This window comes from Lysobacter capsici, assembly GCF_014779555.2.
Lineage (GTDB): Bacteria > Pseudomonadota > Gammaproteobacteria > Xanthomonadales > Xanthomonadaceae > Lysobacter > Lysobacter capsici.
In genome coordinates, this window is sequence record NZ_CP094357.1 from 1,267,215 (window position 1) to 1,382,557 (window position 115,343).

General features: G+C 67.0%; 79 protein-coding genes, 1 pseudogene and 1 riboswitch (1 of these 81 only partly in view). Of the genes and pseudogenes, 43 read left to right on the plus strand and 37 right to left on the minus strand.

Translation table 11 applies throughout. The features are described from left to right. Positions 1-290, minus strand: the 5' end (the start) of a protein-coding gene (locus IEQ11_RS05170; protein ID WP_191823015.1) for a hypothetical protein. Its footprint begins 655 nt before the window's first position; the window shows 290 of its 945 coding nt (coding positions 1-290); it begins with the start codon at positions 288-290; its stop codon lies beyond the left edge, outside the window. A gap of 76 nt (positions 291-366) precedes the next feature. Between IEQ11_RS05170 and IEQ11_RS05175 the strand changes: the two genes are divergently transcribed. From IEQ11_RS05175 to IEQ11_RS05195, 5 genes are all read left to right on the plus strand, one after another. Then, positions 367-1,362, plus strand: a complete 996-nt coding sequence (locus IEQ11_RS05175) for an aldo/keto reductase (protein ID WP_191823014.1) — start codon at positions 367-369, stop codon at positions 1,360-1,362. Between the two features lie 118 nt (positions 1,363-1,480). Next, entirely contained in the window at positions 1,481-1,729 is a 249-nt protein-coding gene (locus IEQ11_RS25935) for a hemin uptake protein HemP (RefSeq protein WP_051547880.1), read from the plus strand. 348 nt (positions 1,730-2,077) lie between these two features. Next, positions 2,078-4,378: a TonB-dependent hemoglobin/transferrin/lactoferrin family receptor gene (locus IEQ11_RS05185; RefSeq protein ID WP_191823013.1), complete on the plus strand. Its 2,301-nt coding sequence runs from the start codon at positions 2,078-2,080 to the stop codon at positions 4,376-4,378. Positions 4,379-4,380: 2 nt separating this feature from the next. Continuing rightward, entirely contained in the window at positions 4,381-4,959 is a 579-nt protein-coding gene (locus IEQ11_RS05190; RefSeq protein ID WP_191823012.1) for a Hemin transport protein, read from the plus strand. A 56-nt stretch (positions 4,960-5,015) separates the two neighbouring features. Then, complete coding sequence (locus tag IEQ11_RS05195) at positions 5,016-6,005, plus strand: DUF6607 family protein (RefSeq protein WP_191823011.1); 990 nt, start codon at positions 5,016-5,018, stop codon at positions 6,003-6,005. 437 nt (positions 6,006-6,442) lie between these two features. Here IEQ11_RS05195 and IEQ11_RS05200 read toward each other — a convergent pair whose 3' ends face one another. From IEQ11_RS05200 to IEQ11_RS05210, 3 genes are read right to left on the minus strand one after another with little or no spacing between them, the layout of a single operon-like run. Then, complete coding sequence (locus tag IEQ11_RS05200) at positions 6,443-7,738, minus strand: PDZ domain-containing protein (protein ID WP_191823010.1); 1,296 nt, start codon at positions 7,736-7,738, stop codon at positions 6,443-6,445. A 30-nt stretch (positions 7,739-7,768) separates the two neighbouring features. Beyond that, the gene (locus tag IEQ11_RS05205) at positions 7,769-8,719 is read right to left on the minus strand and encodes a hypothetical protein (RefSeq protein ID WP_191823009.1); all 951 of its coding nucleotides are present in this window, start codon (positions 8,717-8,719) and stop codon (positions 7,769-7,771) included. After that, positions 8,712-9,347 carry an RNA polymerase sigma factor gene (locus IEQ11_RS05210; RefSeq protein ID WP_191823008.1) on the minus strand — a complete coding sequence of 212 codons (636 nt, stop codon included), beginning with the start codon at positions 9,345-9,347 and terminating at the stop codon, positions 8,712-8,714. Before IEQ11_RS05210 ends, IEQ11_RS05205 begins: the two co-directional genes overlap by 8 nt. A 77-nt stretch (positions 9,348-9,424) precedes the next feature. On the opposite strand from IEQ11_RS05210, the gene IEQ11_RS05215 reads away from it, so the two are divergent. From IEQ11_RS05215 to gcvH, 6 genes are all read left to right on the plus strand, one after another. Continuing rightward, positions 9,425-10,396 carry an SPFH domain-containing protein gene (locus IEQ11_RS05215; RefSeq protein ID WP_425494661.1) on the plus strand — a complete coding sequence of 324 codons (972 nt, stop codon included), beginning with the start codon at positions 9,425-9,427 and terminating at the stop codon, positions 10,394-10,396. Positions 10,397-10,399: 3 nt separating this feature from the next. Continuing rightward, on the plus strand, positions 10,400-10,840 hold the full coding sequence (locus IEQ11_RS05220; protein ID WP_036114547.1) for an NfeD family protein: 441 nt from the start codon (positions 10,400-10,402) through the stop codon (positions 10,838-10,840). 3 nt (positions 10,841-10,843) lie between these two features. Next, positions 10,844-11,395, plus strand: a complete 552-nt coding sequence (locus tag IEQ11_RS05225) for a hypothetical protein (protein WP_057920876.1) — start codon at positions 10,844-10,846, stop codon at positions 11,393-11,395. Positions 11,396-11,681: 286 nt separating this feature from the next. Further along, complete coding sequence (gene gcvT / locus IEQ11_RS05230; RefSeq protein WP_096413651.1) at positions 11,682-12,818, plus strand: glycine cleavage system aminomethyltransferase GcvT; 1,137 nt, start codon at positions 11,682-11,684, stop codon at positions 12,816-12,818. Positions 12,819-12,828: 10 nt separating this feature from the next. Beyond that, positions 12,829-13,452 carry a 2-hydroxychromene-2-carboxylate isomerase gene (locus IEQ11_RS05235; RefSeq protein ID WP_096413653.1) on the plus strand — a complete coding sequence of 208 codons (624 nt, stop codon included), beginning with the start codon at positions 12,829-12,831 and terminating at the stop codon, positions 13,450-13,452. Positions 13,453-13,665: 213 nt separating this feature from the next. After that, positions 13,666-14,061, plus strand: coding sequence for a glycine cleavage system protein GcvH (gene gcvH, locus IEQ11_RS05240; RefSeq protein ID WP_036114531.1), 396 nt, complete (start codon positions 13,666-13,668; stop codon positions 14,059-14,061). Positions 14,062-14,734: 673 nt separating this feature from the next. Here gcvH and IEQ11_RS05245 read toward each other — a convergent pair. Both IEQ11_RS05245 and IEQ11_RS05250 read right to left on the minus strand, forming a co-directional pair. Then, positions 14,735-15,445, minus strand: coding sequence for a hypothetical protein (locus tag IEQ11_RS05245; RefSeq protein WP_191823006.1), 711 nt, complete (start codon positions 15,443-15,445; stop codon positions 14,735-14,737). Between the two features lie 11 nt (positions 15,446-15,456). Continuing rightward, positions 15,457-15,744 carry a hypothetical protein gene (locus tag IEQ11_RS05250; protein ID WP_191823005.1) on the minus strand — a complete coding sequence of 96 codons (288 nt, stop codon included), beginning with the start codon at positions 15,742-15,744 and terminating at the stop codon, positions 15,457-15,459. 176 nt (positions 15,745-15,920) lie between these two features. Here IEQ11_RS05250 and IEQ11_RS05255 point away from each other — a divergent pair, with 176 nt between their 5' ends. Further along, complete coding sequence (locus IEQ11_RS05255; protein ID WP_036114521.1) at positions 15,921-16,382, plus strand: hypothetical protein; 462 nt, start codon at positions 15,921-15,923, stop codon at positions 16,380-16,382. Positions 16,383-17,278: 896 nt separating this feature from the next. Beyond that, positions 17,279-17,812: an SRPBCC family protein gene (locus tag IEQ11_RS05260; protein WP_096413662.1), complete on the plus strand. Its 534-nt coding sequence runs from the start codon at positions 17,279-17,281 to the stop codon at positions 17,810-17,812. A 186-nt stretch (positions 17,813-17,998) separates the two neighbouring features. Here IEQ11_RS05260 and IEQ11_RS05265 read toward each other — a convergent pair whose 3' ends face one another. Next, positions 17,999-19,399 (minus strand): serine hydrolase domain-containing protein, encoded by a 1,401-nt coding sequence (locus tag IEQ11_RS05265; RefSeq protein ID WP_036114518.1) that lies wholly within the window; start codon positions 19,397-19,399, stop codon positions 17,999-18,001. A gap of 282 nt (positions 19,400-19,681) precedes the next feature. Continuing rightward, positions 19,682-21,271, minus strand: coding sequence for a GMC family oxidoreductase (locus IEQ11_RS05270; RefSeq protein ID WP_191823003.1), 1,590 nt, complete (start codon positions 21,269-21,271; stop codon positions 19,682-19,684). A 327-nt stretch (positions 21,272-21,598) separates the two neighbouring features. On the opposite strand from IEQ11_RS05270, the gene IEQ11_RS05275 reads away from it, so the two are divergent. From IEQ11_RS05275 to IEQ11_RS05320, 10 genes are all read left to right on the plus strand, one after another. Then, complete coding sequence (locus IEQ11_RS05275; protein ID WP_191823002.1) at positions 21,599-22,987, plus strand: NTP/NDP exchange transporter; 1,389 nt, start codon at positions 21,599-21,601, stop codon at positions 22,985-22,987. Continuing rightward, positions 22,984-23,859 carry a metallophosphoesterase gene (locus tag IEQ11_RS05280; RefSeq protein WP_051547874.1) on the plus strand — a complete coding sequence of 292 codons (876 nt, stop codon included), beginning with the start codon at positions 22,984-22,986 and terminating at the stop codon, positions 23,857-23,859. The genes IEQ11_RS05275 and IEQ11_RS05280 overlap by 4 nt, the downstream gene beginning before the upstream one ends. A 398-nt stretch (positions 23,860-24,257) precedes the next feature. Continuing rightward, entirely contained in the window at positions 24,258-25,643 is a 1,386-nt protein-coding gene (locus IEQ11_RS05285; protein ID WP_191823001.1) for an NTP/NDP exchange transporter, read from the plus strand. Continuing rightward, positions 25,640-26,767: an NAD-dependent epimerase/dehydratase family protein gene (locus IEQ11_RS05290; RefSeq protein ID WP_191823000.1), complete on the plus strand. Its 1,128-nt coding sequence runs from the start codon at positions 25,640-25,642 to the stop codon at positions 26,765-26,767. The genes IEQ11_RS05285 and IEQ11_RS05290 overlap by 4 nt, the downstream gene beginning before the upstream one ends. Before the next feature lie 205 nt (positions 26,768-26,972). After that, positions 26,973-27,323: a DUF1304 domain-containing protein gene (locus IEQ11_RS05295; RefSeq protein WP_046655680.1), complete on the plus strand. Its 351-nt coding sequence runs from the start codon at positions 26,973-26,975 to the stop codon at positions 27,321-27,323. 169 nt (positions 27,324-27,492) lie between these two features. Next, positions 27,493-31,434, plus strand: coding sequence for a DUF4132 domain-containing protein (locus IEQ11_RS05300; protein WP_191822999.1), 3,942 nt, complete (start codon positions 27,493-27,495; stop codon positions 31,432-31,434). A 63-nt stretch (positions 31,435-31,497) separates the two neighbouring features. Then, a complete protein-coding gene (locus IEQ11_RS05305) occupies positions 31,498-32,622 on the plus strand; it encodes an ATP-binding protein (RefSeq protein ID WP_191822998.1) in 1,125 nt (374 codons plus the stop codon). 11 nt (positions 32,623-32,633) lie between these two features. Then, the gene (locus tag IEQ11_RS05310) at positions 32,634-35,102 is read left to right on the plus strand and encodes a DUF5682 family protein (RefSeq protein ID WP_191822997.1); all 2,469 of its coding nucleotides are present in this window, start codon (positions 32,634-32,636) and stop codon (positions 35,100-35,102) included. Further along, complete coding sequence (locus IEQ11_RS05315) at positions 35,099-36,220, plus strand: VWA domain-containing protein (protein ID WP_036114498.1); 1,122 nt, start codon at positions 35,099-35,101, stop codon at positions 36,218-36,220. Before IEQ11_RS05310 ends, IEQ11_RS05315 begins: the two co-directional genes overlap by 4 nt. Then, positions 36,217-38,355, plus strand: a complete 2,139-nt coding sequence (locus tag IEQ11_RS05320) for an SWIM zinc finger family protein (protein WP_228464910.1) — start codon at positions 36,217-36,219, stop codon at positions 38,353-38,355. Before IEQ11_RS05315 ends, IEQ11_RS05320 begins: the two co-directional genes overlap by 4 nt. A gap of 145 nt (positions 38,356-38,500) precedes the next feature. On the opposite strand, the gene wrbA is transcribed toward IEQ11_RS05320, so the two are convergent. Together wrbA and IEQ11_RS05330 are read right to left on the minus strand one after the other, a co-directional pair. Then, positions 38,501-39,100 carry an NAD(P)H:quinone oxidoreductase gene (gene wrbA, locus IEQ11_RS05325; RefSeq protein WP_191822995.1) on the minus strand — a complete coding sequence of 200 codons (600 nt, stop codon included), beginning with the start codon at positions 39,098-39,100 and terminating at the stop codon, positions 38,501-38,503. Between the two features lie 169 nt (positions 39,101-39,269). After that, positions 39,270-39,539: a hypothetical protein gene (locus IEQ11_RS05330; RefSeq protein ID WP_157753832.1), complete on the minus strand. Its 270-nt coding sequence runs from the start codon at positions 39,537-39,539 to the stop codon at positions 39,270-39,272. A gap of 525 nt (positions 39,540-40,064) precedes the next feature. On the opposite strand from IEQ11_RS05330, the gene IEQ11_RS05335 reads away from it, so the two are divergent. From IEQ11_RS05335 to IEQ11_RS05345, 3 genes are all read left to right on the plus strand, one after another. Beyond that, positions 40,065-41,225 (plus strand): MFS transporter, encoded by a 1,161-nt coding sequence (locus IEQ11_RS05335; RefSeq protein WP_191822994.1) that lies wholly within the window; start codon positions 40,065-40,067, stop codon positions 41,223-41,225. A 135-nt stretch (positions 41,226-41,360) separates the two neighbouring features. Further along, on the plus strand, positions 41,361-56,219 hold the full coding sequence (locus tag IEQ11_RS05340; protein WP_191822993.1) for a putative Ig domain-containing protein: 14,859 nt from the start codon (positions 41,361-41,363) through the stop codon (positions 56,217-56,219). Continuing rightward, positions 56,216-56,788: a hypothetical protein gene (locus IEQ11_RS05345; RefSeq protein WP_191822992.1), complete on the plus strand. Its 573-nt coding sequence runs from the start codon at positions 56,216-56,218 to the stop codon at positions 56,786-56,788. The genes IEQ11_RS05340 and IEQ11_RS05345 overlap by 4 nt, the downstream gene beginning before the upstream one ends. A gap of 118 nt (positions 56,789-56,906) precedes the next feature. Here the strand turns inward: IEQ11_RS05345 and IEQ11_RS05350 are convergent, their stop codons facing one another. The 3 genes from IEQ11_RS05350 to IEQ11_RS05360 all read right to left on the minus strand — a co-directional run bounded on the left by IEQ11_RS05350 (position 56,907) and on the right by IEQ11_RS05360 (position 60,975). After that, on the minus strand, positions 56,907-57,299 hold the full coding sequence (locus IEQ11_RS05350) for a hypothetical protein (RefSeq protein ID WP_191822991.1): 393 nt from the start codon (positions 57,297-57,299) through the stop codon (positions 56,907-56,909). A 169-nt stretch (positions 57,300-57,468) separates the two neighbouring features. After that, positions 57,469-57,945, minus strand: a complete 477-nt coding sequence (locus IEQ11_RS05355; protein WP_191822990.1) for a hotdog fold domain-containing protein — start codon at positions 57,943-57,945, stop codon at positions 57,469-57,471. A gap of 540 nt (positions 57,946-58,485) precedes the next feature. Then, complete coding sequence (locus IEQ11_RS05360; protein ID WP_036114461.1) at positions 58,486-60,975, minus strand: acyl-CoA dehydrogenase; 2,490 nt, start codon at positions 60,973-60,975, stop codon at positions 58,486-58,488. Positions 60,976-61,370: 395 nt separating this feature from the next. On the opposite strand from IEQ11_RS05360, the gene IEQ11_RS05365 reads away from it, so the two are divergent. From IEQ11_RS05365 to IEQ11_RS05390, 6 genes are all read left to right on the plus strand, one after another. Continuing rightward, complete coding sequence (locus IEQ11_RS05365) at positions 61,371-62,054, plus strand: TetR/AcrR family transcriptional regulator (protein ID WP_082124145.1); 684 nt, start codon at positions 61,371-61,373, stop codon at positions 62,052-62,054. A 39-nt stretch (positions 62,055-62,093) separates the two neighbouring features. Beyond that, positions 62,094-63,899, plus strand: a complete 1,806-nt coding sequence (locus tag IEQ11_RS05370) for a phosphoenolpyruvate carboxykinase (GTP) (RefSeq protein WP_247024726.1) — start codon at positions 62,094-62,096, stop codon at positions 63,897-63,899. A 234-nt stretch (positions 63,900-64,133) separates the two neighbouring features. Next, on the plus strand, positions 64,134-64,721 hold the full coding sequence (locus tag IEQ11_RS05375; protein ID WP_036114457.1) for an RNA polymerase sigma factor: 588 nt from the start codon (positions 64,134-64,136) through the stop codon (positions 64,719-64,721). A 41-nt stretch (positions 64,722-64,762) separates the two neighbouring features. Then, positions 64,763-65,518, plus strand: a complete 756-nt coding sequence (locus IEQ11_RS05380; protein ID WP_191822989.1) for a hypothetical protein — start codon at positions 64,763-64,765, stop codon at positions 65,516-65,518. A gap of 17 nt (positions 65,519-65,535) precedes the next feature. Beyond that, the gene (locus IEQ11_RS05385; RefSeq protein ID WP_051547872.1) at positions 65,536-66,489 is read left to right on the plus strand and encodes a DUF4097 family beta strand repeat-containing protein; all 954 of its coding nucleotides are present in this window, start codon (positions 65,536-65,538) and stop codon (positions 66,487-66,489) included. A gap of 124 nt (positions 66,490-66,613) precedes the next feature. Next, positions 66,614-67,960, plus strand: coding sequence for an aspartyl/asparaginyl beta-hydroxylase domain-containing protein (locus IEQ11_RS05390; protein ID WP_191822988.1), 1,347 nt, complete (start codon positions 66,614-66,616; stop codon positions 67,958-67,960). A 225-nt stretch (positions 67,961-68,185) separates the two neighbouring features. On the opposite strand, the gene IEQ11_RS05395 is transcribed toward IEQ11_RS05390, so the two are convergent. From IEQ11_RS05395 to hslO, 5 genes are all read right to left on the minus strand, one after another. Further along, positions 68,186-71,083 carry a TonB-dependent receptor domain-containing protein gene (locus tag IEQ11_RS05395; protein ID WP_191823793.1) on the minus strand — a complete coding sequence of 966 codons (2,898 nt, stop codon included), beginning with the start codon at positions 71,081-71,083 and terminating at the stop codon, positions 68,186-68,188. A 239-nt stretch (positions 71,084-71,322) separates the two neighbouring features. Further along, positions 71,323-74,373: a TonB-dependent receptor plug domain-containing protein gene (locus IEQ11_RS05400; RefSeq protein ID WP_057920898.1), complete on the minus strand. Its 3,051-nt coding sequence runs from the start codon at positions 74,371-74,373 to the stop codon at positions 71,323-71,325. 328 nt (positions 74,374-74,701) lie between these two features. Continuing rightward, the gene (locus IEQ11_RS05405; RefSeq protein ID WP_096413738.1) at positions 74,702-77,683 is read right to left on the minus strand and encodes a TonB-dependent receptor plug domain-containing protein; all 2,982 of its coding nucleotides are present in this window, start codon (positions 77,681-77,683) and stop codon (positions 74,702-74,704) included. Between the two features lie 1,024 nt (positions 77,684-78,707). Continuing rightward, positions 78,708-79,523: an XOO1806 family protein gene (locus tag IEQ11_RS05410; RefSeq protein WP_187313401.1), complete on the minus strand. Its 816-nt coding sequence runs from the start codon at positions 79,521-79,523 to the stop codon at positions 78,708-78,710. A 177-nt stretch (positions 79,524-79,700) separates the two neighbouring features. Further along, positions 79,701-80,645, minus strand: coding sequence for an Hsp33 family molecular chaperone HslO (gene hslO, locus IEQ11_RS05415; protein WP_082723533.1), 945 nt, complete (start codon positions 80,643-80,645; stop codon positions 79,701-79,703). 202 nt (positions 80,646-80,847) lie between these two features. Here hslO and mtgA point away from each other — a divergent pair, with 202 nt between their 5' ends. The 4 genes from mtgA to IEQ11_RS05435 all read left to right on the plus strand — a co-directional run bounded on the left by mtgA (position 80,848) and on the right by IEQ11_RS05435 (position 83,753). After that, entirely contained in the window at positions 80,848-81,609 is a 762-nt protein-coding gene (mtgA, locus tag IEQ11_RS05420; protein WP_057923448.1) for a monofunctional biosynthetic peptidoglycan transglycosylase, read from the plus strand. A gap of 37 nt (positions 81,610-81,646) precedes the next feature. After that, positions 81,647-82,693: a glycosyltransferase family 2 protein gene (locus tag IEQ11_RS05425; protein ID WP_191823792.1), complete on the plus strand. Its 1,047-nt coding sequence runs from the start codon at positions 81,647-81,649 to the stop codon at positions 82,691-82,693. Then, positions 82,653-83,081 (plus strand): CBS domain-containing protein, encoded by a 429-nt coding sequence (locus tag IEQ11_RS05430; RefSeq protein ID WP_046655704.1) that lies wholly within the window; start codon positions 82,653-82,655, stop codon positions 83,079-83,081. Before IEQ11_RS05425 ends, IEQ11_RS05430 begins: the two co-directional genes overlap by 41 nt. Before the next feature lie 81 nt (positions 83,082-83,162). Next, the gene (locus tag IEQ11_RS05435; protein WP_191823791.1) at positions 83,163-83,753 is read left to right on the plus strand and encodes a hypothetical protein; all 591 of its coding nucleotides are present in this window, start codon (positions 83,163-83,165) and stop codon (positions 83,751-83,753) included. Between the two features lie 987 nt (positions 83,754-84,740). Here IEQ11_RS05435 and IEQ11_RS05440 read toward each other — a convergent pair. The 6 genes from IEQ11_RS05440 to IEQ11_RS05465 all read right to left on the minus strand — a co-directional run bounded on the left by IEQ11_RS05440 (position 84,741) and on the right by IEQ11_RS05465 (position 92,370). After that, positions 84,741-86,717: an AsmA family protein gene (locus IEQ11_RS05440; RefSeq protein ID WP_228465021.1), complete on the minus strand. Its 1,977-nt coding sequence runs from the start codon at positions 86,715-86,717 to the stop codon at positions 84,741-84,743. A 243-nt stretch (positions 86,718-86,960) separates the two neighbouring features. Beyond that, entirely contained in the window at positions 86,961-87,641 is a 681-nt protein-coding gene (trhA, locus tag IEQ11_RS05445) for a PAQR family membrane homeostasis protein TrhA (RefSeq protein WP_051547900.1), read from the minus strand. A 307-nt stretch (positions 87,642-87,948) separates the two neighbouring features. Next, on the minus strand, positions 87,949-88,404 hold the full coding sequence (locus IEQ11_RS05450) for a hypothetical protein (protein WP_152669876.1): 456 nt from the start codon (positions 88,402-88,404) through the stop codon (positions 87,949-87,951). A gap of 32 nt (positions 88,405-88,436) precedes the next feature. Continuing rightward, positions 88,437-90,041, minus strand: a complete 1,605-nt coding sequence (locus tag IEQ11_RS05455) for a peptide chain release factor 3 (RefSeq protein ID WP_036114910.1) — start codon at positions 90,039-90,041, stop codon at positions 88,437-88,439. Between the two features lie 275 nt (positions 90,042-90,316). Further along, positions 90,317-91,204, minus strand: a complete 888-nt coding sequence (locus IEQ11_RS05460) for a peptidoglycan DD-metalloendopeptidase family protein (RefSeq protein ID WP_228465020.1) — start codon at positions 91,202-91,204, stop codon at positions 90,317-90,319. 62 nt (positions 91,205-91,266) lie between these two features. Continuing rightward, complete coding sequence (locus IEQ11_RS05465) at positions 91,267-92,370, minus strand: NHL repeat-containing protein (RefSeq protein WP_046655712.1); 1,104 nt, start codon at positions 92,368-92,370, stop codon at positions 91,267-91,269. Positions 92,371-92,498: 128 nt separating this feature from the next. Then, a riboswitch (SAM riboswitch) is annotated at positions 92,499-92,619 on the plus strand. A 68-nt stretch (positions 92,620-92,687) separates the two neighbouring features. Here IEQ11_RS05465 and metX point away from each other — a divergent pair. The 5 genes from metX (at position 92,688) to IEQ11_RS05490 (ending at position 98,450) form a co-directional block, all read left to right on the plus strand. Next, a complete protein-coding gene (gene metX, locus IEQ11_RS05470) occupies positions 92,688-93,749 on the plus strand; it encodes a homoserine O-succinyltransferase MetX (RefSeq protein WP_051547904.1) in 1,062 nt (353 codons plus the stop codon). A 62-nt stretch (positions 93,750-93,811) separates the two neighbouring features. After that, positions 93,812-94,996 carry an O-succinylhomoserine (thiol)-lyase gene (locus IEQ11_RS05475; RefSeq protein WP_046658815.1) on the plus strand — a complete coding sequence of 395 codons (1,185 nt, stop codon included), beginning with the start codon at positions 93,812-93,814 and terminating at the stop codon, positions 94,994-94,996. A 32-nt stretch (positions 94,997-95,028) separates the two neighbouring features. Next, positions 95,029-96,123 carry a homoserine dehydrogenase family protein gene (locus IEQ11_RS05480; protein WP_425494677.1) on the plus strand — a complete coding sequence of 365 codons (1,095 nt, stop codon included), beginning with the start codon at positions 95,029-95,031 and terminating at the stop codon, positions 96,121-96,123. 598 nt (positions 96,124-96,721) lie between these two features. Next, entirely contained in the window at positions 96,722-97,879 is a 1,158-nt protein-coding gene (locus IEQ11_RS05485) for a DUF3089 domain-containing protein (protein WP_191823592.1), read from the plus strand. Positions 97,880-98,237: 358 nt separating this feature from the next. Beyond that, positions 98,238-98,450, plus strand: coding sequence for a hypothetical protein (locus IEQ11_RS05490; protein ID WP_191823591.1), 213 nt, complete (start codon positions 98,238-98,240; stop codon positions 98,448-98,450). Positions 98,451-98,913: 463 nt separating this feature from the next. Here IEQ11_RS05490 and IEQ11_RS25940 read toward each other — a convergent pair whose 3' ends face one another. The 3 genes from IEQ11_RS25940 to IEQ11_RS05510 form a co-directional block, all read right to left on the minus strand. Next, positions 98,914-100,977 (minus strand): glycosyl hydrolase family 18 protein, encoded by a 2,064-nt coding sequence (locus IEQ11_RS25940; protein ID WP_425494662.1) that lies wholly within the window; start codon positions 100,975-100,977, stop codon positions 98,914-98,916. A gap of 702 nt (positions 100,978-101,679) precedes the next feature. Continuing rightward, positions 101,680-102,057: a hypothetical protein gene (locus IEQ11_RS05505; protein ID WP_191823590.1), complete on the minus strand. Its 378-nt coding sequence runs from the start codon at positions 102,055-102,057 to the stop codon at positions 101,680-101,682. Positions 102,058-102,106: 49 nt separating this feature from the next. After that, entirely contained in the window at positions 102,107-103,138 is a 1,032-nt protein-coding gene (locus IEQ11_RS05510; protein WP_191823589.1) for an alpha/beta fold hydrolase, read from the minus strand. A gap of 115 nt (positions 103,139-103,253) precedes the next feature. On the opposite strand from IEQ11_RS05510, the gene IEQ11_RS05515 reads away from it, so the two are divergent. Beyond that, positions 103,254-103,727, plus strand: a complete 474-nt coding sequence (locus IEQ11_RS05515) for a hypothetical protein (RefSeq protein WP_191823588.1) — start codon at positions 103,254-103,256, stop codon at positions 103,725-103,727. Positions 103,728-103,968: 241 nt separating this feature from the next. On the opposite strand, the gene IEQ11_RS05520 is transcribed toward IEQ11_RS05515, so the two are convergent. The 6 genes from IEQ11_RS05520 to IEQ11_RS05545 all read right to left on the minus strand — a co-directional run bounded on the left by IEQ11_RS05520 (position 103,969) and on the right by IEQ11_RS05545 (position 111,823). After that, complete coding sequence (locus IEQ11_RS05520) at positions 103,969-105,255, minus strand: cytochrome c (protein ID WP_191823587.1); 1,287 nt, start codon at positions 105,253-105,255, stop codon at positions 103,969-103,971. After that, positions 105,252-105,839 (minus strand): (2Fe-2S)-binding protein, encoded by a 588-nt coding sequence (locus IEQ11_RS05525; protein WP_191823586.1) that lies wholly within the window; start codon positions 105,837-105,839, stop codon positions 105,252-105,254. The genes IEQ11_RS05520 and IEQ11_RS05525 overlap by 4 nt, the downstream gene beginning before the upstream one ends. Next, complete coding sequence (locus IEQ11_RS05530; protein ID WP_191823585.1) at positions 105,836-108,724, minus strand: xanthine dehydrogenase family protein molybdopterin-binding subunit; 2,889 nt, start codon at positions 108,722-108,724, stop codon at positions 105,836-105,838. Before IEQ11_RS05530 ends, IEQ11_RS05525 begins: the two co-directional genes overlap by 4 nt. A 236-nt stretch (positions 108,725-108,960) precedes the next feature. Further along, positions 108,961-109,698 (minus strand): alpha/beta fold hydrolase, encoded by a 738-nt coding sequence (locus tag IEQ11_RS05535; RefSeq protein WP_191823584.1) that lies wholly within the window; start codon positions 109,696-109,698, stop codon positions 108,961-108,963. 3 nt (positions 109,699-109,701) lie between these two features. Next, positions 109,702-110,406 carry a hypothetical protein gene (locus IEQ11_RS05540; protein WP_228465019.1) on the minus strand — a complete coding sequence of 235 codons (705 nt, stop codon included), beginning with the start codon at positions 110,404-110,406 and terminating at the stop codon, positions 109,702-109,704. Positions 110,407-110,419: 13 nt separating this feature from the next. Further along, positions 110,420-111,823, minus strand: a complete 1,404-nt coding sequence (locus IEQ11_RS05545; RefSeq protein ID WP_046655724.1) for an L-serine ammonia-lyase — start codon at positions 111,821-111,823, stop codon at positions 110,420-110,422. Between the two features lie 205 nt (positions 111,824-112,028). Between IEQ11_RS05545 and IEQ11_RS05550 the strand changes: the two genes are divergently transcribed. Continuing rightward, on the plus strand, positions 112,029-112,265 hold the full coding sequence (locus tag IEQ11_RS05550; RefSeq protein ID WP_191823583.1) for a glutaredoxin family protein: 237 nt from the start codon (positions 112,029-112,031) through the stop codon (positions 112,263-112,265). A 416-nt stretch (positions 112,266-112,681) separates the two neighbouring features. Here the strand turns inward: IEQ11_RS05550 and IEQ11_RS05555 are convergent, their stop codons facing one another. The 4 genes and pseudogenes from IEQ11_RS05555 to IEQ11_RS05570 all read right to left on the minus strand — a co-directional run bounded on the left by IEQ11_RS05555 (position 112,682) and on the right by IEQ11_RS05570 (position 115,134). Further along, the gene (locus tag IEQ11_RS05555; RefSeq protein ID WP_247024729.1) at positions 112,682-112,876 is read right to left on the minus strand and encodes a hypothetical protein; all 195 of its coding nucleotides are present in this window, start codon (positions 112,874-112,876) and stop codon (positions 112,682-112,684) included. A 338-nt stretch (positions 112,877-113,214) separates the two neighbouring features. Continuing rightward, the gene (locus tag IEQ11_RS05560; protein ID WP_191823507.1) at positions 113,215-113,769 is read right to left on the minus strand and encodes a YceI family protein; all 555 of its coding nucleotides are present in this window, start codon (positions 113,767-113,769) and stop codon (positions 113,215-113,217) included. A 91-nt stretch (positions 113,770-113,860) separates the two neighbouring features. Then, positions 113,861-114,403 (minus strand): annotated as a pseudogene (locus IEQ11_RS05565) (cytochrome b); the annotation flags it as partial. After that, positions 114,400-115,134, minus strand: a complete 735-nt coding sequence (locus IEQ11_RS05570) for a YceI family protein (protein ID WP_191823505.1) — start codon at positions 115,132-115,134, stop codon at positions 114,400-114,402. The pseudogene IEQ11_RS05565 and the gene IEQ11_RS05570, both read right to left, overlap by 4 nt. Positions 115,135-115,343 lie beyond the last annotated feature (209 nt).

Here is a 115,343-nt window from a genome sequence, read left to right on the forward strand (position 1 = left end):
TCCATGCCGAGCTGGCACGAGGCGCGGCTGTCGCCGGCGTCGGCGCGGCTCTTGAGTTCGGCCAACTGGGGATTGCGATAGTTCGAGCGGATCGGCTCGATCTTGCTCGGCGCATCCGCGCCTTTTGCCGATGCGGTCGGTTGCGTTGGCGTGGGCGCGCCGTCGTGGCCGATCGCCGCGGGCGCCGGCGTGGCCGGCGCGGGCGCGCGCAAACGCCACAGCTGCCAGCCCAGCAGGGCCACGGCGATCGCGATCAGGCTCACGATCAGGTCGCGCGTTTTCACCGCCATCGGGGTATCCCGCCCTTGGTCTTAAGGCTCATCGGCGTAGCATGCGTGCAGTCAATGGTCCGATGGGAGTGTGTCCATGCAATACCGTCGCCTGGGTTCATCCGGCCTCCAGCTATCGGCGCTCTCGTTCGGCGCCTGGGTTACGTTCGGTGCGCAGATCGGCCGCGACACCGCGCGCGAACTGATCGCCGCGGCGTGGGATCACGGCATCAACTTTTTCGACAACGCCGAAGGGTATGCCAACGGCGAGGCCGAGCGGGTGATGGGCGAGGTCATCGCCGAGCTGCGCTTGCCGCGCGACGGTTACTGCGTGTCCAGCAAGGTCTTCTTCGGCTCGGTCGAGGAGCCGGGTCCGACCCAGAAGGGCTTGTCGCGCAAACACATCACCGAAGCCTGCCACGATGCGCTGCGCCGGCTGCGTGTCGATCATCTCGATCTGTACTACTGCCATCGTCCCGATCCGGACACGCCGATCGAGGAAACCGTGTGGGCGATGGATGCGCTGATCCGCCAGGGCAAGGTGCTGTACTGGGGCACCTCGGAGTGGCCGGCCGGCTTGATCCGCGAGGCGCACAAGATCGCGCGCGCCAGCCATCTGCATGCGCCGAGCATGGAACAGCCGCAGTACAACCTGCTGCACCGCGATCGGGTCGAACTCGAATACGCGCCGTTGTACGCCGAGCTGGGGCTGGGCACCACGATCTGGTCGCCGTTGGCTTCGGGCCTGCTGACCGGCAAGTACGGCGCGCTGTCGGCGCACGGCGACGGCAAGGACGGGGCCGAGCGCGGCCGGCTGGAGCATGCCGACAAGGACTGGCTGCGCCGGATCGCGGTCGGCAGCGCCGATCAGCGCCGGATCGAGCGGGTGGCCGCGTTCGGCGCGGTGGCGCGCGAGCTCGGGGTCGAACAGGCGCCGTTGGCGATCGCCTGGTGCCTGCGCAACCCGCATGTGTCCAGCGTGATCCTCGGCGCCAGCCGCGGCGAACAACTGCTGCAGAACCTGCAGGCGTTGGAGTTGGTGGAGAAGATCGACGAGGCCGGCTGGCAGCGGGTCGAGAACGCCTTCGCCTGAACAGGGCGCTGGACGCCTTGTGCATGACTGCAGTCGCAGATTTGTGTGTTTGCGTGTTGACTGGCAAATGAGAATCATTATCATCATTCGGGAGCCCACCCCCGAACGAGTCACCGCCATGTCTCTGCGCAACCCGGTGCTGCAGCTGAAACCCCGCACGGATCGTTCCCTGTCCGCCGTCGCGACCCCCGCCGTCGATGCCTCCGCGCCCACCGCCATGGCCTCGGCCGTGGTCGCCGCCGCCCAGGGCGTCCTGGTCGAAAGCACCGCGCTGCTGCGCGGCGCGCGCGAAGTGCTGATCCGTCACGGCGGCGAGGTTTATCGCCTGCGCCATACCCGTAACGACAAGCTGATCCTGACCAAGTAACCCCGCGATCCGGCGAGCAACCAGCCAAGCACCGCTCAGCAACATCCACACCCCAAGCCCGAGTTCGACCCGACCGCCGAAGGCCCCGGACCCTAACTGTCCCAAGCCGCAAGCGCATCCACCGACCCCGAGCCGCTGAGCCCCACGCTGCAAGCGAGCCCCATCGCCCGCGTCACCGCCGCACCGCGTCCCCATCCCGCCCAGGGATGCGACGCGGCGCGGTGCGTCGGTCCGCCGACCCGCCAGCACCCTCTCTCTCCCAGGCTGCCAGCCCGGTCCTGCAACGAAGCCGTTGCATCGGACGCCAGCCCGCCTCGGTTCAAACCCCATACAACCGAGTCCGACTGCATGTCCCGCGTCCTTAGTGTTGCCGCGCCTGCGCGCGTTTTTCCCGTTGTCGTCCCGGCGCGTTCCGCGCTGGCCCTGGCGTTGCTGCTCGCGCTGCCGGCCGCCGCGCTCGCCGCCGACGCGCCCGCGCCCGACGGCGCCGACGTCAACGAACTCCAGCGCGTGGTGGTCAGCGCCACCCGCACCGAGCGCGCGGTGCAGGACGTGCCGGCCACGGTCAGCGCGATCGACCGCGAGCGCATGGACAACGAACTCACCCGCAACATCAAGGACCTGTTCCGCTACGAACCCGGCATCGTCGTGGGCTCCAATCGCGAGCGCTTCGGCCTGGGCGACATCCGCATCCGCGGCCTGGGCGGCAATCGCGTGCGCGTGCTGGTCGACGGCATCTCGGTCTCCGACAGTTTCAGCATCGGCAGCTTCTCCAACGCCGGACGCAATTTCGTCGATCTGGACACGGTCAAGGAAGTCGAGGTCGTGCGCGGCCCGAGCAGCGCGCTGCACGGCTCCGATGCGCTCGGCGGCGTGGTCTCGTTCGTGACCAAGGATCCGGAGGACTACCTCAAGGACGGCGCCAACACTTATTTCGGCCTCAAGCTCGGCGTGGAAAGCCAGAACGACGGCCTGTACGGCGGCGCCACCGCGGCGTTCGGCGGCGAGCGCTGGTCGGGCCTGGTCGTGGTCAATCACCACCAGGGCCAGGAAACCGAGAACCAGGGCAAGCGCAATACCCTCGACGCCAGCCGCACCACGCCCAACCCGCAGGACAACGACGGCCGCAGCCTGCTGACCAAACTGGTGTACGCGCCCAGCGACAACCAGCGTTTCCGTTTGACCGTCGAAGGCAGCGAAGACCAGACCGACACCGACGTGTTCACCGCGCGCGGCACCGCGCTGTCGGCGCCGGGCGCGCCGGCGGTGCGGGTGCTGTCGCAGACCGGCAACGACCATCAGACCCGCGCCCGCGTCGCGTTCGCGCATGAAATCGATTCGCTGGACAGCACCTTCGCCGATTCGCTGCGCTGGCAGATCTACCGCCAGGACAGCGAGACCACCCAGCGCACCCGCGAGCAACGCGTGAGCGTGGTCGGCGGCCGCGAGATCAGCCCGACCCTGCGCCTGCGCGAATTCAACTTCGACCAGCGCGTGTACGGCGCCGAGGCCACCGCGCACAAGGGCTTCGCCACCGGTTCGGTCGAGCACACCCTGACCTACGGTTTTGAATACGAAAACACCGAGTTTCGCCAGAAGCGCGACGGCCGCGCGATCAATCTGACCACCGGCGCGAGCACGAATGTGATCTCGCCCGACACCTTCCCGGTGCGCGATTTCCCGGTCAGCAAGACCCAGAGCGCCGGCGTGTTCGTGCAGGACGAAATCCAGTTCGCCGACGGCCAGTTCCGGCTGGTGCCGGCGGTGCGCGTGGACCGTTACGAATTGCGTCCGCAACGCGATGCGATCTTCACCACCGACAATCCCGGCGTGGTCATCAGCGACCTGAGCAAGACCAGCGTGTCGCCCAAGCTCGGCGCGGTCTGGCATTTCGCGCAGCAATGGTCGGTGTACGGCGGCTACCAGCGCGGTTTCCGCGCGCCGCCGTACAGCGACGTCAACCTGGGCTTCACCAATCTGCAGTTCGGCTACACCGCGATTCCCAATCCGAACCTCAAGCCGGAAACCAGCGACGGTTACGAACTGGGCCTGCGCTTCAGCGGCCAGGCCGTGTATGCGCAGCTGTCGGCGTACTACAACGACTATAAGGACTTCATCGAGTCCAACCGTCAGGTCAGCGCGCCGCCGCAGACCCCGTTGATCGTGTTCCAGTCGCAGAACGTGGCCAAGGCGCGTATCCGCGGCGTCGAACTGCGCGGCGGCGTCGACTTCGGCGAATTCTCGCCGGCCTGGGCCGGTTGGTCGCTGCGCGGCGCGGCGGCGTACAGCAAGGGCGAGGACAAGACCGCCGATCGTCCGCTGGAATCGATCGCGCCGTTGACCGCGACCCTAGGCCTGGCCTACGACCGCGACGGATGGGGCGTGGAACTGGCCGGCCGTTTCGCCAAGCGCAAGCACGATTTGCCGGCGCCGAACCGGTTCGCCGCGCCGGGTTACGGCGTGCTCGATCTGCTCGCGCATTGGAATTTCGCGCCGGGCGCCAAGCTCAACGTCGGCGTGTTCAACCTCGGCGACAAGACCTATTGGGATGCCGGCGACCTGCCGGGCATCGCCGCGACCAGCACCGTGATCGACCGCTACAGCGCGCCGGGCCGCAATGTCGGCGCCAGCGTGTCGGTGAGCTGGTAAGCATGCGCGCGCCGTCGTCGATCACGAACCCGCCCGAACGCGCCGGCCTGCCGGCGCCGGAACGGCTGGCCGCGGTCGCGACGGTGTTGTGCGTGTACCCGCGCCGGCATCGCGACGCGCTCGACGGCTGGCTGCAGGCGGCCAGCGCCGAACGCATGACCCGCCTCGACGGCGAGTCTTCGTGCGAAGCGCTGGTGTTCCGCAACGCAGCCGGCCGCGTGTGCTGGCGACTGTACCTGCTGCCCGACAGCGATTTCCTGGCCTGGGATGACGCCGCGGCGAAGTTGCCGATGTATCGCGGCGCGGATGCGCGCGGCGGCGCCTGGGCCGGGCTGCGTCGGCGCTGGCTGCGTCGCCTGCGCGGGCGCTGGCAGGCCGAAGTGCTGCGCCTGCACGTCCTGCGCGACGACGCCGGGCATTGCATCCTCGTTGCCGACACCGCCGAGCTGTCGCCGCTGGGACAAGCGCATGCGCGCCGCATCGCCATCGGCGAAGGCGCGCGCCTGCAGGCCCAGGCCCACGTGTGCTGCTGCATGGCTTCGCGCCTGAGCGACGAGGCGCGACCGGCGCAATTCGCCTGACGCCCGCTCCCATCCTTTCCTTTTATATAGTCAATCGAGAAGCATCGAGTTCAGCCATGACCCAACCCGTAACCCGCGCCAGCGTGCTGGCCCTTTGTCTGTGCGTCAGCCCGATTGCGCTGGCCCTGTCTCCCGTCAACGACGCCGCGTCGACCGAGCGCGACCGCGCTTCGATCCTGGCCATGCAGGGCGAGTACATCGTCGATTTCGCCTTCGACGAAACCGTGCTGCTCAAGCCGAACTACGAACGCGCGCCGGCGATGCGCAGCGGCGGCAACGAGACCGTGATCGTGGTCGAGGACAGCCCGCGCCGGATCGTCCTGCAGCACATCCTGGTCGACGGCAAGAGCGGCCACGTCACCAAGCACTGGCGTCAGGACTGGGTGTTCGAGGCGCCGCGGCGTTTCGAATTCAGCGCCGACCAGACCTGGCACGTGCGCACGATCCCGGCCGAGCTCAATCGCGGCGCCTGGACCCAGTGCGTGTACGAGGTCAGCGACGCGCCGCGCTACTGCGGCACCGGGCGCTGGGATTACCGCAACAACGTCGCCACCTGGACCAGCGATCCGAGCTGGCGTCCGCTGCCGCGGCGCGAGTACACCAAGCGCAGCGACTACAACGCGGTCGCGGCGATCAACCGCCACACCCTGACCCCGAACGGCTGGACCCACGAGCAGTACAACACCAAGGTGCTGCGCAAGCCCGACGGCACCCAGCAAGAGCTGGCGCGCGAGTTCGGCTTCAACGATTACGTCAAGACCCAGGACGTCGACTTCAAGCCGGCGTACAAATACTGGGCCGCGACCAAGGACTACTGGGCCAAGGTGCGCGCGCACTGGAACGTGTACCTGGACCAGGCGCCGGGCGTGCGGCTCAAGACCAAGGTCGACGGGATGGCGATGATCATTCCCTTGTTTGAGCAGGCCGGCAAGCTGGAAGAAGGCAAGCCGGTGGCGGACAAGGAGATCGACGCGGTGTTCGCCAAGTGGGTGGTCAAGGCGCCGGTCGACACGGCCGGTCCGGGGCAGTCGCCGCCGGCGAAGTGAGTCGCGGTGGTTGTCGCGCGGCGCAGGCCGATTGTGGCGATCGTCGCCGCGGTTGAGTCGGCGGCCGGTTTCGATCGGTGTGTTGCGCGCGTGTCAATGCACGCCGCGTGAATTGTATTTGAGTGAAGCAAAAAGGCCGGGCAGCGATGCCCGGCCTTTTTATTGTGTTGGCGTTGGCGTTGGCGTTGGCGTTGGCGTGAGCGCGGGCGCGGGCGCGATTGGCGTGTGGCGATACGCGCGATGCGGATTCGCCGACGTGGGTGGGTTCGCGGTCGCGGCTCGCGCCGCTCCTACAGTCGGCCTACGGCGTAATCACCGCTGCAGACTGTAGGAGCGGCGCAAGCCGCGACCGCGACACCTCGCATACGACGCAAATTCCGCAGCCCGCGCGGCGCCAATCGAATCGCGATCGCAGCCGCGATTTCATGGCGCCCGCTTCAATCGACGCGAGTCGCCCCGGCCTGTTTTGTCGACGCCCAAACCGGCGCCGCGGGCGCGACCGGCGCCGCGGCAGGCGCGGGCAGCAGCATGCCGTGCGGAGGTGCCGGCGGCGGCGGCGGTGGAGCAGACGGGGCCGGCGCATCAGGCGGTGCAATCGGCGCAGGCGGCGCCGGTGCCTTCGGCGGCGCGGGCGGCCTCGGCGGTGTCGGTGGAGCCGGCGGCGGCGGTGGCGCCCAGGCGATCGCCTTGGGGACCTTGATCGTGCTCTTGGCCTTGGCGCGGTCGCGCAGATACGCCACTTCGACCTGACCGCCGTCGGGTTTGCCGCGCAAGGCCACCATCGCTTCGCGCGGGCTGTCGACCTGGCGGCCGTCGATGCTCTGGATCACGTCACCGGCTTCCAGGCCCTTGAGCTCGGGACCGGCGCTGAGCACCAGCACGCCGCGCTCGGCGCCGAAGTAGCGGCCGAGCTTGGCGTCGACCGAGGCCAGATTGAGCCCGTTCCAGCGCAGCGCCTCGCTGATCGACGGCAGCGGGCAGGGCTTGTTCTTGCAATCCGCATTCAGACGGATGATCTCGCTGTGCATGCGCGGCGCCATCATCGGCTCGGCCGGGATGTATTCGATGCTGTCGGCGGAGACGTCCGATCCGCCATCGCGCGAGCGCCGGACCACGAGTTCGCCGTTGGTCACGAACTGCGAGCCGTCGTCGTTCTCGAACACCATCACCCGCTCGCCGAGCTGCGGCGTCGCGGTCAGGCTGGCCGGCTTGCCGTCGCGCTGATAGCGGATGCGCACCGGCTTGCCTGGTTCGAGCACGCCGAGCAGCGCGCGCGCATTCGCCAGCCGGGCCGAGCCGTCGGCGCCGGCGATGGTCTTGTCGCCCACGCCGAGCAGCGAATCGCCGCTGCGCAGCCCGGCCTTGGCCGCGGCGCTGTCGGGAGTGACCGCGACGATGCGCACGCCGGCTTTCGCGTCGGGCGCGAGGATCACGCCGAGTTGCGGGCCGCGCCGGTCGTCGCGGATCAAGGTCGGCTTGGTCACCGGATCGGGCAGCGCGCCCAGCTCGGTGCGGTGGCGCGGATAAGCCTGCGCGACCTGGCGCGGAGCGGCCGCGTTGTCGCGGCTCACGAAGTAATAGCGGTGCACCCGGGGCGGGGCAGCGGCGGCGGCCGGCGGCGCGGCGTCGATGGCGCCGGCGTCCTTCGGGTTGTCGTGCGCGAGCGCGCTGCCGATCGCCGCGGCCAGCAGCAACGGGAGCGTACGGCGTAAGTGGGTGATGGCGCGGGCCATGTCGTTCTCCGGTACGGCGGTGAAGAGGAATCAGTCGACGCGCACCAGCGCGTCGTCGTAGCGTTCGCCTTGCGCGGCGAACCAGCGTTGCGTGCTTTCCACCCCGGCCAGCGCGCGCAGCGTGCCGACGCGCTGTTGCCACAGCGACAGGCGCTGCGAAGCCGGCAGCGGCGCGGAAATCAGGGTGGCGTCGATCAGGCCCAGGCGCTGGTCGAGTTCGGAACTCATGACCGCCGCGGTGGCGCTGGCGACGCGGTCGTCGCGGCTGGCGGCGATCAGCGCCTCCAGCTGTGCCGACTGCGCCTGCAGTTCGCCGATGCGTTGCGCGATCGCGTCGCTGTCGTCGCTCGCGGGCGTCTGCGGCGTCGGCGCGGCGTCGTTCACGGCCAGACGCGTCGGCGCCTGGCGTTCGCGGGTTGCGGGCGATGGGTCGCGTTGCGGTTTGACGGCGCGCGGCGCGGGTGCGTTCGCGTCGCTGGAGGGATTCGGCGCGGTGGCGATCGCAGGCTCCGTCGCGCGGTCGGCCGTGCGGTCGGTGTTGCGCTCGCCGGTGTCGGCCAACTTGTCCGGGTCGGGCGAGGCTTGCGTCGAGGGCGACAGCGACGGATCCGCGATCGCGCGATCGGGCGCCGGGCTCGGGCTGTGCACGACCTGCGCCGGCTGCGTTGCCGGCGTGATCGGATCGGCGCCGCGCTGGCTCAGCCACCACGCCAGCGGCAGCGCCGCGGCGAGCATCGCCGCCATCGCCCAGCGGCGGCGGTGCGGCGTGCGGCGACGCGTGGCCGTCATGCGACCGGTCGCGGGCAGTGCGGGCGATGCCGTGTCGCTGGCCGGCGGCGCGGCGTTCGCCGCGGCGGCCAGACGCGCGGCGACCTGCGCCCAGCCGTCGGCCGGCGGCGTTTCCGCCGGCAATCGCGCGAATGCGCTCGGCCAGTCCTGCGGCGCGGCGCCGCGCGGGTCGGGAAGGTTTCGATCAGGCATGGGCCTGCTCCGGTTCCAGCAACAGGCGCAGGCGGCGCGAGCCGCGCGCGAGTTGCGATTTGGAGAAGCTCGGCGTGCGTTGCATCAACGTCGCGATCTCCTCATGGGTATAGCCCTCGGCGTGGTACAGCCACACCACGCTGCGGGTCGGCGCCGGCAACTGGGCCAGGGCGCGGCCGAGCGCGGCGGCATCGGCGGCGGCCGGTGGCGGCGGCAGGCGGTCGTCGGCCAGGTGTTCGTCGTTGGGTTCGGCCGCATGCTCGTGGCGGCGCTGGCTGCGCAGCCGCATCAGCGCCTCGTTGACCGCGATCTGGCGCAACCAGCCCCAGAACGGCGTGCCGCTGCCGTCGCCGTGGCCGCGAAAGTCGCCGATCCGCGTGAGCACTTTCAACATGGTCTCCTGCAGCACCTCGGTGGCCTCGTCGCGATCGCCGGCGATCCGCATCGCCAAGGTGAACACCGGTCGTTCGAACCAGCGGTAGATCTGCTCGAACGCCGCGCCTTCGCCGTTGCGCGCGCGCGTCAGCAACGTCTCCGGGACGTCGATGGCGAAGCTCGACAGCGGCCGCTCCGGCGAGGGGGCGGGCAGCGGGCCGGGCGAGGGCGATGGGGTGGGTTCGGCTGGCATTCCAGTACAAGGATGCAGCAAGGGCGTGAAGGGTCGCAGACCCCCGCACGGCCTATACTGGCGGCCTCGGACGAGGCATGGAGGGGGAGTTCATGGGAACGTTTCTGGCGATGGTGGTGGTGTTCGCGGGCGTGATCCTGCTGTTCAAGACGGTGCGCATGGTGCCGCAGGGTTATCAGTGGACCGTCGAGCGCTTCGGCCGCTACACCCACACCATGGACCCGGGCCTGCATTTCCTGATGCCGGTGATCTACGGCGTCGGCCGCAAGATCAACATGATGGAGCAGGTGCTGGAAGTCCCCAGCCAGGACGTGATCACCAAGGACAACGCGGTGGTCAAGGTCGACGGCATCGTGTTCTTCCAGGTGCAGGACGCGGCCAAGGCGGCGTATGAAGTCGCCACTTTGGAAATCGCGATCCTTAACCTGGTCATGACCAACATCCGCACCGCGATCGGTTCGATGGACCTGGACGAGTCGCTGTCCAAGCGCGACGAGATCAACACCAAGGTGCTCAACGCGGTCGATCAGGCGACCCATCCGTGGGGCCTGAAGGTCAACCGCATCGAATTGAAGGACATCCAGCCGCCGCGCGATCTGGTCGATTCGATGGCCCGGCAGATGAAGGCCGAGCGCGAGAAACGCGCCAACATCCTCGAAGCCGAGGGTTTCCGCCAGGCCGCGATCCTCAAGGCCGAGGGCGAGAAGCAGTCGGTGATCCTGGAGGCCGAGGGCGAAAAGGAAGCCGCGTTCCGCCAGGCCGAGGCGCGCGAGCGTCTGGCCCAGGCCGAAGCCAAGGCGACCGAAGTGGTGTCCAACGCGATCGCCTCCGGCAACGTGCAGGCAATCAACTACTTCATCGCGCAGAAATACATCGAGGCGTTCAAGTCGCTGGCCGAAGCGCCGAACCAGAAGTTCGTGATGATGCCGATGGAATCGGCCGGCATCATCGGCTCGCTCGCCGGCATCGGCGAACTGGCCAAGGAAGCGCTCGAGCGCCAGCCCAGTCGCGCGGCCGGCGCGCCGCCGCCGTTGCGCAGCGGAGGCTGAGCCATGGCCTGGACCTGGCAGACCGTAAGCTGGGCTGCGATCGCGATGCTGCTGTTCGCGGCCGAGGCGCTGGCGCCCGGCGCGTTCATGCTCTGGCTCGGCTTCGCCGCCGCGGCGGTGTTCGCGCTGTCGATGGTGTTCCCGGGCCTGACCGTGCTGGCGCAGGTCGCGGCCTTCATCGTGTTGAGCTTCGCCTCGATCCAGGTCTACCGCACCTGGTTCCGCGGCCGCGAGCGCAAGAGCGACCAGCCCTTGTTGAATCGTCGCGCCGAGCAGTTGATCGGCCGCGTGGTGGTGCTCGAACGCGGCATCGTGCAGGGCCGCGGGCGGGTCCAGATCGCCGATGCGTTCTGGGACGTGACCGGGCCGGAGCTGGCCACCGGCACCGCGGTGCGGGTGATCGGCACCGACGGCATGACCCTGCAGGTCGAACTGGCGGGCTGACCCATGACGACCGTGCGCGCCGTGGCAACGAGCTTGCGCGCATCGGCGATGGCGTTCGCCATGGTGCTGGCGGTCGCGCCGGCCTCGGCGGGCGGACCGCAACGCGGCGACGACTGGATCGGCAAGGTCGTGCCGCCGTTCCCTGAGGGCTTCAAATCCAACACCGGCGGCTGCGTCGGCACCGGCCGCAGCGCCGAGCAGATCTGCGCGCGCAGCATCGGCACGATCGACGACAACGAGGACCGCTCGCTGAAGTTCTACGCCGCCGAACTGGTCGGCCGGATCGGCAACGAAGCGCGCTGGAAGATCACCGACGTGGTGCCGTACCCGAAGCTGCTGCGCGGCGAACGGGTATCGATCTCGACCTGCATGATCGACGGCATCAGCGACCCGGGCGTGATCGCGATCATCGATACCCTGGTCGAGGGCGCGGCCGCGCGCGAACGCTTCGACGCCTCGCGCTGGGCGGTGCGGCTGGACCGGCGCAAGGGCCGCTTCGTCGAGGTCAAGCCAACCGAAGTAAGCTGTTACAACGAAGGCGCCGAAGAGGAATAAAGTCGGCCGCGCCACAACGCCGACCGCGCATGCCCGAAGCCTCGCTGCCCCGGCCGACCTTTTGTGGGACGCAGCTTCAGCCCCGACGCTTTTCTTTCAGCACAACAAGCGCCTTCAAGACAGCGCCGCGACCCGAGCGAAGTGTCGAGGCTGAAGCCCCTCACGCAAAAGGCCTCGCAGCTGCGCGGCGCCACCATTCGCCCGCGTACCGAACCCCGGTAAATACGCACGCAGCGCGCTTCTGGAATAATCACCGGCTCAAACCCCCACGAGCAGGCAGCGCCCCATGAGCCAGAAGACCATCCTCAACGACGCCCACCGCGCACTCGGCGCCAAGATGGTGGATTTCGGCGGCTGGGATATGCCGATCAACTACGGCTCGCAGATCGAAGAGCACCATCAGGTGCGCCGCGACGCCGGCATGTTCGACGTCAGCCACATGACCGTGGTCGACCTGCGCGGCGCGCGCGTGCGCGAGTTCCTGCGCCGCCTGGTCGCCAACTCGGTCGACAAGCTGCAAAAGTCGGGCAAGGCGCTGTACACCTGCATGCTCAACCCGCAGGGCGGGGTGATCGACGACCTGATCGTGTACTTCCTCGACGAAAGCTATTTCCGCCTGGTGGTCAACGCGGCCACCCGCGAAAAGGACCTGGCGTGGATCGGCGAGCAGGCCAAGGCGTTCGACGTGTCGGTGAGCGAGCGTCCGGAGCTGGCGATGATCGCGGTGCAGGGCCCGAACGCGCGCGACAAGGTGATCGGCCTGCTGCGCGAGGAAGATCGCGCGCGGATCGGCAAGCTCGGCAAGTTCGTCGCCGGCGATGCGCAAACCAGTGACGGCATCGCGCTGTTCATCGCCCGCACCGGCTACACCGGCGAAGACGGCTTCGAAGTGGTGGTGCCCGAAGACCGCGCGGTCGCGCTGTGGGACGCGTTGCTCGCCGCGGGCGTCAAGCCGGCCGGCCTGGGCGCGCGCGACACCCTGCGCCTGGAAGCGGGCATGAATCTGTACGGCCAGGACATGGACGACAGCGTTTCGCCCTACGAAGCCGCGCTGGCCTGGACCATCGCCCTCGACAGCGGCGCCGACGGCGCGCCGCGCGACTTCATCGGCCGCGGTCCGCTGGAACAACTCAAGGCCACCGGCGCGGCGCGCCAGATGATCGCGCTGGTGATGGACGACAAGGGCGTGCTGCGTCACGGCCAGAAGGTGCTGACCGCGCACGGCGACGGCGAGATCCTGTCGGGCACGTTCTCGCCCACGCTGAACAAGTCGATCGCGTTCGCGCGCGTGCCGGCCGGCGAGATCGCGCTGGGCGCCGGCGGCAACGTGCGGGTCGACATCCGCGGCAAGGAAGTGCCGGTGCGGGTGGTCAAGTTCCCGTTCGTGCGCGACGGTCAGGCGCAGGACGGCGTACTGATCTGAGGCCGCGCGCATGCCCCGCATCGACTACTACTTCAGCCTGATCTCGCCGTACGCCTACCTCGGCCACGCGCCGCTGCTCGCGGCCGCGCGCGAGGCCGGCGCGACCTTGGTCTACAAGCCGGTGCGGATCTTCGAACTGTTCGAGGCCAACGGCGGCCTGCCGCTGGGCCAGCGCGCGCCGGCGCGCCAGCGCTATCGCCTGATCGAGTTGCAGCGCGCGCGCCAGCAGCGCGGCGTGCCGCTGAACCTGACGCCGAAGTTCTTTCCGGTCGATCCGAGCCTGGCCGACCGCTGCGCGATCGCGCTCGACCGACAGGGGCGCGATCCGTCCGCGTATATGGATGCCGCGTTCCGCGCGATCTGGGCGCACGACCGCGACCTCGCCGACCGCGACACCGTGGCCGCGCTGTTGCGCGATGCCGGTCACGATGCCGATGCGACGCTCGCCACCGCCGAAAGCGAGGAGGTCGCCGCGGTCTATCGCGGCAACACCCGCGCCGCGATCGCCGCCGACCTGCCGGGCCTGCCCGGCTATGTGCTCGGCGGCGAACCGTTCTGGGGCCAGGACCGGGTCGAAGCGCTGCGCGAGGCGCTGCTCACCGGCCGCGAACCGTTCACGGCCGACGCCGGTTGAACGTTTCGCCGCTCGCTCCGGCAGGCGTCGCGGCGCGAGCTAAAGTTCCGGCGCGACGCCGTCTTGCGCCGCGTACTTGCGGCCGTTCCTCAAATCCGGCAACCCGATTCGCGCTTTGTGATCCCCGCTTTTGCGTTTACCCCTCCCACGGCGGCCCGGCATCGTTAAACTACGCGCCAATACCCGCCGCTCCCGCAACGTTCGAGGCCAGCCATGAGTGAAATTCCCGGCGATCTGAAGTTCATGAAATCCCACGAGTGGGCCCGCGTCGAAGGCGACGGCAAAGTCACCGTCGGCATCTCCGACCACGCCCAGGGCTTGCTCGGCGACCTGGTCTACGTCGAACTGCCCAACGTCGGCGACCGCGTCGAAGCGGGCAACGCCAGCGCCGTGGTCGAGTCGGTCAAGGCCGCCTCCGACGTCTACGCGCCGGTCTCCGGCACCGTGACCGCGGTCAACGCCGCGCTGGCGGACAAGCCGGAAACGATCAACGAAGACGCCTACGGCGAAGGCTGGATCTACACCGTCGAGATCGACGAACCCGACCAGCTCAACGAACTGCTCGCGCCCGACGACTACGCCGAGCTGCTCGAAGAAGACGACCACTGATCCACCCGCCGCGGCCGGCAACGGCCACGGCCCACGGGGAGCGCAGGACCGGCCCGCGATCGCGGCGCCCGGGACTCGCTCCCCGTTTCGTTTGTGGCGACGCGGTTCGCCAGCCGGGCCGGCGCGGCCTCGATCGCGACGGCGCGGGTTGATGCGAGGCCCGATCGCGAAGTGCGAATCCGAAGTGGCATCGCCGCGCGCCGCGGCCGGAACCGACGACGGCGATGAACGCTCCGGCGCCGCGCCGATCCGCCGATGAGCGCGGCGAGCGGCCGCCGAACCGGCGCCTTCGATACGCCGACTGCATGCGATTGCGATCGCCTCGACCAGGGCTCGCTCGAGCGTTCGCGTCGTGCATCGGCTCGGCTCGACGCATCGAGCGCGGATCGCGCAGGCGTTCGACGGCGCATGCGCGTTCGCGCGAACCGCGAAAAACTGCGGCGATTTTCGTCGCGACGGTTCGGCTCGCGGTTGTCGCGTCACCATCGTCGCCGCATCGCGCGTGACCTCGGCGAGCGCGATGCGAGCGGCCGACGCGCGCGGGTTCGGCGCCGACGGCGTGGTCGCGACGATCGCCATCGCGGCCGGGCGCGACGACTGCCTGCAGGCGTGCAGGTCCGGTGAAGGACGACGCGGCACACCGAGCTCACGCGCCGCGTCGCCGTCCCGCGATTTATCGCGGCGCCACTTTCGCGTGGCGCTTGCGGCGACGCGATGTCCGTCGGCGCGCCGACTCGGCGCGATCACGCGAACGCGCGGCGCGGTTCGCGGCGGCCGTCGCGGCGCGCGCGCATCGCCTTTGTCCGCTCGCGCCGGAGTTTTCGCTGGCCAGGTAAAACGTTTCCAGCGCACGCACGCTCGAGTGCGAACGCGATGTGCGCGGGAGGCACGCGTCGGCGTTCGCGACCGACGAACGGTCGTGTCGGCGACGCCGCTCGAACTCGCGCGGCGTCGCGTCGCGGTCGGCCGCGTTCGCTCGCCTTCGTCGCGTCGACGGACGGCGCGCTCGCCCGCATCGACGACCGCCGCGGCGGTCGCGAGCGCCGCTCGCGGCCGAAAAAAGTTCGCGCACTTTCGCGCAATCGGGCTTGTGCGACGCGAAATCGGCGGCCGTCGCGGACCGGAATTTTTTCTTCCGGTACAGGTCGTCGGCATCGTTCGCGACACGCTTCGCGCGCGACGCGCAAGCGTTGAAAAAACCGGAAGGAAAAAACGCGAGCGCGCTGAAAGCCGCGCCACGCTTGGGTTTCAGCGACGTCGAACGAAACGCGCGTCGAACGCGTCGATGCGCGCGCGCGTTTTTCGAACGCGCGCGTGGCGGCGTCGGCGCGGCGTTCCGGGCGAGCGGTCGGAAAAAAAAATAGGCCGGGTTGTTGACAGTCATAAAAAGCGTGATTAGGTTTCGCCCAGCAGACGTTTCCTGCAGACGAGAGTGAGAAAACCAAGCGCGACAACACGCAGCACAAAACGGACCTCCGCCTGGACAGTCAAAACGGTGGACGTTGGGTTCGCTTCCTCTGCAGAAATGTTGGCCACGCTCTCTCCGCCGATGACATCCAAAACCTCGATGACATCGCTGACGACCTGCTTCTTGCAACCCGGTGCGCGTTTGGCTCCCCGGGTTTTTGTTTGGCCGCCCCTTTGGGCGACCTGCTCCGTCCGCCCTTCCGGCGGATGCGCCATCGGTCCCGCCGCGCTTGCGGCCGGGCGCGATCCCCGATCCGTTCCGGCGCGCCCAGCGCGTCGGCGGTTGCACGCGGGTCCGACTCCCGCGGCTCTGCCAACACAGAGTTCCTTTGAACTGGGCTTACCGCACTACCACTGATCATTCCTGATCATCACTGACGAGGAGCCATCACATGGCCGTTAAGAAAGCTGCTAAGAAGTCCTCCGCCAAGAAAGCGACGAAAAAGGTCGCCAAGAAGGCCGGCGCTAAGAAGGTCGCCAAGAAGGCCACCAAGAAGGCCGCCAAGAAGACCGTGAAGAAGGCCGCCAAGAAGGCCGTCCGCAAGACCGCCAAGAAGGCCGCGAAGAAGGCGACCAAGAAGACCGCCAAGAAGGCTGCTAAGAAGGCGACCAAGAAGACCGCCAAGAAGGCTGCTAAGAAGGCGACCAAGAAGACCGCCAAGAAGGCTGCCAAGAAGGCGACTAAGAAGACCGCCAAGAAGGCCGCCAAGAAGACCGTGAAGAAGGCAGCCAAGAAGACTGCCAAGAAGACCGCGAAGAAGGCCGCCAAGAAGGCCCCGAAGAAGGCCGCCAAGAAGGCTCGCAAGCCGAAGGCTGCTGCAGCGCTCCCGGCGACCCCGGCTCCGCTGATCTAATAAGAAACACCCGATTGCCGTAATCCAGCTCTCCTCCCGCAGCCCAGGCGGGGGGAGAGTTTTTTATTTGTGGCGGGCGCTAGGCTCGCGGGCCGGCGGCTCGCGCCACGGCGGGCGCCCGGGCGATCGGCCCGGGCCGGGCTCGCTTCGTGCAGGGCTTGAGCGCGCAGTGTTCGTGTCCTGCCGCATGGCCTCTCGACGCCGCGTTGTCCGGCGTTTTCGAAACGTCCGCGTGTGACGCGCCCGCGTGGTCTCGCCGGTCGCGTTGGCGGCTTCGTTGCGGTTGGTCCTGGTCGCAGGACGCTGAAGTCTCTGGATCCCCGCCTGCGCGGGGATGACGGTTTGGGGAGGGGCTTCGTGGTTGATGTGTCGGCGCTTCGTCGCGGGTTTCCCAAAGTCACTGGATCCCCGCGTTCGCGGGGATGACGGGTGGGGGAGGGCTTCGTGGTTGATGTGTCGGCGCTTCGTTGCGGGTTTCCCAAAGTCGCTGGATCCCCGCGTTCGCGGGGATGACGGGTGGGGGAGGGCTTCGTGGTTGATGTGTCGGCGCTTCGTTGCGGGTTTCCCAAAGTCGCTGGATCTCCGCGTTCGCGGGGATGACGGGCGGGGAGCGGGTTCGTAGTTGATGTATCGGCGCTTCGTTGTGGGTTCTCGAAGTCGCTGGATCTCCGCGTCCGTGGGATGGCCGGTGGGGAGTATTTCGTGGTTGAAGTGTCGACGCTCGTTGCGCGGCAGCCGGGCTCGCCGCGTCGTTCACCCAAACTCACCGACGCGTGACCTCGGTCGCATGCCTCTCGTCGGCAAGTCGGGCCTTGCACGCTCGCGTCGCGGCGGCCGGCGGTAGGATCGGCGCAAACCGGTTCGCATCCATTCGTGCCAGTCATCGGGGGAACACCATGAAGCGCTTGTTCAAGGGACTGCTTTATCTGGTCGTGCTGCTCGCGGCGGTGTTCGTGGTCGGCGGCTTCCTGTTGCCGGCGAGCACCCATGTCGAGCGGTCGATCTCGATCGCGCGGCCGCCGGGCGAGGTGCATGCCTTGCTCGATTCCTACAAGCGCTTCAACGAGTGGTCGCCGTGGTTCGAGCTGGAGCCGAGCGCGAAGTACAGCTACAGCGGCCCGGAGTCGGGCGTCGGCGCGGCGATGGCCTGGGAGGGCGAGAAGGTCGGCAAGGGCGCGCAGCGCATCACCGAGTCGGTGCCGCAGCAGAAGATCGTCAACGCGCTCGACTTCGACGGCACCCAGGCCACCGGCACCTTCACCCTGAAAGGCGAAGGCGACGGCACCCGCGTGACCTGGGCGCTGGACAGCGAGCACGGCAACAACCTGGTCTCGCGCTGGTTCGGCCTGCTGCTCGACAGCATGGTCGGCAAGGATTACGACAAGGGCTTGGCGAAGCTCAAGCAGGTGGCTGAGAGCGGACCGCAGTAGCGGAGCCGGGAATCGGGAATGGGGAGTCGGGAATCGGTAAGAGCCAAAGCGGGACGAGCTCGATATTCACGATCCGCGAATAAAAAAGGCCCGCGCTTGGCGGGCCTTTTTTTATGCTTGGAATGGGACGGTAACGGTTGCTCTTGCTTCTACCGATTCCCGATTCCCGATTCCCCATTCCCGCCGTTACCGCGGCGCCGCAGTCGCCTTCTGCGCATTGCTGCCATTGACCTCGCGGCTCGGCGTCACGCCCTCGGACGCGTACAAGCCGGGGTCGTCGAAGCCGTCGACGTCGAGCCAGCGTTCGGTCGGCAGGCCGATCGCGCGGTCGAGCAGGGTCGGCAGCATGCCGGTCGGCAGGCCGCTTTCGCTGTTCCACAACACCGCGATGCCCAGGTCGCGATCGGGCAGCATCGCGACCATGCCGCGATAGCCCTGCACCGCGCCGGCATGGAACACCACGCGGTGGCCGGCGTAATCGAACACGCGCCAGCCCAGCGCGTAACCGGCCGTGCTCAGGCGCTGGCGGCGCCAGCTCGAGCCGCGGATTTCGGTCGGCGTATCGACCAGCGGTTGATGCAGGGTCGCGAGCAACGGCAGCGGCAGCACATCGGTGCGGTGGCCGGTCTGCGCGATCAGCCACTGCGCCATGTCGCTGGCGCTGGCGTTGACGCCGGCGGCCGGCGGCAACTGGTAATAGGTCGGCTTCGGCGTCACCGAGGCCCAGCCGCCGCGCGCGCGCACGTGCGGCTTGGCCCAGCGCGCGCTGGCGGTGATGCCTTCCAGGCCGAGGCTGGCGTCGTTCATGCCGAGCGGCTTGAACAGACGACGCTGCACCTCTTGGCTGTAGAAATCGCCGGTGGCGGCGAACACCACGTCGCCGATCAGGCTGAAGGCGATGTTCTGGTAGCCGTAGCAGGTGCCGGGCTGGCAGGCCATCGGCGCGTACGCGAGCTTCTGGGTCAGCACGCGGTAATCGGCGTAGTTTTCCAGGTCGCGGTCGTAGGTGTTGTGGGTCAGGCCGACCCGATGGCTGAGCACGTCGGCGACGGTGAGGCTGCGCGCGGCGGTGGGATCGACCAACTGGAAGCCGGGCATGTAGTCGACGACCTTGCTGTCCCAGCGCAGGGTGCCGTCGTTGACCAGCAGGCCGGTCAGGGTGCCGGCGAAGCTCTTCGACAGCGAGGCCAAGCGGAACACGGTGTGGGCGTCGATCGGCTCGGCGTTGCGGACATCGGTGATGCCGTAGCCGCGCGCGCTGAGCACTTGGCCGTTGTGGACGATGGCCATCGCCATGCCCGGGATGCGTTGCTCGGCGACCAGCGCCTGCGCCATGGCTTCGAACTGGCGTACGTCGAAATCGGCCGACAGCGGCTGCACGCGCGGATTGAGGTCCTGCGGCGCGGCGCTCAGGCCCGGCAGCGCGGTGCCGTCGTAGCCCTGCGCGCGCGCGACCGGCTGCGAGGGTTCGGGCGTGCGCCAGCGCAACGAGGTCTGCGCGGTCGAGCCCAGGGTCATGGTCAGCAGCGCCGCGAGCGTGCCCAGGCGCCAGGGGTTGAGTGAGCGTCGGGAAGAGGTGCGTTTCATCGCTCGCAGCGCCTGGTTAGCCGGGGTCGATCCGATTCTAGCGCCGATCTCAGGGAGTTGTGCAACAACCGCATTCAGGATTCTGATTTTGCAGGGATTAATGGGTGGGGCGGGAATCGGGAATGGGGAATCGGGAGTCGTAAAAGCCACACCATTGGCGTGTCATTTCAGCCGTTGGAGCGGGAATCGAGAATCGGGAATGGGGAATCGGAAAGGCAGGAGCGGTAGAGCAAGCACGTAGCCGCTTTCCGATTCCCTATTCCCCATTCCCGATTCCCGGCCCTACCGCCCGCGAATCAGATCCGAAGCCCGCTCGGCGATCATGATCGTCGGCGCATTGGTGTTGCCGCCGATCAGGCTCGGCATCACCGAGGCGTCGATCACGCGCAGGCCCTGGACGCCGCGCACGCGCAGTTGCGAATCCACCACCGCCGCGTCGTCGTCGCCCATCCGGCAGGTGCCGACCGGGTGGTACACCGATTCGGCCTTGGCGCGCACGAATTCGATCAGCTCGGCGTCGCTGAGGTCGCTGCGGGCCGGGAAGATCGGCGCGCCGCGGTACGGGTCGAAGGCTTTCTGCGCGAACAGCGTGCGCGAGAGCTTGGCGCACTCGAGCATCATCTTCAGGTCGAAGCCTTCCGGGTCGCTGAGATAGTTGGCCTGGATGCGCACCTTGTCGCCGGCGCTGGCGCTGGCCAGGCCGATGTGGCCGCGGCTGCGAGGGCGCAGGAAACAGGCGTGCGCGGTGTAGCCGTCGCCGGCCAGGCGGTGGCGGCCGTGGTCGTCGAGCATCGCCGGCACGAAATGCAGCTGGATGTCGGCGCGATCGTCCGGCGCGAGCTCCGAGCGCACGAAGCCGCCGGCCTCGGCGAGGTTGCTGCTGCCCGGGCCGCTGTGGCCGCGCAGGTAGTAATCGAAGGCGACGCGCACGTCGCTGGCGCGGTCGTAGGTGACGCGCTGGGTCGAGTGCTGCAGGGTGCACACGTCGAGATGGTCCTGCAGGTTGCGGCCGACCTGCGGCGCGTCGTGCAGTACCTCGATGTCGTGCTTGCGCAGTTCGTCGGCCGGGCCGATGCCCGACAGCATCAGCAACTGCGGCGAATTGATCGCGCCGCCGCTGAGCAGCACCTCGCGCACCGCGCGCTGGTGGTACGAACGCCCGCCGCTGCTGTAGACCACGCCGGTGGCGCGGCCGCCCTCGATGCTGATGCGGGTGACCAGCGCGCCGGTGACCACGTGCAGGTTGCGCCGCTCGCGCGCCGGGTCGAGGTAGGCGACCGCGCTGGAGCAGCGCGCGCCGTTTTTCTGGGTGACCTGGTAGAAACCGAAGCCTTGTTGCCGCGGCCCGTTGAAGTCGGTGTTGCGAGCGAAACCGGCCTGTTGCCCGGCTTCGATGAACACGCTCGACAGCGGGTTGGTGTAGCGCAGGTCGGACACGTACAGCGGGCCCATGCTGCCGTGCAGCGCGTCGTCGCCGCGGCTGTTGCGCTCGCTGCGGCGGAAGTAGGGCAGCACGCCGTTCCAGTCCCAGCCGCTGGCGCCGGCCGCGGCCCAGTCGTCGTAGTCGCCGGGCACGCCGCGGATGTAGCACATCGCGTTGATCGAACTCGAACCGCCGAGCACGCGGCCGCGCGGCCACCACAGGGTGCGGTTGTCGAGCTGCGGTTCCGGCGCGGTGTCGTAGTCCCAGTTCACGCCTTTCTTGTTGACCAGCTTGGACAGGCCGGCGGGCATGTGGATGAACGGATGCAGGTCGCGCGGACCGGCTTCGATCAGCAGCACGCGCGCGTCGGGGTCTTCGCTCAGGCGGTTGGCGAGCACGCAGCCGGCCGAGCCGGCGCCGATGATGATGTAGTCGAACTCGGTGGGCACTGGCGGTTCCCGCAGGCGCGCGGCGTGTGTCGTCGCGCTGACGGGGCGACCGTAAGCGCCAAAACTAGAGCAAATGCTCCCAACATCGCGGCCGAGCGGAATCCCGCCCAATGCCGTGGTGGCGATATGCGACGCCTTGGGCTACCGTGCCGGCAACCCCGCGCGGCCGGAACCTCGGCGACGCGGGCGGCGAGCGGTTCGATGCGGTCATGCCGTGCATCGCGCCGCGCCGCCGTCGAACCGCACGACCCGCCTCACTCAGCACCACCCGCACAGCACCACCGCACAGCCGGCGGCCCGCCGGCGCTGTACTCACGGAGCGACGGAATGTCGGCAGTTCAAGGCGCCAGCCTGCCCTCCGGGCGAGTGCATACCGGAGAGTGGCGCGCGGTCGCGTTCTCGGTGGGCTATTTCTTCTGCGTGCTGACCGCGTACTACGTGATCCGGCCGCTGCGCGACCAGCTCAGCGGCGCGGTCGGCTCGACCCAGTTGCCGTGGTTCTACCTGGCCACCTTCATCGCCACGCTGGCGCTGACGCCGGTGTTCTCCGGCCTGGTCTCGCGTTATCCGCGGCGGGTGGTGGTGCCGCTGGTGTACGGCTTCTTCATCGTCTGCCTGCTCGCGTTCATGCCCTTGTTCGGCGAACACGGGCCGCTGAGCGCGCGCGCGCTGGGCACGGTGTTCTTCGTCTGGATCAGCGTGTTCAACCTGTTCGTGGTGTCGGTGTTCTGGAGCTTCATGACCGACATCTGGAGCGAAGGCCAGGCGCGGCGGTTGTTCCCGGTGATCGCGGTCGGCGGCACGGTCGGTTCGCTGGCCGGTCCGGTGCTGACCCGGGTGCTGGTCGACCGAATCGGCGTGGCGCCGCTGCTGATGGTGTCGGCGGGGCTGCTCGGCCTGGCGCTGGTGTTCGTGACCCTGCTCGGGCAGTGGTCGCGCGTGCACGGCACGCGCCGGCACGAGGCCTCGCACGAGGCGGCGATCGGCGGCGGCATGCTCGACGGGCTCAAGCAGATCTTCTCCAATCCGTTCATGGCCTCGATGGCGCTGCTGCTGTTGCTCGGCGACTGGATCGGCACGGTCAACTACGGCCTGGTCGTGGATTATTCCAAGGCGACTTTCACCGACGCGGTGGCGCGCACGCGCTTCGCCGCCGACCTGGACCTGATGACCAATATCGTCGCCCTGACCATGCAGGTGCTGATCACGCCGTGGCTGTTGTCGCGGCGCGGCGCGGCGTCGGTGATCGGGGTGTGGTCGGTGGTGACGGTGGCGTTTCTGACCTTGACCGCGATGGTGGCCGACGCGCATGCGCCGTTGACCGAAGTGTTTCCCGCCTTCGGGGCCTTGATCGCGATGCTGCCGGCCGGAATGGCGGCGACGATCGCGCCGATGCCGGCGGTGGCGATCACCCTGGTGATCAGCCGCGGGCTGGCCTACGGCATGGTCAATCCGGCGCGCGAAAGCCTGTTCACCAGCGCCGCGCGCACCCTGCGCTACAAGGGCAAGAATGCGGTCGATACCGCGTTCTGGCGGTTCGGCGACGTGACCGTGGCGACCACCGTGGTCGCGCTGCGCAGTGTCGGTGTCGGCGTGGCCGGGCTGGCCGGCATCAGCGCGGCGGCGGCGGCCGGCGCGGGGGTGATCGGCTGGCGGGTCGCGCGCTGGGTTCAGCGCAACAACACGGCGGAACGTCGCGAGACCACCCAGGCATGAGGCGCGACTGGCGACCGTGGCCGCGCCAGCAATGGCTGCAGCGGGTGCTGGTCACGCTGGTGCTGTGCGCGGTCGCGTGCCTGGCCTGGGGGTTTTTCTGGGAACCGCGGCAGTTGATCCAGCGCGATTACGAATTCGCCTTGCCGCATTGGTCCAGCGAATGCGAAGGCCTGCGCGTGGACGTGGTGGCCGACCTGCATACCGGTTCGCCGCACAACGGCCTGGACAAGCTCGACGACATCGTCGCCAAACTGGCCGAGAGCGACGCTCAGGCGGTGCTGATGGCCGGCGACTACGTGATCCTGAGTGTTTTGGGCGGCACTTATATTTCGGCCGACCAGATGGCGCCGCACCTGCGCCCGCTGACCGCGCGCAAGCCGGTGTATGCGGTGCTCGGCAATCACGACTGGTGGAAGGACGGCCACAAGGTGCGCGCGGCGCTGGAAGCGGCCGGCGTGATCGTGCTCGAAGACCAGGCCGTGCAGACCCGTCTGGGCAACTGCCGGGTGTGGATGGTCGGCATCGGCGACAAATGGGAAAGCCCGCACGACATCGGCAAGGCCTTCGCCGACGTCGACGACAACGCGCCGGTGATCGCGCTGACCCACAACCCCGACCTGTTCCCGGACATTCCGGCGCGCGCATCGCTGACGATCGCCGGCCACACCCACGGCGGCCAGGTGAAGCTTCCGTGGATCGGCACGCCGGTGCTGCCGGCCGACCAACGCTACGCCGGAGGCTATCTGATCGAACACGGCAAGCACCTGTTCGTTTCGACCGGCATCGGCACCAGCATCCTGCCGGTGCGGTTCGGGGTGCCGCCGGAGATTTCGCGGTTGAGGTTGAAGGCGGCGAGCCGGTCGGTTCCTTAGCGCATCGCTCAATCCGTCATTCCCGCGAACGCGGGAATGACGGTAGGGAAGGTCGCCGCGGTGCGAGCCGCGACGGTAGCGACGATGCTGACAGCGCCAGGCAAGAAACGTGTGAGCGCACCGCACCGCCATGCCACGCGACGCCTGCGCGAGTGCAACGCCGGTCACGCCCCATGCCGAAGGTTGGGATGACCATCCGCAGAGGTCACGGCCTCGCGCCGGCGTTAGCTTGGGCGGGGGAATGGGAGCCGCGCGATGCGCAAGCCGGTCGGGCACTGCGAAACCACGGACGCATGGCGGACAGGCGCGACGGCTTGTTCGCCGTATCCGGCTGAGCGGCGTCCGGCTCTGCGGCAGCCGGCCATGCGATACCCGACGGTAGCTCAGCGGTGCCTGGGATGAATCAAGTCGCCGCGCTTTCCCATCGCGATCGCGACCCGGTCGCCTCGAGCGCGCCGCTGTGGTGGTCGCTGCTGTACTTCTTCTGCCTGCTATGCGGCTACTACGTGCTGCGTCCGGTCCGCGATGCGATGGGCGCGTCCAACGATGCCGCGACGGTGTTTCCGCACGCGATGGTCGCCTGGGCGCAGGCGCACGGCTGGCAGCTCAAGGACTTCGTGCTGCAGGTGCTGTTCACCGCCACCTTCGTCAGCATGGTGCTGCTGCAACCGGTGTACGGCGCGCTGGTCGCGCGGTTTCCGCGGCGGGTGTTCCTGCCGGTGGTGTACGTGGTGTTCATCGCCTGCCTGTTCGGTTTCCACTGGGCGTTCGATACCGCGGTGCCGGGACGCGGCATGGTGTTCTTCGTGTGGATCGCGTTGTTCAACCTGTTCGCGGTGACGGTGTTCTGGAGTTACATGGCCGACGTGTTCGACGACGCGCAGGCGCGGCGGGTGTACGGCTATATCGGCGCGGGCGGCACCGCCGGCGCGGTGATCGGGCCGATGCTTACCCAATGGCTGGTGCAGCCCTTGGGCGTCGCGAATCTGCTGTTGGTCTCGATCGGGTTTTTGTCGGTGTGCGTGCTGTGCATCGTGCGCCTGCGGCCGTGGGCGATGGCGCGCGAGCGCCGGCAGGGGCTGGTCAGCGGCGAAGCGGCGATGGGCGGTTCGGTCTGGGCCGGGCTCAAGCTGGTGTGGCAGCGGCCGGTGCTGCGCGCGATGGCGGTGACCTTGTTCTTCAGCGTCGGCGCGGCGACCTTGCTCTACAACCAGCAGGCGGCGATCGCGCGCGAGTTCTATCCCAACGCGGTGGCGGCGACCGCGTACTTCGCCCGCATCGACAGCGCGGTCAACGTGCTCGCGATCCTGACCCAGCTGCTGCTCACGCGCTGGCTGTTGAACCGTCACGGCGTCGCGCCGGCCTTGCTGATGCCCGGCTTGACCTTGCTGCTCGGCTTCGGCGTGCTGCTGGCTTCGCCGGTGCCGGTGATGGTCGCGATCGTGCAGGTGCTGCAGCGCGGCAGCGAATTCGCCCTGGCCAAGCCCGCGCGCGAAACCCTGTACACGCGCATGGACCGGCCGTCGCGCTACAAGGGCAAGGCGGTGATCGACACCGCAGTGTTCCGCGGCACCGACCTGGCCTTCGCCTGGGTGCACAAGGGCGTGGCGCTGCTGGGCACCCAGGCGGTGTTCGCCGCCGGCCTGCTCGCCGCGCTCGGCATGACCGCGGGCGCGTGGAGCATCGTGCGCGCGCAGCGCCGGCTGCCAAGCGCGCATCGCTCTTCCGAATTGCCTTCTTCCGATCGTTCTTCCGAACCCCAATCCGCACGAGGTGAATCATGAGCATCAGTCGCCGCGACTTCCTCGCCGCCGGCGCCGCCGGCGCGGGCCTGCTCGCGCTGCCGTCGTCCGCGCGTACGATCCTGCGGCCCAAGCCGCGCAAACTGCTGGTGCTCGGCGGCACCGGTTTCCTCGGCCCGCACTTCGTCGAGATCGCGCGCAAGCACGGCCACACCTTGACCTTGTTCAATCGCGGCAAGACCAATCCGGACAAGTTCTCCGGCGAGCAGTTCAACGACATCGAGCAACTGCACGGCGATCGCAAGAGCGACATGAAGGCGCTGGAAGGCGATCGCCAGTGGGATGCGGTGCTGGACACTTCGGCGTATCTGCCGGCGGACGTGACCCGTTCGGCCAAGCTGCTGGCGTCGCGGGTCAAGCAGTATCTGATCGTGTCGACGATTTCGGTCTATGCCAAGAACGACGCGCCGAACGACGAAACCTCGCCATTGGCGGTGCTAGCCGATCCGAACGTCACCGAAGTGACCGGCGAAACCTACGGCGGCCTCAAGGCGTTGTGCGAGCAGGCGGCCGAACGCGAATTGCCGGGGCGCACGACCGTGGTGCGCCCGGGCCTGATCGTCGGCCCCGGCGACAACAGCGACCGCTTTACTTATTGGCCGGCGCGCGCCGATCGCGGCGGCGAGATCCTCGCTCCGGGCAGCGCCGCCGACCCGACCCAGTTTATCGACGTGCGCGATCTGGCCGCGTTCCTGCTGGCGACGATCGAGGGCGGTCGCTTCGGCATCTACAACGCCGACGCCGCGCCCGGTTCGCTGACCATGGGCGCGTTGCTGAGCGAATGCCAGCACGCCGCCAAGGCCAAATCGAGCGTGACCTGGGTGCCGGCGGATTTCCTCGAAGCGCAGAAAGTATCGCCATGGCAGGACATGCCGGCGTGGATTCCCGCGCGCGGCGAATACGCCGGCTTCGGCCGCACCTCGGTGGCCAAGGCGCGCGCCGCGGGCCTGCAACAGCGCCCGTTGCGCGAGACCGTGAGCGCGACCCTGGACTGGTGGCGCGCCCTGCCGGAAGAACGCCGCGCCAAGCCGAAGGCCGGCATCGCCGCAACGCGCGAAGCCGAAGTCCTGAAGGCCTGGCACGAAAGCAAAAAAGCCAAGCCCTGATCGAAAGCCACGTACCCCACTGTAGGAGCGGCGCGAGCCGCGACCACGCCACCACATACCCCAACGCCACCACCACGAGGCCGACATCGCCCCCGATATCGGCCTCGCCTCACACATCGCCCGGCAACACCCCAAAGCCCCGCGCCACCACCCCCATCCAAAGCCGTATGCTTGCGCGAATCCATCCGCGCAAGGAACCCGACCGATGCATTGGCTCACCATCGTCCTGATCGCCTTGGTCGCGTTGCTGCACCTGTACTTCCTGATCCTGGAAATGTTCCTGTGGACCAAGCCGCTGGGCATGAAGGTGTTCCGCAACACCCCGGAAAAAGCCGAAATCACCCGCGTGCTCGCGGCCAATCAAGGCCTGTACAACGGCTTCCTGGTCGCCGGCCTGGTGTGGGGCCTGGTCTGCGCGCGAACCGACGTGGCGACGTTCTTCCTGGGCTGCGTGGTGGTCGCCGGCGCATACGGCGCGGCCACGGTCAGCCGCCGAATTTTCTACGTGCAGGCGGTTCCGGCGCTGGCCGCGCTCGCGGCGTTGTGGTGGCTGTAGTCCACTGCGCCGACACGCACGGCTGAAGCCGTCGCCCGATCTCCTTGATCGGATCGCGCCACTCGATCTTGTTTCGCGTACGGCGTCACGAAACGACATGCGCAACGGCTAAACTGGTCCGATCCACGCGGGCGATCGGCGCCAAGGGCGTGGCCGACAAGGAGTGGCGATGCGTCGTTTCGAGTATGTGGAAGGCAGTTCGAGCAAGTTTTGGGAAGCCGAGCAGGACGGTAGCGATCTCAATATCCGCTGGGGCCGCATCGGCACCGCCGGACAGAGCCAGACCAAGGCCTTCGCCGATGCGAACAAGGCCGCCGCGGCACTGATCAAGCTGATCGACGAGAAGACCGGCAAGGGATACGTGGAAGCCGTCGCCGCCGCGGGCGCGAGCATCGGCAAGACCGCCGACAAACCCAAGGCCGACAAACCCAAGCCCGAGCCGGCGGCCGAGACGGTCGCGGCGCCCGCGACATCGCCCGCATCGCCTGGCGCCGCCGCGCCGCATGCCGCGGCCGCGCAAGTCGCAGCACCCCAGCCCGCGCCTTTCGCCGCGCCGAACGCAACCGCCGTCGCGACGGACCGCGTTGCCGATGCCGCCACCGCATCCGTCGCCGCCGCATCCGACACGCCGCCGTGGCTCACCGACGGCGCACCGCTCGACATCGGCCCGGACCTGATCAAGCTCGCCCTGGCGACCCGGCGTCATCCCAAGCCGATCGCCGACACCGATCCGCTCAAGCTGTGGCTGGCCGCGCGCGAGATCCTGCTCGCCGGCAACCGGATCGAACTGAGCAAGACTGATCCTGCCTGGCAGGAGGCGCTGGCCGAGGCCGGCGAACGCCTGCAATCGCGCCGGCCCGACGGTTCGGACGCGTCCACCGCCGCGCTGCTCGCGCTGACCATGGGCTATGGCGATCGCGATGCCGGCGTGCCGTTCGTGGGCTTCCTGGTCGCGCGCCATGGCTTGCTCAAGGCGGTCGAGCATTTGTTGGAGGCGCAGCGCTCGCTGGTCGTCGGCACCGATTGGGACCGCGCGACCCAGAAGCACGAGCGTTTCCTCACCGCCGATCCCGATCGCCCGCTCGGTTCGAGCTGGCACGGCCCGCTCAGCGAGGGCGAACTCGCGTTTCGCGAGCACCTCGCCGCCGCGCCGCAGGCCTTGTACGACGAATGCGCGCGGCGGATCGTCGAGGTGCTGCCGCAGTTGCATCCCTCGCGCCAGATCAGCATGGCGATGCTGTTGCCCGACCGGCCGGAATTGTCGAACGAACTGGCCCATCGCTACGGCGGCAATGGCGCGCCGGCGCAGTTGCACTGGCTGCAGCTCAGCGCGACCGATCCGGCCGCGATCGCGATCGCGCGCAAGGTCAAGATCGACGGCTATACGCCGTTCTTCGGCCACGAGGACATGGTCGCCACGGTGTTGATCGAGCACGGGGTGGAGGCGCTGGACCGGCTCGCGCCCGGTGCCGGCTACGATGCCGCCGGCGAGGCGCTGGTCGCGATCGGCACGCCCGACGCGATCGAAGCGCTGGCGGCCGCGGCCAGCATGAGCAAGAACACGCTGGCGCGTCTGACCCGCGCGGTGAATCGCTGGCCGAGCGCGGCGATGGTCGGGCTGGCGCGGGTCATCGCCAACGGCGGCAAGGACGCGGTATTGCTCGGCCCGAGCCTGACCGCGCTGCTGCGCGCGCGCGCCGATCAGGTGCCGGCGTTGCGGCCGTGGCTCAGCCCGGCCGCGGCGCAGACCATCGACAAACTGCTGGCCCAGCTCAGCGGCCCGGCCGAAACCGCCGCGCCCGACGAACTGCCGCCGGTGCTGGCGGCGCCGCCGTGGCTCGGTACCCGGCCCAAGGTGTTGACGGTGACCGGCCTGGAGCCGTTGCCGCTGGCCGCGGTCGAGCATTGGACGCCGGCCGAACGCGAGGCCGCGCTGGATCTGGGGCCGTGGAAGCGCGAGCGTTTCGAAACGCTGCGCAACGACGCCATGGCGATGACCACGCTGCTCGGCTTCAAGCAGCACGACGTGTTGGACAAGTCGGTGTTCCAGGAGGCTGCCAAGGCGATCCGCACGCGCGACAGCCAGGCCTTGATCGAGGCCTGGCGTCGTTACAAGGCCATGCGCACGAACGGAGGCTGGAGCTGGATGCCGATCGACGGCACCGAATTCGGTCAACTGCCCGAGGAATTGGCGCTGCCGGTGTGGAACGCGCTGGCCGGCGAAGGCGACAGCGACTACGGCGTGGATTACATGCTCGCGCGCTTCGGCCTGGCGGCGCTGCCCGGCGTGAGCGCGGCGGTGCGGCGGCGTCCGAGCGAGCATCTGCAAGTGGCGCTGCACGTGGGCACGGTCGAGTTCGCGCCGCTGATGGCGCGCGCGTTCGCCAAGCTCAAGAGCGTGCGCGATATCGGCCGCCGTTGGCTGCTGGCCAATCCCGAATACGCCGCGTGCGGTTTGATCGCGCCGGCGATCGGCAAGGCCGGCGAGGCGCGCGATTGCGCCGCCTCCGGCTTGCGCCTGCTCGACGAACAAGGCCATGGCGCGCTGCTGCGCGAGGTCGCCGCGCGTTATCAGCGCGAGGACGTGAGCGCGGCGCTGGAAGCGATGCTGATCGAGAATCCGCTCGACCGTTACCCGAGCAAACGCCCGCCCTTGCCGACGTTCTGGCAGCCGCGCGGCTGGCGCCGTCCGGTGCTGCGCAACGGCAAGGCGCTGCCGGATCAGGCGCTCGATCACGTCGGCACGATGTTCGCGTTTCCGACCAACGAAGGCGTGTATCCGGGGATCGAACAACTGCGCGAGGCCTGCATCGGGCCATCGCTGGCCGATTTCGGCTGGGACGCGTTCGGTGCCTGGCTCTACGCCGGCGCGCCGTCCAAGGACAGCTGGGCGATGAATGTGCTCGCGCTGATCGGCAACGACGAGACCGCGCGCCGGCTCACCCCGTATATCCGCGCTTGGCCCGGCGAGGCCGCGCATGCGCGCGCGGTCGCCGGCCTCGACGTGCTCGCCGGGATCGGCAGCGACGTCGCCCTGATGCTGCTCAACGGCATCGCCCAGAAGGTCAAGTTCAAGGGCCTGCAGGACAAGGCGCGCGAGAAGATCGAGGAGATCGCGCAGGCGCGCGGGCTCAGCGCGGAAGAACTGGAGGATCGGCTGGCGCCCGACCTGGGCTTGGACGAACACGGCACGATGCTGCTGGATTTCGGCGCGCGTCAGTTCCGGGTCGGTTTCGACGAAGCGCTCAAGCCGTATGTGCGCGACAGCGACGGCGCGCGTCTGGCCGATCTGCCCAAGCCGAAGAAGAGCGACGACGCGGAGTTGTCGAAACAGGCCACCGAACGCTTCAAGCTGCTCAAGAAGGACGTGCGTACCATCGCCAGCCAGCAGGTGCTGCGGCTGGAAGTGGCGATGTGCAGCCGGCGCCGCTGGACGGTGGAGGTGTTCGAGCAATTCCTCGCCGGCCATCCGCTGCTGCGCCATCTGGTCCAGCGCCTGGTCTGGGGCGTATACGAGGCCGACGCCGACGATGCCGGTTACGGCGGCCGTCTGCGGGCCTGTTTCCGCGTCGCCGAAGATGCGAGCTACACCACCGCCGGCGACGATGGCTTTGAGTTGCCGCGCGGCGACAGCGTGCGCATCGGCCTGCCGCATGCGCTGGAGTTGCCGGCCGCCGACGCGGCCGCGTTCGGCCAGTTGTTCGCCGATTACGAACTGCTGCAGCCGTTCGCGCAGATGGGCCGCGACGTGCATGCGCTCGAACCGGCCGAACGCGAGCAGGACAAGCTGCTGCGCTGGAAGGGCGTGGTGGTGCCGACCGGGCGCGTGCTCGGCCTGGTCAACAAGGGCTGGCGGCGCGGCACCGCGCAGGACGGCGGCGGCATCTGGTACTTCAGCAAGCCGCTGGGCCGCGACTGGGTGATCGAGCTGACCCTCGACCCGGGCATCATCGTCGGCATGGTCGACGAATACCCGGAGCAGACCTTGCAGGAAGTGCAGATCGGCAAGCCGTCGAGCTGGGGCAACATGCAGACCGCCGAGCGCTTGTCCGGGCTCGATCCGATCTCGGCCAGCGAGTTGATCCGCGATCTCGAAGCGCTGCGCGCCTGAGTTCTCAACTAACCCTTCAGCGCTGATCGACCTCGCCGCTTTCATGGAACACGACTGAACGACATGGCCAAGACTCCGACCGTTGCTCCCGCACCCGCGCCGTCGCATCTGCAACGCCCGCCGGCCGAACTGCTGCACGCCGACGAACTCGCGCGTCTGGCCGCGAACGACCGCGACCCGCGGCCGCCCGGCTGGGCGCTGAGCCTGAAGGCCGCGCGCGCGTTCGTGCTCGGCGACGACAGCCTGGGCATCGAGCGCAAGATCGTCGCGCCGGTCGCGTCGATCGAACGCATGCTGGTGACCCTGGCCACCGGCCGCGGCCTGATGCTGGTCGGCGAACCAGGTACGGCGAAATCGCTGCTGTCGGAACTGCTGGCGACCGCGATCAGCGGCGTGTCGACCCTGACCATCCAGGGCGGCGCCTCGATCACCGAGGATCAGATCAAGTACTCGTGGAACTACGCCTTGCTGATCAACGAAGGCCCGAGCCCGCGCGCGCTGGTGCCGGCGCCGTTGTACCAGGGCATGCGCGAGGGCCGCATCGTGCGTTTCGAGGAAATCACCCGCGCGCCGCAGGAAGTGCAGGACTGCCTGCTGGGCATGCTGTCGGACCGGGTCATGGCGGTGCCGGAACTGTCCGGCGAGGACGGCATGCTGTACGCGCGCGACGGTTTCAACATCATCGCCACCGCCAACACCCGCGACCGCGGCGTCAACGAGATGAGCGCCGCGCTCAAGCGCCGCTTCGATTTCGAGACGGTGTTTCCGATCCTGGATTTCGAACGCGAGCTGGCCCTGGTCGAACAGGCCTCGGCGCGGCTGCTCGCGCGCAGCGGCATTCCCAGATCGGTGCCGACGCAGGTGCTGGAACTGCTGGTGGAAACCTTCCGCGACCTGCGCGGCAAGGACAGCGGCGCGGCCCGCAGCGACGGCGCGATGGACCGGCTCAACGCGGTGATGTCCACCGCCGAGGCGGTCAACGTCGCCCATGCGGTCGGCGTGCGCGCGTGGTTTCTGGAGCAGCGCGAAGGCTCGCCGGCCGACCTGGTCGACTGCATCGCCGGCACCGTGGTCAAGGACGACGCCGACGACCGCGCCAAGCTGCGGCGTTATTTCGAACAGAAAGTAGCCAAGAAAGGCGGCAGCCACTGGCGCGCCTATTACGAGGCGCGGCACCGCCTGCCGTGAGCGCGTCGGCGATGGCGTCCGCGCGCGCGCCGGTGGTGATCGGCGTGCGTCACCACAGCCCGGCCTGCGCCCGGCTGGTGGCCGCGCGCATACGCGCCTTGCGTCCGCGTCATGTGCTGATCGAAGGCCCGGCCGACTTCAACCCGCGCATCGACGAACTGCATCTGCCGCATCGTCTGCCGCTGGCGATCTACAGCTATCTGTCGCATGGCCCGTTGCATCGCGGCTCGTGGTCGCCGTTCGCCGAGCATTCGCCCGAATGGCAAGCGCTCAGCGTCGCCCGCGAAATCGGCGCACAGGCGCACTTCATCGATCTGCCGGCCTGGCACGAGGCCTTCGCCGAACTGCCCAACCGCTACGCCGACGAAGCCGATGCGCAGGCGCACGACCGCGCCGAAGCGTATGAGGACGAGTTGTCGCGGCGGCTGTCGATCGACGGCCGCGACGCGTTGTGGGATCACCTGTTCGAGGATGCGCCTCACGATCTCGACGGGCCCGACGAGGCCTTGGCCCAGCGGCTGCACACCTACTTCGAACATCTGCGCCACGACGATCCCGGTTCGCACGGCAACGCCGCGCGCGAACAGATGATGGCGCGCTGGATCGCCTGGGCGATGGCGCGCGGGGACGGACCGGTGCTGGTGGTATGCGGCGGTTATCACGCGCCAGCGCTGACCCGGTTGTGGCGCGAGGTCGATGTCGAAAGCTTCGGCCGCGACAGCGACGGATTGCGTTGCCCGGCCACGCCGGTGCCCGAAGTCGATTTAGCCGGCGATACGCAGGATCAATCCGCGTCCGGGCAAGCGCCGGCATTGCGCTACGGCTCGTTCCTGGTGCCTTACGGTTTCAAGCGTCTGGACGCGTTCACCGGTTACGCCTCGGGCATGTCGTCGCCGGCGTTCTACCAATGGGTGTGGGAATCGGGCATGGCCCAGGCCGGCCTGCGCATGCTGCAACGCGTACTGGCGCGTTTGCGCGGCAAGCACCTGCCGGCCTCGACCGCGGATTTTGTCGCCGTGCATACCCACGCCCAGGCATTGGCGCGTCTGCGCGGGCATGCGCACCCGCTGCGTTCGGACTGGCTCGACGCGATCGCCGGCGCGCTGGTCAAGGACGCGCTCGACGCGCCCTTGCCGTGGAGTTATCGCGGGCCGATCCGCGCCGGCACCGATCCGGTACTGATGCAGGTGATGGACGTGATCGCCGGCGATGCGGTCGGAATGCTTGCGCCCGGTACGCCGCAGCCGCCGCTGCTGGCCTCGGTGCAGGCCGAACTCAGCGCGCACGGTCTGGCGTTCGACGGCGAACGTCGGCTGGACTTGCTCGATCGCGCCGATCGCGCGCGCAGCCGGGTGTTGCATCGTCTGCTGTTGCTGCAGATTCCCGGGATCGAGCGTCGCCAGGGTCCGCGGCTGTCGATGTCGGGCGAACGCCGCGAGCTGTGGCAGTTGCGCGCGCCGTTGGAACAGCAGGCGGCCTTGATCGAAGCCGGCGCGTACGGCGCGACCTTGCTCGATGCGGCGCGCGCGCGTATGGAAGAACGCTTGCGCGCCGCGCAGGGCCGGGTCGAGCCGCTGGCGCAGGCGCTGGATGCGGCCGCGTTCGCCGGATTGGCCGAAGTCAGCGACGGCTTGCTGCGCGATCTGCGCGCGGCGATCGCGGCCGAGCCGCGGCTGGAAGCGATCGGTTCGGCCCTGGCCTTGATCCATGCGCTGTGGCGGCATGGCGACCTGCTCGATATCAGCGGCGCGCCGGTATTGGCGGCCACGATCGAAGCCGGCTTCGATCGCGCACTGTGGTTGCTGGAACCGGCCGCGAGCATCGCCGCGGCCGACGCTGGCCAGCATCTGCGCACCATCGCGGTGCTGCGCGACATCGTGCGCGACGCGCTGGCCGACGCCGACGCTGATACCGATGCACCGCGGCCAGGCCCGCGGCTGGCGATCGAACCGGCGCGCGCGCTGGCGGTGCTGCGACGCAAGGCGCTGGACCCGCAGGCCGATCCGCTCGGACGCGGCGCCGCGTTGGGCGCCTTGTTCGATCTGCACGCCGGCCGCGGCGGGCAGGAAACCGACGATATCGCGCAGGCGCTGCATCTGCTCGGCGCGCTCGCGCCGGCGCGGCTCGGCGATGCGCTGACCGGGCTGGTGTCGCTGGCGCGCGAACGGCTGACCCAGGAGCGCGCGTTCGTAAGCGGGCTCGACGCCCTGGTCGCCGCGCTCGACGATGCCGACTTCGTACTCGCTCTGCCGGCGATGCGCGGCGCGTTCGCCTGGTTGCCGCCGCGCGAACGCGGCGAGCTCGCGCATAGCGTGCTGCGTCTGCACGGCGCCGATCATCTGTCGCAGCGCGCGCTGACCGCCACGATCGCCGCCGATCCGGCCCAGGTCGCCGCGGCCGCGCGGATCGAAGCGCAGGTGCTGCAACGTCTGCGCGACTGGGGCCTGGACGCGGTCGCCGACGAGGAACCCGCGCGATGAGCCTGGACTTGCCCGATCCGCTGCAACGTTGGCGCCTGCTGCTGGGCGAGGCCGCCGACCCGAGCCTGGGCGCGCCGCAGGGCGAACTCGCCGCCGCCGATGCCGCATTGGAGTGGCTGTACGGCCGCGATCCCGAGCGCGGCGAACGCGGCGAGCGCGGTGGTTTGGGCCCGTCGGCGCTGAGCGTGCCGGACTGGATCAACACCGTGCACTCGCTGTTTCCGCAGGAGGTGATCGAACGCCTGGAGCGCGACGCGGTCGAGCGCTACGGCATCGACGAGATCGTCACCAGCCTGGACGTGCTCGAACGCATCGAGCCGTCCGAATCGCTGCTGCGCGCGGTCCTGCACACCAAGCATCTGATGAACCCGCAGGTGCTGGCGGCGGCGCGCAAGCTGGTCGCCGAAGTGGTGCGGCGGATCATGGAGAAATTGCAGACCCAGGTGCGGCAATCGTTTTCCGGCACTCGCGATCGCCGTCGCCGCTCCTCGCAGCGGATCGCGCGCAATTTCGATTTCCGCCGTACCGTGCGCGAAAACCTGCACCGCTGGGACCCGCAACGCCGCCGCCTGTTCCTCGACAAACCGGTGTTCGTCAGCCGCAGCCGTCGCCACAGCGAACGCTGGGACATCGTGCTGCTGATCGACCAGAGCGGTTCGATGGTCGATTCGGTGATCCACTCGGCGGTGATGGCCGCCTGCCTGTGGAACCTGCCGGGCATGAGCACGCGCCTGGTCGCCTTCGACACCGCGGTGGTCGATCTGACCGCGGACGTGGCCGATCCGGTCGAACTGCTGATGAAGGTGCAGCTCGGCGGCGGCACCGATATCGCCAAGGCGGTGGCGTATGCGCAGTCGCGGATTTCCAATCCGGCAAGGTCGATCGTGGTGCTCGTGAGCGATTTCTTCGAAGGCGGCAGCGAGTACGAACTGGTGCGCCGGGTCAAGGCGCTGGTCGAGTCCGGAGTCAAGGTGCTCGGCCTGGCCGCGCTCGATCCGCAGGCGCGGCCCGCGTTCGATCGCGACATGGCCGCGCGTCTGGTCGCCGCCGGCGCCCACGTCGGCGCGATGACGCCGGGCGAGTTGGCGGCATGGCTGGCCGAGAAGGTGCGCGCATGAGTCCGCGCCGTCCCGACCTGCTCGAACTGTCTGTCGATGCGCTGATCGCGCTGGCCAACGCCGGGTTCGTCAAGCGCGCGCTGAAGGAACTCGACGAGGGGCGGATGCCTCGGATCGAGGAACTCGACGACGGCGCGGTGCGCGCGCTCTACGACGACGGCCAGCACGCGACGTTGGCGGCGGGCCGGTCCTTGCGCGAGGCGGTGTGCAGTTGTCCGGCCAGCGGGCTGTGCCGGCATCGGGTGACGTTGGTGTTGGCGTATCAGCGTTGGGTGCGCGATGCGGTGGGTGAGGGGGCGGACGAAGCGCCGGTGTCCGACGCGAACGATGCGGTTGCCGATCCGTCGGGCGATAGCGCGTCCGCCGCCGAGATCGCGCCGCAGCGCTGGACCCCAACCGAATTCGACGATGCCGCGATCGCCGCTGCGTTCCCCGCCGCGACCGTGGACCTCGCGACGCGGCTCGCCGCCGCGCGACCGGTGATCGCATTGCAGGCCGGGCTCGGCGATAACGCGCCCAACGCGCGCCTGCCGATGTGCTCGGTGCGGTTCTTTTCGCGCAGCAGCCTGCTGCACGCGCGCTGCGATTGCCGCCAGGGCAGCGGTTGCGAACACGTGGTGCTGGCGGTGTGGGCGTTCCGGCAATGGCGGGCGAGTCGGGACGAGGGCGCCGAGGCGACCCTCGAACTGCAACCGCGGCAGCACGGCGAACGCGGCGACGCCGTCGGTTTCGACGCGCAGGCGCAAGCGCTGCGCGACGAACTCGGCCGGCTGTGCCTGCGCCTGTGGATGGACGGGTCGAGCCAGTCGCCGCTGCTGCTGGAAGCGCCGTTCGAAAGCCTGCGCCAGCGTTGCGCGCAACTGGGCTGGAGCTGGGTGCTGGCGTCGTTGCAGCGCCTGCAAGATCTGCTGACCGCGCAGCACGCGCGTTCGACCCGCTTCGATCCTCTGCAGTTGCTCGACGCGGTCGCCGAATGCACCGCGCGCGTCGATGCCGCGCGTCAGGCCGGTCGCACGCGCGCCGACGGCGGCATCGCAACGCTGCCGGCGAGCCAGATTCTCGGGATCGGGGTCAAGGGCGAAGTCGCGCTGGATCATCTGCGCCTGGTGTCGCTGGGCGCGCAGTGCTGGCAAGACCAGGACGCGGAGGGCGTGCGGGTGTTGTTCGCCGATCCCGATACTCAGAGCGTGACCGTGCTGGAACGGCAGTGGCCGCGCGCAGATGCAACCTCGGGCGCGACGCCGACCGCGTTGATGGCGCGGCGCATCGCCGGGCAGACGCTGCGTCAGTTCGCCAGCGGACAGGTGGTCACGCGCGGGGCGAAACGTCGCGCCAACGGCGTGATCGACATCGCCGCCGGCGCCCGCCAGACCAATGTGCTGCCGCTCGCGCCGCAGTCCTGGGACCAACTGCGCGCGCCGTTGCGCCAACCCGGCGCGCGCGCGTTGAGCGCGCACCTGCGCCGCGCCTTGCCGGACTTCGTGCGTCCGCCGCAGGCGATCGAACATCTGCATGTGCTGCCGGTCGACGCGGTGCTCGACTGGGGCTGGGACGCGGCCGAACAGACCTTGCGCGCGCGCCTGCGCAGCGGCGGCGAAGAGGATGCGAGCGAGATCGATCCCGCCGATTGCCTGCGACTGGCCTTGCCGCATTCGGCCGCGGCGGTCGGCGCGGTCGATGTGCTGGCGCGGGCCTTGAGCGGGGAGTGGGGCGCGCCGCGCGCGGTCGCGGGGCTCGCGCGTCTGCAGGCCGGGCATCTGCAATTGCTGCCGCTGGCGCTGGTCACCGAACAGCGCGCGCTGGTGCTGCAGGCCGAATCGGCGCCGGCGCAAGCCTTGCCGATGCAGGCGTTCGATTACGCCGGCAGCGCTCTCGCGCATCAGGTCGAGCAGACCCGCCAGCAATTGGCGGCCTGGCTGCGGCAGGGATTGCGTCATCAGAACGCGGCCGCGCGCGAACGCATGCGCGCGTTGGCGACCGGCCTGGAACAAGCCGGCCTGCGTCGCATCGCCGGTCTGTTGAACGATGCAGTCGATGCGGTGGGCGCGGTCGATCCGGCGCGTTTGCCCGAACGCATGGCCCTGCTGGTGCTGGCGCTCGACGGGGTGTGTCGCGATGCGGTCGAGCCGGCTTGAGGCGAGCCGGTTTCAACAGGTCGGCTTGAACCGAGTCAGTCGAGTCCAGTCGGTCGAACCGATCGGGCTGAGTCGAACCGATTGGGCCGAGCATGTTGAGCGAGGAACGGGGCGAGCAATCGCCCCGTCCGATCCGCGACCGGCCTCAGCCGTGCAGCTTCTTCGCCGTTTCGGCGACCTCGCGGCCCTGGTAGCGCGCCGCATCGAGTTCGTTCTGGCTCGGCTGACGCGAGCCGTCGCCGCCGGTGATCGTGGTCGCGCCGTAGGGCGCGCCGCCGGTCACCTCGTCCAGGCGCATCTGCCCGGCGTAGCCGTAATTGAGCCCGACGACCACCATGCCGAAGTGGAGCAGGTTGGTGATGATCGAGAACAGCGTGGTTTCCTGGCCGCCGTGCTGGGTCGCGGTCGAGGTGAACGCGGCGCCGACCTTGCCGTGCAGCGCGCCCTTGGCCCACAGGCCGCCGGCCTGATCGAGGAAATTGGCCATCTGCGAACTCATGCGGCCAAAGCGCGTGCCGGTGCCGATCACGATCGCGTCGTAATGTTCCAGGTCGCCGATCTGCGCGATCGGCGCGGCCTGGTCGAGCTTGTAATGCGACTTGCGCGCGACGTCCTCGGGCACCAGTTCGGGGACGCGCTTGATATCGACCTGCGCGCCGGCTCCGCGCGCGCCTTCGGCCACGGCCTCGGCCATTTTTTCGCAGTGGCCGTAAGCGGAGTAATACAGCACCAGGACCTTCGCCATGATCGTCGCCTCGGGTTGGGGATCAACCACCAAGGCTAGGCCGGCGCGCTTGCAAATGATGTGACGACAGGCGGGAAGCGAGGCGGTCGTTCGCAGGGACGCAGCGCCGGAGCACGCGCGGTTCAAACGCCGCGGCGGGATCGCCTCTCGAGCCGTCGCCGATGCCGCGCTACCAGAACTTCAGCGACAAGATGAAGAGGTTGACCGCCAGCAGCATGATCGACAAGAGCCACGCACGCTCGCGCAAGATCAACGAAATGGCCGCGAGGATCGCGCCCGCGATCGCCAGTTCGTCGTACAGGCTCGGACCGAAGAACGTGCCGTTCCAGAGTTTCGCGGTTCTTTGCAGAAACAGCATCAATACCGCGGCCAGAAAAAAGTAGGGGATGCGTTCGGGTCTGGCCCGAGGGCGCGGTTCGTCTGGCTGGGACACGTCCATGCTTCCTTGTTTGTCGCGAATGGCCGCCGACTTGCTTATGACGCAATCTTACGCCGCATGCACGGATAATCGTTGTCCCGGGTATCCTCTTGCAGTGGCTGCGGTCCGTGCGCCGGTTGCGATGCGGTCGGCGATCTTCGCGCCAGCGATCGGGCGATTGTAATCTTCACGCGATCGGCATCCGCTCATGCATCGCCGCTCCATGACGGCGATGAGCAGGGCCGATGTTTTTTCCCCGATTGTATTGGCCCGACGACGCAGGCGATAAGCCCGTCCTTCGGGATTTACAGTCCCGATTCGCCGAAAAATCGGCAATGCCTGTAGCCCCAAGGCTTGCGCGCATCGTCCTTCGTCCAGAACGATGCGAACAGCGCGGCGCGGTTTATCGGCGCGCCGCGGTCTCCTAGAGTAGGTCCATGCGCCGGCACGCGGCGCGCCTTCGACCTTCTGCGTTCTTCCTTCCCCCGACCCTCGTCCCGGCCCGGCATTCGCCAGGCCGCGGCGATCCCATATGCGGAGTGTCCCGTGCTGTTGCCCATCATCCTGCTGTCGGCGGCCGGTTTCACCGTGCTGACGACCGAATTCATTCTCGTGGGCCTGCTGCCCTCGCTCGCGCGCGATCTCGACGTGAGCGTGTCGCAGGCCGGTCTGCTGGTGACCTTGTTCGCGTTCGCGGTCGCCGCCAGCGGTCCGTTTCTGACCGCGTATTTTTCCCGCTTCGAACGCAAGCGCTTGTTCATCGTGGTGCTGCTGTTGTTCGCCGCGTCCAATCTGATCGCGGCGATCGCGCCGAACCTGGGCGTGCTGGCGTTCGCGCGGGTGATTCCGGCGCTCGGCGTGCCGGTGTTCTGGGCATTGGCCAGCGAAACCGCGGTCGATCTGGTCGGCCAGGAACGCGCCGGCCGCGCGATCTCGGTGATCTCGTTCGGGGTGATCTGCGCGACCGTGATCGGCGTGCCGACCGGAACCCTCATCGCCGATGCGTTCGGCTGGCGCGCGGCCTTCGTCGCGCTGGCGATCGCGTCCTTGCTCAAGGCCACCTTGCTGTTCGTGTTCCTGCCCGACAGCCGCGTCGACAAGCCGCAGATGAAACTGCTGGAGCAGTTCCAGGTGCTGCGCGATCCGCGCGTGAGCGGGCACGTGCTGCTGTCGATCCTGCTGTTCACCGGCATGTTCACCGCCTACACCTACCTGGCCGACCTGTTCGAACGGCTGGCCGGGTTCGACGGCTCGGTGGTCGGCTGGGCGCTGATGGCGTTCGGCGCGGTCGGCCTGATCGGCAACACCCTCGGCGGCCGCATCGTCGACCGCAACCCGCTCGCCGCGTCGCTGATCTTCAGCGTGCCGATGGCGCTGGGCCTGGTGCTGGTGGTGCCGGCGATTCAGTCGCTGCCGCTGTTCGCGCTGACCCTGGCGCTGTGGGGCATCACCCAGGCCGCGCTGTTCCCGGTCAGCCATGTGCGGGTGATGAAGTCGGCGCCGCAGGCGCCGGCGTTCGCCGCGTCGCTGAACATTTCCGGCGCCAACCTCGGCATCGGCGTGGGCGCGATGGTCGGCGGCCGGGTCATCGACGCGATCGGCATCGGCGGGGTGGGCTATGTCGCCGCCGGCATCGTGGCGGCGTCGGTGCTGCTGGGGTTCGTGCTGATGTCGGCCGGCGAGCGGCCCGAGCCCGAGGTTGCCTGAACGGCTTGATCCTGGCCGGCGCCCAGGTCTGAAAACACAATCGCTGTGCCCTAAACAATCTCCCGCCATGCCGGATTAGTGCTCTTAGAGAGGTCGCCCGAAGCCGGGCGGCCCGATCACTCGGGAGCGCGGGCAATGGCGGCAGTAATTTCAGGGAATGGTCTGGGGCTGTTCAACAGCTCGGCGAGTCAGATCGGAATGGGGTTGGGCGGCGGAGCCCGCCTGGGTCAGGGTCAGGACAATCAGTTCGTCAATGTCGCCACCGGCAATCTGCTGCTGCAAAGCCAGGACGACCAAGTCCTGTTCCGCGGCATGCTGGTCGGCTTCAACCGCACCTACAACAGCCGAGGCCAGCTGTCGCAAGTGGGCGCGGATGCTTGGCTGACCGGGTTCGAGCGCCGGGTGGAATTGCTCTCGGGCACGTTCAACACCGCCGGCAGCGTGATGCGCCGGCATACCGGCGACGGTTCGTATCAGGACTTCACCTTCGTCAGCGCGGGCGTGTACAGCTCGAGCACCGGCGAGGGCGCGCACGACCGTCTGAGCTGGGACGCCGGCAGCTCGACCTGGAGTTATGTCGAAGGCAGCACGCGCCAGGAAGAGCGCTACGCCGACCACGCCAGCGCGACCCTGAAGGGCCGGCTGACCCAATTGCGCGATCTGCGCACGGACGGGGCGCAGCCGCTGGCCTGGGACGTGAGTTACGACGCCAACGGGCGGGTGTCCAGCGTCGCCACGGCGGTGGTCGATTACGACCGCCGCTTCGTATTCGCTTACGACGCGCAAGGCCGCCTGAGCGGCGTGACCAGCAAGCTCAATAACGTCGCGATCGGCCAGACCTGGTACGAGTACGACGCCGCCGGCCGGCTCGCCTCGGTGCTCGTCGACCTGACTCCGGGCGTGGTGGCCACGGGCGGGTCGACGCCGGATCACGATCAATGGACCGCCGCGGCGGGCTCCAACGACGGCTATCTGTTCAAGACCACCTATACCTATACCGATGCGACCAGCCTGCTGATCTCGCGGGTCGAACAAAGCGACGGCAGCGTCACCAGTTACACCTACGACGCCCAGAACCGGGTCAAGACCGTCACCCGCGGCGATACCAACAACAACGACGGCGACGGCCTTGGCCAGACCCTGACCTTCAGCTACGACAGCGCGACCACCACCAGCGTGACGGATTCCGCCGGTCGCATGTGGACGTATATCTACGATGCGTCGGGGCAGCTGATCGAAGTCCGCCAGCCAGCGGTCGACGGCCTGCGCGAGACGACCACGTATGCCTACGACGCCGCCGGCAATGTCACTCGGGTATCGACCCAGAACGGCGGCCTCGTTCTATCCCAGACCGACTATGCCTACGACGCCAACGGCAACGTCACCTGGCAATGGGATCGGGTGCAGGCCGGCAGCAATGCAAGCGCCCGCGTGGTGCAGCGCACCTACACCGGCAACAACCAACTGGCCAGCGAGACCGTCTACACCGGGCTCGACAGCGACGGCGCCGCTGCCGGCGCGATGCCGAGCGGCGGCCTGACCACGCGCTACCTCTACGATGCCCAGGACCGGCTGCGTTTCGTGATCGACGCCGCCGGCGCGGTGCGCGAGGTCGAGTACTACACCAGCGGTACCGGCATCGGCCGGATGTCGAAGTCGCGTCAGTACCTCGGCGAAGCGTATTCGGGCGCCTATACCACCGCCGATCTCGCTGCGTGGGCGACCACCGCGCGCAAGGCCAACAGCACGCTGACCGATTACACCTACTCCGGCGTCGAGGCGCGCGGCGACCGCAGTTACGCCAGCGTCGACGCGAGCGGCAACGGCATCGAAAGCGACGCCGACGTGATCGAGGGCTATCGCTACGACGAACACGGCCGGGTGTTGATCAAGAACCACACCAGTCCGGAAGGCAGCTATCAGACCTGGTACAGCTACGACGGCCTCGGGCGCATGGTGTCGGAGACCGTCTACGAAAAAGGCACGATGATCCAGTCGCGAACCTGGGTCTATCAGGACTCGCAGCGCCTGTCGCACGCGATCATCGAAGGCGGCGTGGTCGGCGACGGAAACACTGACAATGACCGCATCCGCAGCGAACAGCGCGACGCCGCCGGCCGTTTGATCTACGTCAAGGAAAGCGCGCTGTCGGGCACGGCGGGTGGCGTGCGCGAATCGCGCAACTACTACGACAGCACCGGCCGCCTGCGCGCGTCCGAGGACAGCGGCGGCGCGCGCACGTATTTCTTCTACGACGCCGAGGGGCAGTTGTCCGGTCAGGTCGACGAGACCGGCGCGGTCGCCGAATTCGTGCGTGATGCGCTCGGACGCATCATCCAGACAAAACGGTACGCGACGCGGGTAAACCCTGCGCTGTGGCAAGACGGCGGTTCGGGCGAACCAGAAGGCCCAGGCGATCCGGGACCCGGCAATCCGGGCGGCGGAACAAGCGGATCGATGGCGCCGCAGAGTCTGAGCATCTTTCGCCCGGGTGCGATGATCGGAAACATTTACGTCTACAACCTGATCGAGGACGCACGCCCGACCAGCTCCGCCGACGATCGCATCACCTCGACCAGCTACGACGCCTTGGGCCGCGTCATCACCCAGATCGACGCCGAAGGCGCGATCACCACCTACAGTTACGATGGCGCCAACCGTCTGCTGCAAACGCGTACCACCGATGCCGCCGGCACCATGGCGACCGCGCGCGTCACCCGCTATTTCTACGATGCCCAAGGCCGCGAGACCGGGCGCCTGGATGCCGAAGGTTATCTGACCGAACACAGCTACGACCTCGCCGGCCGCCGCATCCGCAGCGTCGCCTACGCCACGGTCACTCCGGCCGCGCAGCAAGCCAGCGGCGCATTGAACGATCTGCGCCCGGCGACCTCGGGCAACGACCAGACCACGCGATGGTTCTACGACGGCCGAGGCAACCTCGTTGCGACGCTGAATGCCGAAGGCTATCTGACCGAGTTCGTGCACGACGCACGTCGCCTGCAAGTCTCGACCAAGGCCTACGCGCTCAAGCTCGGCGGCCTGAGTGGCAACGAAACCCTCGCCACGCTGCGTGCATCGGCCGCGGCCGGCGCGGTGCGCGAATCGCGTCGCAGCTTCGACAGCCTGGGCCGCGTAATCGCCGAACAAAACCCGGAAGGCACCGTCACCCGCTATACCTACGACGCCCAGGGCAACCTGATCCGCAGCGAAGTCGCCGCCGACACTAGCGAACTGCGCGAAGGCCGCATGCGCTACAACGTATTCGGCGAACTGATCGGCGAACTGCACGGCGAGGGCGCCGCACGCGTACTGCCGGGCATGAGCGAAGCCCAGCTCGACGCGCTGTACGCCCAGTACGGGGTGCGCCACAGCTACAACAGCCTGGGCCAGCGCAGCGAAAGCATCGACGCGGCCGGCAACAAGACCTGGTATTTCTACGACGCCAGCGGCCGCCCGACCTTCGTGGTCAAAGGCGTGGCCGATGCCAGCGGCGTGACCAATGCGCAAGGCGAAGTCGTCGAGACCCGCTACAACGCCTTCGGCGAAGCGACCGAGACCACCGCCTACACCGGCCGCATCACCCTGGCCACCGCCGGCAGTCGCGACAGCGTCGCCAGCGCGATCACCATGCTGGCCTATGTCGCCGCCAGCGACAGCCGGCGCAGCGTCACGTACAACCATCGCGGTCAGGTCGTCGGCAGCGTCAACGCCGAGAACGCGGCGACGCGCTACACCTACAACGCCTTCGGCGAACGCATCCGTGAAGTTTCGGCGTTCGGCGCTCCCAGCGCGTTGACCGTCGAGACCGACTACGACCGCCGCGGCTTGGCCACGGCGCGCCGCAAAGGCGTCGGCAGCTCGATTGCGCGTGCGCAAGGCTGGACCTACGACGCCTTTGGCCGCGTGACCACGGCCGTCGATGCGCGCGGCATCGCCACGACCTACAGCTACGACCGACTCGGCCGGCAGCTGACCGCAAGCCAGACGGTGATGGGCCGCCAAGAGCTGGTCAGCACCAGCTACGACGCCTACGGCCGCGTGCTCAGCGTCACCGACGCGATGGGCCGCACCACCACCAGCGCCTACGACACCGCCAATCGCACCACCACCTTCACCACGCCCGAAGGCGTGAGCGTGACCACGACCTTCAATCGCCACGGCCAGCAGGTCAACGTCGCAACGCCCTTGCCGGGCGGCACCGTCGCCAACACCAGCTACCTCTACGATCGCGACGGCAACCTCAAGAGCACCACCGACGCGCTCGGCCGCGCCGATTCCAACGAGTACGACGTGCGCGGCCTGCTCAGCGCGACGGTCGATCGCACCGGCCGCCGGGTCGAACTGCGTTACGACGCGGTCGGCCGCTTGTTGCAGCGGATCGAAGATTCCGCGGGCCTCGCGCTGACCACGACCTACCGCTACGACGGTCAGGGCCGCCAGAGCGAAGTCACCGACGCCAGCGGCCGCAAGACCGCCTACAGCTACGACCGCGAAGGCCGCCTGACCCAGGTCGCCGCCGATCCGGCCGGATTGAACCTGCGCACCGCCTACACCTACGACGCCCTGGGCCGGCAGATCACGGTCACCGAAGGCGCCGGCACCGCGCAGGCGCGCACGATCCAGTACGACTACGATGCCCTCGGTCGCCGTACCGCCGAACGCTTCGATCCGGCCGGACTGAACCTGATAACGAGTTACGCCTACGACGCCAACGACAACGTCGTGCGTCGCACCGACGCGACCGGCAACGTCACCCGGTTCTATTACGACGAAGCCGATCGGATGATCTATACGGTCGATCCGCTCGGGGTGATGACGCGCAACTGGTTCGATGTCACCGGCAAGGTCGTCGCGACGCGGACCTTCATCGCCGCGACCAACGCATCGACCCTGACCGACACCACCACCATCGCGCAGCTCGATGCACGTCTCGCATGGGGCTCGACCGACCCGGGCAGCTACACCGTCTACGACCGCGACGGCCGCGCGCGGCTGGTGTTGAGCACGATCGGCACGATCCAGGAATTCACCTACGACGCCGCCGGCCGGGTCTCGGTGATCCGGAACTACGCGGCGCTGTGGCCGGATTTCGGCACCACCATGCTCAACAAGCTGTTCGCAGGCACGGCGCAGCTGAGCGATTTCAACCTCGACGCGCTGCGCAACGATGCAGCGACCGACCGTGCACGCGATCTGGTCACCTACCAGGTGTTCACCGTGCTCGGCGAGTTGCGCACCACCGTCGATAACGCCGGCACGGTGATCTCGTACGTGTACGACGCCGCCGGTCGCCAGACCGTGCATAAGCGCTACGCGCACGCGGCCCAGCTCAACCCGACCCTGCGCGCCAAGCTGGTCGCCGGTACGGCCTCGCCGCAGGACGTGGTGGACGTCGTTGCCGTGTTCAACGAGACCGACTTGGTCACCTACACCAGCTACGACGGCGCCGGTCGCGCGCGTTACACCGTCGACGGCAACGGCTCAGTGGTCGAAATCCTGTACGACAGCGCCGGCCGCCCGGTCGGCACGCGCGCGTACGCGACCGCGATTGTGGTCAACACCGATGCGACGTTCAAGTCCAAGCTGATCGCCGGCGACCCGGTGGCGATGGGCATGGTGCGCGACCGCGTCGCGGCGATCGCCAACGACGCGCGCGACCTACGCAGCTATCAGGTCTACGACAGCGCCGGCCGCATCGCCGCGACGATCGACGGCGCCGGTTACGTCAGCACGCGCAGCTATGACGCCGCAGGCCGCGTCGTGCAAGAACGCCGCCACGCCCAGGCCGCGACCATCGCCGCGCCGCTGCTGGCCAAGCTGGTCGCCGGCACCTCCAGCGTCGCCGATATCGCCGCGGTCACGCCGGTCAACAACGCCGCCGATGCGGTCGTGCGCCACATCTACGATGCGGCGGGCCGCGAGCGCTATACGCTGACTCAGAACAGCGCCAGCACTTATCTGGTCAACGAACGCCGCTACGACGGCGCCGGCCGGGTAACCGCGCAGTACCAGTACGCCGTGCCGATCGCACTCGGCCCGGTGGCGACACCGGCCGATGTCGGCACCGCGCTGAACGCGGCGGGCGCCTACGCCACCGCCGATCGTTACCGCTCCACCCAGTACGTCTTCGACGCCGCCGGCCGCGTGCGCTTCACCGTCGACGATCTCGGCGCGGTCAACGAACAGCGCTTTGATGGCGCCGGTCGCGTCATCGAGACCCGTCGCTATGGCGGGTACATCTCGATCTCAACGCCGATGAACGACGCGGCGGTTTCCGCCGCGGTGGCGGCCATCGCCGAGGTGCGCACGACCACGACGACCTACGACGCGATGGGCCGTGTACTGCGCGTCACCGACGCGCTCAACCAGTACGAGGAGTACACCTACAACCCGCTGGGCCAGGTCACCGCGCTGCGCAACAAGAACGGGCATGTCTGGAACTACGAATACGATGCGGCCGGCCGCCGCACCGCCGAGATCAGCCCGCAGGTCTGGATCGCCAACGTCGATGCCGCCGGCACCCAGAGCTATGGCGTGCGCCGTGTCGTCACCCGCACCGAGTACGACGCGCTCGGCAACGTCACCCGCCGCCTCGAAGATGCCGATGGCGCGCGTGCGCGCATTACCCGTTACGAATACGACAACCGCGGCAATCAGATCCGCACGATCTTCCCCGACGCCGGCAAGATCGATCCCGCCAACGGACAGCTGATCGCCTCGGGCATCCAGCCGACCATCGAGATCACCTACGACGCGCTCGGCCGCGCCGTCGCGCAGAAGGACGTGCGCGGAAACTACAGCTACAAGGTCTACGACAACCTGGGCCGACTGGCCTACGACGTCGATCAGGAAAACTACGTCACCGCCTACGGCTACGACGGATTCGGCCAGCAGACCAATCTGCGCCGCCACGCGCAGACCTTGAACGTCGGAGCCTTGGCCGGCTGGTCTCCAGGCCAGCCGCTGTCGATGGCGCAGATGCAAGCCGCCGCCGCGACCTCCGCGTCCGACCGCACCATCGCCACGCGCTACGACCAGCGCGGCCTCGCCGTGCAGATCGAACAAGCCCAGATCGCCTATTACACCTCGACCGGCGCCGCCGCGACCGGCTCGCCGACCGTGCGGATCGAGTACGACGGCTTCGGCAACAAGGTCAAGGAGTCGATCCTGCTGGAAGGCACCGCGGGTCAGGCCGACGCGCGCTGGGCCGACACCTACACCTATTACGATCTGGTTGGCCGAGTGACGATGACGGTCGACGCCGAGGGCTACGTCACCCGCGCGCGCTACAACGCCACCGGCGAGGTGGTCGAAAGCATCGAGTACGCCAAGGCGGTCTGGACGGGCGGCTTGAGCACCGCCGCGCCGCCGGCGCTGCCGTCGGCCGGCGATGAGATCAGTGGCTACGACCGCATCACCCGTCTGGGCTTCGATGCGCTCGGCCGGAAAATATCGGAAAGCGTGGTGCGCCACTTCCAGCGCAACGACGGCAGCTCGGGTGTTCGCGATGTCGTCACCCAGTTCCGCTACGACGGCGCGGACCGGGTCACCCAGATCATCAACGACGCGGGCACCACCTCGACCGAGTACGACGCCCTGGGCCATGCCGTCAGCGTCACCGAGCCGACCCGCAAGGTCATCAACGACGGCACCTTCGGCATCCTGGCGCAGAACACCGGCTATGACCTCAATCATCCGAACGTGTACGCGGATGCATCGCCGTACACCGGCATGATCTACGACGCGTTCGGCAACCTCGTGCTGACCCGACGCTTCGCCAGCGGCAAGAACGCCGCAGGCCAAGTGGTCGAGGACGGCAACAAGGATCAGATAGAACGCGTGCGTTACGACTGGCAGGGCCGCGCGGTCGCCACCTCCGCGACCAACGGCGACACGGCCTATACCGACTACGACGCCGCCGACAACGTCAGCCACCGCTGGTATGTGCTGAGCGGAACCCAGGCCAGCCGCGATGTGCGCGTGCATACGTGGTACAGCTACGACAAGGCCGGGCGCCAGACCGGCGTGGGCCAGACCCGCGATCTGATCAACGGTGGCGGTTCCAGCACCGATCTGTCCGAGGCCGTGGTCTATAACGCCTTCGGCGAAATCGTCCAGAAGACTTATGCCGGCCTGCAAGGCAGCCTGAATTATGCCTACGACGCCGCCGGGCGCCTGATCACCTCCAACGAAAACTTCGGCGCGCGGAACTTCGGCTACAACCTGGCCGGTCATCAGGTACGCGAATCGCATGTGGTCGTCATCAGCGACGGCCAGACCGGCGGCGGCCGCCAGAGCGTCGACGCCACCACGTTCAACACCACCGATCGTTTGGGCCGCACCACCGCCACCCGCCTGCCGTCGAACACCACCGATCCCAATGCCACCCTGAGCGTGCAGCAGCGTCTGGATCGCTGGGGCAACGTGCTGGAAGTGATCGACGCGCGCGGTTACCAGACCAACTACCGCTACAACGAATCCAATCAAGTCACGCGCGACGAGCGGCCGCTGGTCGAGGTCGTGTCGGAAAGCGGCCAAAGCATCTGGCTGCGTCCGGTCAACTACTGGTTCTACGATGCGTTGGGCCGCCTGGTCGGCACCCGCGACGCCAACGGCAACACCCGCACCAACGAGTACAACGCCGTCGGCCAGATGATCGCGTCCAGGGATGCGCTGGGTCAGGCGACGCTGATCGCCTACGACGCGCTGGGCAACCAGCGCATCACCCAGAACCCGCTGGGCTACCTGGCCTACAAGGACTACGACAACCTGGGACGTCTGGTCGAAATCGGCGACTACCTGCCAGCCTCGGGCACTTCGCAGCGTGTGCGCACCGCATTGCAGCGTTACTGGCTGAACCAGAACGGCGACCGCATCGTGGTGGCCAACGCGCTGGGCCAACAGTCGCTCTACGACTACGACAGCCGGCACCTGCTGATCAACAGCCAGACCGCGGCAGGCGTGAGCAACAGTTACGCCTACGACGTAATGGGTCGCAAGATCCGCGAGAGCAACGGCTTGAGCGGCAATCCGTTGCAGGATCGCGATGGCGAGACGGTCAACAAGGACGAATTGACCTGGGACTACGACATTTATGGTCGCCTGATCGACCACAACAACCTTAGCGGCCGCGATTTCGACTACGCCTACGACCCGATCACCGGTCAGCTCACCGCCGAGAGCCAGTCGGGCGGTGCGGCGGCATACGCCTATCGTTACACCACGTACTACGCCGATGGCCGAGTCAAGGCGATTCATGAAAACGGCGCGGCCCCTACCTACCGCTACGAGTACGACGCCGCCGGCAATCGCACGCTGGAGGAGGTCAGCACCAGCGACGGCGGCGGACAGTACGTGCATACCGTTACCCGCACCTGGTACGACAGCCACAACCGCATCCAGCGAGTGGTGCAGGATGACCTGTCCGGCGGCGGCAGCAAGCGCGTATTCGATCTGACCTACAGCTTTGATGCGGTCGGCAACCGCCGTAGCGTGCGCGCCGCATCGGGCTATGGTCCGAATGTCGATGGCGTTCCTGTCAGCAACAACGGTCCGGTGGTGGTCGGCGATCCCGGCACGCGCACGATCGGCAAGGGCAAGACCACTCAATTCAGCATGCTGTTCAGCGAACTGTTCCGCGATGCCGAACAGGACCCGCTGACCTTGCAAGTCACCCTGGACGATGCAGGCAGCAGCCCGTTGCCGTCGTGGTTGAGTGTCAGCCGTGATCCGGTCACGGGGCGGATCACGTTCACTGCCAATCCCGATGCCGGAGCCCCCGATCAGGCGATCGGAATCAAATTACGCGTCCATCAGACCGCCGATCCCGGCGGCCCGAGCGCGCAGGTCGCGTTCGTGTTGCAGGTGCGCACCAACAGCGCGCCCGTCCTGTTGAACGGCAACGTCGCGCAGTTGCGCGCCAAGACCGGCCAGAGCTGGACCCAGGAACTTCGACCCGGCGACTTCTTCTACGATCCGGACATCGGCGACCAACTCAGCCTGAGCATCGATAACCTCGCGCAATTGCCGGCGTGGCTGCGCGTGGATCTCACCGATCCGACCCTGCTTCGGTTGAGTGGCCTGCCGGTCGATGGCAGCGTCACGATCCAACTGCGCGCCACCGATCGCAATGGCGCCTCGGTGGTCAAGCAGGTCCAGCTCACCGCCGCGGCCAACAGCAGTCCGGGCGGCGTGACCAGCCTGCCGCAGGAAGAGGCCTACATCGGTCGCGATTTCATCTGGACGCGTCCGGTGGCTTCGCTATTCCAGGACGTCGATGGCGACTCGTTGCGTTTCACCGCCAGCGGCATGCCGAGCTGGATGTCGTTGCAGGTGCTGTCGAGCCAATCGGTGCCGCAGCTGCGGGTGGCCGGATTGGTGCCGGCCAACGGCGTGCCGGGACAGGTCTATCCGATCGTATTGACCGCCACCGACGAAAACGGCGCCAGCTATTCGGTGACCTTGAACGTCAGGCTGTACAACAAGCCGAACACCGCGCCGGTGGCGCAGTCCCCCAACGCCACGACGTATTTGAGAGAGCGACGCTTCAGCAATTTCGGCACGCCCAAATTCACCGATGCCGACGGCGATGCGTTGACCTATTCGGTCACCGGCCTGCCGGCGGGCATGTCGATGAACCCGGCTACCGGTTATGTCAGCGGAACCCCGCAAGACGCGGGCACGTACACCGTAGTGTTCACCGCCTACGATGGCCGAGGCGGCAGCGCGACCAGCACCTGGAGTTTCGTCGTTCAACCCAACGGCGTTCCGGTCGCGCCGCAGATCGACGACAAGCTGGCTCCGGCCGGTTCGGGTTTCAGCTTCGGCCTGCCGACCACCACCGACCCCGAAGGCGATGCGCTGACCTACAGCTTGAGCAGCGTGCCGCCGGGCATGAGCTTCAACCCGGCGACCATGACCGTGAGCGGCACGCCGTCCACCGTCGGCGATTACTACCTGGTCTACACCGCGACCGACGCCCTGGGCGCCAGCACCTCGGTGGGGTTCCACGTCCATATCTTCGAAGCACCGGTGGTGCAGCAGGCGCCGGTGATCAACCAGCGCCCGCCCGACAACAACAGCATGTTCTTCGAGCACAAGCAGCGGGTGACGTTCGTCCTGCCGCCGAGCACCTTCAGCGATCCGAACAACGACGCCATCACCTATCAGGTATTGCCATTCTCCGCCGAGAACGGCACGCGCTATCCCGCCTTCCTGACCTACAGCTTCGATCCGGCGACCGGACACCGTTTCGACGGCATGCCCAACGACAGTTTCTCGGGTTACCGCCACATCACCTTGCGCGCGACCGACTCGACCGGGCTTTATACCGATCTGAACTTCCGCTTCTTCACCGACTACATCAAACCGGGCCAACCGGACGTGGTCACCCCGCCGGTCGAATCGGAATCGAGCAGCTTCAGCTTCGACATGGGCGCGGCGGCGGTTCCCGAGGAGAACCTCGCGCAATCGCAATCGTCTGGCGCGACGGCGAATTCGGTGGCGCCGGAGGTGAAGACCTACTGGTACACCTACGATGCCGAGAACCGGATCAAGATCAATCAAGGGGTTCTGAATAACAGCCAGATCGTGCTGGATCTCCAGTACGCGAACACCGACTCGTACGAATTGCTGTACGACACCGCCGGACGCAACGTCGGCCGGATTCGCGTGTCCCAAAGTCCTTACGACCAGAGCCTCACCACGTTCGTCTATCGCAGCGTCTACGACCTGCGCGGCAACAAGATCGCCGAGCTGTACACCGACATGACCGATCCGGTGCGCAGCTTCGTCAACGGCGGCGTCGAAAAGAGCTTTATTTACGACGCCACCGGCACCCGCTTGCTGGAAACGCGCAGCTACTACCGACTGGGCCAGGAGATCAGCCTGGGCTTCGACGGCGAAGGCATGCCGTGGGGCAAGTTGAACGTCAGCGGCTGGCTAAAGGGTTCGGAGCAATTCTTTTACGATGCCGATGGCCGCCTGATCTCGCAGATCACCCGCGATCGCGCGCAGGACACGCCCGCCAAGTGGCGCGCCCTGTCCGACCAGGTCAATGCCGGCACCGCGCCCAATCAGACCAGCGATTTGGGCGCGTTGAAGGAGTTGAGCAAGCTCGAGAATATCGATAGGTGGGGTAACAGCGCTTACGACGCGGCAGGCCAGCTGCGGGCCTACCGTTTTACCCAGACCGGTCAGTTCGTGCATGACTACACGACGACATTCGTTGGCTGGGAAGGCTATCAACAATCGACCGTGCGGGGAGAAAGCCAGACGGTCAACTATAAGCCGACCGAAAACACGCTGACTTACGACGGCTTCGGGCGTCTGCTGATGCAGCGCGAGAAGACTCAACTCACTTCGGGTTCCATCGACGACCGTGTCCGCTATTACTCCAATACGCTGGAAGGTCGGGTAATGACCCGCCGCGAAGGCACGTTGAACAGTTCCGGTCAATTCCAGCAAGTCGTGGGCAACGATGGTTCGCGCGCCAATTATCTGTTCGTGCATGCCGGCGGCCAGCAACATGCCGAACTGCGTGAAGGCGGCCAGGTGCGTTACCAGTACGGTGAGTTGACCGCTCCGCAGCTGCAGAGCTTGGCGACCGGTGGATACGCCGCAGGTGGCGGCACGACCGTCGTGCAGGCCGGCGAAACCCTGCAAGCCATCGCGCAGCGCGTCTATGGCTCCAGCCAGTTGTGGTACGTGTTGGCGCAGGCCAACGGGCTCAGTGACCCGGACCAGGAACTCGGAGCTGGCACGCAGATCAATACGCCGAACGTCAACGTCAACAGCAATGACGCGAATACGTTCAGGCCGTACGACCCGCAAGACGCGGTCGGATCGACTCAGCCGAACTTGCCTTACATCGAGCCACCGACGGGGCCGAACAGTTGTCGAAAATTGACGGCCACCTTGATCCGCGTGGTTGCCAGCGTGGTGTCCGCGGCATTCCCAGTGGTGGCAGCGTACGTCATGCCTTTGGGTGAGGCAGCTGCGCAGAAATACGAAAACAACGTCGGGTTGCGCAACGGCTATAGCTTCGGCGCGATCGCATCGGCTTATTTCACCGCGCAGTTCATTCCTGCGGGCGATGGGTTCTGGGGGGCGGTCAATACCGCGGCCACCCGGGCGGCGGTGAGCTACGACATGAGCTATGCCATCGATAAGGCACTGGGTCAGGATGTCAGCTACAGCTTGCGCGATCGCTACACGGGTATCGCGGCGGCAGGCGTAGGCGCGGCGATCGGATTCATCGGCTCCGGCGGGGCGACTACGTCCGCGGGTAACGCCACCACCGCGCCCGTGGTACAGAAGGTTGCCTCCCACTTCCGCTGGGGCGAAGTGGTCAAGGAAGCCGGCCGCACGTTGCTGCGCGAAGGCGCGAACTACGGCATTCGCAAGGCGGTGTATGGCTCCGAAGTGAGTTGGGATTGGGGACAGTCCCTGCTCGCGGTAGCGGGCGATGTCACCGTGCTCGGTATCGGGATGTCACGTGAGCGCGCGGCGCAGCGTCGAATGCAGGCAGAGCAAAACGCCTCGTTCTATAACCCATTCGGTCCGGGCGGCGAGTACGACCGCAATGTATATATGGGCGGCGTGCCGGCGGATAAGGAGCCGAAGGAACTCGATCGGGTATTGGCGACCTACCAGTTGGATGCCAATGGCAAAGTCATTAATGACTCCTATCGTCTGCCCTGGGAGATTTATAGACCGACTTACAGCTATTGGCGTGGTAGCCAGGGGTTGGAAACCCTTCCCGACAATTTGAGTCGCTCCGAGGTGCAGCAAGTTTATGCGCACGACTACTTCGCCTACGATCGCATGCGTATCGCGTACACGGAGCAGCAGGCGCTTTTTGCCAGCGGCAAGGCTAGGATGACCTTTGCGCTCGCCATCGATACTGCCTTACAGCCCCGCGTTGACGAGCTCAATCAGTATCTGCGTAAGCCAGGCGACACACTGCTTTTGTGGGCCGACGAAGGGATTAGTGGCTTTGAACACAGAAGTGCGGGGATGGTCTTCGATGCGGACTCCGCCGCCTCGGCGGCAGCTTTGTCAGCTCCGAATGCAGTCAATCGGTCGGTCGCAGCGCTCGGCCATGGCGTGATCGACAAACTTCGCATGGTCACGAACACCGATCATCTAATTGATCGGATGGTAGGTATTGAGAGCTTGCTCAGTGCTAAGCCTGGTGATACTTATAACGAAGTGTCGTCGCAACTGACGGCTCTGCCTTCCGAGGAGAAGGCGCAGCTTTTGTTGGATCAGATATTCGCGCAGAAGATGGATGTGCGCTTGCCCGGCCGCAGTGCCAGGCTTTCTGGGGCGGACAGACTTGGCTCGCGATTGGCTGATATTCTGACCACAGACCCGAGCGCAATGCGCATGCATGGGCACGGCGCATCGTCTGAAATCGGTCAGCCCTTGCGTCTTCGAAGTCGCGACCTTCCCGATCGAATTGATCCCGTCGTTTTGACTAATAAACTAGGCACAGGCGGCAATAAAGATGTTTTCGCCTATGGAGATGACCTGGTCGTCGGCGTATATCGTGATGGAAACGTGGTCGCGAACACCAGAGGAATCGTTGAGGAGATGGACATGCTGGATACTCTCGAGGCGGCGGGACTGCCGGTGGTTCAGTCTCGTGGGCCTGTGCATGTAGGTGAAAACGTCGGCATAATTTATGAGCGTTTCGCCCAAGGCTCTAAGGATGTCGTCAAATTGGATAAGGATAAGGGCAGGCCTGATTTCGTTGTCGGTGGAAGTTCCGCGTACTTGAATGCAAGAAGTGCCGCTGATCTCGAAAACATAAGGAAAATCATGATCAGCAAGAAGATAACCATCAACGATCTTCAGTTCTTGGTTGCCAAGGATGGTCGAGTGGTGATCGCCGATCCGCTCAAGGTGGTGACCAAAGCGAAACTATCGGACAACAATAAAATTATGTTCAATAAGCTCATCGAATTCTCTAAGAGGAACGGTGGATGAGTTCATACTCGATTCCGACGGCGGCCCGCGCGATGTTAAGCGGATTCACGGGCCGAAAAGTGGTGCGAATGCTTCGTTATAGTCTGTGGCCGCTCGAAGAGGCTGCTGCTGAAGCGGAAATTGACGAGGTTTCGCTGTTTTCCCTATGTTCGGGACCGATGGCGATTTATTTCGATAATGGTAGCGTGCTCGGCCTTGCCAGCGATTCGGAAGAAAATAGTGTGGTGGTACGAATCGAGCGGAGTGCTGAAGGGGTGCTTGATGAATACGCCCTGGAACACGATTCGGATATTTTTTCGATCGATTCCACCGATGCGCGATTTTCCACGCCATTCTGGTCAAGTTTGAACGGCTTGAAGTTGACTCGGTTTGAGTTGATAAGATCCTCGGCGTTGAATGCGGTTGAACAGTTGCGGCCCAGCGAGCTTGGCCTGTGTTTCGTCTTCGAAAATGATCAGCGGTTCATTGCGTCACATGGTCTGCACGACGGTACAGATGATTTTTCTGTTCTTGAATTGCATCAGATTTCGGTGGAAACTCGAGAGGCACTGCTCTTGTCGCCGCTGTGACAGGATCTCGGCGCGAAATCAGAGGGCTGGCATTTCCCCAAATATCTCGGCCGCCGCCGGTCTGGCGGCCGCCGAGGTTGAGCCGGTTACGCTGGGCGCATGGCGCTGAGGCTTCGGTCTATTTGTTCGACCCGACCGGCAACAAAGGTATTACGAAAATTGCAGCGCCCAGAACGAACAGCGCGGTCAGCACATGCACCAACAGCCGGTTGATCCGCAGGAACACGAATTGCTCGATCGTGCGGCCCACCCAGAACAGCGACATGCCCAGCAGCAATGCGCGGCCCAGGGCGGTGGTTTGCAGTTCGTCGGTGTAGACGAAGCACAGCGCGGCGATGCCGAGGAAGACGTAGATCAGGCGCAGGTTGAGGATTTGTACGATGGCGCGGTCGGCGACGGTCGCGCTGCGCAGGGTGTCGCGCCAGCGGAACAGTTTCCAGAAGGCCATGTGGAATACGGCGAAGGCCAGGCTGTGCAGGCCGCCGAGGTGGATCCATGTGGTTGCGGTCATGGGTGTGGGCTGTCGGCGGTGAGGGTGATGCGATGCGCTTGCGTCGATGGTCGCTGGCGTGCGGCGGTGGGTGACGACGTAAGGGTCGGGCCTGCGATGTAGTTGCGGTGGCGCGGTCGCGGCTTGCGCCGCTCCTACAGTTTGAATCGCGGCGGCGGTCCAGTGCTTGTCAGTCGCGCTTGGGTTTCGGGGAGACGCGCATGGCGATGGTCGCGCGGAATACGGGTTCGCCGGCGGGGTTGGTGACTTCGACGTTTACGGGCAGGTCGTAGCCGCTGGCGGATTCGACGATGGCGGCGCCCGGGGTCGCTATGGCGCGCATGGTGCCTACGGCTTTCTTGAGGTATTCCACGCTCATGCCGATCGGGATCCAGCGCATGGAGTTCGGGATGCTGACGTCGGTCATCACGCCGCCGGTGAGTTCGGCGAGGTTGCACATGGCGATGGCGTGCACGGTGCCCAGGTGGTTGGTGATCGCGCGACGGTGCGGCATGGTCGCGCTGCAGCGGCCGGGTTCGAGGGATTCGAAGCGCGGGCGGATGCTGGCGAAGTAGGGGGCCTTGAAGCAGACGGCGCGGGTGAACAGCCAGTGGCCGGCGGGGTAGCGGGTCATTTTTTTGTAGAGGGTCAGGACGTTGGCGGCCATGGGTGGTCCGTTGTTGGTTCGATGCGTGATGGTGGTCGTCGCTGTGTGGTTGTTCGCGGCGGCGCTGATGTTTCGATTTGCCTATCTGCCTATCTGCCTATCTGCCTGTCGGGTAGGTGCCTTTCGTGAGTGAGTTTGTTCACACGTACTTTCCTGCCGTCATTCCCGCGAACGCGGGCTCCGCTTCACTTCGGCGAAGCCGAACATCTAGTGCCTTTATCGCAACTGCACGAAAGTCGCTGGATTCCCGCGTTCGCGGGAATGACGGTAGGAGAGAGCGTCGGGTCGTAGTTGTTTCGTGTCTTCGGTGAGGTCGCGAATACTCTTTCCGAACCAGAACCAGAACCAGAACCAGAACCAGAACCAGAACCAGAACCAGAACCCGAGCCCGAGCCCGAGCCCGAGCCCGAGCCCCGGCAACCGACAACCGACAACCGACTCCGTCGCCCCAAACCAAAACGGCGAACCCGAAGGTCCGCCGTTTCGTTCAAGCTCTCACGCGATCCATGATCCTGCGATCCGCGTTCGTGATGCGCGCCGTTACGCAGCAGCGCGCGCGTCGCTGTCGCCGTGGTTCACGTCCTGCGCGTACGGCTTGTACCCGGCCGAGCGCAGTTCGGCGGCGTCGAAGTCGTCGACGCTGATCGCATCGATCGTCATCTCGCGCAGTTCTTCCAGTTGCTTGCGCTCCTCGGCGGTGATCCAGCCTTCGCGCACGCCTTCGTCGAGCTGGCCGGGGAAGTCCAGCGCTTCGATGTCGCTGTTCTTCAGGGCCTTGAGGAACTTGCGCTCGACCGGCTCGGCCAGGATCACCTTCTGCAGATAGCTGTTGATGCGGCCGGCCGGGTTGTTCTCGCACGGGGTCAGGAACACGCCTTCGGCCAGACGGTCGCGGGCGTCGTTCGGCGACATCAGCAAGGACGCGGCGCGATGGCCCAGGCGATCGCTCGGCGCCTGCGCGCGGCGGCCCCACGGGAAGATCAGCATCCACAGCAGGTAACCGACCGGACGGATCGGGAAGTTGCGCAGCGCGCCCGACAGCGCCAGTTCGATCTTGTGCACGGCATCATGGAAGGCCCACGCCAGCAGCGGCTGGTCGCCGACCGGACGGCCCTGGTCTTCGTAACGCTTGAGCATGGCGCTGGCGATGTACAGCTGGCTCAGCACGTCGCCCAGGCGCCCCGACAGCGATTCCTTGAACTTCAGCTTGCCGCCGAGCAGCAGCATCGAGGTATCGGCCATCAGCGCCAGCGTCGCCGAATAACGGTTGAGCTTGCGGTAGTAGCGACGGGTGTAGGTGTCGCCCGGCGCGGCGCCGATGCGCGCGGCGGTCAGGCCGAACCACCAACTGCGCACGGCGTTGGAAATCGCGAAGCCGATGTGGCCGAACAGGTTCTTGTCGAACTCGCGCAGCGCCTCGGCCTTGTCGGGCAGCATCGCCGCCTTCATTTCCTTGAGCACCCACGGGTGGCACAGGATCGCGCCCTGGCCGAAGATCATCAGCGAGCGCGTCATGATGTTCGCGCCTTCCACCGTGATCATGATCGGCAGCGCCTGCCAGTTGCGGCCGGCGTAATTCTTCGGCCCCAGGATGATGCCCTTGCCGCCGTGGATGTCCATGACGTCCTTGGCGACTTCGCGGGCCATCTCGGTGCAGTGGTACTTGGCGATGGTCGAGGGCACGGCCGGGTTTTCGCCGCGCGCCACGGCCGCGGCGGTGGCCTGCGACAACGCGCTGATCGCGAACGCGTTGCCGGCGATGCGGGCGAGCGCTTCCTCGACGCCTTCGAAGCGGCCGACCGACAGGCCGAACTGCTTACGGATGCGCGCATACGCGCCGGTGACGATCGCGCCCATCTTGGCGCCGCCGCTGCCCGAGGAGGGCAGGGTGATCGAGCGGCCGATCGACAGGCATTCGACCAGCATTTGCCAGCCCTTGCCGGCATAGGCTTCGCCGCCGATCAGCTGGCTCAGCGGGATGAACACTTCCTTGCCGTGGATCGGGCCGTTCTGGAAGGTGCAGTTGAGCGGGAAATGACGACGGCCGACTTCCACGCCGGCGGTGTCGCGCGGCAGCAGCGCGATGGTGATGCCGATGTCGCGCTTGTCGCCGATCAGGCCTTCGGGGTCGTACATGCGGAACGCGAGACCGATCAATGTCGCAACCGGGGCCAGGGTGATGTAGCGCTTGTCGAAGGTCAGCTTGACGCCGACCACGCGCGCGCCGTTCCACTCGCCCATGGTGACGATGCCGAAGTCGGGGATCGAGGTCGCATCCGAACCCGCCCACGGGCCGGTCAAACCGAAACACGGCACTTCACGGCCGTCGGCCAGGCGCGGCAGGTAATGGTCTTTCTGTTCCTGGGTGCCGTAGTGCATCAGCAGCTCGGCCGGGCCGAGCGAGTTGGGAACGCCGACGGTGGAGCTGACCACGCTCGACACGGTCGCCAGCTTCTGGATCACCTTGTGGTTGGCCAGCGCGGAGAAACCCAGACCGCCGTATTCCTTCGGGATGTTGAGGCCGAAGAACTTGCTCTTCTTGATGAAGGCCCACAGGTCCGGCGACAGATCGGCATCGACGTGGGTGATCTGCCAGTCGTTGGTCATCTTGCACAGCTCTTCGGTCGGGCCGTCGAGGAAGGCTTGTTCCTCGGCGCTCAACTCTGGCTTGGGCTGCGACAGCAACTGCTGCCAGTCCGGCTTGCCGGAGAACAGCTGGCCTTCGAAACCGACCGTGCCGGCTTCCAGCGCGGTGCGCTCGGTTTCCGACAGCGGCGGCAGGATCTTGGTGTAGAAGCCCAGCAGCGGCTTGGTGATGAACGGCAGGCGGATCGCCGGGATCATCAGCGGCACCGCGATCAGCGCGACGATGACCGCGGCGACGATGACCGCGGTCGGGTTGGCGCCCAGCAACCAGCAGGCGACCAGCGCGGTCGCGGTCAGCGCGGCCCAGACCGGCAATCGCAGACGGTGGTACGCGGCGATCGCGCCGATGAAGAGAAAGGCAAGGAAGGGGATCGCGATACTCATGACGGCGCTCCGAAGGATGCGGCTGCACTCAGGCTAGTGGGGCGCGCGTGATGTCAGTGCGGAAAACCGGGGCGGCGTGTTTGCGCGAAACGCGCGTTGGATGGATCGGCCGGCCGGCATTCAAACGCTGGCATCAAACGCTTAACATACGGCCGAGTATGGAATTGCGGTTTAGTGAAGTCAACCATGATGGACCGGCTGATTTCCCCAGCCGCGCCGGAGCGGGCCCACGCGGGACGTTGGCGGACGTTTCGCCGCCAGTTGTGTTGCATCGCAGCATATTGGCGGCGTTTTCCGCCGCGGTTCCCACTAATCCCGATCCCCCAATCCCGAATCGAGTCTCTTCTTCGCCGCGTACTGTCCCCGACCATGGCGTATGGTTAAACTTGTCATCCATGAACCAGCCCGCCTCGAACAAGCCCGAGCCGAAGCTCGACACGCCGTCCGCCGATCTTCGGCCCGACGGTAAGCCCGCCGACAGATCGGCCGACAAGCCCACCGAGCCGGCCAAGCCCGAACGCAGCGGCCGGTTGAGCGCCGACGACTGGGCCCAGGCCGCGCTCGACCTGATCGCCGAGCAGGGCGTGGCCGCGGTCGCGGTCGAGCCGCTCGCGCGCCGGCTCGGCGTGACCAAGGGCAGCTTCTACTGGCATTTCCCCTCGCGCGACGCCTTGCTGGTGGCCGCGCTGGAGCGTTGGGAGAAGGTCGAGCAGGAGACCGTGTTCGGTCAGCTCGAACCGATTCCCGATCCGCGCCAGCGCCTGCGCTCGCTGTTCCACCTCGTCGCCCACGAGGTCAAATCGCACGTCATCTATTCCGAGCTGCTCAAGGCGCTGGACCATCCGGCCGTGCAGCCGGTGATCGGGCGCGTGTCCGAACGGCGCCTGGACTACCTCACCGCGTCGTTCCGCCAGGCCGGCCTGAGCCGCACCGATGCCCAGCATCGCGCGCGCCTGCTCTACGCCGCCTATGTCGGCTTCCTGCAGTTGAATCTGCAACTGCACCAGACCCGCATGCAGCACGACGAGTTCGAGGCCTATGTCGAACACATGATGGCGACGCTGATCCCCTCGTCTTGAACCGTTTTACTATCGTTTCCCCGGCTGGAGAGCAATGCCGTGAATGCACTATCGAAAGACGCCGCCCCCGCCACTGCCGTGCCGGGGAGCGCGGGCAGTCTGTTGGTCGCCCTCAACGAATGGGTCGCGCAGGTCGCCACGCTTACCCGTCCCGACAAGATCCAGTGGTGCGACGGCAGCGATGCCGAGCATCAGGCGCTGATCGCGCAGATGCTGGCCGACGGCACCCTGGAAAGCTTGAACGAGGCCACCCATCCGGGTAGCTATCTGCACCGCTCGCATCCCGACGACGTGGCCCGCGTCGAGCACCTCACCTTCGTATGCACCAACGAACGCGAGGACGCCGGTCCGAACAATCACTGGATGGCGCCGCATGAGGCGCACGCCAAGATGGATGCGCTGTTCGAAGGCTGCATGCGCGGCCGCACCATGTACGTGATTCCGTACTGCATGGGCCCGATCGATTCGCCGCTGGCGCGTTGCGGCGTGGAGATCACCGATTCGCCGTACGTGGTCGCCAACATGCGGGTGATGACCCGCATGGGCGCGCCGGCGCTGGCGCGGATCGAGCGCGAAGGCAGCTTCGTGCGCGGCCTGCATTCGATCGGCGAGCTCGATCCCGAGCGCCGCTTCATCATGCATTTCCCCGACGAACTGGCGATCAAGTCGTTCGGTTCGGGCTACGGCGGCAATGCGCTGCTCGGCAAGAAATGCCACGCGCTGCGCATCGCTTCGCATCAGGCCCGCAACGAGGGCTGGCTGGCCGAGCACATGCTGATCGTCGGCATCGAAAACCCGCAGGGCGAAACCCATTACGTCGCCGCCGCGTTCCCGTCGGCCTGCGGCAAGACCAATCTGGCCATGCTGATTCCGCCGGAAGGCTATCGCCAGGCCGGCTGGAAGGTGTGGACGGTCGGCGACGACATCTGCTGGATGCGTCCGGGTGCCGATGGCCGCTTGTATGCGATCAATCCCGAAGCCGGTTATTTCGGCGTCGCGCCGGGCACCTCGACCAAGTCGAATCCGAACGCGCTCGCGTCGATCCAGACCAACACCATCTTCACCAACGTCGGCGTCACCGCCGACAACCAGCCGTGGTGGGAAGGCCTCGACAACGGCCAGACCCCGGTCACCGATTGGCGCGGCAACGATTACGACGCGAGGAAGGGCCCCGCTGCGCATCCGAATTCGCGTTTCACCGTGTCGGCCAAGCAGTGCCCGAGCTATTCGCCGGAAGCCGAGAATCCGGCCGGCGTGCCGATCTCGGCGATCGTGTTCGGCGGTCGCCGCGCGTCCTTGGTGCCGCTGGTGTTCGAAGCGCGCGACTGGACCCACGGCGTGCTGGTCGGCGCGGCGATGGGCTCGGAAACCACCGCCGCCGCGACCGGCGCGGTCGGCGTGATGCGCCGCGATCCGATGGCGATGAAGCCGTTCTGCGGCTACAACTTCGCCGATTATTTCGCCCATTGGCTGTCGTTCGACGATGCCGGCGCGAAGTTGCCGAAGATCTTCCACGTCAACTGGTTCCGCAAGGGCGACGACGGCAAGTTCCTGTGGCCGGGCTTCGGCGACAACCTGCGGGTGATCGAGTGGATGATCGGCCGGGTCAAGGGCGAGGCCGGCGCGACCGAGACGCCGATTGGTTATCTGCCGAAGGCGACGGATCTGAACCTCGACGGGGTCAGCTTGAACGAGGAAGCCCACGCCAAGCTGTTCGGTTTCGACCATGCCGGCTGGAGCGCGGAGTTCGACAGCATCGGCGAATACCTGGGCGAGTACGGCCCGCGCATGCCGCAGGCGCTGCACGATGAGCAGCGGCGGATTGCGGCTGCGTTGAAGGGTTGATCGCTATTCCCTTCTCCCGCAAGCGGGAGAAGGTGGCCCGAAGGGCCGGATGAGGGGCTGCAAGCGCTGGTAGACCCTCACCCAAACCCTCTCCCGCAAGCGGGAGAGGGCTTCAATGCGCGGTCCGCGTGCTTCCGGGCGCCATCCTGCGTCGCTGAACTCCGCGTCAGCTCCCGCAACAACTCCGCCACCCATCCCTTAAACCCTGAGCCCCGACCCCGCATCGGACTCAGTATGCTGACCGCCGTGAACGAATCCCTAGCCGACGCCACCGTCTCGCCCGAAGCCGAGGACGATCGCGCGCTGGTCGCCGCGGCGGCCGCGGGCGGGGTCGCCGCATTCGAGGCCCTGTACCGCCGCCATGCCAGCCGGGTCCACGGCGTGATCGCGCGCCTGGTCGGTTATCACGGCGCCCGCGCCGAGGACCTGACCCAGGAAGCCTTCGTCCGCGCCTGGCAGGCGCTGCCGAACTTCCGCTTCGAATCGGCGTTCGGCACCTGGCTGCACCGCCTGGCGGTCAACACCGCGCTGATGGAGCTGCGCGGACGCCGCAGCCGGCCGCTGGAGGACAGCGACGAGGACGCCTTCGACGGCATCGGCAGCGCCGATTCCGCCGGCCACGTCACCGCGCTGTCGATGGACCTGGAGCGCGCCGTCGCCAGCCTGCCGCCGCGTGCTCGCGCCGTGCTGGTGCTGTATGACGTGGAAGGCTGGAAACATGAGGAGATCGCGGTCGAACTCGGCATGGCGGTCGGCAGTTCCAAGGCACAGTTGCACCGCGCGCGCAGCCTGCTGCGCACCCGGCTCGGAGAACAGGCATGAGCGACAAACCCCTCGATCCTCGGACCACGCCCGACGGCGAGTTGCCCGACGCGTTGCGCTGGCAATTGCGCGCGCTGCGGCGCGACACGCCGCCGGCCCGCGATCTGTGGTCCGGTATCGCCGCGCGTCTGGGCGAACAGGCGTCGCCCCAGGACGAGCCTGCGCCGGTCGACCATCTCGCACCGATCGTGGCGGCGCCCGGCGACATAGCGCCGGCCGAAGCGGCACCGATCGAAGCAGCGCCGGCGCCGCAGGTCATCGTGCTGCGTTCGCGCGAAGCCTCGCGTCCGCGCTGGTTGGCGCCGATGGCGCTGGCCGCGAGCGTCGCGGTGCTGGCGGTGGCGCTGGGCGTGATGTGGAAGGGCGGAGCGGCGGTGGATGGCACGGCGGCGGGCGATGTGGCCGCTGTTGGTGGCGCTGCCGGTCAAGATTCTTCCGCATCGACTGCTGCAGGTATTGCTGACGCCGGGACTAAGCCGGTTGATGGTCGCGCCGTTGCTCAAAATTCCTCTGCCCCAACGGACACAGGCATCGCTCACGCCGGGACGACGCCGGCTAGCTTGGTCCAACGTGAAGCCGATGGCATGACCCGCCAGTACCAAGCCGCGATGCGCGAGATCGAACCGGTGAGCCAGCAGGCGCTCGCGCTGAAGCCGGCGTTCGACGAACTCGACCGCAACACCGCGCTGATCCTCGACGCGATGGCCCACGACCCCGATTCGCGCCTGCTGCTCGAACAACTGCGCCGCACCTATGCACGTCGCCTCGCGCTGGCTCAGCGCGTGGCCTACACCTGATCCAGGAGGACGCCCCGATGATCCACTCACGTTCCCGTACCACCTCTCGCGTTCTCCGGCGTCTGCCCGCGGTCGGCCTGCTCGCGCTCGGCCTGGCCGTCGCGCTGCCGGTGTTCGCCGCGACCCCGATCAATCAAAGCCGGCCGATCGATCCGCTCGGCAGCGTCGAGATCGACAACGTCAAGGGCCTGATCCAGGTCCGCGCCTGGGACCGGCCCGAGGTCAAGATCGAAGGCTCGCTCGGCGAAGGCGTGGAAAAGCTCGAGATCGAAGGCGACCGCGAGAACCTGTCGATCAAGGTGCGCTACCCCAATCGCGGCAGCGGCATGGGCCTGCTCGCCGGCGGCGACAAGGGCGAACCGACCGAACTGCGCGTGACCGTGCCGCTGCGGGTGAAGCTGGAGATCGATGCGGTCTCGGCCGACGTCGACGTCAGCGGCGTGGCCTCGCGCGAACTGAGCATCGACAGCGTCAGCGGCGATGTCGTCGTCGCCGGCGCGCCTCGCGAGGCCGAGATCGACAGCGTCAGCGGCGACCTGCGCCTGACCCTCAACAGCGGCAAGGTCTCGGCGCAGACCGTCAGCGGCGATCTGGAACTGCGCGGGCGGCTCAACGGCGAGGTCTCGGTCGAAACCGTGTCGGGCAAGGTCGATGTGGCCACGCGCGAATCGAGTTTGAACAAGCTGTCCGGCAACTCGGTGTCCGGCGATCTGCGCGTGGCCGCGGCGCTCGCCGACGGCGGCGAGGCGTCGCTGGAAACCGTCAGCGGCGACATCCGCCTGACCCTGCCGCGCAGCCTGTCGGCGAACGTGCGCGGGCAGAGCTTCAGCGGCGACCTGCGCGCGCCCGATGCGCAGATCCAGCGGCCCAAGCACGGCCCGGGTTCGAGCTTCGAACACCGCTACGGCAGCGGCAGCGGCAAGATCAAGCTCGAGACCTTCTCGGGCGATGCGACGCTGGAACTGAACTGATCGATCCCGCGGCCGGCGCAAAGCCGGTCGCGCTGGCCGCGGCGATTACGAGCCGCATGACGGCGGTCGCCGCGCGGCCTGTGCGCCGCCGCGCCGGCAGTGTATTTTCTTCGCCAGGACGCGCATGCCGCGTCCGCTGCGCAAGCACCGCAGCGACGGCCGGCAGGGGCGCGGCCGCGACATCCAGCCCGGCGAGGACGCGGTCTTGAACGAGCAGGTCAATCAACTGGTCCAGGCCGCCGGCCTGGCCTCGCGCGCGGGCCGTTGGCAAGAGGCCGAAAAACTCTGGCAACAGGTCCGCGCGATCGCGCCGCAGCATCCGCAGGCGCTGTACAGCCTCGGCATCCACGCGTTCCAGCAGGGCGACACCCAGGGCGCGATCGAGCTGCTGCATGCCGCGCACCGTTCCGCGCCGAACGACCCGATGATTCTGTTATCGATCGGCGTGGTCCAGCGCGAACGCGGCGACAGCGCCGCCGAGTGGGAGGCGATCAGCGCCTCGCTGGCGGCCGATCCGTATTTCCTGGCCGGGTTGCTGGCCAAGGCCTCGTTCTTCGAACGCAGCGGCAAGCCGCGCGCGGCGGCGGATGCATATCGCAACGCGCTGACCGTCGCGCCGCCGCAGACGCACTGGCCGGACATGCTCAAGGAGCAGTTGCTGCACGCCAGCCGGCGAGTCGAGGCGTATCGCGAGGAGTTCGCTGAATTCCTCGCTCATCGCGTCGGCGGACCGCGCGCCGCGCTCGAGGCCGGCACGCTCGGTCGCTGGGACGAGGCGGCGTCGATCATGGTCGGCCGCAGCAAGCCGTATCACGCCGACTGCAATCAATTGTGCGTGCCGCGCCTGCCGGCGATCCCGTTCCACGATCGCTCGCAGTTCGCCTGGGTCGAGGAACTGGAAAGCCGCACCTACGACATCATCAAGGAAATGCGGGTGGTGCTGCGCGAAGAGCAGGCCGAATTCACCCCCTACATCGAGTACCAGCCCGGCGATCCGGTCAATCAATGGCGCGAGCTCAACCATTCGCGGCGCTGGAGCACCTACAAGCTGTGGAGTTATTCCAAGCCGGTCGACGAGCACCTGGCGCGTTGCCCGCAGACCCGCGCCGCATTGGAAGCGGTGGAGATGGCGGCGATCGCCGACGTCTGTCCGAACGCGATGTTCTCGGCATTGGCGCCGCATACCCATATCCCGCCGCATCACGGCGAAACCAACGCGCGCCTGGTCGTGCATCTGCCGTTGATCGTGCCGGACAACTGCCGCTATCGCGTGGGATTCGAACGGCGCGAATGGAAGGTCGGCGAAGTGCTGATCTTCGACGACTCGATCGAGCACGAAGCCCACAACGACAGCGACGAACTGCGCGTGGTGCTGATCTTCGACGTGTGGAATCCGCTGTTGTCGCTGGCCGAGCGCGAGATGGTCAACGCGATGATGCGCGCGCACCGGGATTTTTTGGCGGGTCGCTGACGGTCGTAGGGATCGTTTCCGACTTCCGACTTCCGATTTCCGATCCTCGATTTCCGATTTCCGATTTCCGATTTCCGATTTCCGATTCCCGATTCCCGATTCCCGATTCCCGAATCCCGAATCCCGAATCCCGAATCCCGAATCCCGAATCCCGAATCCCGAATCCCGAACGAAAAAAAGGCGGGCCGAAGCCCGCCTTGAATTCGACTCGGATCGTGTTTCTTATCAGAAGCGCATGGTCAGGCCGAGGGTGTAGTAGCGGCCCAAGGTGTCGTAGTACTGCGGGAAGGTGTTGCCGCTGTTGAATGCGGTATTGCCGATGTTGCTGCCGACCATCGGCGGCTTCTTGTCGGCGATGTTGTTGACGGTCAAGTTGATGCGGGCATTCCATGGCAGGTCATACGCCATGGTCAGATCGAAGTAGTCGTACGCATCGATCGAGGTGAACTGCGGCGCGAACGTGACCTTGCCTTCTTCGACGTCGATCGAGCTCAGGTGACGCCAGTTGACGCCGAGCTCGAAGTCCTTGATCGACCACACCGCGCGGAAGCTCGACTTGTAGTCGTAGATGATGCCGGCGATGGTGTTGCAGGAGATGCCGTACAGGCCGACGCACTCGCGTTCGATAGCCAGCGGGTGGCCCTTGTACTTATACGAGTCGGTCTTGGTCAGGTCCAGCGAGAAGTCCAGACGGCCCCAGTTGTCGCTCAGCGGGATGCCGTAACGCACACCCAGGTCCCAGCCGTCGGTGGTGATGCGACCGTTGTTGGAACGGTCCAGGAACGGACCGCGGGCTTCGCCGTTGACCGAGCCGTCGCCGGTGTCGCGTCCGCCCAGCATCAGCTGGCAGAACGGATGGTTGACGCTCAACGTCGGGTTGAGGCTGCGGTCGTAGCAACCGAAGAACACATCGTCGATGACCGGACGGGTGATCGCGTCCTTGATGTCGATCTTCCAGTAGTCGAGCGTCAGGGAGAACTCGTCCGTCGGCTGCCACACCAGGCCCAGGGTCTGGGTGTCGGCCTTCTCCGGTCCGAGCACCGGGTTACCGCCGGCGAAAATGTTGGCCTGGCCGGCGCTGGGCTCTTCGACGCTGCCGACGCTGCCCAACGGCACGCCCGTCAACACGCACAGGTTGGACAGGGTGCCCGGGGTGCCGGCTTCGGCCGCGTTGATCAGGTCTTCCTGGCAGGGATCGACCACCGAGTTGTCGAGCTGGGTGAACACCGGCTGGAACAGCTCGTTGATGTTCGGCGCGCGGGTCGCGCGCTGGAACATGCCGCGGAAGCGCAGGCTTTCGATCGGCGCCCACTCCAGGCCGTACTTGTAGCTGCCGTAGTCGACGTCGGTCTGGCCGGACTTGAACTGGGTGTGGCGATAACCGCCTTCGAAGTTAAGCGCGTATGCGCCGGGCTTGCCGCTGATCAGCGGGGCGATCACCTCGACATAGGCTTCCTTCAGGCTCAGGTTGCCGCGGACGTCGGGGTTGGCGCCGCCGGAACCCTGCACTTCCACCGGATCGCGCGAGGCGGCATCGGCCTGATTCATCGCGTCGACCTTGCGGCCTTCCAGACCGAACGCCAGGCCGATCGGGTACTCGGCCCACGGGCTCTTGAAGCTGTCGCCCAGGTCGCCGTTGACCGAGCCGGACCATACTTCCTGTTCGACACGCTGGGTGGCGAAGGTCAGGACTTCGAGGAATTTCTTCGCGTCCTGGCTGATCGAGCCTTCCACGCCCCACAGATTCAGCGGCACGCAGCCGCCGGTGGGATCGACGCAGTTTATGCCGTCGGTCGACAACAGAGCCTGCTGGGTGCGCGCCTTGGACAGGAAGCCGGCCGAGACGACCAGCTGATCGGCTTCGCCGTGCGACCAGTAGGCGTCGTAACGCCAGTTGTCGGTGATGTTGCCACGCACGCCGAGGGTGGCCTGGAAGACCTTGTTCTGGAAGTCGGTCGAGCGCGTGCCCAGCTCGGTGGTGCGGCGGTTGAGCGTGGTGCTGACCACGCCGGCGCTGCCGACCGAACACGGGCCGCCGGTCACGCCGAACGCGGCGCACAGCTGCTGGCGGGCCGGTTCGGGAATCAGCGGGTTGCCGATGCCCAGGTTGAAACGGCCGCCGAACAAACCGCCCGGGGCGATCTGCGAGAACACGTTCGAACGGGTGTACAGCAGCTGGGTGTAGGCCTCGGCGTGATCGTTGATTTCGTAGCGGCCCAGCGCGGTAGCCTGCCAGCGATCCAGCGCGGTCTGGTTGAAGTTGTACGGGTTGAAGTTGAACAGCGTCTGGATGCCGTCGAAGCTGCCGGTGGCCGGATTGATCTGGCCCAGGCTGCCCGCCTTGGTCGGAATCGAGGTGCCCGAACCGCCCTGCGAGCCGTCGGTGGAGTCGATGTTGAATTCGGAGAAGCTGCGCGCGCCCTGCAGCAGCGGATCGTTGTCGCTCTTGCCGACGCTGACGACCACGTTGCCGCGGCCGTCGTCGAGGTTGACGCCGAGGGTGACGTCGGTGCGGCGGCGATCGCCGTCCTGCTTGCTCGACTGGCCGTAGCTGGTGTTGACCTCGACGCCTTCGAAGTTGCGCTTGAGGACGAAGTTGACCACGCCCGAGACCGCGTCGGCGCCGTACACCGCGGACGCGCCGCCGGTGACCAGATCCACGCTTTCGATCAGGGCGACCGGAATGACGTTGGTGTCGACGACGCCGAACAGATTGAACGGAACCACTCGGCGGCCGTCCATCAGCACCAGGGTGCGGTTGTCGCCCAGGCCGCGCAGATTGACGGTGGCGCCGCCGTTGGCGCCGTTGTTGACGCCTGGGCCGATCGCCGGCGTGGCGCCCGGCAGGATCTTGAGGAAATCCTCGGCGGTGACCGGCTGATTGCGATCGATTTCTTCACGATCGACGGTCATGACCGGGCTATTGGTGGTCAGGCCCGGAATGGAAATGCGGCTGCCGGTGACCTGGATGCGATCCAGGGTGGTGGCGTCGGCTTCAGCGGGAGCCGCGGCGGGTGCCGAAGCGTCCTGGGCGGAGGCCAGTCCGGTGCCGGCCAAGCTGGTCGCACCGACGCACAACGCGAATACGATCGCGTCGCGCAGCTGGGTGGTCTTCAGGGTCATCTCTCTCTCCAAGTGTCCTGAACGAACGGGAATGCCAAGCGAATGGGGCTTGCCAAACGGCGTATAAGCAACGGCCTAAATTGGCAAAGCCGGGCCGATAGTAGACGGCTTGGGGGATTAATTAAAGTGTTGTTAAGGACTAATTAGCGTCGCATGAAGGTCTGCGACTACATTCGCCGACCACAAAAAAACACGGCCCCGAGGGGCCGTGTTGGGGTGTTGCGATACCGCGGTGTCGCTTAGAAGCGCTGCTGGTACTTGAAGTAGATGAAGCGACCGATGTCGTAGCCGCCGTAATACGCGTAACCCGAGTTCGGGTTGTCGTAGTTCGGGGCGGAGTAGTGCTCGAACACGTTGTTCGCGCCGACCGCGATCGTGGCGTTCCACGGCGCGTTGAAGCGGACCTGCATGTCGTGGAAGGTGTTCGAACCGATTTCGTTCATCGGCGTATTCGCGCCGTTGAATTCCGGAGCGGTGTAGTCAGGCAACGAGCAGCGATCGTCGAAGCTGCAGTTCTCCTTTACGCCGGAGTAGTAGCGCATGCCCCAGGTGAAGCCCCACGGACCCTTGTCCCAGCTCAGGTTGAGGTTCGAACGCAGGCGGAAGAAACCACCGAAGCCGTTCTGCTGCGACGGCACGGCTTCGCCGAGCACGTCGGTCTGCAGTTCGTTCTTGACGGTATAGCTGCTGAGCCAGGCCAGGCCGAAACGGCCCCATTGCGTGTCGATGCGGTAGTTCACGTCGAAGTCGAAACCTTCGACTTCGTTGTAGCCCACGTTGATCGGCGCGAAGATGAAGCTGTTGACACCGCCGGTCACCGGGTCGCGGGTGAAGCGCGAACGCGACGGATCCTGCTCGACGTTGCAGCGGGAAGTAATGCCACGGGTGTAGCAGTCGGCCAGCACCTGGCTCGGGCTATCGCCGGTGATGGCGTTTTCGATCTTGATGTTCCACCAGTCCAGCGACAGGTTCAGGTTCTCGACGAAGCCCGGGCTCCACACGATGCCGAAGGTCTTCGAGGTCGAGGTTTCCGGAACCAGCTGATCGTTCGAGCCCGACAGGAACGGCGTGCCGGTTTGAGTGCTCGGGCGCGGTGCGAGGCCAGTGGCGGTGTTGGCCGGCTGGCGGAAGTTCGCCGGCACGCGCAGACGCGGATCGCTGTTGCCCACGCAGGCAGCCGAGCCGCCGGAGTTGCCGAACAAGGTGTCGCAGGGATCGGTGTAGAACGAGAACGACTGGCTCAGACCGCCATACAGGTCGGAAATGGTCGGGGCGCGGAAGCCCTCGGCGTAGGTCGCGCGGACCAGCAACGAGTCGATCGGCTTCCACTTCACGCCGAACTTGCTGTTGACCGTGTCGCCGAAGGTGTCGTAGTCGGAGTAACGGGTCGCCAGGTTGACGGTCAGTTCCTTCGCGCCCGTCATGTCGGCCAGGATCGGAATCTGCAACTCGCCGTAGAACTCGTCGAGGCTGTACGAACCGCCGGTCGGACCGCTGGCCAGATCGGTCGAACCGCCGGTCTGCGACAGGGCGTCGGGCGAGAAGTTGCCCTGTTCCTTGCGGTGCTCGTAACCGACCGCCAGGCTCAGGTCACCGGCCGGCAAGGTCGCCAGGGTGCCGCTGAAGTTCACGAAGTAGTCGGTGGTCTTGGTCTTACCGACAGCCTGACCGTTCTGGTACAGGTACTTCTGCACGTTCGGGTCGTTCAGGCCATTGGCGCCGGCATAGCCGAACGGCAGCAGCGGGTTCCACGGGGTGCACTGGCCGCCGCCGACGCCCAGGGCGATCGGATTGGCCTGCGTGCCGCACTGGACCTGACCCTGCGCGTTGAGGAAGGACGGGCCGACCGCGCGACGCACGTTGGCGACGTTGAGGTTGCCGGTGCTGATCTGGGTGGCCTTGTTCTCGTTGAGCAGATAACCGGCATCCCAATCCCAGATCTTGCCTTCACCCAGTTCGAACGAGCCGCTGAACGCACCGGTGAAGCGGTAGGTGGTCAGGCTGTTGCGGACCTGGCGCGGTACTTCCCAGCCACGACGCACGAAGTGCACGGCGGTGGGGGCGGTGAGGAACGGCGGAAGCGGCCCGGTCCTTTGATTGCCAAGCGGGTTGTAGTAACTGTCGATCGACAACGGGGTGTTGAAGCCCGGGGCGAGGACGGCGGACTGGAACGGATAGCCGGCGTTCTGCGCGAAGGAGTCGCGGTCGTTGTACTGGATGTCGGTGTCGAAACGCAGCCAGTCGGTGATGTCGTAACCGGCGTTGACGAACAGCGACTTGCGCTCGATGCCGCTGTACACGGTCGATTGCGAGGACGGCAGCGAAACGTCGGAACCGTTGCGGGCGCGGAAATTGCGGGAGTCGCGCAGATCCAGGCCGGCGTTTTCGCGGGCCAGGAAACGCGGAGCGCTTACCGGCAGGCCGCTTGCAGGATTGGTGGGGCCCGTGGCGCGAAGGCCGGTCCAGGCGTCGACCGGATTGCCGGCGGCGTTTCGACCGACCGGCGCCAGCAGCGCGCCCCATTGGGTGGTGCCGGAGAATACGAAGTCGCGCGGCTCGCTCTTCGGACCGGTGGGCGCGCCCGCCTGCGAGAACCAGCGATCACGCGCCCAAACCGGATCTTCCTTGGAGTACTCGGCGCCGACCGTGACCGAGCCGCGGTCGCCGGTGAAGCCGATGGTGAAGTCGTAGCTCTGACGGGTGCCGTCGCCCTGGCCCCACTGGCCGATGTAGGCGTTGGCTTCGGCGCCTTCGAAATTCTTGCGGGTGATGATGTTGATCACGCCGGCGATGGCGTCGGAACCGTAGATGGTGGACGCGCCGTCCTTGAGGACTTCGATGCGTTCGACCATGCCCGACGGGATCGAGGAAACGTCCTGCAGACCGTCGTTGGTCGCGCCCAGGCGCTTGCCGTTGACCAGCACCAGGGTGCGGTTGGCGCCGAGGTTGCGCAGGTCGATGTAGTAACCACCGACGGATTCGCCCGAGGACAGCGGCGAGGTGCGGCTGATCGCCGGCGAGCCGGCGGCGGTGATGTTCTGCAGGATGTCGGCGACCGACTTGTAGCCCTGCTTCTCGATCTCGGCGCGGCTGATCTGAAGAACCGGGGCGGCGGTTTCGACGTCGACCTGGCGGATGCGCGAACCGGTCACTTCGACGCGATCGAGCGTGGTGGCTTCCTTGCTGCCGGTTTCCTGGGCAAACGCGGCGCCCGTGCCGACCAGAGCGGTGCTACTCACCGCAAGAGCGAAGGTAATCGCGTCTCGCAGCTGGTTGGTCTTCAGGATCATTTCGGTCTCTCTCTCTTCAAAGGGCCTGATAAGCGGATATCGATATGCAAGGTTGGCCGGAGAGTGCAAACAAAAACCCCTCATCCCGACTAACCGCGGCCCGGATACTAGTCACCTCATTTCGATAATTAAAGTGTCGTTAAAACGCCATGTGCGCATACGTCGCATCAAGTACGTACTAAATACATTTTCAATATGTAATCGAGTGGAGATTCGACTTATAGAAAATATGTTTTTAGTGATTTTTAAATGTATTTGAGTGATTTTTTGGCACAAAAAAAACGGCCCCCGAAGGGGCCGTTCTTGTGAAGCGGTACCGCAGTGTTGCTTAGAAGCGCTGCTGGTACTTGAAGTACACGAAACGGCCGATGTCGTAGCCGCCGTAGTACGAGTAGCCCGAGTTCGGCTGGTCGTACTGCGGAGCGGCGTAGTGCTCGAACACGTTGTTCGCGCCGACCGCGATGGTGGCGTTCCACGGCGCGTTGAAGCGGACCTGCATGTCGTGGAAGGTGTTCGAACCGATTTCGTTCTTCGGCGAAACCTGACCGTTGGTGTCCGGCGCCATGTAATCCGGCAGCGAGCAGCGGTCGTCGAAGTAGCACTCTTCCTTCACGCCGGAGTAGTAACGCAGACCCCAGGTGAAGCCCCACGGACCCTTATCCCAGCTCATGTTGAGGTTCGAGCGCAGGCGGAAGAAGCCACCGAAGCCGTTCTGCTGGCTCGGAGCGCCTTCGCCCAGGATGTCGGTCTGCAGTTCGTTCTTGCTGGTGTAGCTGTTCAACCACGCGACGCCGAAGCGGCCCCACTGCGTGTCGAGACGGTAGTTCACGTCAAAGTCGAAACCTTCGACTTCGTTGTAGCCCACGTTGATCGGCGCGAAGATGAAGCTGGTGATGGCGCCGGTGACCGGATCACGCGTGAAGCGCGAACGGGCCGGATCCTGTCCGGTGTTGCAGCGCGACTCGATGCCGCGGGTGTAGCAGTCGGCCAGCACGCGGGTCGGGCTGTCGCCGGTGATCGCGTTTTCGATCTTGATCGACCACCAGTCCAACGACAGGTTCAGGTTTTCGACGAAGCCCGGGCTCCACACGACGCCGAAGGTCTTCGAGGTCGAGGTTTCCGGAACCAGCTTGTCGTTCGAACCCGACAGGAACGGCGTGTTGGTCTGCGTGCCCGGGCCCGGGGCCAGGCCCGAAGCGGTGTTGGCGGGCTGACGGAAGCCGGCCGGCACGTTCTGCAAGCAGCGGGCATTGCCGGCGGCGTCGCCGAACAGGGTGTCGCAGGCGTCGGTGTAGAACGAGAACGACTGGCCCAGGCCGCCGTACAGGTCGGCGATGGTCGGGGCGCGGAAGCCCTCGGCGTAGGTCGCGCGGACCAGCAGCGAGTCGATCGGCTTCCACTTCACGCCGAACTTGCTGTTGACCGTGTCGCCGAAGGTGTCGTAGTCGGAGTAACGGGTCGCCAGGTTGACGGTCAGTTCCTTCGCGCCCGGCATATCGGCAAGGATCGGGATCTGCAACTCGCCGTAGAACTCGTCCAGGGTGTACGAGCCGCCGGTCGGGCCGGTGGCCAGATCGGTCGAACCGCCGGTCTGCGACAGGGCGTCGGGCGAGAAGTTGCCCTGTTCCTTGCGGTGCTCGTAACCGACCGCCAGGCTCAGGTCACCGGCCGGCAGGGTCGCCAGGGTGCCGCTGAGGTTGACGAAGTAGTCGGTGGTCTTGGTCTTACCGAGCGCCTGACCTTCCTGGTACAGATACTTCTGCACGTTCGGATCGTTCAGACCGTTGGAGCCGGCGTAGCCGTACGGCAGCAGCGGGTTCCACGGGGTGCACTGGCCGCCACCGACGCCCAGCGGGATCGGGTTGGCGGCGGTGCCGCACTGGACCTGGCCCTGCGCGTTGAGGAACGACGGACCGACCGCGCGACGCGTGTTGGCGACGTTGAGGTTACCCGTGCTGATCTGGGTAGCCTTGTTCTCGTTGTACAGATAACCGGCGTCCCAATCCCAGATCTTGCCTTCGCCCAGTTCGAACGAACCGCTGAAGGTGCCGGTGAAGCGGTACGAGGTCAGGCTGTTGCGGACCTGACGCGGCACTTCCCAGCCACGACGCACGAAATGCACGAAGGTCGGAGCGGCGACGCCAGCCGGCAGAGCGCCGGTGCGCTGGTTGCCGACCGGGTTGAAGTAGCTGTCGACCGACATCGGGGTGTTGAAGCCCGGCGAGAGGACGGCGGACTGGAACGGATAGCCGGCGTTCTGCGCGAAGGAGTCGCGGTCGTTGTACTGGATGTCGGTGTCGAAACGCAGCCAGTCGGTGATGTCGTAGCCGGCGTTGACGAACAGCGACTTGCGCTCGATGCCGCTGTACACGGTCGACTGTTCGGCCGGCAGCGAGACGTCCGAGCCGTTGCGGGCGCGGAAGCTGGAGATGTTGCGCGGATCCAGGCCAGCGGTTTCGCGGGCCAGGAAGCGGGCCGCGCCGAGCGCCGGGGTGCCGTTCGGCAGGGTGGCGCCGGTCGGGATCAGCAGCGCGCCCCACTGGGTGGTGCCGGAGTAACCGTAGTCACGCGGTTCGCTCTTTTCGCCGGTCGGGAAGCGAGCGATCGAGAACCAGCGGTCGCGGGCCCAAACCGGATCTTCCTTCGCGTATTCGGCACCGATGGTGACCGAACCGCGGTCGCCGGTGAAGCCGATGGTGAAGTCGTAGTTCTGACGGGTGCCGTCGCCCTGGCTCCACTGGCCGATGTAGGCGTTGGCTTCGGCGCCTTCGAAGTTCTTGCGGGTGATGATGTTGATCACGCCCGCGATCGCGTCGGAACCGTAGATGGTGGACGCGCCGTCCTTGAGGACTTCGATGCGTTCGACCATGCCCGACGGGATCGAGGAAACGTCCTGCAGACCGTCGTTGGTCGCGCCCAGACGCTTGCCGTTGACCAGCACCAGGGTGCGGTTCGGGCCGAGGTTGCGCAGGTCGATGTAGTAACCACCGACGGATTCGCCCGAGGACAGCGGCGAGGTGCGGCTGATCGCCGGCGAGCCAGCGGCGGTGATGTTCTGCAGGATGTCGGCGACCGACTTGAAGCCCTGCTTCTCGATGTCGGCGCGGGTGATCTGAAGAACCGGCGCGGCGGTTTCGACGTCAACCTGACGGATGCGCGAACCGGTCACTTCGACGCGGTCAAGCGTGGTGGCGTCCTTGCTGCCGGCCGTGTCTTGCGCGGACGCAATGCCCGTGCCGACCAGGGCGGTGGTACCCACTGCGAGAGCGAAGGAAATCGCTTCGCGGAGCTGGGTGGTCTTAAAGGTCATCTCTCTCTCTCCGAGTCTGTCGTGTTGTACCCGTGGACTCACTGGCGGAGTCAATGCAAACGCCAAATCCAGCAAGTTGGCCGGATCGTAACTGCACAGGCACAAAAATTAAAGTGTTGTTAAGCATTAAATTTCACTTAAGTACGACAACCAGGCACTTGGAAGGCATCCAAACGTTTGCTGACTTTGGCGTATGGATGAGTGGCGGGCCTTTCGGGGCCGGCAGTTAACCTCAGGTTGAGAGACGGCAGGCGAGGGGCGGAGGACTTTCGAGGTCGCCTGTGCGATGGGCGATCCAGCCCGGCCAGGAGGTGCCACAGAGGCGCGGCCCTGCTTGCTTCCGGGCACGCAGAGGCCCGCTTCAGGTTTGATCGTGTGGCTGCCCGCGGACCTGCTTTTCCCGGGCAATCGTTTGTTTTCAAGGGTTTCGGCGACTGGCGCGCTGGACGTCCCGGCCTGGATGCGCGGGCACCGAGAGAGCTTGTGGCGACCCCGGTCGGGCGCGTTCGACAGAAGTCAGCGGCGGTCGATCAGGCGCTCGGCCGTGAATGGCCGGGCCCTGTTTATGTTGCGGTGCACAATGGGCGTTGACGCCGAGACAGGCGCTCGCAATGCAGAAGGATGGGCCCAACGCAAGGCTCATTAGACACGTCAAAAGTGCCAGGTACGGATGAGTTTGACAGGAGCTTCATAGGTGGACTGAAGGCACATCCAGACGCCCTGACGGGTGCCGCTGCTCGACCTGTTTCTGGTTCGGGCTGGCGATCCCGCCTTGCCATGCGCCGGTTGGCTGGATTGAAGGCGCTTGAATCGGGCCGCCGTGTGAGGGCGCGCGGCGCTCAATCGTGTCGGCCAGTGATCGAGGGTCGATGGCGAGGCGCTGGGGTGACGCCGAAGTCTGGCCTTGTGAGGCAGGCAGTCACGCGCCCGCAGCCGCTATATAAGGCCGGACGGGCAAACAATCAGTGGGAACAACTATGTGGGGGAGCAACTATAAGGAGCGGGTGCGAGACGCACCCCGGGATCACAGATCCTGCTCGTATCGAACGTAGGGCACGGTGCCCTCGTCTTTCTCGCCGTTGCCGGGGGCGAACGGGTTCTTGCCGCGGGTCACGACGTTTTCCGCGCCGACGGTGAGCTGGCCGCTCCAGGGCGTACGCCAGGTCAGGCCGACGCCGAGGCCTTCCCACTGGCCCGGCTGACCGGGGGTGTCGACCACGCGGCCGACGATATTGGCGCCGAAATTGCCGATGCCGGCGCCGATGGTGATGCTCTTGCTGCTCCAGCGATCGGCCAGGCCGGGCATTTCGCCGGCCGGGATCAGCTTGGCGCGGGCCCAGGTGCCGCCGATCGAGACCATGGCCTCGCGGCCGATGTTCTTCTGGCCGTAGACGGTCAGGGTGTTCTGATCGACCCGGCTGTTGCGATTGTTGGGGCTGAGCCAGCCGGGCAGGGCATCGCGGCCGCTGCCGATCGCCACGCCGACCTTGCCGCCGGGCCGGCTGAGGCTGGCGCCCGCGGACAGTTGCCGGTTGTTGGCATGGTCGTCGTCTTCGTCGAGGGCGGCGAGCAGGCAGTGATTGGCGAGATTGCCGATCGCGCCGGCCAAGCCGGTCTTGCGATCGCAGACCAAGCCCAGGCCATCGCCGCCGTCCAGGCCGAGGGTCGCGTCGAAGGTGTTGGCGCCGGACTTCCAGCGCGCGCCGGCGGCCTGTTTTTCGGCCGGTTCCAGCTGCAGCACGTATTCGAGCTTGCCGTTGTTCTGGTTCCACACCGGCAGGTAAGTGGTATCGCGCTTGGTCTGCGCATGCGCGCCCGTTGCCACGCCTAGGGCGAGCAGCAGGGCAAGCGGCAATGAGCGCAGATGCTTGGGCATACCTTGAGTGTGTGGTTGAGCGCGGACTGACGTTAAGACCGGATGAAGCCGGTCAAGTTCCCCATTTCCTTGGCGCCGACTATAGCCGGTTTATGTTTATTTAACAATCTGAAAACGGTCCCAGATCGGCACTCGACAGGCTCACTGTACTCGCTGCGGAGCCTGCATTTGCACGGCAGCGGCAGCGAACAGGTCGGCAATTTGGTTGCGATCGAAACCATAGCGCTGGCCGCAGAACTCGCAGCGGATGTGGGCCTCGCCGTCGGCGGCGTCGACTGCGGCATCGGCCTCCTCGCGGCCGAGCGAGACCAGCATCGCCTCGACCCGCTCGCGCGAACACGAACAGGCGAACGCCAGCGGCTTGTCGCCCAGCAGCTGCACGCCGTCCTCGTGGAACAGACGGTTCAGCACGGTCGCGGCCGGCAGGGTCAGCAGTTCGTCGCTGCGCAGGGTGTCGAACAGGGCACCGGCGCGGATCCAGCCGTCGTCGTCGCCTTCGTCGCCGGGCAACTTCTGCAGCATCAGGCCGGCGGCCCGGTGTTCGTCGGCGACCAGCAGCAGCCGGGTCGGCAATTGTTCGGACTGGCGGAAATAGCCCTCGAAGGCGCCGGCCAGCGAATCGGACTCCAGCCCGACCAGGCCTTGGTAGCGGACCGGATCGCGGCCGTGCAGGCCGGGGTTTTCGATGGTGATCGCGAGCATCGCATCGGGGCCGAGTTCGCGCAGGTCGCGCGAGACCTCGCCGCCGTCCTCGGACAGCTGCACGATGCCGCGCAAGGTGCCGGCCGCGGTGCATTCGGCGAACAAGGTGCGCAGGGCGCCGTTGCCGCGCAACTGCACCGACAGGCGGCCGTCGACCTTGGCATGGCCGGTGAACAAGGCCGCCGCGGCGACCGCTTCGCCGAGCAACTGCGCGGCCGCGGCCGGGTACTCGGCGCGTTCGCGGATCTGCCGCCAGGTCTCGTGCAGGTGGACATGCACGCCGCGCACGCCGGCCGTTTCGATCATGAAGCGGGTCAGGCGGTCGGTCTCGCCGGCCGTGTCGGCGCCGGAGGCGGTGGTTGCGGCGGGATGGGCGTCGGTCATCGTCGTACTCTGGCGGCTGCGGCGCGTATCGCGCGCATTCCGAAGCCAGCGGCTTCGGCATCGCGGATAATGCGCGGGATTCTGTGAGGGGGGAGGTGAAGGCTATGCCGATGCGATCGGAGTTCGGATCACGAACGCGGGTTTGCCGCCACGCGGCAACAGTGGGGACGGCGACGGCACGGTGCAAGGCTTGAGCCGGGTCATGCCCGGCCCCGGCCCGTTCGATGTCGCGAACGGCCCGGGCCAGAGCGCGCCGCGTCCACGCCGGTTGCGGCGCTGGCTGCGTTGGCTGATCGCGCTGCCGTTCCTGTTCGTGCTGGCCTCGATCCTGCAGGTCGCGAGCCTGCGTTTCATCGATCCGCCGTTTTCGGCGTTCATGATGATCCGCCAGTTCGAGGCATGGGGTTCGGGCGATTTCGGCTTCCGCCTGGCCCACGACTGGCGCGACCTGGACGAGATCTCGCCGAACCTGCCGGTGGCGCTGGTCGCCTCGGAGGACCAGAACTTCGCCGAACATTTCGGCTTCGATCTCAAGGCGATCGAAAAGGCGCGCAAGAACAACGAGCGCGGCCGCAAGGTCCGCGGCGGCAGCACGATCAGCCAGCAGACCGCCAAGAACCTGTTCCTGTGGAGCGGCCGCAGCTGGATCCGCAAGGGCATCGAAGCCTGGTACACGCTGCTGCTGGAGACGATGTGGCCCAAGCATCGGATCATCGAGGTCTACGCCAACATCGCTGAGTTCGGCGACGGCGTGTACGGCGCCCAGGCCGCGGCGCGCACCTTCTACCGCAAGGACGCCAGCCAGCTGGCGCCGGCCGAGGCCGCGCGCATGGCCGCGGTGCTGCCCAATCCCAAGCGTTACAGCATCGCCAGGCCGGGGCCGTACGTGCAGCGGCGGGCCGGGGCGATCCAGCGCCAGATGCGCTACATCGGCGGCAGCGAATACCTCAAGCAACTCGAGTGAAGCCCGCCGCGATGCGCCCGCGGCTACTATGCGCAGCATGAGCCGCGATCGCGTCACCGTCGTCCTGGCCGCCTTCGACGAGGCGGCCAGCCTGCCCCTGCTGCAGCCGCGCATCGCCGCGGCGCTGGACGCCTTGCGGGCCGACGGCGTCGAGGGCCGCGTGCTGTACGTCGACGACGGCAGCCGCGACCGCACCTGGCCGATCCTGCAGGAGATCGCCGCGGCCGATCCGCGGGTGTCGCTGCTGCGGCTGTCGCGCAACTTCGGCAAGGAGGCCGCTTTGACCGCCGGTCTGGATCTGGTCGACGACGGCGCCGCGCTGATTCTCGACGCCGATGGGCAAGACCCGCCGGAATTGATCGCGCAATTCGTCGCGCTGTGGCGCGAAGGTTATGACGACGTGTACGGCACCCGCCTGGAACGCGAAGGCGAAGGCTGGCTCAAGCGCGGCACCGCGCATGCGTTCTACCGGGTGATCGGACGGCTGTCGCGCACGCCGATCCCGGCCGACACCGGCGATTTCCGCCTGCTCTCGCCGCGCGCGCTGGACGCATTGCGGCAATTGCGCGAGCGCCATCGATTCATGAAGGGCCTGTTCGGCTGGATCGGCTACAACCGCATCGCGGTGCCGTATCACCGCGAACCGCGGGTGGCCGGCGCCAGCAAGTTCAACCTGTGGCGGTTGTGGAACCTGGCGCTGGAAGGCATCACCAGTTTCTCGACCGCGCCGCTGCGGCTGGCCACGTATCTGGGGCTGGCGACGGCGCTGGTGGCGTTCGCGTACGCGCTCAAGGTGGTGATCAAGGCGCTGCTGTTCGGCGACCCGGTGCAGGGCTGGCCGACGATGATGGCGGTGATCCTGTTCCTGGGCGGCGTGCAGCTGATCGCGCTGGGCCTGATCGGCGAATACCTGGGCCGGCTGTACGAGGAATCCAAACAGCGGCCGCTGTACCTCGTCGACACCTGGCAGCCCGCGGCAGGAGTATCCTCGGGGCAGACCCGGTTTTCCCAGCTCGATCCCCAGCTCGTGGAAGGAGACCGTAATGCGCACCGTACGACAGCTGTTGGACGCCAAGGCGGCTGAGGTTTTCGCGATCGGCCCCGATGCGCCGGTCATCGACGCGATCCGGTTGATGGCCGAAAAACGGATCGGCGCGGTCCTGGTGATGGAGGGATCGCGATTGGCCGGGATCCTGTCCGAGCGCGACTACGCCCGCAAGATCGTGCTGCAGGGCCGTTCCTCGGCCGACACCCCGGTACGCGACATCATGACCGCGCAGGTCGTCAGCGTGAGCCTGGGCGACAGCGCCGAGCGCTGCATGCAGATCGTGACCGAGCGGCGCATCCGCCACTTGCCCGTGCTCGAAGACGGCGAGGTGATCGGCGTGGTGTCGATCGGCGACCTGGTCAAAGCGGTGATCGAGGATCAGCAGGTGGAACTGGATCAGTTGCAGCGCTACATCGCCAGCTGATCGCCTGATCCATTCATCGTGCGGCTCGGGCGTGAGTCCGGGCCGTTATTACTTGAACGAACACTTGAGCGAAGGATACGCATGACCTGTGTGAAACCTGAAGCGATCGGCCTGGCGTCGGCGCTGATCATCCTGTTGACGGCCTGCGGCGCCAAAGCGCCCGACGCCGAAGCGGCCGCCGTTCCCGCCGTCGCCGCCGCCGCGCCGGTGGATGTGTCGAAAGGGCCGGCGACCGCGACCGTCTCGGCCGATGGCGAGGTCATCGCGATCAAGGTTCCCGAGCGCACCATCGAGCTGAGCGTGGCCGATGTGTTCGGCATGCAGAAAACCAAATTCGACAAGGCCATCATCGTCGCGCAAGGGCACCAGGGTGATCGCTACGACGTGCTGTTGCGGGCCGAGGCCCCCAGCGATCCGAAGCAGGACGGCGGGCGCTGCGCCAAGGGCCGCGAAATATCGATGCGGCATATCGCGTTCGACACCGGTTCGACCACGACCAGCTCGTCCAGCGATTTCGAGTCCTGCCTGGATCGACTGCGCGTGGTCGCCGAACGTCGCGAGCCCGATGGGCGGCTTGAGTACGATCTCAAGCAAGGCCACGAGGACGGCAGCGAGAGCGACGTTTACCTGCATTACGAAACCGTGGATTTCAAGAAGTCGATCAACTTCTGAATCGATAGCCGCGCGCGAATCGCGCGGCATTCAATTCACCAGGTGGTCGGCGTAGCCGACGTCCTTGCCTGGTCCCAACTGCACTGTCACTAACGACGCCGCTGGCGGCGCGATGGTGCCTCGTGCGATCACCGCCGCGCCGCGCAGGCTCAGGCGTTTGTAGTCGGAATGCGGGTTTGGCTTCGTCTTAGCCCGATGCTGCTATTGCTGTTGCCCGAGCCGGAAGTCGCGGCTTCCATCCAGCGCTGCGAGGCTAGTAACTCGCGTTAGCAACAGCACACCCGAAGGGCGGCGCACATGGATGTGCGCCGTGCGCCACCGAGACAGGATGTCTCGTGTGGCGCATGCCCGCGTAAGCACCGCACTTGCGGGCACTTGATTCAAAGAAAAGCGTTTTTCTTTGGTTACCTTTCTTTTGTCGCTTTTGACAAAAGAAAGTAACTCGGCCGCTTGCGGACGAAAGCTGTTGATCTTGCCTTTGGTTTCAAAAGCTCTGGAGCTTCAAAGCTTCAAAGCTTCAAAGCTTCAAGGCTTCAAGGCTTCAAGGCTTCAAAGCTTCAAAGCCTTTAAAGCTGCAAGCAGGATCAAAAGCGTTCCGCCGCTAAAGCGGCGGGTCACTTTCTTTTGTCTAAAGCAACAAAAGAAAGGTAACCAAAGAAAAATGCTTTTTTGTGAATCAAGGGCCCGCAAGCTCGGTGCCTACGCGGGCACGCGCCACACGGGACATCCTTGTCCCGGTGGCGCGCGACGCGCATCCATGCGCGTCGCCCTTCGGGTGTGCTTTTGCTAACGCGAGTTACAAGCCTCGCAGCGCTGGATGGGAGCCTCGACTTCCGGCTTGAGCCAAAGCCAAGCCAAAGCGAAGGGTCAGGCTGCGTCACAACCAGAATTTGGGCTGAGGTGGCAATAACGCCAGAGTCGATGCCGCGTGTCCGGCAATGCGCTCAGCAATGGCATTCGCTGAAAAATGCGGAGGGCAATGCCCAATCAATTCACCACATGGCCCGCACACCCCGCATCCTTGCCCGGCCCCAACTCCAACGTCGCCAACAACGCCGCCGGCGGCGCGATGGCGCCCAGCGCGATCGCCGCCGCGCCGCGCAGGCCCAGGCGTTTGTAGTCGGGGCGCGCGTTGGGTTGCTTGAAGGTGCCGGTGACCATCAGCGGCGCGCGCAGCGACAGGAAACTGCGGTCCTTCGGTCGCGCGCGGATGGTGAGGTCGAGCTTTTCCTCGCGCAGACTGATCGTGCCTGCACCGACCAACACCGTGTCGCTGGTGTCGAACGCCAGCGACTGCGCGGTCATCACTCCGTCGTTGACGGCGAAGTCGCCGAACGCGCAGCGGATCGGGATCTTGCGGTCGTGGGTCAGCTTGAACTTGAGGATCTCGGCCAGATCGATGCCGGCGAATTCCATCAGCAGGTTGCTGATCTGGCCCTGGCCCATGCCGACCGCAATGCTGCCGTCGCCGCTGCCGAGCATCTTGGCGATCGAGTTGCCGCTGCCGCTCAGGACGATGCGTCCGCCGACCTTGCCGACCGCATCCTGGGCCAGTTTCACTTCGGGCAGCAGCTTGGACAGGGTCAGGCCGCGCGCAGTGATGTCGGCGCGGGTGCGGATGGTGGCGTTGCGCGCGTCCATGGTGATGTTGGAGCGGATGTCGCCGTCGGCGACGCCGAAATTCAGCGGATCGAGCTTGAGCAGGCCGTTTTCCAGTAGCAGATGCGCCTGCATGTCGTCCAGCGGCCAGCCCGGCGCGTTGATCCGCGCGGCCTTGAGCTTTACGTCCGCATCCATCGAACGCAGCTTGTCGAGGCGGTACGGCGTGTCGGGCAGCAGCTTGGGTTTCGCGTCGAGTTGCGCGTTCTGCGCGGCGAGTTCGGGATTGGTGCTTTCGCCGCGGCCGGTCTGCGGCGGCGCGCCGATGAAGCCGGCGAGGTCGTCGAAGTCCAGGCGTTTGGAAATCAGGTCGGCGCGCAGATACACCCGTGGCCCGCCGGTGTCGACGCTGGCGTCGCCTGCCAGATCGCTGTCGCCGACCTTGCCGGTGAAATCGTCGTAGTTCCAGCGCACGCCGTCGCGGCGCAGGCGGCCGTCTAGCGCGTACGGCGGGGTCGGCGGGATCGCCACGCCGATCAGCGGGTACAGGTCGGCGAGGTTCTTGCCGGCCAGTGCGAACTGCAGGTCGAAGTCGCGCAGATGAAACGGATCGACCAGTTCGCCGCGCGCATGCGCGCGGGTCGCGCCGGCCACCGCGCGCAGGTTCAAGCGATACGGCTTCTGGCTGTTGCTCAGTTCCAGCGGCGATTCGGCGCGGCCTTGCAGGGTGAAGCGGTTGGCTTTCCAGTGACCGCCGCCGTCGACCTCGACCGGCGGCGCGGCGTCTTCGCGGCGCGGCTGGCGGCTGTTGACGCTCAGGCGGATGTCGGTCTTGCCGGCCGGATCGAGGAATTCCATGCGGCCGTCCTGGATCCAGATCTTGCGGAATCTCGGCAGTTCGCCGCCGCCGCCGCGTTCGAACACCCAGTTGCCGCCGTGCTTGGCGTCGGTCTGCAGGTTGACCCGCGGCTGGGTCAGGCGGATGTCGGGAATGCGGATGTCGCCCTTGAACAAGGGCCAGACTTCGATCGACAGTTCCAGCCGCTGCGCGGTCGCCATCATCGGCTGCTTGGCCCATGGCGCATTGGCGAAGCTCAGTCCGTCGGCGCGGATCACCGACACCCGGCCCAGGTCGACATCGAGGTTGCCGTCGATGTCGAACTTGCGTCCGGTGCGCGCTTCGACCTGGCGTTCGATCGGGCCCTTGAACCAGTTCCAGTCCCACAGCGCGATCAGCGCCACGATCGCCAGCGCGATCACGCCCAGCAGGCTGAGCCAGGGATGGCGGCGAATCGACGCGAATCCGCCGCGCGCGGGCGGAGCTTGGCCGGCGCCGTCGGCAGCGGCGTTATCGGAAGCGGACATGTTCGGATCGGGTGTGCTCATCGCGTAAGCGCGAAGGCCGGGGCGTAGCGGCGATGCGACCGCAATACGGCGCAGCGCCCTCTCGGCCCGCGCGGCGGGACCTGTGCTGAGGTTGGTCCCACCATCGCCACCGGTCGGTAAAGCGAGAGTGAATGCGTGGTGGATGCGGCGTGCGGCGTTCAGCCCGCCCGAGCGTCGTGGATCGGGCGCGCGGCGTCGCGCCGGTGGGTCACGCTTGTGAAATCACGCCCCGGGAATCAGGCGCGAAGCCGGCACCACCTGCGATAGCACCGCGATGTAATGGCAGACGCTGCCGCCCACGACGAACAGATGCCAGATCGCGTGCGAGTACTTCAGCGACGGCCGGTGATAGAACACCGTGCCCAGCGTGTAGCAGATGCCGCCGGCGAGCAGCCAGCCCAGGGTCGAGGCGTCGAGCGCGTTGAGCAGGGGCTTGGCCGCCACGATCACCAGCCAGCCCATGGCGATGTAGATGATGGTCGACAGCAGCTTGAAGCGGCCGGTGTAGAACAGCTTGAACACGATCCCGGCCACGGCCAGGGCCCAGATCGCCGCGAACAGGCCCCAGCCCCACGGACCGCGCAGGCCGATCAGGGTGAACGGGGTGTAGGTGCCGGCGATCAGCAGATAGATCGCGCAATGGTCGAAGACCTTCAGCCGGCCCTTGACGATCGGGTGCTGGATCGCGTGGTACAGGGTCGAGGCGAGGTACAGCAGCAGCAGGCTGATCCCGAACACGATCGCGCTGCCGAGCTGCCAGGCGTCGCCGTACAGCGCGGCCAGGGTGATCATCACCGCGCCGCCGGCCAGGGCCGCGGTGGCGCCCAGACCGTGGGTCAGGGCATTGGCGATCTCTTCGCGGATCGAGTGCTCGCCGTGAGCGGGGGCATGGGCGATGGTCATGGTTCCAGCATCCTAGCGCGGTCTGGGGCCAATGCTCGTCGCGAATGCGAATCGACCGCAACGGCAAGACAGCGTGGAGTCGGTTTCGCGACTTCGGTCACGCGGGGCCGGGCTTGCGGCCGTGGATCGGCCCAGTGGGGCGGGGCGACAGGCTGGACGCCGGGCGATAGCCATGCGACGGGACCGAGAGCCAGACGCGTTGCGTTGCCGAGCCCGCGCCGACGGGGCAGTCATCGCCGTGACGAAGTCGCGCGCACTCTGCGTACCCGGGCGCGGACGACCCCGCCGCCCGCGCGCCGCGCCGCATTCATTCCAGCGCGTTGAGCCTTCGGATCCGCCGCAGCCGGCGCTGGATCTTGTGCGGCCTGGCGAAGCGGTACTGCTCGACTTCGACCAGCAGCGCGCAATCCTCGCCGAACGCCTCGCGCATCGCATACAGGCGGCCGTTGCCTTCGAACGCCAGCCAGCGTTCGCCGTCCTGGACGACCTTGATCTGCGAGACCGAGGGAATGATCTCGTTCAACGCGGCCAGATCGAGCCGGCCGTGCGCGAGCAGTTCCTCGCGGCGCGCGCTCAGCGCCTGAGCCCGCGCGCGGGTGGCCTGCAGCGCCGATTCGCGGTCGATGCCGTGGATCGGATGCAGCGCCCGCAGCGGCACCATCGCCTGGGCCTTGTCGCTGCGCAGGCGGTGGATGTCCACGATCACCTTGGCCATGTAGGCGTCCTTGTAGTCGAGCGCGGCGACTTCGCTGCGCTTGCTCAACAAGTACGTCCACCACCGGCGCAGCGGCGACATCAGTCCAGCGCCACCGCGTGCGCGTGTTCGCGCGTGGCCAGGAATTCCACGCCCGGCGCGCGTTCCTGCGCCAGTTGCAGGTTGACCCGGGTCGGCGCCAGATAGACCAGTTGCCCGGCCGCGTCCAGCGACAGGTTCAGCGCGTTCTTGTCGCGGAATTCCTCGAGCTTCTTGGCGTCGCTGCAGCGGATCCAGCGCGCGGTGGCGACGCTGACCTGCTCGAAGCTCGCATCCACGCCGTATTCGTCCTTGAGGCGATAGGCGACCACGTCGAACTGCAGCACGCCGACCGCGCCGAGGATCAGGTCGTTGCTCATCAGCGGGCGGAAGAACTGGGTCGCGCCTTCCTCCGACAACTGCGCCAGGCCCTTCTGCAGCTGCTTGAGCTTGAGCGGATCGCGCAGGCGCGCGCGGCGGAACAGCTCTGGCGCGAAGTTCGGGATGCCGGTGAACGACAGCGGCTCGCCTTCGCTGAAGCTGTCGCCGATCGAGATCGTGCCGTGGTTGTGGATGCCGATGACGTCGCCGGGAAACGCGGTCTCGGCGATCTCGCGATCGGAGGCCATGAAGGTCAGCGCGTTGGCGAGTTTGACTTCCTTGCCGGTGCGCGCGTGGAAAGCTTTCATGCCGGCGTTGAACTTGCCCGAGCAGATGCGCATGAACGCGACCCGGTCGCGGTGCTGCGGGTCCATGTTGGCCTGGATCTTGAACACGAAGCCGCTGAGTTTTTCCTCGGCCGGCTGCACGTCGCGGGTGGTGGTCTCGCGTGGCTTGGGCGAGGGCGCGTGCTCGACGAAGAAGTCGAGCAGCAGCTGCACGCCGAAGTTGTTGACCGCTGAGCCGAAGAACACCGGGGTCTGTTCGCCGGCCAGATATTTGGCCTTGTCGAACGGATGCGAGGCGCCTTCGACCAGTTCCAGCTCGTCGCGCAGTTCGGCCAGCATCGGCGCGCCGATCCGCGCTTCCAGCGCCGGGTCGTCGATCGAGGCGAAGATGGTCGAATCCTGGCGGGTGAAGTTGCGGCCCTGTTCGTACAGATGCACCTCGCCGGTCATCAGGTGGACCACGCCCTTGAGGCGCTGGCCCATTCCGATCGGCCAGGTGATCGGCGCGCACTGGATGCCGAGCACGCTTTCGACTTCGTCGAGCAGGTCGATCGGGCTCTTGCCTTCGCGGTCGAGCTTGTTGATGAAGGTCATGATCGGCGTGGTGCGCAGCCGGCAGACCTCCATCAGCTTGATCGTGCGTTCCTCCACGCCCTTGGCCACGTCGATGACCATCAGCGCCGAGTCGACCGCGGTCAGCACGCGGTAGGTGTCCTCGCCGAAGTCGGCGTGGCCGGGGGTGTCGAGCAGGTTGACGATGTGGTCTTCGTAGGGGAACTGCATCACCGACGAGGTCACCGAGATGCCGCGCTCCTTTTCCAGCGCCATCCAGTCGGAGGTCGCATGGCGCGCGGCCTTGCGGCCCTTGACGCTGCCGGCCATCTGGATCGCGCCGCCGAACAGCAGCAGCTTTTCGGTCAGCGTGGTCTTGCCGGCGTCGGGGTGCGAAATGATCGCGAAGGTGCGGCGGCGGAGGGCTTGTTGGGAGACTTCGGACATGAGTACGGCGCGCCGGGGGCGCGTCGGCCGGTAAGGGGAAGGCGGCGATTATACCTGTGGACGGCGGCCGGGCTGGGGATGCCCTGGCGAACCCCGCCGAGGCCGTTTCACCGCCCGGAAATCTCCGCGGTGGGCCCGTCAGGCCGGACGCGGTCCGGTCCTGCAGCACGATCCCAGCGAAAAACCTCGGCCCCGAAAGCCCCCCGAACGACCTCGAAGCGCCGAGACTCATCCCGATTCCCGATTCCCGATTCCCGATTCCCGATTCCCGGCCGTTAACGAGTCCCGCCACTAAGCCGCAACGGCCCCTGTGGCCCGTTGATCCGCACCGGGATCGATTCCAGCCGCATGCCGCGGTTGATCTGCACGGCGAAATGCAGGTGCGGCCCGGTGCTGAAACCGGTGTTGCCCGACAGGCCGATCTGCTGGCCGGCGCGGACCCGCTGGCCCACGCGCACGATCACGCCGTTGTCGGCCTTGAGGTGGGCGTACAGGGCCATGGTCCCGTCGTCGTGGAGGATGCGCACGAAGTTGGCGCGGTCGCCGAACTTCTCCAGGTTGAGTCCGGCCTTGTCGAAATCCGATTCGACCTGCATCACCACGCCGTCGCGCGCGGCCAGCACCGGGGTGCCGATGTCGGCGGCGAAGTCGATCGCGTAGCGGTGTTCGGGCTCGGTATGGCTGAAGTGGCCGCCGTAACCCTGGTCGATGCGGAACTGCTGCTGTTGCAGCGGCAGCAGGTACTCGACGTTGCGCGCGCGGGCGCGCGGGTCGCCAGGCACGCTGCGCATGGTCAGTTCGAAGTCGCCGCCGCGGGTCGGGTCCTGGGCGCTGAGCACGGCGACCACGGCGCTGCCGCGCGCGTCCACGGTGGCGTTGGCGGGCAGGCTGGGATTGCCGGCGATGTTGTTGCTGTGGGTGAAATCGAGCTGCACTTCGACCGGTCCGGACAGGCTGTTGTCGGCCCAGGCCAGGTAGCGGTCGCCGTCCTGCTGCACGCGCAGCCGCGCGATCGCGCCGGGCTCGGCGCGGAACGGGATGACCTTGACCTCCGACGGCGGCGCCGCGGACGGCGCGCGATCGCCGTAATGGGTGATGCCGCTCTTGTCGGTCCAGCGATACAGCTTGCCGGCCTGCGCCGCGGGGACGGCGAGCAGGAGCATGCACAGGCACATTGCGATCGGAGTGGGCAGGCGCGGCATAGTCGGGTCGGGCGGAGGCGGGGTCAGTTCAGGCAACTCGATTGCAACTGCAGGGCGCGGGCCACGTCGCCCAGGTCGAACGCGGTCACCGAGCGGTCGTCGTGGACCGCATACAGCGCGCCGGTCGGGAATGCGTTGGTGCCGGCCGCGTGCAGGGCGATGCCGTCGGTGTGCGCGGTCACCTCGCCGCTGAAGCTGCCGCGCGGTTCCAGGCTGTCGCGGTCGTAGACATGGAAGATGGTGCGCGGCATCAGCTGGTCGACCGCGATCCAGTAGCCGTCGCCGGCGCCGCAGCTCCACAGCGCGACGCCTTCGGCCTGGGCCTGGAAGCTGCGGTCGGGCACGCGCCGGCCGGTGTAGCGGCCGTCCAGGGTGTATTCGCGCAAGGTCGACAGGTGGCGCTGGTCTTCGTCGGCGATCAGCAGGCGATCGCCCGCGGCGTCGCCGGCGATCGATTCGACCACCCGCAGCGCGGTATCGGCGTGGGTATCGCCGAACGCGCCTTGATACTCGGCGCTCATCGCATCGTTGTCGTCGAAGCGCAGGCGGTAGCGGCGCACGCGCTGGGCGAGTTCGGCCAGCGGCGGCACCTGATCGAATTTCTCGCCGTACATGAAGCTGTCGGTGATGTAGGCATCGAGTTCGCCGGGCGCGGTCTCGTTGACCCACACGCCGTATGGGCTGCGCAGCTGCGCCTCGCCGAAGCTGCCGAGCGGGGCGAAGTCGGGCAGATGCAGAACCTGGACCCGGTGGTTGTCGCGCTCGACCACGAACAGGTGGTCGCCGAACACCGCCAGTCCGTTGGGACGCTTGAACTGTCCGGCCGCGCCGCCCTTTTCGCCGAAAGTGCGCAGGCGCTGGCCGGTGTCGGCGTCGTAGACGGCCAGGCGGTGGGTCGATTTGGCGCTGGCGATCAGCCAGGTCGAACCGTCCGGGGTCGGCCAAGTGGCGAGCGAATCGAGCTCGTCCTGCGGACTTTCGGCCGAGACGAACCGCTCGGGCACGATCCGCAGCCCGGCCGGCGTCACGCTGGTGAAGCGCGTTTCCGATTCCAGGGTGGGACGGGTCAGGGCGCAGGAGGACAGCAACAGCGTCGTCAGGGCGGCGGCGAGGAGGCGGCTATTCATCGGCTTAAGTGTATGCGCGGGCGATGTCGGCCGGGTGGCGGCAGCGACCGGGATCGGGGGCTAAATAATAAATCGCTATATGCGGATGAAGCGATTGACACGCCCGCCGGGCATCGGCAGACTGTGGCCATCCATCGAGACCGGCAGAGGGACAGGCCCTTTGAAGCCGGGGCAACCCAAGGCGGCGCAAGCCGCGTGAAGGTGCCAATTCCTGCGGCCCGCCTCATGGCGTCGGTCGGAAGATGGTTGCGAAGCGCGCTTTCCCGCGCGCTTGCGACTTGCGAACTCGGTGGCCCCGTTCACTTCGGATGACCGCCATGAGCTTCGCCCCCAGCACCGCCGCCGCCGACCGCGCCGAAAGCTTCGTCTCCTATTCCGCCGCTGCTGCGCCTATCGCGTTCGAGCGTCCGGCCGCGCGCGTCACCGCGACTCGCGGCGAGATCGGCATCGAACTGGAACTGCGCCACTCCGGCCGCCGCGCGCTGACCCTTCGTTACGAAACCCAGGGCGATGCGAGCTTGCCTGCGCTGTTCGTGGCCGGCGGCATCTCGGCGCACAAGCATCTGGCGCCGAGCCGCGAGTTCGGCGAGCAGGGCTGGTGGGAGTGCCAGGTCGGCAACGGCCGTTCGCTGGATCCGACCCGTTATCACCTGGTCTCCTTCGACTGGCTCGGCGCCGACGGTTCGCTCGACATCGCGCTCGATCCGGCCGATCAGGCCGACGCGATCGCCGCGCTGCTCGATGCGCTGGGCATCGACCGCCTGCAGGCCTTCGTCGGTTATTCCTACGGCGCGATGGTCGGCCTGCAGTTCGCCTCGCGCCATCCGGCGCGGGTCGGCGAAGTGATTTCGATCAGCGGCACCCACCGCGCCCATCCCTATGCCGCGGCGTGGCGCGCGCTGCAACGCCGCGCGGTCGCGCTGGGCGCGCTGCAGTGCGACGAAAGCCAGGGCCTGGCCCTGGCGCGCGAGCTGGCGGTGCTGAGCTACCGCACCCCGGAAGAATTCGCCGAGCGTTTCGGCGCCGCGCAAGTGGTCGACGGCCGCGTGCGCGTCGCTGCCGAGGACTACCTCGACCATTGCGGCAACAAGTACGTCGCGCGCACTTCGCCGACCGCGTTCCTGCGCTTGTCCGAATCGATCGACCTGCAGCAGGTCGATCCCTCGAGCATCCGCGCGCCGGTCACCGTGGTCGCCGTCACCGAGGACCGCCTGATCCCGCTGAGCGAGTCCTACGACCTGATCGAACGCCTGCGCGGCGAAACCCGCCTGCGCGTGCTGCGTTCGATCTACGGCCACGACGCGTGCCTGAAAGAACAAGCCCAGATCGACACCATTCTTCGCGAAGCGTTGGCCGACTGCACGTCGGTGGCCGCATGAGCATTCATAACTACGGAGCGGCCCACGTGAGCAATCCCCATAACCCGCAGCATTCCACGCCCCTGCGCAACGCCTGTACCGCGGCGGTGCGTGCCGGCATCGACCGCGATACCGCGCACGGCGCGGTGACGCCGCCGATCGTGCTGTCGTCGAACTTCAGCTTCGCCGGCTTCGACCAGAAGCGTCAGTACGACTACACCCGCAGCGGCAATCCGACCCGCGATCTGCTGGCCGAAGCGCTGGCCGAACTCGAAGGCGGCGCCGGCGGCGTGATCACCTCGACCGGTATGTCCGCGATCACCCTGGTGCTGCACGCCTTCCTCAAGCCCGGCGACCGCATCGTGGTACCGCATGACGGCTACGGCGGCAGCTGGCGCCTGTTCAATGCGCTGGCGGCGAAGGGCGCGTTCGAACTGGTCACCGCCGACCTCACCGATCCGCGCTCGCTGACCGAAGCGCTGGCGACCAATCCGGCGGTGGTGTGGATCGAAACCCCGTCCAACCCGCTGCTGCGCATCACCGACCTGCGCTTCGTCATCGAAGCCGCGCAGGCGCAGGGCGCGCTGACGGTGGTCGACAACACCTTCCTGTCGCCGGCCTTGCAGCGTCCGATCGCGTTCGGCGCCGATCTGGTCGTGCATTCGACCACCAAGTACATCAACGGCCACAGCGACGTGGTCGGCGGCGCGGTCGTGGCCAGGACCGCCGAGCATCAGCAGCAGCTGACATGGTGGGCGAACGCGCTCGGCCTGACCGGCTCGCCGTTCGACGCCTTCCTGACCCTGCGCGGCCTGCGCACGCTCGATGCGCGCCTGCGCGTGCACCAGGAAAACACCCAGGCCATCGCCGAACTGCTCGACAATCATCCGGCGGTGCGCGTGGTCCATTACCCGGGCCTGGAATCGCATCCGGGCCATGCGCTGGCCGCGCGCCAGCAGAAGGGTTTCGGCGCGATGCTCAGCGTCGAGATCGACGGCGGCGTCGAAGCGGTGCGCGCCTTCGTCGACGGCCTGACCTGTTTCACCCTGGCCGAATCGCTGGGCGGCGTCGAAAGCCTGATCGCGCATCCGGCGACCATGACCCACGCGGCGATGTCGCCCGAAGCGCGCGCCGCCGCCGGTATCGGCGACGGCCTGCTGCGCCTGTCGGTCGGCATCGAGCACCTCGACGACCTGATCGCCGATCTGCAGGCCGCGCTGGAACGCGCGAGCGCGGCGGTGGCCACGGCGGCGCGCGTCAAACGATGAACGTCGCGGCCGGCGTTGCGCATTCGGAAACGTTGCGAGCGCTCGCGCCGCAACCGCAGGCCCGCGCCGCCAACGCATCCGCGCGGGTCGCCCTGCTCGGCACCGGCACGGTCGGCAGCGCGGTGATCGCGCGGTTGGCCGGCTGGCGCGGCGGCGCGCTGGACGGACGCGTGTCGCTGGTGCATGTGGCCAATTCGCGGCGCGCGGCCGTCGCCGACGCCATCGCGCCGGAGCAGGCGGTGGCGGCGTTGGCCGAATCGAGCCGCGCCAGTTCGCTCGACGAAGTCGCATCGGCGCTGCACGGCGACGGCGCGCGCGTGGTGATCGACGCGACCGCGAGCGAAGCGGTCGCCGAGCGTCATGCGCAGTGGCTGGCGCAGGGCATCCATGTGGTGACCGCGTGCAAGATCGGCCAGGGCACCACGCTCGCGCGCTGGCGCGCGATCCGCGAGGCCTGCGCTTACGGCGGCAGCGGTTACGGCGACAGCGCCACGGTCGGCGCGGGTCTGCCGCTGCTGCGTTCGCTGCGCGAGTTGCAGGCCGGCGGCGATCGCATCCACGCCATCGCCGGGGTGTTGTCGGGATCGCTGGCGTGGTTGTTCAATCATTACGACGGCATGCGTCCGTTCTCGGCGCTGGTGCGGCAGGCACGCGACGCCGGTTACACCGAGCCCGATCCGCGCGACGATCTGTCCGGCGAGGACGTGCGGCGCAAATTGCTGATCCTGGCGCGCGCGGCCGGCGTGGCGCTGGATGCGAGCGAGGTCGAGGTAGCCTCGCTGGTGCCGCCGGAACTGGCGATCCTGTCCAAGGACAGCGTCGATGCGGCCTTGCCGGCGCTCGACGGTCCGCTGCGCGAGCGTTACGCCGCCGCCTACAAGGACGGCGCGAAGCTGCGTTTTCTCGCCCGCCTGGAGCGCGGCGAGGACGGTAAGGTCAGCGCCAAGGTCGGGCTGGAATCGTTGCCGGGCGATCATCCGCTCGCCGGTGGCGCGGGCACCGACAACAAGGTCGCGATCTGGTCGGATCGTTATCGCGCGCAGCCGCTGGTGATCCAGGGGCCGGGCGCGGGCGCCGAGGTGACGGCGGCGGGGTTGCTGGATGATGTGTTGCGGTTGATCAGTTGATCGCGTGAGCATCATGGCTCAGGCGCTCTAACGCTCAAGCGCCTGAGCCACGCGGCCTAACTCGCCACCGCCCGCTGTTGCTGTTCCCCCCTTTGGAAAAGGGGGCAGGGGGGATTCGCTTTTGCTCTTGACGTTGGTCGCCGTCGCGGTTGCGCGGTCGCGGCTCGCGCCGCTCCTACAGGCAGCGCGGCGTAACTTGTCGCCGCTACAGCGCCCGCTGTTGCTGTTCCCCCCTTTGGAAAAGGGGGGCAGGGGGGATTCGCTTTTGCTCTTGACGTTGCTCGTAGTCGAGGTTGCGCGGTCGCGGCTTGCGCCGCTCCTACAGGTAGCCCATGCAGGACCGACGCGAGTCGCAGCCGCCAATCCTCACGTTGCGCGCAACTTACATGTGCATGAACGGCAGGTCCGGCCACGTTCGGCGCGTAACTCACGCCGCGTCCACATCAATGCCACGCATCGTGCATAACATTCGCCGCATTGGCGAATGGCGGCCCTAGAATGCCCGGACCCTTCGGCGCAGACCCGCCGATCCGCGCGTCCCGCGCATTCCGACCAGGCCTCGCCACGCATGATTTCGCCACGTACGACTGCGCCACGCATGGTCACGATCCGTTGGCTGCCGCTGCTGGCGTTGCTCTGCCTGAGCGTGGGCTGCGCGCGGCTGTTCGACCCGAAGGACGAATTCGACCGCAGCCCGATGCCGGGCGCGCCGGACTATCGCGACGAACGCAGTTGGGCGGCGCTGCCGACCCGGCGCGACGACGCCGACGCCACTCCGATCGGCATGCGCCACCGCCAGCTCGATGCGCCGGTCGATGTGTTCTTCATCCACCCGACCACGTATTTCTCGCGCGACAGCTGGAACCAGCCGCTGGGCGACGAACGCGCCGATCGCGGCACCGACTTCACTCTGCGCGCGCAGGCCAGCGCCTTCAACGACAGCGGCCGGGTGTTCGCGCCGTATTACCGGCAGATGTCGCTCGCCGGCTACGTGTCGGCGTCCGATGCGGACCGCGACAAGGCGCTGGATCTGGCCTACGCCGACGTGCGCGCCGCGTTCGCCGCGTACCTGCAGCATTATTCCAACGGCCGGCCCTTCATCATCGCCGCGCACAGCCAGGGCAGCGGCCACGGCCTGCGCCTAGTGTCTGAGCTGATGTCCGACCTCGCCGCCGATCGCAGCCTGCGCAAGCGTCTGGTCGCGGCCTACCTGATCGGCGCGCCGGTGCCGCGCGACAGCCTGCAGCGGGTGATCCCCGGCGTGCCGCTGTGCAACGCGCCGAGCCAGACCGGTTGCGCGGTGTTCTACAACTCGGTCGAGGCCGGCGAAGACCGGCCCAAGCGGTTCGAGCGGGTGCGCGCGTGGTATCCCGACGGTTATCGCACCATCGAACAGCCGTCGTTGCTGTGCGTGAACCCGGTGACCTGGCGCGCCGACGAAACCGTCAGCGAGGCCTCGGCGCATCGCGGTTCGGTGCATGCCGAGCCGCGGCGTCCCTTGCCCGAGCCGCAATCGGGCCGGGTGACCGCGCAATGCCAGGACGGCCTGCTGTCGGTGAGCTTGCCCGACGGCGAATGGCGCCGGTTCTGGTTCGGCGGCGATCAGCACGTCAACGACTATCAACTGTTCTACATGGACATCCGCGCCAATGCCGCGCAGCGGGTCGCGGCGATGCGCAAGGGTTCGAACGCGACGCAGGGGACGGCCACGCCGACGCGCGGCAAGGCCAAGGCCGCGCGCAAGCCCAAGCGCTGAGCGTTTCGCGTCGCCGCATGGGCGACGCGGCGGATCGCGACCGCGCGGCGCATTACACTGCGCTGATGAATCTCGACGCCGACATCGTGCCGGGCCGATCCATCGGCGGCATCGTTCTGGGTCAGCAAGCGCTGGAACCGATCGAGCGTCTGCAACAGCGCGCCCGGGTCGTCGCAAGGCCGGCCCTGAACCCCGACTACACCTGCTACGACATCGACGAGGCGATGACGATCGTCGTCGCCAATCATGATTTCCTCGTCGCCAATCTGGCCGCGCGCGGCGGTTACCGCGGCCGTTTGTTCGGCTACATCCATGCCGGCATGCGCGTGCATGAGCTGATCGCCGGGCGCCCAGCGCCTTGCTGCGGGCGATCCACCTGCATAACGAATTCGTGTACCTGGACCGCGCCGAGAGCGTCGGTTTCCTGTTGCCGCCGCGCTACGACGACGTGGCCGACCGGATCGAGCATCTGCCGGCCGAGCTCGTGCTCGACACGTTGTATGTGATGCCGCCGGCGATGCGGCAGGTGCCGGGTCGTGACGGCAAGCCGGTGTGGCGGCCGGTCGATTGAGCCGCCGCGCATTGGGATGCGGGTGGATCGCTGAGATGGTGGGCTGAAGCGCCGACTTGTGCGTTGGTACTGTCTTGCTCGGACGTTGCATCGTGCGATCGGAGCGGGCTGACGAACTCGTTGAGCGAACGGCCGTGGCGTCGCGCGCGGATGGTCCAAGCCGACAGGCATCGCGTTGCCGATAGCGAGGCATGGTTGCGCGAATCGCGCTCGGGCCGACCCATGGGCAAAGGCGAGTGCCTGCCGCCGAAAACGAAATCGGAGCGCCGATCGGGGGGGTGATCGGCGCTCCGTTGCAGATCACCGTGGCGTATCGCTCGCCACGGCTTTGCAAAAGCGGGAAATTCGCGACGCGCGATGGCGTCGTGTGGGTCGTGTGAGCGTGGGCGGCGGTTGCGGTGCCTGCGGCCCTCACCCCAACCCCTCTCCCGCGAGCGGGAGAGGGGCTTTCACGTCAGGCCGATTACTTCAGGCCATCGTTGATCGCGGTGGCCAGGCTGCCCTGGGCGTCGTCGCCGCTGAATTCCCAGAAGAACGCGCCGCCCAGGCCCTGGGCCTTGACGTACTGCATCTTCTGGCCGATCAGCTGCGGCGTGTCGTAGCTCCACATCGTGGTGCCGTTGTACTTCCAGGTGGCCTGCGCGTTGTTGTCGGTGTAGACCGTGCCGGGCAGGTTCTTGAGCACCTTGTAGTCCTCGATGCCCGCCTCGTAGGTGCCCGGCGCGGCGCTGCCGCTCTGGTATAGGCCGTTGTTGACGTTGGGCACGTTGGTCCAGCCGCGGCCGTAGAAGCCGATGCCAAGGTTGAGCTTGCTGGCCGGCACGCCGCGCGACAGGAAGGCTTCGATGGCGTCGTTGGAGTTGTACAGCTTGACGTCGCCGGTCGACGGATCGTTCGGCGAGGCGAACAGCGCCGAGTGGTGATTCGTCTTGGCTTCCCAACCGCCGTGGAAGTCGTAGGTCATCACGTTGATGAAATCCAGGTACTGGTGGTACGCACCGGGATTGGTCACACGGATCTTGTCGATGCCGGCGCCGACCGCGACGGTCAGCAACAGGCCCGGACGCACCGCGTCGAGCTGACGACGGAACTCGGCCAGCAACGCGGTGAAGTTGGCGTTGTCCTCCGGACGCTGCGCCGTCGGGCACTCGATACCGCAGACCACCGGGTATTCCCAGTCGATGTCGATGCCGTCGAACACGCCGGCCGCCGCGCCCGGACCGCCCGCGCCGTCGGTGACCGGCAGGTTGCCCTTGATGTAGGCGTCGACGCAGGACGCGACGAAGGCCTGACGGTTTTCAGGACGCGCCGCACTCGGGAAGTTGCGCGACCAGGTCCAGCCGCCGAGCGAGATCAGCACCTTGATGTTCGGGTGCTTGGCCTTGAGCTGCTTGAGCTGATTCCAGCTGCCGCGCAACGGCTGATCCCAGGTATCGGCCGCGCCGCTGACGCTTTCGCCGGCCTGGAAGGCCTTGGTGTAATCGGCGAACGCATCGCCGCCGGCGCCGGTGTTCGGATCGGACGCGACGGTCACGCCGACTTCGCAGCGGTTGTTGCGCACGTTGCCGAAGGCGTAGTTGATGTGGGTCAGCTTGCTGGCCGAACCGCTGGTGTCGATGTTCTTGACCCGGTAGTTGCGGCCGTAGATGCCCCACTGGGCGAAGTAGCCGATCACCTTCTTGTTGCCGCCGACGACCGGCGGTTTGGTGGTCGCGCTGATCGACGCGCTCTGCGCCGAGGCGTTGCCGGCGTTGTCGCGCGCGCGCACGGTGAAGCTGTAGCTGGTGCTCGCGGCCAGGCCGCTGACGGTGTAGCTGTTGCTCGCCGGCGAACCGACGAGGCTGCCGCTGCGATACACGTCGTAACCGGCCACGCCGCTGCCGCCGCTGTTGTCGGTCGACGCGTTCCAGCTCAGCGAGACGCTGTTGGAGGTCTGCGACGGCGAGCTCAGGCCGCCGGGGACGCTCGGCGGGGTGGTGTCGGCCGGGCCGGAGGCGACGGTGATGCTGACCGCGGCCGAGGTCTTGGTCGCGCCGAGGTTGTCCTTGGCGACCGCGGTGAAGCTATGGCTGCCGGCGGTGGCGTTGTTCCAGGTCACCGCATACGGCGCGCTGGAGTCGACGCCGAGCGAGCTGGCGCCGCGGAAGAATTCGACGCTGGCGACGGTGCCGTCGCTGTCGGCGGCGTTGGCGCTGACGGCGATGTTGGCGCCGACGTTGTAGCTGGCGCCGGCGGTCGGCGAGGTCAGCGACACGGTCGGTGCCTGATTGCCCGGGCCGGTGCCGCATACGCCCAGGTCGGCGTAGTAGTTGCAGCTCGGGCAGTAGTTGGGCGGGGTGTTCCAGATCGGGCCGTTGGCCTGATACAGATGATTTTGGTACGTCATCTTGTCGCCGGCGGCGTAGATGGCGGTTGCGTTCCAGGCGGCGACGCCGGCGCAGGACGCGCCTTGGGCGTAGGCCGTCGACAGCGACGATGCGGCAAGCATGGTCGACAACAGCAGGTGGGCGGACCGAGTGTGTCTCATGGTGCTTCCTCTCTCCCGTGCATAGTCAAGACATTGCCGGCCATGGCCGGCCAGCGGCGGTTCCCGCCCGTGTTGAAGGAAGGCCCTCGAACCTTCCGTCGTGCATGGGAGGCTCGGGCCTCCTCGAGTGATCGGCGGATAACCGCCGTCGGTGATGCATTGCTTGCCGCGCACTGCCGCGGTAACGGCGCGACCGGGCGATAACCGGTCCGTGCGTTGGTGCCGATGATTCCTGTCTTGCGAGCCCGCGCGATCCCGCCGCGCTCCGCCTCCCTCGCGGCCTCGTTCACGGTGCTCGACCGAGTGCGATGCGAAGCAAGCTGGAGTTGGCTGACAACGTTGTCAACTTAGGTCGTCATTCTTTGCGCCGCAGTTCACAGAAAGCCCTGGAAGCCCCTGACAACGTGGGTAGTGGATGCCCTGTTTTGCTGCGCCGCAGCGTGCCGCAGCGCGGCAATTTGCCTCAAAACGGACAAACGGATGTCCGAAGGACAAATGTGCGCACAGGCGTGCTGGGCTGGGGGCCGGCCTGGCGCGCTAAGGAGAGCGGGGGCGCGCGCAGGTCTCGCGATGGCGGCTCAGCGTCGGGGCAGGTCCGGTTGCGTCATTGCGTCATTGCGACGCCAAGACGTGGCGAGCGAGCGCGGATCGGCGATCAGTCTCCAGCGATCGCTGCGCGCCGGTTTGATCGCGCTGGAGGCGCTATGCGCGTTTGTCCTCGACATGCACGACGCTCAGTTCGCGGCCATCGAGGTCGCGCTGGGCGCGGCCGGTCAGGCCGATCACGAGTTCGCTCGCTTCGATTTCGCCGTCGTCCTCGACATAAGTGAGCACGTCCGGGTGATGGCAGGTGACGATCCAGCCCGGCAACGGATTCAGGTCGATCACGCTGAAGTCGGCGGCCGGCGAACCTACGTGAACCGGTCCGTATTCGCGCAGGATGTCGCGGGCCTGCGTCGCCAGATCGCCCTCGGGCGCCATCAGGATCACGCAGGTGCCATGCGCGAACAGCACCCAGGATTTTTGTTCGCCGATGATGATGCGGCGCCAGGTGGCCGCTGCTTCGTTCGGGTTTGTCATGAGGTGAAATCCAAGCTGACCGGGCGCGCGAGCGGAATGCGGGTCGAGTTCAATCCATTGCGTCGAGATGAGTGAGCAAGGCCCGGTTGAAGCGCGACGGCGCTTCGACCTGCGGCGAATGGCCGAGGTCTTCGAATTCGACCAGCCTCGCGCCAGGGATTGCCTTGGCGGCGGCGCGTCCGAGCGATGGATACAGGCCCAGCCTTGCCTTGAGCGCATCGTCGGCCAGATCGCGATTGATCGCGGTGCGGTCGCGCTGGCCGATGAACAAAGTGGTCGGCACGCGCAGCCGCGCGAACTCGTGCACCACCGGCTGGGTGAACACCATCTCCGAGGTCAGCGCCTGGTTCCAGGCCACGCGTTCGCGGCCGGGGCCGGCGTACAGGCCGGCGAGCATGCCGACCCATCGGTCGTACTCGGGTTTCCATTGGCCGCTGTAGTACACGTTCTGCTGATATTGCTTGATGGTCGCGAACGAGGTCTTGAGTTCGCGCGCATAGGCCTCGTCGACGCTGCGCCACGGCACGCCGAGCGCCTTCCAGTCTTCCAGGCCGATCGGGTTGACCAGCAGCAGCCGCTGGGTGGCCTGCGGATACATCAGCGCGTAACGCACGGCGAGCATGCCGCCCATCGAGTGGCCGACGATCGCGGCGCGTTCGATGCCCAGCGACGCGAGCAGGGCCTGGGTGTCGGCGGCCAGTTTGTGCAGGCTGTATTGGTGATGCTCGGGCTTGCTGGATTTGCAGAAGCCGATCTGGTCGGGCGCGATCACCCGATAGCCGGCCTCGGTCAAGGCGGCGATTGCCGATTCCCAAGTCGCCGCGCAGAAATTCTTGCCGTGCAGCAGGACCACGCTGCGGCCGTTGGGCTTGGCCGGCCGCACGTCCATGTAGGCCATACGCACCGCTTCGCCCTGCGAGCGGAATTCGCGGTAGGCGACCGGGTAGGGGTAGTCGAAGCCTTGCAACTCCATGCCGTAGCTGGGGTCGGCGGCGGAGACGGCGGCTTGGTTCGCCGCGGGCGTGGCGGCGACGCTCAGCGCCGACAGCAGGGAACACAGGATCGCGGCGGGCAGGCGCATGGTCGTCGGCCGGAGAGAGGGAGCGCTCATCCTAAAGCAGGTGTGCGGGCGGGCGATGCCGGCGCTATAGTCGCAGCGCGCAGTTCCCAGTCACCGCCGCCATGGAGGCCTTCGGATGGAATCGACGATCAAGTGCAGTGTGCTCGCCGCTTGTTTCATGCTCGGTTTGAGCGTCGCGGCGGCCCAGGCCGGCGAACGCCTGCCGGTGTTGGACGAATCGCCCGCGTGCGCGCACCAGAAGCTCGGCGTGGTGACGATCGAAGCCGGCAATCGGGTCACCGAGGTAAGCATGGATCCCAATCCGAGCCCGGTGAATTACGCCCGCGCCTTCGATCGGCTGGCCGAGGCGGCGGCGCAGCAGGGCGGCAATGCGGTGGTGTTGCGGCGGCATCGCGCGACGTACTACACCCGTTCGGGCAAGCGCACGCCCGAGGCGGTGCATGTGCAGCTCAGCGGCGCGGCGATCCGTCTGGAAGGCGACCCGACGGCATGCCGGCTGATCGTGGTCGATCCGCGCGAGTACTCGCACCGGCGCGAGACCGACAAGATCGTGCAGACGACTTCGGATAAGGCGTATCAGTCGGATTGAACGGTCTGATGGATCGGGTCGAGTCGATGGCGTCGTGTCGATTGCTCAGTGGATGCGCCGGCACCTGATCGGCGCACGCATGACCGGAGTGTCGTTCGCGCCATCACGGCCTGAGCCGGCTTTACTTGGCCTGCTCAAAGCGGCCTGCTCAAATCAGATGGCTAACCGGCTCGCCTGAATCGACCAGCCCGATTCCGCCCGCCCGAACCGGCCTCAACCGGTTCGGGCCAGCGCATCAACCTCAGTGCGCCTTGCCGCCCGACTCGCGCAGAGCGCGCACCTGTTTCGCATCCACCGCGCCGGTCTGCCCGCCGTAACGACCGCGCAACCACTGCGCCAGTTCGGCGACCTGGGCATCGTCGAGTTGGTCGCCGAAACCCGGCATGTCCTGCATGCGTTCCAGGCCGGGCAGATCGTGTTCGGGCAGGCCGTCGAGGATCGCGACGATCAGATTGTGCGGATCGGCGTCGCGCAGGCCGCTGTTGCCGAGCAGCGCCGGCGCCACATGCGGCACCCCGGCGCCGTCGCGGCCGTGGCAGCCGGCGCACAACGCGTAATAGCGTTGCCGCGCCGGCGAGGCGTCGTCGCCGGCCGCGGGTTTCGCAACGGCCGCGGCCGCCGCTGGCGTGTCGCCGGTGAGGTAAACCGCCAGCGCATCGAGATCGTCGCCGCGCAGCCGGCTGCTCGACAGATTCACCACTTTGAGCATTTCGTCCGAGGCCACCGCATGCGGGCCGATGCCGGTGGCCAGATAAGCGCGCAGGCCGGCGCGATCCCAGCCGCGCGCGGCCAACGCTTGCGGCGTCAGCGCGGGCGCGGCGAAACGGCCCAGCGCGTTATTGCCGGCCAGCGGACGATCGCGATCGACCTGCCCGAGCACGCCGCGCGGGCTGTGGCATTCGCCGCAGTGGCCGAGCGTTTCGGCCAGGTATTCGCCGCGTTTCCATGCGGCAGATTGCCCTTGCGATGCCGGTCGCGCATCGGCCCCCGCGAACAACCAGTTCCAGGCATGAATGCCGGTGCGGATATTGAACGGGAAGCCCACGCCGTTCTTGCGGTTTTCCTGCTTCACCGCCGGGCGCGTCATCAGATAGGCGTAGATCGCGTCGCTGTCTTCGCGGGTAATCGTCTTGTACGACACGTACGGCATCGCCGGATACAGCTGATGGCCGTCGCGCGCTTCGCCGCGGGTGATCGCGTGGAAGAAGTCGTCGGCGCTGTAGCGGCCGATGCCGGTTTCGGCGTCGGGGGTGATGTTGGTGCCGTGGATGACGCCGAACGGCGAGGCCAGCGGCACGCCGCCGGCGAACGGCGCGCCATCGTCGGCGGTATGGCAGGCGGCGCAGTCGGCCGCGGCCGTCAGGTATTGGCCGCGTTCGATCTGGGCGGGCGTGGTTTGCACTTGCACGGCCGGGCCGCGGTGGTACCAGCGCGCGACCAGCCAATCGACCAGCAGCCACACCAGCGCGATCAGCGCCAGCCAGAACAGCAGGCGCAGCAGCGAACGTTTCCAGCGGCGTCGGCTCATGGCGCCTTCTCCGCGTCATTGCGCTTGGTCGCGCGATCGCTGACCAATCCCGGCGTTTCCAGCACCAGCTGTTTCACCGCCTGGTAATAGCGCACGTATCCGGTGCAGCGGCACAAATGCGGATTGAGCGCCTCGGTGATCGTGTCCTCGACCTGCGCGCTCGCGATCGGCTGCTTGGCCAGGCGTTCCAGCAACACCGTCGTCGCATTGACGAACCCCGGCGTGCAGTAGCCGCACTGGAAACTGAAATGATCCAGAAACGCCTGCTGCACCGGCGACAGTTCGACGATCTTGCCGCTGTCGTCGCGCTTGGCATGGCCTTCGACGGTACGGATGCGCTTGCCGTTGAAGTAATGCGCGCCGGTGATGCAACTGCGCACCTCGCGCGGGCCGTGTTCGTCGTCGACGATCACCGTGCAGGCGCGGCATACGCCCTGGCCGCAGCCGAAGCGGGTGCCGGTCAGGCCCAGGTATTCGTGCAGCACGTCGACCAGCATCATGTCCTCGGGCACCTCGACCGGCGCCTGCGCGCGGCCGTTGATGTGCAAGGTCAGCGGACGGGTGCGGATGCTCGGGCTGCTCATGCGCGCGCCTCCTGGTCGGTTTCGGTCATGGACGTGGCGTGCGGCGGCTGTGTTTTCGAGGCTTCGGCCCGCGCATGGGCGGCGAGGATCTTGTCCGCGGTGATCGGCAGTTCGCGCAGGCGCAGCCCGGTCGCGTGCGCGATCGCGTTGGCGATCGCCGGCACGATCGGGATCATCACCACTTCGGCCATGCCCTTGGGCGCATCGGTCGGCGACAGCGGCGGCAGCACCTCGCCGGTCTGGCGCCACACCGCGACGTCGCGCGCGCGCGGCAGGGTGTAGCGGTTGAAATTCCAGGTGCCGTCGCCGGGACCGCCTTCGTACAGCGGCAGGAATTCGTGCAGCGCGTGGCCGATGCCCATGGCCACGCCGCCCTGCAGCTGGCTCGACACCAGTTCGGGCACGATCTGGTTGCCGCATTCGAGAATCGAATGATGATTGAGCAAGTCGACATGCCCCGTGGCGATGTCGACCGCGACCTCGGCGATGGTGCCGATCGCGCTGTAGTAGACGACACCGGCGTTGTTGCGCTGCACCGGCGGATAGAACACCCGCGTGCGTTCGACGATGCGGTAACCGTTCGCGGTCGGCGTGCCCAGCCCGTCGGCGCTGCCGTCGCCCCAGCGCAGGGCGAGGCCGTCGAGCGGCAGGCGCGGATCGTCGCGCAACGGGAACTCGGCTTCGGTCCACTGCCAGCGATTGAAGTAATGCACCACCGCGCCGGTGGCCAGGCCCAGTTCGTAGGCTTTCGCCGCGAGTTGCCGCAGGCTCAAGGGCTGCAATCCGGCCGCGCTGAGCTTGCCTTCGACCCAGCGCGCGTCCTCGCGCCGCGCCACCAGCGGCGCCAACTGGCCGCCGCCGAAACCCTGGCTCCATAGCGCCTGCGCGGCCGGCCACAGGCCCTGGGTGAACAGCAGGCGCGCGGCTTCGCGGCTGGCGTGGCTGAAGAAATAAGACGAATTGCTGGCGCTGCTCGGGCTGGCGTAGTTCGGCGTCCAGCGCGGATTGCCGACGTGCGCGTCCTGGGTGGCCTGCGACATCAGCCACGGGTCGTCGGTGGCGACCATCGGCAATTCCGGCCATTGGGTTTCGCCGGTCAGTACCTCGTCGGCCGGGCGGCCGAGCCATTGCGCGCACACCGCCGCCTGACTGGTGGCCATGCCGGTGCCCATCTCGATGCCGGTGTGGCGCAGCGCGATGCGGCCGTCGCGGCTGAGCGCGACTTCGGCGAAGGCGGACTCGCCGCCGGTGCCGTAATCCTTCTGCACGCAACCGAAGCCCACGCCGTAGCGCTTGCCCGGATGCGCGGCGTCGTACTCGGCCTTGCGCTTCGCGCGCTGCGTCCACAGCGGATGCTCGCGCGATTTCTTCAGCACTTCGTCGGCGCGCTGCAGGCCGGCCGGAATCGCGCCCTGGGTGTTCTTCATCCCGGTCGCGAACACGTTGCGCAGGCGCAGTTCGATCGGGTCGAGCTTGAGTTCGGCGGCGATCTCGTCGATCAGCATCTCGGTCGCGCCCATGCTCTGCAAGGTGCCGTAGCCGCGCGCGGAACCGGCGTCGAGCGCGCGCGAGGCGATCACGGTGCTGCTCAGATCGCTGCGCGGGAAGTAATAGATCGACTGCGCCGCGGTCGCCGCGACCAGACACACCGACGGCGAGAAATTCATCCGCCCGCCGCCGTCGCCGAGCATGCGTCCCTGCAACACTTCGAAGCGGCCGCTGGCGCGATCGAGCTTGAGCCGATAGTGCATGCGGAAGCTGTGGCGCTTGAGGCTGGACTGGAACTGCTCGTAACGATCGTTAGCCAGCCGCACCGGCCGGCCGCCGCCGTACAACGCCGCCATCAGCACCACGAACGGAAACGCGTTGTGGTCCTTGGAGCCGTAGCCGACCGTGTAGCACGGATGCAGCACCAGCCGTTTCACGCCGAACTTGGTGGCCGCGAGCATGCGCGGGCCGTCCTCGGCGATCTCGTTCGGCGACTGGGTCGCGCTGACCAGGTGCAGGGTGCCGGTGGCGGCATCGAACCAACCGTTGCCGTTGTCCAGCTCCATCGCCGCGGTGTCGATCGATTGCGAAAAATACTCGCGTTCGAACACCAGCTTGCCGTCGCCGGGGCGATCGAGTTCGGCCGCCATCGCATCCGCGTGGGCGATGCCCTGCGCGTCGAGCTTGCCGCCGGCATCGCCGGTGACCCACTGCGGGTTGTGCTTCTTGTAGCCGCTGGGGAACAGCACCGTGTCCTTGTAGCTCGAGTACGCGTCGTCGTCGAACGCGCTGGCGCCGCCGACCCGCACGTAGCGGAACGTCGCCCACGGATCGCGTTCGACCGGCCCGGTCTGCGCGCCCCAGCGGATCAGTTCGTCGCGGAACTTGAGCCGGCTCTTGGCCGCGCGGAAGCGGGCGAAATCGTTCCAGATCAGCAGCGCCACCGCCTGGCCGAGGTAGGCCGGGGTCTTGCCTTCGGGCAGCAGCAGGTCCTCGCCGTAGAAGGGCGGAAACGCGACCCCGTCGCGGGCCAGGTCGGCGGCGGTGACGGTGCGGTCGGGTTGCAGGTCGGCCGGCAGCGAGGACAGGTCGAAGCCCTGGTAGACCCGGTCGGCCTGGGTCAGGCGCAGCAGCATCGCGTGGGCCTGTTCGCGCGGCCAACCGGGCAGGTCGTGCGCGCGCATGTCGTAGCTGAAGAGTTTTTCGCCGGTGACCTTGGCGGTGGCGTCGGTGCGGTAGCGGATGCGGCCGGTGGCCGGGTCCCAGGGCATCGGCCGCAGGCGTTCTTTTTCGAACAAGGCCGCGAGCGCGGCGTTGCCGGGGGCGGCGACGTAGACCGTAATGCCGGCGACCACGCTGCATTTGAGGAAGTCGCGACGGCTCAAGCGGGCTGGCATGGGCGGGTGGCTCCGGCTGGCTCTGCCCGATAGTAGGCCCATCCGGCCTGGGAAAACACGGTGAAATTCGCGCCCCGCGGCGGCGGTGTGGTCTGGCTGTGCCGGCGGTGGCCGCGCGGAGCGAATCGGATCGTTTTATCGGCGACGGGTTGGTCGCAGCATGTCGTCGCGATCGCATCGGAACTGCGTCCCTCCGGATCGGAAAGCGGGGGCCGCGCGCCCCAACCCGCGCAAGATCAGCGGGCGTTCGCCGGCGGGTCGCTTGCGGTCGACGGCCAGGCCTCGTCGCACCACTGTCCTATCGCGGATGCGGCTTGGCTGGGGCAGGCTTGCAGGATGAAGTGCGGCGCGTCGATCTCGACGCATCGCATGCGCGGCCGCGCATGCTGGATCGTCGACAGACTGTCGGCGCCGACCAGGCGGTCGCGGGTCGCGCGCAGGTACAGCATCGGCAGATCGATCTCGCGCAGCGCGGCGGTCGCGTCGACCGTGCGGACCGCATCGAGCCGATGCGCGAGCACCGCGGGCCGCACCTCGTTCAATGTCGCCGCGATGCGCGCGCGCCATCGCGAATCCGACCAGCGGCCGAGCATCATCTGCGCGATCAGCGCGACGCGAATGCGCGACACCGGCAAGGTTGTCGCCCAGCGCGGCAACCTCGCCGCGAACCAGGGCGACCACGGCGGCCGGGGCGAACGCGCGAACGAGGCGCACAACGCCAATCCGGCCAGGTTCGGCGGCCGTTGCGCGGCCAGCGCGATCGCCACCAGCCCGGAGAAGGATTCGCCGAGCAGCAGATAGGGCCGGTCGGTCGGCAATCGCGGATGCACGAAGGCCGTGAGTTCGGCGTAACCCAGCGCGCGATCGCGCGGGTAGGCGATGACCTCGGCGTCGAAGCGCGGCGCCATCGCCGCGATGAAGTCGTCCAGCAAGGCGCCGATGCCGTCCATGCCGGGCAGGACGAGGCAGCGCATCGGTCAGCGCCGCCGCGCCGTGCGGCCGCGTCGGGTTGCGATGGGCGCTGCCTCGCTGCCGTCGTCTTGCAGCAGGCGAGCGCCCAGCCGATCGAGCGTCTTGAGCATCGTCGTGCGATGCCTCGCCAGCTTCATCCATGTCGGCAGACGCGAAATCATCGAACCGTTGCCGGCCTGACGCGTGCGTTCGCGCTGAGTCGCGGCGATGTAGCGACGCAGCTCCTGCAGATGCCGCGCGTTGTAGGCCCAGGCCAGGCCGTGGCGGGTAGGCTCGATCAGGCGCAGCGGCAGGCCCAGGTACGGGTCGCGCGGTTCGTTACCGCGATGACGGTGCACGCTGGTGTCCACTTGACTGTCGCGCGCGCAGATCGGGCAGCGCGCCGCCAGTCGCGGCGGGGCCGACGCCGGCATGTGTTCGTAAATACGGTTCACGCTCAGCCATTGGTAGCCGCAGTAGCCGCAAGGACGCCGGCCTTGCAAGCGCACCGGGCCGAACCAATCGTTTTGCGCCGCTGGCGTTCCGCAACGCAACTCGCCGGCCGCATGCAGACCGCAGCCGGCGCAGGCGAAACGAATGTCCCTGCGGCCGTTTTCATACGGCGCGCGCACCAGACCGGGACGCGCGCAACGCGGACAGCGCACCTCGATCAGGTCGGCGTAGCGCCACAATCCATGGCCGTCGTCGATGTGGCGAAGCGCAGCGTCCATGCAGGAGGTTCGCTCAGCACTCGATGACGTTGACCGCCAGGCCGCCGCGCGAGGTTTCCTTGTACTTGTCCTGCATGTCGCGGCCGGTGTCGCGCATGGTCTTGATCACCTTGTCCAGGCTGACCTTGTGCTTGCCGTCGCCGCGCATCGCCATGCGGTAGGCGTTGATCGCCTTGACCGCGCCCATCGCGTTGCGCTCGATGCAGGGGATCTGCACCAGGCCGCCGATCGGGTCGCAGGTCAGGCCGAGGTTGTGTTCCATGCCGATCTCGGCGGCGTTCTCGATCTGGCTGGTGCTGCCGCCGAGCGCGGCGACCAGGCCAGCCGCCGCCATCGAACAGGCCACGCCGACTTCGCCCTGGCAGCCGACTTCGGCGCCGCTGATCGAGGCGTTTTCCTTGTACAGGATGCCGACCGCGGCCGCGGTCAGCAGGAAGTTGCGCACGCCCTGCAGATTGGCGCCGGGGCAGAAGCGGTCGTAGTAATGCAGCACCGAGGGAATGATGCCGGCCGCGCCATTGGTCGGCGCGGTGACCACGCGGCCGCCGGCGGCGTTTTCTTCGTTGACCGCGAGCGCGTACAGATTGACCCAGTCGAGCACGGTCAGCGGATCGCGCATCGCCGCCTCGGGCTTGGTCGACAGCTCGGCGAACAAGGCCGGCGCGCGCCGCGACACGTGCAGGCCGCCGGGCAGGGTGCCGGTTTCGCGGATGCCGCGCGCCACGCAGGCCTGCATCGCGTTCCAGATTTCGTCCAAGCCGGCGTTGATCTGCTCGTCGCTGCGCCACACGCGCTCGTTGGCCATCATCATTTCGGCGATGGTCAGGCCGCTGCTGGCGGCCTGCGCGAGCAACTGGTCGCCGGAATGGAACGGATACGGCTGATCGGTGGTGTCGGCGACGATGCGGTCTTCGGCCGCTTCGTCCTGGTTGACCACGAAGCCGCCGCCGACCGAGTAGTAGTCGCGGGTGGCGATCACGTTGCCGTCGGCGTCGAACGCGGTGAAGCGCATGCCGTTGGTGTGGAACGGCAGTTTCTGCCGCTTGTTCATGATCAGGTCGTGCTTCTCGTCGAAGCCGATCTCGTGGCGGCCGAACAGGTTGATGCGCTTGCTCTTGCGGATGCGTTCGAGCGCGGCCGGGATGATGTCGGGATCGATCTGGTTCGGCCAATGGCCTTCCAGGCCCATCAGCACCGCCTTGTCGGTGCCGTGGCCGCGCCCGGTCAGGGCCAGCGAGCCGAACACCTCGGCGCGCACGCGCGCGGTGCGGGCGAGGTCGGCGCCGGGTTCGCCGCTGCCGCAGCCTTCGATCAGCCAGCGCTCGATGAAGCGCGCGGCGGCGCGCATCGGGCCGACGGTGTGCGAGGAACTCGGGCCGATGCCGATCTTGAACAGGTCGAAACTGCTGACTGCCACGGGCTTGCTGCTCCAACGAAGGGGGTCGGGCGTTGCTGGCGTGCCGCGCGGACCGGCGCACTGGTCCGGGCCGCGGGGGCGTTGAGCGGCGTATTCTACGCGCGCCCTGCCGCGGCGAGTGCTGCGCCGTTCACGCGCGCCGTATCGACGGCGGCGGGTTTTCCCGCCATACCGCAGCGAATTGACGATGAGCCCGAGCCGGACTGTGCTGACTTTGTTCCAACGCGACGACTGCCATCTGTGCGACCTGGCGCTGGCGGTGCTGGCGCATGCGCGGGCGCCGGAGTTCGACAGTGTGTTCATCGATGACGATGAGGCGCTGGAGGCGCGCTATGGGGAGCGGGTGCCGGTGTTGCGCGACGAGGGGCGCGGGGTGGAGCTGGATTGGCCGTTCGATGCGGGGCGGGTGATCGATTGGTTGGGCGCGCCCGGGCGCGACTGAGCATTGTGGCGGATGCCCCCTGTAGGAGCGGCGTGAGCCGCGACCGCGCCATGACGACCACCTCGCAAGCTGCACCGTAGTTGCATTGCCGCGGTCGCGGCTCGCGCCGCTCCTACAGGTAGCCATGCCGCTTTCGCTCGGGCCTGAAGTCACGCAGTTCACCCAGCGCTGCGACGCTTGGAACTCGCGAGAACAAAAGCACACCCGAAGGGCGGCGCACATGGATGTGCGCCGTGCGCCACCGGGACAGGATGTCCCGTGTGGCGCATGCCTGCGTCTGCTCCGAGCTTGCGGGCACTTGATTCAAAGAAAAGCGTTTTTCTTTGGTTACCTTTCTTTTGTCGCTTTTGACAAAAGAAAGTAACTCGGCCGCTTGCGGACGAAAGCTGTTGATCTTGCCTCTGGCTTCAAAAGCTTCAAAGCTTCAAAGCTTCAAAGCTTTGAAGATTTGAAGCCTTTAAAGCTGCAAGCAGGATCAAAAGCGTTCCGCCGCTAAAGCGGCGGGTCACTTTCTTTTGTCTAAAGCAACAAAAGAAAGGTAACCAAAGAAAAATGCTTTTTTGTGAATCAAGAGCCCGCGCGATCGGTGCAGGCGCAGGCATGCGCCACACGGGACATCCATGTCCCGGTGGCGCACGGCGTGCATCCTGCACGCCGCCCTTCGGGTGTGCTGTTGCTAACGCGAGTTCCAAGCCTCGCAGCGCTGGTAGTGACGACTGAAACGAGGCAAAAACCACAGGGCCTGCCTGTAGGAGCGGCGCGAGCCGCGACCGCGTCATTACAACAACGGCGCCAGCCACGATATGGGCCGATCAGGTCGCGAAGATCATCGCGGTAACGGTGCGCGACCGGCGCCACTGCGAAACAGCGCGTCGCCGTGGATGAAACATCGGTGGACCCGCCACCCGCCACCCGCGGCGCGCCATCGCGGCGCGCCGCGTCGATACGCTTACTTCGCCGGCGCGAACACGACCTTCGTGCTTACCGCCACTTCGTTCGGAATGATCGAGGTGTCGGCCCACTCGCCGGCGCCCACGCCGAAGTCCAGGCGCTTGACCGTGGCCTTGCCGGTCAGCACCGGCTTGTCGCCGGGGGTCCAGGTGAAGGTCAAGGTCACCGGCTTGCTCGCGCCGCGCAGGTTCAGGCTGCCGTCGGCGGCGTAGTTGTTGCCGCCCAGGCTGCGGAACTTGGTCGCGGTGAAACGCGCCTGCGGGAATTTGGCGATGCTGAAGAAATCCGCGCCCTTGAGGGTGTCGTCGCGCTCGGCGTTCTTGGTGTTGGCGCCGGCCAGCGGGATCACCACGTCGAGCTTGGAGGTGTCCACACGCGCCGGGTCGAAGCTCAGGCGCGCGGTGAAGCCGGGGAAATTGCCGGCGAACACTTCGCCCTGGTACTTGGTGGCGAAGGTCAGGGTCGAGCCGGTCTGCTGCACGTAGTCGGCGGCGAATGCGGGCGCGGCGACGGCAAACAGGGCGGCGGCCAGGGCGAGGGATTTAATCTGCATTGCGATGCTCCGGAGAGGGGGAGGCGGGAGGAGACGGTTCGGGCAGCACCTGCGCGACGGTGACGTCGCGGATCGCGCGGAAGGTCCGGCGTCCGCCCGGCAACATGCGGTTGAGAGTGTCGTCGTGCTGGAACAGGTGGTGATAGAACGCGGCCCCCGCATGCGCGACGACCAGCGCCAGCAGCAGCCAGAAGCCGTATTCGTGGACCTGGTGGCTCAGCAGCGCGAGGTCTTCGCCGCGCGGGGCGATCTTGGGCAGGTTGAACAGGCCGAAGTACTGCAGCGGGTAGCCCGAGGACGAATTGAACACCCAGCCGGAAATCGGCAGGGCGAACATCAGGACGTACAAGGCCCAATGGGTCAGCGAGGCGATGCGTTCCTGCCAGTGCGGGGTGCCTTCCACCGGCTTGGGCGCGCCGGCGTAGATCCGCCACAGCAGGCGCAGCACGACCAGGGTCAGCAGGGTCAGGCCGAGCGATTTGTGCAGGGCGTAGATCTTGATCTTCGACGGGCCGTTGCTCATGTCGGTCATGGTGAGGCCGATCACGGCGATGGTCGCGATCAGCAGCACGACCAGCCAATGCAGCGATTGGCTGACGGCGCCCCATCGGTCGGCGGTGTTCTTGAGTGTCATCGGCTGGGCTCCGGTTGGGGCTTGGCTGCGCCGGGGTCGGCGGGTTGGGGCGTGCTGGGTTCGGCGTCGGCGGGCGGGGTGTCGCCGGCGTCGTCCGCGGGCGCGGCGCCGGCCGCGGCTGGTGTGGCGCCGACGTATTTGTCGCGCACCGCTTCGGCTTCGATGCGCAGTTCGACTTCGTCGCCGATCACCGATTTCCATGCGTCGATGCCGAACTGCGCGCGGCTCAGGCGCGCGGTCGCGGAGAAGCCGGCGGTGCGGTGGAACGGCGGCAGCGGATGGCGCTTGAGCTGGTTGAGCTTGACGTCCATGCACAAGGGCTTGGTGACGCCGTGCAGGGTCAGTTGGCCGCAGACCTCGGCGCGGTCGGGATCGCCGGCGACCGGCTGGGTGCGTTCGGACACGAAACGCGCGAGCGGATAGCGCTTGCCGTCGAGCAGGTTGGCCGCGAGCGTGGCCTTGTTCCATTTCGCGTCGCCCAGGTCGAGCCGGGTCAGCGGCACCTGCACGTCCAGCTGCGCGCTGCGCCAGTCGTCGCGATCGAAGCGCAGGGTGCCGGCGCTGCCGGACACGGTGCCGAGCGCCTGCGAGAAACCGGCATGGGAAATCGCGAACATCACCCGGGTATGCACCGGGTCGAAACCGTAGGTCGCCAGCTCCGCGGCGGCCGCCGCCGACGGCAGGGCCGCGAGCACGGTCAGGGCGATGGCGCGGCGGCGGATGGCGGACATGGCGGCTCCTGCAAGGTCCGGGGATTCTAGGCACAGCCGGGTAAGGCCGTGTCGAGTCGTGCGCAACGGTCCGTTTCGGACGGCCGGTCGGCGGCTCGATCGACTGGGCCATCGCCTGGGCGACCGAGCATGGGCTCGGGCGACGGCCGGCATGGCACCGAATATACGTATTTGCTTCGCGCGGCCCGATCGTCGAGCCTAATGCCTTG

Excerpts from the sequence above, each read along its gene's own strand:
- IEQ11_RS05235 (WP_096413653.1), top strand. The coding sequence starts at position 12,829 with ATGCCCCGCATCGACTACTACTTCAGCCTGATCTCGCCGTACGCCTAC.
- IEQ11_RS05520 (WP_191823587.1), bottom strand. The coding sequence starts at position 105,255 with ATGAGCCGACGCCGCTGGAAACGTTCGCTGCTGCGCCTGCTGTTCTGG.
- hslO (WP_082723533.1), bottom strand. The coding sequence starts at position 80,645 with ATGACCGACGCCCATCCCGCCGCAACCACCGCCTCCGGCGCCGACACG.
- IEQ11_RS05205 (WP_191823009.1), bottom strand. The coding sequence starts at position 8,719 with ATGCCTGATCGAAACCTTCCCGACCCGCGCGGCGCCGCGCCGCAGGAC.
- IEQ11_RS05265 (WP_036114518.1), bottom strand. The coding sequence starts at position 19,399 with ATGAAACGCACCTCTTCCCGACGCTCACTCAACCCCTGGCGCCTGGGC.
- IEQ11_RS05290 (WP_191823000.1), top strand. The coding sequence starts at position 25,640 with ATGAGCATCAGTCGCCGCGACTTCCTCGCCGCCGGCGCCGCCGGCGCG.
- IEQ11_RS05570 (WP_191823505.1), bottom strand. The coding sequence starts at position 115,134 with ATGTCCGCCATCCGCCGCCGCGCCATCGCCCTGACCGTGCTCGCGGCC.
- trhA (WP_051547900.1), bottom strand. The coding sequence starts at position 87,641 with ATGACCATCGCCCATGCCCCCGCTCACGGCGAGCACTCGATCCGCGAA.
- IEQ11_RS05225 (WP_057920876.1), top strand. The coding sequence starts at position 10,844 with ATGACGACCGTGCGCGCCGTGGCAACGAGCTTGCGCGCATCGGCGATG.
- IEQ11_RS05195 (WP_191823011.1), top strand. The coding sequence starts at position 5,016 with ATGACCCAACCCGTAACCCGCGCCAGCGTGCTGGCCCTTTGTCTGTGC.
- IEQ11_RS05320 (WP_228464910.1), top strand. The coding sequence starts at position 36,217 with ATGAGTCCGCGCCGTCCCGACCTGCTCGAACTGTCTGTCGATGCGCTG.
- IEQ11_RS05360 (WP_036114461.1), bottom strand. The coding sequence starts at position 60,975 with ATGAGTATCGCGATCCCCTTCCTTGCCTTTCTCTTCATCGGCGCGATC.
- IEQ11_RS05535 (WP_191823584.1), bottom strand. The coding sequence starts at position 109,698 with ATGCGCTGCCTCGTCCTGCCCGGCATGGACGGCATCGGCGCCTTGCTG.
- IEQ11_RS05530 (WP_191823585.1), bottom strand. The coding sequence starts at position 108,724 with ATGCCAGCCCGCTTGAGCCGTCGCGACTTCCTCAAATGCAGCGTGGTC.
- IEQ11_RS05220 (WP_036114547.1), top strand. The coding sequence starts at position 10,400 with ATGGCCTGGACCTGGCAGACCGTAAGCTGGGCTGCGATCGCGATGCTG.
- mtgA (WP_057923448.1), top strand. The coding sequence starts at position 80,848 with ATGCCCGGCCCCGGCCCGTTCGATGTCGCGAACGGCCCGGGCCAGAGC.
- gcvH (WP_036114531.1), top strand. The coding sequence starts at position 13,666 with ATGAGTGAAATTCCCGGCGATCTGAAGTTCATGAAATCCCACGAGTGG.
- IEQ11_RS05485 (WP_191823592.1), top strand. The coding sequence starts at position 96,722 with ATGGTCACGATCCGTTGGCTGCCGCTGCTGGCGTTGCTCTGCCTGAGC.
- IEQ11_RS05275 (WP_191823002.1), top strand. The coding sequence starts at position 21,599 with ATGTCGGCAGTTCAAGGCGCCAGCCTGCCCTCCGGGCGAGTGCATACC.
- IEQ11_RS05365 (WP_082124145.1), top strand. The coding sequence starts at position 61,371 with ATGAACCAGCCCGCCTCGAACAAGCCCGAGCCGAAGCTCGACACGCCG.
- wrbA (WP_191822995.1), bottom strand. The coding sequence starts at position 39,100 with ATGGCGAAGGTCCTGGTGCTGTATTACTCCGCTTACGGCCACTGCGAA.
- IEQ11_RS05400 (WP_057920898.1), bottom strand. The coding sequence starts at position 74,373 with ATGATCCTGAAGACCAACCAGCTGCGAGACGCGATTACCTTCGCTCTT.
- IEQ11_RS05255 (WP_036114521.1), top strand. The coding sequence starts at position 15,921 with ATGGCCGTTAAGAAAGCTGCTAAGAAGTCCTCCGCCAAGAAAGCGACG.
- IEQ11_RS05260 (WP_096413662.1), top strand. The coding sequence starts at position 17,279 with ATGAAGCGCTTGTTCAAGGGACTGCTTTATCTGGTCGTGCTGCTCGCG.
- IEQ11_RS05425 (WP_191823792.1), top strand. The coding sequence starts at position 81,647 with ATGAGCCGCGATCGCGTCACCGTCGTCCTGGCCGCCTTCGACGAGGCG.
- IEQ11_RS05295 (WP_046655680.1), top strand. The coding sequence starts at position 26,973 with ATGCATTGGCTCACCATCGTCCTGATCGCCTTGGTCGCGTTGCTGCAC.
- IEQ11_RS05465 (WP_046655712.1), bottom strand. The coding sequence starts at position 92,370 with ATGAATAGCCGCCTCCTCGCCGCCGCCCTGACGACGCTGTTGCTGTCC.
- IEQ11_RS05455 (WP_036114910.1), bottom strand. The coding sequence starts at position 90,041 with ATGTCCGAAGTCTCCCAACAAGCCCTCCGCCGCCGCACCTTCGCGATC.
- IEQ11_RS05505 (WP_191823590.1), bottom strand. The coding sequence starts at position 102,057 with ATGACAAACCCGAACGAAGCAGCGGCCACCTGGCGCCGCATCATCATC.
- IEQ11_RS05350 (WP_191822991.1), bottom strand. The coding sequence starts at position 57,299 with ATGACCGCAACCACATGGATCCACCTCGGCGGCCTGCACAGCCTGGCC.
- IEQ11_RS05200 (WP_191823010.1), bottom strand. The coding sequence starts at position 7,738 with ATGGCCCGCGCCATCACCCACTTACGCCGTACGCTCCCGTTGCTGCTG.
- IEQ11_RS05435 (WP_191823791.1), top strand. The coding sequence starts at position 83,163 with ATGACCTGTGTGAAACCTGAAGCGATCGGCCTGGCGTCGGCGCTGATC.
- IEQ11_RS05250 (WP_191823005.1), bottom strand. The coding sequence starts at position 15,744 with ATGGCGCATCCGCCGGAAGGGCGGACGGAGCAGGTCGCCCAAAGGGGC.
- IEQ11_RS05390 (WP_191822988.1), top strand. The coding sequence starts at position 66,614 with ATGCCGCGTCCGCTGCGCAAGCACCGCAGCGACGGCCGGCAGGGGCGC.
- IEQ11_RS05330 (WP_157753832.1), bottom strand. The coding sequence starts at position 39,539 with ATGGACGTGTCCCAGCCAGACGAACCGCGCCCTCGGGCCAGACCCGAA.
- metX (WP_051547904.1), top strand. The coding sequence starts at position 92,688 with ATGAGCTTCGCCCCCAGCACCGCCGCCGCCGACCGCGCCGAAAGCTTC.
- IEQ11_RS25940 (WP_425494662.1), bottom strand. The coding sequence starts at position 100,977 with ATGAGACACACTCGGTCCGCCCACCTGCTGTTGTCGACCATGCTTGCC.
- IEQ11_RS05285 (WP_191823001.1), top strand. The coding sequence starts at position 24,258 with ATGAATCAAGTCGCCGCGCTTTCCCATCGCGATCGCGACCCGGTCGCC.
- IEQ11_RS05340 (WP_191822993.1), top strand. The coding sequence starts at position 41,361 with ATGGCGGCAGTAATTTCAGGGAATGGTCTGGGGCTGTTCAACAGCTCG.
- IEQ11_RS05385 (WP_051547872.1), top strand. The coding sequence starts at position 65,536 with ATGATCCACTCACGTTCCCGTACCACCTCTCGCGTTCTCCGGCGTCTG.
- IEQ11_RS05460 (WP_228465020.1), bottom strand. The coding sequence starts at position 91,204 with ATGCTCCTGCTCGCCGTCCCCGCGGCGCAGGCCGGCAAGCTGTATCGC.
- IEQ11_RS05395 (WP_191823793.1), bottom strand. The coding sequence starts at position 71,083 with ATGACCCTGAAGACCACCCAGCTGCGCGACGCGATCGTATTCGCGTTG.
- IEQ11_RS05210 (WP_191823008.1), bottom strand. The coding sequence starts at position 9,347 with ATGCCAGCCGAACCCACCCCATCGCCCTCGCCCGGCCCGCTGCCCGCC.
- IEQ11_RS05525 (WP_191823586.1), bottom strand. The coding sequence starts at position 105,839 with ATGAGCAGCCCGAGCATCCGCACCCGTCCGCTGACCTTGCACATCAAC.
- IEQ11_RS05310 (WP_191822997.1), top strand. The coding sequence starts at position 32,634 with ATGGCGTCCGCGCGCGCGCCGGTGGTGATCGGCGTGCGTCACCACAGC.
- IEQ11_RS05305 (WP_191822998.1), top strand. The coding sequence starts at position 31,498 with ATGGCCAAGACTCCGACCGTTGCTCCCGCACCCGCGCCGTCGCATCTG.
- gcvT (WP_096413651.1), top strand. The coding sequence starts at position 11,682 with ATGAGCCAGAAGACCATCCTCAACGACGCCCACCGCGCACTCGGCGCC.
- IEQ11_RS05430 (WP_046655704.1), top strand. The coding sequence starts at position 82,653 with ATGCGCACCGTACGACAGCTGTTGGACGCCAAGGCGGCTGAGGTTTTC.
- IEQ11_RS05315 (WP_036114498.1), top strand. The coding sequence starts at position 35,099 with ATGAGCCTGGACTTGCCCGATCCGCTGCAACGTTGGCGCCTGCTGCTG.
- IEQ11_RS05515 (WP_191823588.1), top strand. The coding sequence starts at position 103,254 with ATGGAATCGACGATCAAGTGCAGTGTGCTCGCCGCTTGTTTCATGCTC.
- IEQ11_RS05510 (WP_191823589.1), bottom strand. The coding sequence starts at position 103,138 with ATGCGCCTGCCCGCCGCGATCCTGTGTTCCCTGCTGTCGGCGCTGAGC.
- IEQ11_RS05215 (WP_425494661.1), top strand. The coding sequence starts at position 9,425 with ATGGAGGGGGAGTTCATGGGAACGTTTCTGGCGATGGTGGTGGTGTTC.
- IEQ11_RS05540 (WP_228465019.1), bottom strand. The coding sequence starts at position 110,406 with ATGGACGCTGCGCTTCGCCACATCGACGACGGCCATGGATTGTGGCGC.
- IEQ11_RS05300 (WP_191822999.1), top strand. The coding sequence starts at position 27,493 with ATGCGTCGTTTCGAGTATGTGGAAGGCAGTTCGAGCAAGTTTTGGGAA.
- IEQ11_RS05405 (WP_096413738.1), bottom strand. The coding sequence starts at position 77,683 with ATGACCTTTAAGACCACCCAGCTCCGCGAAGCGATTTCCTTCGCTCTC.
- IEQ11_RS05175 (WP_191823014.1), top strand. The coding sequence starts at position 367 with ATGCAATACCGTCGCCTGGGTTCATCCGGCCTCCAGCTATCGGCGCTC.
- IEQ11_RS05190 (WP_191823012.1), top strand. The coding sequence starts at position 4,381 with ATGCGCGCGCCGTCGTCGATCACGAACCCGCCCGAACGCGCCGGCCTG.
- IEQ11_RS05280 (WP_051547874.1), top strand. The coding sequence starts at position 22,984 with ATGAGGCGCGACTGGCGACCGTGGCCGCGCCAGCAATGGCTGCAGCGG.
- IEQ11_RS05185 (WP_191823013.1), top strand. The coding sequence starts at position 2,078 with ATGTCCCGCGTCCTTAGTGTTGCCGCGCCTGCGCGCGTTTTTCCCGTT.
- IEQ11_RS05345 (WP_191822992.1), top strand. The coding sequence starts at position 56,216 with ATGAGTTCATACTCGATTCCGACGGCGGCCCGCGCGATGTTAAGCGGA.
- IEQ11_RS25935 (WP_051547880.1), top strand. The coding sequence starts at position 1,481 with ATGTCTCTGCGCAACCCGGTGCTGCAGCTGAAACCCCGCACGGATCGT.
- IEQ11_RS05245 (WP_191823006.1), bottom strand. The coding sequence starts at position 15,445 with ATGACTGTCAACAACCCGGCCTATTTTTTTTTCCGACCGCTCGCCCGG.
- IEQ11_RS05375 (WP_036114457.1), top strand. The coding sequence starts at position 64,134 with ATGCTGACCGCCGTGAACGAATCCCTAGCCGACGCCACCGTCTCGCCC.
- IEQ11_RS05440 (WP_228465021.1), bottom strand. The coding sequence starts at position 86,717 with ATGTCCGCTTCCGATAACGCCGCTGCCGACGGCGCCGGCCAAGCTCCG.
- IEQ11_RS05560 (WP_191823507.1), bottom strand. The coding sequence starts at position 113,769 with ATGCAGATTAAATCCCTCGCCCTGGCCGCCGCCCTGTTTGCCGTCGCC.
- IEQ11_RS05355 (WP_191822990.1), bottom strand. The coding sequence starts at position 57,945 with ATGGCCGCCAACGTCCTGACCCTCTACAAAAAAATGACCCGCTACCCC.